Raw genomic sequence first — 115,343 nt, forward strand, 5'->3', positions numbered from 1 at the left:
CTACTATAAGGCCAAGTGGGAAGGACAGCGAGCAAAAGAACAATTAAAACAATTAATAGAATTAAGTTCATAGCAAATTCCCTTTTTAAATGATGGTGTTATAACTATAGATTATAATTTAACAATTAGCTTTTTTTTAAATCAAAAACAACTAAGCCTTGCTTAAAAAATCATTGAACTCCTAGAAACAATTTATTCCACGATCAATTTGATTTACTATACACTCCACCTCTCAGGAGGTCTGTGAAAGATATTGAATTTTTTATATTTTTATTTATTTTTCATAGTTTTCAAATTGGTATTTCCAAATATTATTTAAGGGGTTCTAAATGCGTAAATTATTGATATCATTTTTGTCTATCCTATTTACAATATCCTATGCAACTCTAGCTAACAGTTATGGTGTTCACGAAGACCATCCTTATGATTTTGTAGTTACAAAAGATGTATATAAATTTTCTGAAATTTATCAGATTAAATCCCTCCAAAAAGAGACCTATCCTGGATCAGTAAAAAAAAGCGCATTTCGTATCCGAACAAATTATGATTTATCCAATAAAGATGGATGGCAAGCAACTGGTATTACACGAATCATTTCCTTAGGTTCTTTATATCCTTGGGCCAAAGAGATTGATATTTATGATACACGTGGCGTGCAAATTGGCTTTATTGATGGCAATTTAGCAACTCTTGAATCTGCAAAATTTACTATTTATGACTATGATGAAGCAGGAAAAGCGACTGAAATTGGCTTTGCTTATGCAAATCCAAGCTTTGACCGATTTGTCATTTTATCTTCAACTAATAACCCCCACCCAATTGCCGAATTCAATCGAAACTTTGGTGACAAAAGCTGGAATGTTTCTGTACACTACCCTGAAAAAATCGACGATCGCATCGTTCGAATTTTTGCCGGTTTTGTGATTGATTATGAAGATAAGTTTTTAGCAGGCCCAGAAGATTCAGAAGATGATGAAATTGATTATTTAAACCACTAATCAATGAGCAAAAGATTGGATGAATTACCCATCCGTCAAACCAAGAGTATTGGTGTTTCATTCTACTCAATTGCAAGTAACTCTGTCATCCCCGCGCAGGCGGGGATCCATTTCTATATTGGCAATATACTTCATCATGGATGGATTCCTGCCTTCGCAGAAATGACAACACCCGCTTTCTGCTTCGCTTGACGGCCATGGGTAAATTACCAACCTTTTACTCTATCAACATCTCACATCAATGACATTGCAGCATCTCTAACGGCATTTTTGTCCATGACATCCAAATGTTCCATATCGCTGTTAATGTTCTCTTCTTTTTGTTTTATAATTTCGTCCATTTCTTTTATAAAGTGATGTACCTCTGTCAGCATAAAATGACGCTGTTTATGTTTTACATAACTAAGATACTGTAACGCAATTTCTCTACATTTCTCAGGAGTGTACTTTTTATTACCTTCAAGCCCTTCTTGATATATTTGTCTCATCGCTTTAGCTACTTTGGGACCACTCTGTTTCGCTTCGGAAATATAACGAGCAACTTCTTGAGGATATGTTTTGGGCAAAGATTCTTCCGATTTTTTAAATAAAGTATGATGAGAAAATTTACTTAAAGAACTTATTTGAGCGTGTTTCGAGATTAGTTCTTTATCAGATGACTCCTTAGGGGGTGACTCTTTGCTTTCTATACTCATTGGTTTGTCTGCTAAAAATTTGGGGGTACACTCAATAAACACAGAAAGCAAATTACCAAGTAGCAGTCTCCAAGAGGGATCAGCCCCTAATTTAATGATTAACTTACCAACAAGCTGAAAGACAGATTCCATCGCTTTTTCTTTCATTGCATAACTTGGATTAGCATAAATTAAATCCATTTGTTTTATCAAAGTAGATAGCAAATCATGTTCAATCGTATTCTTTTCGATTGAAATCTTAGAATGCATCATGCGTAATTCATCAAGTATTTCGAAAAGCTTTTGCTCTTTGTCTGTTAATTTTGTTGTGAATATTGAATCAGGAACTGTAGAAGTCCAATGAATATCACTTTGATTATTCAAAATCATATCTGGGCTTCTGGCTTGAAAAAAAGGACTGCTGCCATTTCTATGAATATGTAACACAATCTCAGTATCGTAAAACGCGTCAATAGTTCCCTTTTCGTTTCGCACCATACGCTCGCCTTGTATTGCACGGTGTAAAACTAAAAGAGTTTCTTCTGAGCCCCATACATATTCTTTTTGTAAGTGTTCTTTGTACAGGTTCAAATATTTTTCATTCTCTGCTAAAAAGAAGTGAACTGTTTCATCTCTCAAGATATTATCAAAAAGTTTTTCTTTATAGACCTTAATTTCTTTTTCAGAAAACTGCTTCTCTTCTTTTTTGAGTTCCTCTACCTTAATGGCCCACAGGCGATTAAACTCTTCAATTATATGCGGGACTCTTGCAATTGCATGCTCTGTCATCGCACGATCGGTGCCGCTCATCTTATATATTTCAGCTGCAGTATAATCAGGGTTAGTAAATCCATGATCAATCAGCTCATGCAGTTCCGAACCATTCTCCAACAGTGCTTGTCGGAAACAAAATTCCAAGCCGTATTTCGCTGAAGTAAATAAGGGAGAATCATGAGGAGACAATTTAAACTCGCGTACTGTATATTCAGCTGCCAAATCTCGAGTAGCCTTTCCAAGAATAGGTTCAATAATGGTTTTGATTTCACGAGAGGTGAATTGATAATTTGGGTTCTTAGACAATAATGTCCGCAAAAGAATTTTTTCATCCTCTTTAAGCTTTAACTTGTTAAAAATATTTTCTGTAATATCAGGAGCATTTTTAGCTCGTAAATAATACATTAAGGAAATGCTATAAGCATAATACATACAATTGCCTTTACCACTATTATCTACATCAAACATATTGGCTCCTTTTTTTGTTTTTATATTCCTTGACGTTTTCTTATGCAAATTACATTGGCAGTATAAACTTCCCTTATCATTTGAATGATTTTTATAAAGGGAAAGGCTATTTAAATTTTCTTTATTGTTAACGGATTATTGAGTCTTTACACCAGGTACAGAATGGTTTTGTGATTGGATAAACTATTTTCTTTATGGTTGGAATGAAGCATTTTGACATAACATTAGTCCCTTAGTTTTTATTTCGCTTAACCTGTAATCTATACGATCAAAATGGCATGCGCAATACTTCTATACCATAATCAGATCAAAAAGTATTAATTATGGTGTTGTTATTTCTAAACTGGGTGAAACACTTCATCATCTTTTTTACTCTCTGGATATTGCAAACTTTGTGCATAAGGCAACAAAATAAATTCCATTCGTCTTGCTAAAGACCCCTTAGGATTTGCTAAAGGAATTGCTGCTAAATGTGTTGACAATTCTTCCATAGAAGAAATTGTTCTGTTATCAATTGCTTTAACAATTTCATTAACTTCTTCAAGGTGGTGTCTATTCCAATTACCATGGGCGACTCTGCTTAACCATGAGTTGTCTCTTGTATAATCATTTAAAATTGCTCTTGCTTGTGCCAAAGTGCCTTCTATTTTACTCGTTATCTCACTATAATAGGGTGAATTATTTGGCGGTTTTGGCAATAAATCAAATCGTTCATGCTCTTTCAAAATCATCTGTTTTTCATGCTCACAATGTACCAATTTTTGATATATTTGTTGAAATTTTTGCGGATAGTAAGTAAATGCTTTTTCGCAACTTTTCCGATCTATATCGATGTTAAGTTTCATCATCTCATCGACACTTAATTTTTTTTCATTTTCAAGAGATTGACTTATATTTTGAAACAAATGTTTAATACAAAGAGCATAAAATGTTTCCCTTCCTCCTTCTGCAGAAACAATAGCATGCTGCACTTCCTGAGGAAAAGCAGAAAAAAGTCTAGCCCTTATGTTTTTTTCAGATTTGTCTTCTAAGTCAGCTAGAGCTTGCAGCAGTCTAAGATCTTTTGAAAATAATTTTCCGGGTAATGTACTTTGTGATGGAAGCGCGATGGATACTTCTTTTGCCTTAACCAAATTAATGTATTCTCGTAGCCTCTCGGTTAATGCTTCCTCTTCACCTTCTATTGGCATCTCAAGTACGTTATCTAATGCCGTAATAACTTCTCCATAATCTGTGAATTGAGTATCTGAAATGTCCTCCTCTTTCTCTGCTGACTGTAACAAAGCTTGAAGCTCTTGTTCTGCCTCTAATTTTTTTAACTGGTAATGATTAAGATGATAAATTAAGCGCTGTGCTGATTTGACTGCTCCAATAGGATGAATATTGTATTCTTGCAAATCCTCTAAACTAATAGAAACCCCTTCCAACGGATCCTGATATTCTTTTGGGTTATAATTCTCCACCTGATGCAAAATTCCATGTCGCTGTTGGTAAGGTTTAAAAGAGCTGTAACAAAATGGAGTAATTAGACCTGAATCACAAAGTACTTCTTTCTCTCCTTCGGAAGGAATACTATATGCCAGTTCTACACCAGCGTCCTGTAAACCCTTCCACATGCTTAACATTAACGATTTTAAGTAATCAGGGCTTGGATAATTCCCTTCATAGTACTCTGGTTTATTCCTTCCCAGCACTTGCTCCATATACACACAGATCTCTTTCCCTCTTTGATCTCTATCTCCCCCCCTAAATGTAGGATCCCAACTACTCAAATCATTATTGTCGTCGGGTAAAAATACTTTAAACTCTGGATGCTGAGTTGATTGAAATTGTTCCAAAGTAGCAAGAGCATTTAGAGCTTTCAATGCATTCTCTCGAGTAGGTAGAATACTTATTCTAAATTGCCAGGTAGGCATACCCTGACCATCATCTGCATCTGCAACCGTTCCTGAAACAGAAAACCAATCTCCTTGCGTTTTTGGAGCTTGTGCTGCAATTAACTGTCGAGTAATAGGCATTTAATTTCAAATTATTACGATAGCATAATTAAATTCTAGCTTTTTTTTATTCAATATGTAAATTTTTTTATTTAATTTTATTTCCATAAATTAAGTAAAAATAGGCAAAATGAAAGCCTACATTCTATAGGTTAATTCAGGATGAGCTTCTGAATAGGCAGGAATATTCTCCTTATTTACTGTTTTATCCTTGGAATAGATTATATTTAAATTTCTCCGATCCATTTTTTCGCCTTCAAGACCCACCAAATAGGCTTCCATATTGTATATGTGCAAAGTGACACTCACTCCTTCTCCTAGAGCTTTTCTTCGTTTGAGCTGATGAACAAAAACCCCACTTAAGTCATCGCGATTGCTGTGAAATTGATAACGATCAACACGATTCACGAGTCGCGCAGTGTGTTCACCAGTAGGATGGTAGTATTTCTCGGATATAGGCCCCTCTAGAACAGTAACCGTACCTTTATATTTGTGGTCATGAATTGTTGTTTTTTGCTTTGTCGCAAATGCAAATACCCATATGGAGAAAGGCTTAGATGTATCAAGGTGGTCATAAAGAAGATATCGGCCAACACCATTTGGCATAGTTGGATCGGCAGGCTTATAGGCACTAGGATCTAGTTTTAATGAGCCTTCTGCAAGTTTCTGAATTAAATAAGTCGAAACCGTCTCATAAGTTACTTCGTCTAACTCAGTTATTGCCTTGATTAATATTTCTCTATTTTTTTGTTTTATTCCATCAATTTTTTTAAACATATCCTTTTCCTTTCTTATCCTTTACAACGCTCATTGATATTCTTCCCATCATTGTTCAAGCGTGCTGGATAGTGATAATCCGCTTGATGAGATTGAATGATCATCGCTATGACTGTTATTTACAAATAAAGTTTCTGAATCATGCCGACTAAAAAAAAGTGACCTGCTTATCATTTGAGGTTTCATATCACTTACTTTATTAAATAGGACATTCACCACGTGGATTGCCTCATCTAAAATAGTTGATTTTTGCGATGTGTCAAATGTTTTTAGAGCATCATATAGAATGATATGTGCTTGCTCTGTTAAAGAACTATTGGATAAGCGAACCTTTAACGCACGAGTATAAAAATTGCTTAATGCCTCACCAGAAACACCAGTGCCCTCCCCCCTTTTCTTATCATAAAAATTTTTTAAGACAAGCAGGTCATCAAGAGGCAATTCTTCACATTGGGATTCCACTATTGCTTGCCAAAGGATTTTATCAGCTGAGATTTTTTCATAGAGCATGCTGTCCTTAATAACTGTCTCTATTTTATCAGTTTGTGCTACACAATTATTCTTCTCAACTAAAGAATCATTATTTTTTTCTAAAATTAAAAGTTGTTCATTCAATTGCTCCAGTTCTTCCAACTCAAGACTGTGCCGGCGTTGCAAACTTCTAAAGTCATCCTGAATTTGATTTAAGAGCGCTGCAAGATCCTTTTGCAAAAGTTCTGGCAGATTCTCAAAAAGACTATTTAATTTATCCACTATAAGCCTCTTTGTAGCGAATTGAGATATCGATAACGATTCACTGACCAAAGTTAAAAATAAGGTATAATCTTCATGACATTTTCGTAATTTAACAATGTGATCATCTATTTTCTCTTGATAGAATACCTCATATTCTTCAGTTAAAGCCTGATTCATGCGCGCCCAAAGCTCAGGATTTTTCAGAACTATTCCAATGAGTAAACTAGAATTTATAAATTTCATTTCATTAAGGCAAACTCGTGCAAGTTGTGTCCCTGACATTAAGAAGAGCATATCTTGCGCCTCTTGCAAAAACATAATGTGAACTGCATTAAAATCATGTAGGTACATTTTTAAAGCATCAAACAGAAAATGAATGGCAGATGCACTGGCGAGCATTGTTGTGGCTTGGGTACTTTGTATCACTCTGATTGTAATAATGGCATTAAAACTCGTAGTTAACAGGGTTTCAACAAGTTTCCGGTGCGGCTTTTTGCAAGAAATACTTGGTTCTGTATCAGTAGAAAACGGTTTTAAATCCATGTCTAACGCAAACTGATTTCGAAAAGAATGACTTATTGATAAAGGCAGCACCCCATCCCCTACCATGTCATGGTTTAGAATCTGCTCTATTTGCTCCATTTGACGCAATAAAGCGTCCATAAAAAAATTATATTGTTTGATTAATTTAGTGCGATCAATGCTATTAAAATCAAATATACTTCGTTCATCGGATAAAGAAAGTATATCCAGCCAAATGCTCATTTGCTGATTAAAGGGAATGACGCTATTTACTGGTAATCCAATGGCTGTTGGTATACTTTCTGCATACATCATTTGCGGTAAATCTGATTCAACTGCACTATCTGGAAAATCCTGAAGAGCAGTTATCTTGTCTAATCGATTGAATAAAATATGCGCCAAATCCTGTGCAAATTGCTGATCTTCTATACCAAAATTAATTTTTCCAAAAGATTCGATACATAAATATTTAGCTAACTCTAGCCTCGTCTTATTATCGACTAAATCGACAGGGAGTTGTCTTAAAACAGAGTTAATCATGTCAACAAACAATGATTCATTGACCTTTTTTTGCAATAGGCTCGCCTGTTCAGCAATTGCAGGAAACAATCCTTTTATTTTTTTGTAATTAAGAAAGTAGCCCTTCGTGTATCCTTTAGGATTAAACCATCCTTGATATTCAAATGGATTCAAAAGATTTTCATTATTCTTTTTATGTCCGTAATAACGAAATGCGGCTCCCCAATCAATACGCGCAAATTGAATAAACATCATCTCAACTGCGGATAAGACATCCAAGCAAACCACATTCCCACTATGCACACTATGATCACCGAAGAGCAAAGAAAACATCAATGCGATTGCAAGACCAAAGTATGATTTTAATTGGGTCAGTAGTAAGTAGGATTGGGGGCCGTAAAACATTTCCACTAAAGGATCTCTATCGGAACCATCTCGATAGCCTGTGCCAATGATTTTATATAACTCTTTAAATTCAATTTTAGGCTGAATCAGCCCATAACTGCCGTCCTCAAATTGAATCAGTTGAGCACAAATAAATGATGCATGATATATCTTATCAATCAACTGACGATGTATAAATTCTTGCAGTAATAAACCTGCAAACAATTCTGTGAACAATTCTTTGGGATCTTTAGGTTTTTTTATAAAATATTCCACTCCGTCTGAATCACGATAAAAACCATCTACTTCCCCTTGATTTTTACCGCTTTTCTTATTTTTAAACTTAGTTAATATTTTACCGTTATAAATTAGCATCCCTAACCCAAACAAGAATTCCCATGCAAATCATTTTTATCATTTATTAAGCATTTGAGAAAGTTTTATAACACATGTAATGAGGTGAATAAGAAAAAGCGCTTTTCTTGCCATATAAATCAAGATCATTTAATTTATTGCATTAAAAACTGATGTCGCAATTTGAATATCTTGCACGGCTAGACCGTTAAATCGGCGATTCTGTATCATATAATAAAAAGCCGAGAATAATCCATATAACATAAAAACCAACCAATATGATTAATAAAGAAAAGTGGGATAAATTAACCGATTTCATGGTTCAACTTCATATTAGGGATGATGATCTTATCGAAAAATTTATCGTAGGTAGTGGTAAAGGAGGTCAGAAACTACATAAAACCGCCTCGACAGTTTATTTGAAACATATACCTTCTGGTTTGGAAATAAAATGTCAGGAATCCAGAAGTCGTGAAGACAATCGGTATTTTGCAAGAATACGGCTTTGTGAAAAATTACATGCAATCGTGAGTGAGGAGAAAACAAAAGAACAGCAAAAAATTGAAAAATTAAAACGACAAAAGAAAAGACGATCAAGACGTGCTAAGCAGAAAATTTTGGAAGAAAAATCCAGACAAAGCGAGATAAAGGTACTTAGAAAAAAAACTATATCCTATGAATAACCATTTTCATACCTCCCTGCTTCAAAATTCAGGCATCAATGCCTCAAACCTAAAATTAGCAAAACTACTTGGGGCAACAATCGGACATTCAATGATCCATTTGGGTATTACCTACTTTTGATACCACTCAACAAAAAGTTTTATCTCGAGATGAGTTTGGCATAGGTGCTGATTTTGCATCCGCCTCAGCTACCAGAACAAAAGACTGGCACAGTTTAGATGTCTTATCAAACAGAACATTTAAACCATGACGTGCAATGCCCATACATTAAGTTCGTCTATATTGGATGAACTGGATGCACAGTAACTCTTTTGTTTTTCAGCTGCTCTGTAGGAAATATTTTGCTAATATATACAAATAAACCATTTTTTATACAAAAATGATTCTATTCATTTTGGAGAAAATCAATGACTAAAAAGGTACCAAAAAATTTTGGAAAATCGATGGACTGGACTGTAACTACCGATAAAAAACAAATAAATTCACTGAATAAAAATACCCGAACAATTGCCCGGCAGTTGGACAAGAATCCATTACCCGAGAAAGAGCAATTAAATCCAGAGAAAAAACAATAACATACACGTTTATTTATCAATAAAAAATAAAACTTGCATATTTTTTATAAAAATTTATCATAACTAATACGCTGTTTTATTGAAAAAGGATTTTATAGATGATGTTATTTAGACGATTTGCTACTTCTTCTCTCCCTAAAACGATTAAGCACGCTCCTGCTACTAACCGTTTTTTCAGAGATATAAATTGGTCAATAGCCAGAAAAAATGAGACTGGATCAGAATTAAATAAATCCGTTAAAACGATTGTGAAAGAGCTTGAAAATACCTCATCAGCGGATGCCCAAGGGCCTGCTCCAAGATTTAAATAATATTCGTTGCAAAGCTGAGACAGGATTCCTCCCTGGAATCCTTTTTATATTATTTAGATGCTTGCAGTGAATTTTGAGATGTTAAACGCTCTAATACTTCAAAATGCTCAGGAGCACCAGATTTTAAATCCTCAAAATCTGCTTCAGCTTGCACCTCAAGTGCACCATCCTGAACAGTAGCGACAATATTTTTCTCAAGATTATTAATTGAAGTTGAAGTAACTCCTTGTCGAACAAATGCAATTTTAGCCGCTCCGAATTTACTTGGGTCAATTACTCTTGCCAAACCTGCCGCAATCGAAATATCTGCACCTTTAAAAAGTTCATCTGCAGACGTTGCTTTGCTATTGAGTTGGCTTTGATTAATGAAATCTACATATTGCAAGAGATTGATCACATAGATTGTATTAGTCTCACAATCTACTACTACAGCAGGCTTATTATCTTCTGTCTTCTCTGAATCTTTTTCTTTACTGAATTTTTTCACAATCGCCAATTCATTATTTACCACGCTAATAATCACCTTTTTAGATTGGTTTTCTTGAATGACTAATGGAAAACGTTCACTAACACTGCGGTAAGAATGCAATACATATTCAGGTGGAGTAATAAAATCATTATTTGAAATACCCCTTTGAATCACGCCATCAACTGCATTTTCAGGTTTTCTTGTCGAAACAGTTATTAAATAAGTGCCATCCTTTTTTAATCCAATATCAAGCCACTTAGGCCATATGTTGCACATCTCTTTGAATACATTAGGCACTCGTTTATGTTGATCCATACGGCGTATTAAGAACTCACCACTCATATTGTAAGTCACTACTGCTTCGTCATGCGTCAATGTACCAATATGTTTTTTATGAGTTCCCTTCACACATTCATCTTCATAATAGATTGTTCGTTTTCTATCAACAGTCAGAAGAGCCAGCTCATCTAATGAATATCCGGTTTGCCGTTGTAATTGCAAAGCAAAACTCTCTGTTGTAATGGATTTACCACTACCAGGTCCCCCTGCCATCAAAACAGTGAAACGATCAGGATAACTTTTAGGTGCTTCTTCTTGGACACCAATAAATGTATTCGCCTCCATTGCTGAAACTAAAGGTAACGATTCATATTTAGCTTGTTTAAGAAGAGTTTCGATGACACGTTCTGAAAGAGTATATATTCGCTTATCTACGTCACCTTTTAGTAATTCATCTGCTAAGTGAGTCATAGCTAATTCACTTAGTATAGAGTCGGATCCATCAATTACTCCTTTTTCTTTCCGTTTTAAAAGTTCTGCTTTAAATTTATTAAAATGCGTATGAACATGAAGATGCTCCTGTTTGCTTGGATCCTGAAGCGCATCATATACCCAACTCAAATATTTCTGTCGTTGAGACAACATACTTACTTGCGGAATCACTGGTAAAATATGTTGCATGTGAAAATTACGGACAAAAGCTCCAAAATCATTATTTTGAGCAGGAGTTTTTAATAATAAAGGAATTAAAGCTCCGGTTATTTGTAAAGAACGGCGAGACGTTTCAAACAGAATTAAATCACCAACAGATTGACCATTGTGACCTTTATAACGTCCAAAAGCCTTTTGCTTCCACCATAATTCCTCTTTTTTGAGCACTGAATTTTTTAATGCAGTAAATTCAACAGAAGAATCTTTAAACACCTCTGGAAATGACTCTTTCCCTGATTCAAGAACTGACTCAATATCACAAGATCCTGCATTGAACTCTTTCCAATTGTATTGAGAATAAAAACGAACAATATGTGTATTGCCGCCTACAGAGATGGTTCTATTGGTTGACCGAAGGGTACCACTTCTTGCATACCTAACTGTTCTACTCCACATCGTTTAATTTCCTAATTTTAACGTCTTACAAAAATTTGGACTATATTTTACACAAAACATATTAACCAAATATTAAGCACGAAGATAATTTATAGCTCATTTACAGAACAATAGTACCAATTTTGAACAGAAGATAGTTTTTTTGACTATTTGCCAATGTGAGGAGCTCGTAGGGTGATAACAAATTGGAGCTCATTGAACATTTCGTTAGAAAATAAAAAAGGACAGTCAATACTGGGAATTTAGAACATGATCTTTGAGGAAGTTACCATTTTATTTTATAGAATTCCCCCTCAACCAACTGCTCGGAAGGTTTATCAATTTTCCTTGAAATTTCTTGATGCTTAATTAATAACCTAAGATTCTCATCAAGAAATGGCTTCTTTTTATCCAAACCTTCTTTTTCACCCTGCTTGCCAAGTAACTCTTTAAGCTTACTATCATAAGCCTCTTTTAATACGGATAATACCTGTTCATGAGCCTTCATTTCATCTGATTTCCCTTTAAAGAAAGTTAAACCTGACTGTGCTGAAAAATCCTTAGGTGTACGAATATCATTCGCTTTAATTTTTATATATAAATCATTCAATTGCGCCATTGCAATTAAAGGATCATCACTCAATCTTTTCATCAATCCTTTTTTAAAGGTTTTAGGGTGCTTTAAAATAGTGTCAGAGCTAGATTTCTGAAGAAATTTAGCAGCTGAAGAAACATTGGTATGAGCTCCCTCTTTCATCAATTTTACGCATAAATGACAGTAATTTTTCGATAAAGCGATATCTAATATTGTTTTTTTATTCACGTCCTTTGTATTTAAATCTACTTTTTCTTTTATCAAAAAATCACTTAAATTCATAAAGTTAATTTCATCTTCTTTTCCGAGATGCTTAGAAACAATTGAGGTAGCAAGCGCATGATGGAATGGATTTCTTCCCAAAGAATTTGTTTTGTGAAGCAAAGTGCGCTCTCTAGACATAAGCTCATGCATCACAGAAAGAGGGCACTTACCTATAGCAACATGTAAAATGTTATTTCCGTCATTCTCTCGAAAATCAACCTTTGCCCCCATGTTTAATAAAATTTGCATGCTTTTGTAATCTTGTAATGTAATCGTGGAACATAGAGGAGGACGCCCATGTTGATTTGGTTTATCAAGCAATTCTTTGTTTTTTTCAGCAATTATCTTTATCAAAGCCTCCCTAGGCTCTGGGCCTGTAAAAAAAACATAATGCATAGCAGTGTGTCCAAACCCATCGGTTAAACTTATATCAGCACCTTTTTTTAATAAATACCTTACTAAATTTATATTTCCACTACCAATAGCTAACATTAATGGAGTTGCCTTATTTTTAGTTAATGGAGTATTAATATCCATTCCTGCCTGCAAAAACTTTCCGACGAGGCTTCTGCTCCCAAAACCAATAGCAAGTCTCAAAACTTCTGGATTAAAAAGAAGCTTTTCATTCTTATTAATAATTTTTTTAAATGTTTCAATATCTTTTCGAGCCGATACTATTTCTAAAAGCTCTTTACTAATATCAGCACCAGCATCTAACAATGTCCCGAATGTTTCTAATTTATGATTTTTATACGCTAAAGTTACAGGAGACACGCCTCTGTTATCGGGTTCATTGATCCGAACAAGACCGGTTGATATTAAGGCAGTTATGAGCTCAGGGCTTCCATGCTCAGCAGCATAATGAAACGCTGTTTTTCCCTGATTGTCTTTAACATTTAATAGCTTAAGCCCATCATCCTGTTGTGATAAAGCTTTTAATATTTTCTCCATTATTTGCATATTTCCGGTTTCCGCAGCATAATGAAGAACTGTTTTGCCATCGTAATCTAGAATTGATAAATCTGCCTTTTGCGCAATAAGTTCATCAACCATTGCCATATTGCACATCATAACAGCTAAATGCATAGGGGTTTTGCCCACATAAAGTGGAGGAGCACCTTGCTCTATACGTTTATTAATCTGAGACTCATTCATGGATACAAATTCTTTTATATCACTAGAATCACTAAGATAAACTGCCCTTCGATGAAGCGGATATAGAGCAATTAATGAGGCGAGACAATCTTTGGCATTCCTTTGAAGGGTTTCATGATCTAAATATAAAAGATCCTCCTCACGGATCTTTGTATAAGCGGGGCTATCTAGCATTTTCATAAACCCTTCTCTATCTTCCAGGCTTGAATGGTACCCATATAAAGAAATATCCTTTTTTTTGCTTTTTTCAATAATCTCTACGGTATTAAAAATTGCTTCCTTAATAACAACGACTAGTTCATCGGCACTATATAAATCAAAAACATTAGGCTCATAAAATGTTGCAGGCGGTAACCCTTGTTGCATTAAAAGAATATTCAATAAATTATTCACAAAAGTTCTGCCATTAGCATCCCTAAAAGAGTGTAATACTTCATAATATCGAATGTGCTTGGCAATCACTCGAAGTTTTTCATCAATTGTATGAGCAGCTTTAATTTCTTTGTTATAAGATCGTGTGATTGCTTCCAGGAACATATCAACATTTTTTTGTGCTGCAAGATAAAAATGAGTCGTATTGCTATGCCCATCTGCACTCATGTCTTGATATATTTTTTTAGCAAGTTCAGGTATTTGTTCAGGGGTCAAATCTTTAAAATAGTTTTTATCGAACTTTGGGTAACCAAGCGGTCCAATTTTCCCAGGTCCGAACTCTGCTGCGCCTTCTAAAAGAAAAAATAAGCCTAGAAACTCCTCAATACCTTTGATTGATGCGCGGCTTGCGGGAATACCAAATGACACAGGCTCATCATCTCCCCTGCTTTCACCTGGATTTTTATCCTGTAACTCCTCTACCTTCCTTCCACATTTTTTATGTATGTCCTTTATTAAATCACCACTTAATTCAAAATCCTCTCCTTTCTTATCAACTTGTAAGGCAATTGAACATAAACTTTCTAAAGCAGCGTTGATAGAACCTCGTTCTCTCGACTCATAACCATGCCAACCATTTTCTTTTGACCAAAAGCGTCCATCAACAAATAATCTCCATATTTCTTCAGGTGGATAGGCTTTTAGAAAAAATAGCCCAGGTAGATTTGCCATAAAATACTCAAAAAAAAAAAGCAAATATATATTAATAATAGATCAAATTGGATTTAATAATGGCAATTAATTATGATTTTATACCAAATCATTTGAGGTATAAGATCTTCAAAAAATTGAAAAAATTTCTTTGAAATCCAAATAAAATGAACCTTTTTCGTGGAACAGTAATTTAAAAACCAAATATGGGCAAAAATTCTGTTAAAATAGCAGCTGGTTATCCGACCTTCATGGCATAAGAAAACCACCCGTTTTGATTTTTATAGAAGTAATACAATGAGAGATAGAATCGTCACAAGCAAAAAAGTTATTTTTTCACAAGCCATTGCAAAAGACCTAACCAATGACTTAGAAAATTTTTTATCAGCACGATTTTATTCAGTGAATCAAAGTCATAACTGCGCTATTGTTATTGGTTCAAGCCTCGCTCATCAAGATCAAGATATGGAACAGGATATGATACTTGATAGTTCTGGAGCATTAGTCACTACAGATAAAGTTGGCACGATTAATGGTGCACGAGTTGCAGTCACTGATGGCTTGGGCGGAGGAGCTGGCGATCAACAAGAAGATGAAATGATACATAAAGTATCTCAAGCGAGTTGTGAAGAGTTTTTGGATTGTGACGAAAATATAGATGCAACACTCGACTTAATTAGCCAAGTAACTGCTTCAAAAAAAAATATTAATGGAAGTAGTAAGTATGATGCCCATGCATCCATAGCAGCTTTTATCTATAAACACAAACAAGGAGAACGATATTCTGGTGAATTTGCAAATATCGGCGATGGATTAATTGTTGTGTTAGATAAACACTATAAAATAAAAAACACCCTTTGCGCTCGTCATGTCTATCGAGGATTTAGTACATGGACCCCATCATCAGTACAAACCCTCGCATCGGCTGCCAATAGAGATAATGTACTTGTCAGACAAACACTCGAACTTGCTGAAGGTGATATTATCGTTTCAATGACAGATGGAATCTGGGGAGAATTAGCATCTAATTTGATGTCCCAAACAAAAGATCGCCGAGATATCGATATTGATCGAAAGTTATTTGAAAGGATTTTGGAGGGATTAAATGGTATTCCCTATCCCTCTTCATTCGATATAGCTCGAACTATTACAAATCAGGCTATATCTCAAAGTTTGCAGCGCAGGAAGACATTAGTAAAATTAATTCATGAACTAGAAGAACAGCACTTTCAAGAGAAATCGCTAAAAACGGTTAATGACGCATTAGCGTATTTTGTTAAAATAGGCCGTCATAAAACAGCAAAGACTTTAAAGGCGATTCTTTTTGAACAAGCCTTGAATGATGGAATCACTTATTTTGATAACATGGAAATCCCGCTTGATGTGGTGATGCATGATTTAAAAAGTCGTACAGTCGGTGATTGTTCGACAATCAATGTCACTCGAATCCCTTATCATTTAGATGAACTCATACGATGTTTTATAATGTATCCTGAGAAATGCCAAGTTTTATCACCACAATTTGAAGCAACGATCAAATCCGAAGCCGATTTAGAAGAGGCATTTAAGCGTCTTTCCCTTGAAGTAATACAATCTAAAGTTGAATCAAGACTTTTCCAAATACATTTTGAGCCGGCATTTAAAAAAGAAACTCTTGATAAAACCCAGACAGTATTAACCCATTTTTTCCGCATAACGACTCACTTGGACAGTAAAAAGAGCTATCAAAAATGGCTCACTAATTTAAGTGCTTATATAACCCACGAATCGTCACTGGAAAGAGAGGATATTAAATTATTATTATCCATGTTAGAGAACAAAATTAAGCCTAAAAAAGGATTTTTTCAGACATTACTGGGAGAAAATCAAAGCAAATTATATAAAGCATTTCATAAACAAATCGAGTTACAATTTTTAGATAATAATGAAAGAACCTGTGGCCTTACATCACATTGATGTATTGAATACGTGCAGTATTTATACGACTATATATACTCAATCACTCTTTATTGGAAATAAATTAAATTGCCGCGCTAGCAAGATCTACGTGGGCTATACTTTGCTCATATGTCAAATCATTTAAAGAAAAACATTTTATTGCCTCGAAAAATAATTCATATTGATATTGATATGGATTGTTTTTATGCTGCCATTGAAATCAGACATACCCCCCTCATTAAATAATAAACCGGCCTGCTTGGAATTGGTGTTCATTTTGACCATCCTGCAACTGAGACGAGTTATTATCAACCACCCCTATTTGAAATCGAGGAGTAAAATAGTTTTTAAGTTGCTAGGGTCTGTTTAGCTCAAATTATTTTAGATTGAGATGGAAGTCTTCGACCTCATCACGAGGAGAAAATCCATCTCTATATTTAAAATGTTCACAAATATGGGTAACAATAATATACGTTGATTGTTTGCTTTTTTTTAAAATCCAAGTATGGCTTAAATCCGCGATCAGTTGTTGACTGTAGGCGGCAGGAGATTGCCAAATTTTTGCATACCAGGCCCCTTTAGTACTCAGCGTAATATGATCGCGTTGAGTTTCGCTTTTAATAAGTTCGCATTCAAACTTTTGATCGAAATAAATTAACTTACCTATTTGATGATCAGCAAAGCCAGCAATGCCTTTAAAAACTATATCACTACCACGCAGAGTAATAATTAAATTTTCTGGATCAACTATCGGTAAAAAATCTGATATGGGTGCTCGTGATGCATTTAAATGATTAAATTGTTCAACAACTTTTAACGCCTCTTTTTCATTATGTGTGATTTTATTCATAAATTAGTCGACTCGTTTCGTATGATCGCTTGAGTACAGCACCAGCATAAATTTTTAACTTCCCATCAAAATTTTAAAATGTGCAGTCGATTTCAGAGCTACGGGCCTCAACTTTGACCTCTATGAGCATCTAAACATAAAATGTTATCAGTATCAATAAACGAACTTTTGCACTCTTGCAAAAATTCTTTAGACCGTTTTTTCCTTTTTTTTCAACATATTATTATATAGGAAGAAAACCCCGAATTAAGACATGTCTCAATCGGGCTACCACTATTTTCATATGGCACAGTGAAATTATTTTTGCAAAGTGCAAATGCTTAATTGATGATGCGTTACATCTTATTTGCGATATCTAAAATCATATAAGCACCCGCCGTAGACAATGATTTATGTAATAAGCGACAGTTAAATCCTTTAAAAAAAGCACTAATGCCATGATCTCTATAAATTCCCGATGCAATTTCCCTGATTGTTGGCTTAAGTTGATCAGTACAAGCCTGTTGTCGGCTCTTTATCACGTCAAGCGGAGTCGTTGCAAAAACAACAGGGACTGAAGCAGCGGTTGCCCACAGAATCGTTGATAAAAAAGTTTGTTTTTCCCGTTTGGTTTTAATTGCATGATACGTCATGAATAAATAGAGCCAACTAGGAAATGCTTTTCCAAGGGTCGCCGTACTGCCAACAAAAAAGCCAGGAAATCCTCTTTGTTGATAAATAGTTTGCATTGCTTGAACAGGTTTTATAGGCTTATCCTGGCTTGCTATAGTTCTCATTTGTACTGTTTTAATATTCTCAAGCGGGCTGAGCACTAAAGTATCAAAAGTAGCCGCAGCTGTTGCTTTGAAGAAACTGCCGAGCGCCAGAGGAAACTGGTATTTATCAATCTCTTTTGGCATAGATGTAATCAACAAAGGTCTGTATATTATTTTACTTTGTTGACGAATAATACACGACATAAGTCCTGTAGATAAATGGTTGAAATTCGCACCTATGAATTGTTTTGTGACAGAATAAGAACTTCGGTAAAGATTTGTTTGAATTGCAACCTTAAGTCTTTCTGCCGGATGTCCTATTAATGTGGTGAGCCCTGTATAACTGACACTAAAAGCATAAGCATCCCAAAGCGTCTTTTTCTCTTTTTTTTCTTGCCCCATAAATACACCCTTTTTCATAATAAAAATAAAACGCGCGATACTACCATAGTGCTCGTTTTTAAGACACAAAGTTTTTTTATCGAAAAATAATTGGAATTGAATGCTGTTGTTCATGGAAAGAAAACAAGGCAGTTTTGACTTGGAAACAATATAAATCGTCCATTGGATTTTATTGTCTTCTTTCATAACTTAAACAATTAAAATGTAGCAAATTTGAATGTCATTAATTAGTATGTGTCTCTTGCCTTAAAATAAAAATGAATTAGAAAAGCTGCGCTGTATTACATAAAAATGAGTATGATGACGTAAGTTGCTTATGTATCAATGAAACCCCTCATCCCCATTTTAAATAGCATTTCTTATGTTGAATTTATTATTACTAAAGGGAACATTAGAGTGAAAATGAATCAATTCCAATTAGCAAGCATTTTATTTTTAATGATGAGCCAGGTCTTTGCAGGTAATCCCGTTCTTCATTTTTTGGATAAACCTTTCCCAACAAAGATTTCTACATTAGGAGGAAGTGCCACTTCTACATATATTTTTACCAATAATCTTCCTTTCGCTTTTAAAAAACCATTTCAGGTATTCCCAATACTGTGCCCAACTCCTAATCAAGAATGCACTGCTACTGGAGTAGACTTTCAATATAACGATCAATGTACAGGGAAAAAGCTGCAGCCTAAAGAAAGCTGTACTTATAGTATTACCTTAACTCCTGGTAATATTGGCCGAAAAACGATTTTAGTGGCTTATAGTGGATATGACAACAACGTAGTTCACGTTCAACCTGCGTTAACAACAGTTGCAACAACAGCCCCGGCAGGTATTTTAGGTACAACCAATTTTCCTTCAGCCCAACCTTTGCCCCGTCAAACATTTGCCAATACAAACTACACGGTAGCTTTTACGTTTACAAATTATGATGCATCAACAGTAAGTTTTACACAAAATATCACGCAAAATAATAATCCGCTCCATCCCAATTTCACAATCACGAGCAACAGCTGCGTTCCAACGGGAACAACTGGAACATTAGCAAGCGGCGCTCAATGTAGTATTGTCGGCAGATTCAATTCACCTGCTAATGGCACAGTTACCCTCGCAGCTGAATTGCTTGGCAATCTAAGTTCCAATAAGCTCATTACATCCACCACAATACAATCCGTTTCCTTCGATCAATTGATCGGTGTTGATTATAATCCTAATCATTATACCAATAACTATCCATTCAATTTTCATGATGTTTTCTATACGGGTACACTTAATAATTCTACTGCGACTAATGTTTATGCAGAACTTCAACAATTGCAGGACGCTGGTTTTACAACAGTTCGCTCCTATCAAACCGAACCATACAGTTGGATAGATATTATTAAGCAAGCCAACGCTTTGGGAATGAAAGTTATTTATGAGGCAGTGATTCCTCAACAACTCAATGACAACATGTATCCTGGATGTCCCTTAGGTACTCAAGATTATATTCCCTGTGCCCAAGCTACATTAACTGCAGTGATTCAAGCAGTTACTCCCACTGTATTTAATAAGACCGTCATACTTGTTTTTGCAGGGCATGAAAATTATTGTAATGCAGGTAATATGACTTCTCCATGCACGGGTACTTCAAATGTTACTTATTTAACGAGTGCGGTATCTGCTTTAAAAGCCACACTCACTGCACAAGGTTTGACAACTCCGGTAAGCTCTGCTGTCCTTAGTGGCAGTTTCGTCACCCCAAGCCCTGCAATCTCTGCCGATATGCAAACATTAATTAACTCGTATTCTTCTACGGCCCCCTTAGCCTTTGATCCTTATCCCTTTCAATTTGGTGTAGCCCCAGCAACAGCAGCAGTATGGACACCTCCGTTAAGCTCAATAGTACAACAACCTAATTCACTCACATGGGATTACATCAAAGTGGTAGGCTCAACAACCCCGCTCGCTTTACCCGTGGCGAACCAACAACCCTTTTATACACCTGGACGAGTTCTACTGGCAGCAGAAACAGGTTGGGCAACAGCGGGGACTACTACAGGATATGCATGTAATTCTCCTGGCCCATGCGCACCATCCGTGGAAAATGCTACGGCTTATTTCCAAACTCTTTATCAATTGAATACAAATAATTTTATAAAGACATCAGGATATAAGATAGGCGCCCTTGCCTTTGAAGCTTATGACGAACCCACAAAACCAGGTCCTACGGCAGAACAGCATTATGGTCTTTTTAACTCCAATTGTGTTCAAAAAAGCGCGGGAGTAGTCCCCAACAATACGAAGGTATCTGCAACGGGATGCCAAGGGTTTACCAATGGTACACTGTTAACTCTATTTGGTACGACTCCTCCGACCCACCCATCATTTAAGGTGCAAATTACTTATCCATCGGGACAACATCCAACCATTAATGTGACGATACCTGCAAATTCTGGAATAGCTCCTAATATAAGTACGATAACACCATGGCCACAATTTTTAATTTATCAAGGCGCCAAGATTACTGTTTCCTCGACCACCAGTACTCAATCCTGCACAACTACAGCCACAGCAGTTACCGCATCTCCTTCTTCAATTACTTTCGGACCGGTGACTTGCACTAATCCTCCTCCTAGCAACATGGGATGCTTTGGTCTGGGATGCCAATTATCTAATCCTTTTTAAATTGGATCTTTGAACTACGATGATTACATTTTAGTCTGATAAATGTTGGGCCTTCGGCCCAACTAAGCTATTGGAATAATCTAATTTCCTCATATTTTTTTAAGTATCTTAAGTTACACATGCGATGAAAGCCTTCAGTTATCCAATTATATTTGCCCACGTAAATATTTCCTTAATGTTCAGAAGTTATAATTTGCATTAATTTATCGAGCATCAAAAGACCAATTAATTATCATATTGATCTAAAGCTTGACAAAATAAGACTTAATTATGTAAGATAATGCACACATTGACCAACAAAACAACATAAGCGAGATATATACTATGGAGTCAAAATTTTTTAACAACAAATCTATTCCTAAACCCAGCCAAGAAGCTTTTCATATATTAATCAACTCTTCAGATTTAGAAGAAATTGAATCTATTTTATTTCACTTTAAGCAATTGGTTGATATTAACAAAAGTGTACTCACCTCTCACGCACGTCAAGATTCAAAAATAGCAGACAATCAAGAATTTATCGAAAATATGGAAAAACGCTTTCAGAAACTTCAAGATGCTGTAAGCAGTGGGAAGCCCTATCAATCTTTATTTGGTGATGTGTGTGCGTTAAAAGAGGATCTGCAGGTGATTTTAGGATATTATCAATCTCAGATTAATCAAAAACAGCCCATTGCAAGAAGCTATCTTAGACAAGCTCAAAGTAAACATAGTGAGGTCGGAATCTTGGCCGCTGGAATTGTATCTCAAGAAAAATCTTTACTTGATGCAGATGACTCAAACCTTTTAGCCAAGTACACCATTAATTTTAGTGCTGCCGATATCATGCAGAAAGATATCAAAATGATTGGCGACATCGTTATGAAACCCTACTTAGCTGATCACAGCAATGAATCCGGTTTTTCCTATACCTAGTACTATTTTAGTAAAAAGTACCAAAATATCTTGGTACTTTTTGCTCCAGTTACCTACTCTATTATATAAGTATCAAAAAATATTCGACATGATTATTGATACATTGCTCACGCAAAAGAGTAAGGTGTATTAAATGTATAAAAAAAACTTAAGATTTCTTCTATGTGTGCCTCTTCTTTTTTCTTTGCAATGTGTCAATGCCAACTCAGAAGTCATAAAACAAAGAATTGATAATACAGTCGTTGTTTTTATGCAGAAAAACAATATCCCTGGATTAGCATTAGCTGTACTCAAAGATGGCGAGCCACTCCTTATAAAAGGATATGGTTATGCCAATATTGAAACAAAAGACCCTGTAGATGCACAAACCCTATTTGGTATTGGCTCAGTGTCTAAAGTCATCACTGCTTTTGCACTTATGACCTTAGTACAAGAAGGAAAAGTAAACTTAAATAATTCTGTCTTGGACTATGTACCCAAAGCACCAGAACAATGGCAGAATGTAACAATTCAACAATTACTTTCACACTCTAGTGGTATTCCTCAGCATCATGGACCACATCGCCCATGGATTAAAGTATGGAACGACTTAGCTAAAAGACCCATGCAGTTTCCACCGGGATCAGCAATTACTTATAATAATTTTGCCTATGCCGTATTGGGGCGTGTCATTGAAAATGTGAGCAATCAAACATTAGGTGATTATTTATCACACACCATTTTTGACCCTTTGGAGATGAACCACACAGGTTTCCCTAATTCACTCTTTCCTCCAAATCTGGCAACAGGATATCAATTGAAAGAAGGTAAAATTACTCCTAACCCAAATCAAAATCCATGGCGTCAAATGTGGGGTTCAGGTGGAATCGTATCGAATATTAGTGATATGGCAAAATGGGATAATGCCATGTCTACCGGGAAAATATTAACACCAGCAACCTATCGTCAAATGTGGGCACCAGTCTTTTTAAAAAATGGAGCACTTGCAGGTCAAAAAAATTGGGCGTGGTCTTTAGGATGGCAAGTTTCCTCTATTAATGGTAAGCGCCTTGCTTTCAAAAACGGTGCTATAAGGGGCTACAGCAGTTGGATAGAACGTCATATTGATGATCATGTGAGTATTATTATACTTACGAATACGAACCATGTCCCATTAAAACGATTGGCAAAGCGTATTTTCAATCAAGTCATTAATACCCAATAAAAATTAGTATCGTAAAACAGTGATTTTCTAACATTAAGTAGTGCAAACTACTAATAAAAAGCCTGTTTAATGCCCAAATGAAACATCTTCTCCATAATTATTAATAACTGAAATATATATTTACTTGTTGAATAAAAAAATTACGAAGTTACAATAACCTTTTTTGTTTACGAGTAACAATTATGGGATTTTACTTTAATACATTCAGACAACAACAAGGCGATATCGCTTATAACGAGCAAAGATATGAAGAAGCACTTATGCATTACTCGGAAGCGCTAAAAACTCTTTATTTGCATGCCGCTTCTAAAAGCACTCGATACACTGATTTTTATGATGCTTTGGTTTATGTACTTTCTGAAAATATAATAACCAAACTTCAGCTCATCCGTCGTGAAGCTCAAGACGGGCACTTCAACGCCATTGCAAACTATTGGCAAGAAATCCCCAGTTTGCTGCATGAAATGGAAATTACGCACAAAGAGCATCTTGCAGGGAAGAAACACTCCATTAGTAATGAAGAACAAGTGATTAAAAAAACTAATGAGTTGCTTGCTGCCGTTTGTGAAGAAGTAAGTGATGCGATAGTCGATCAAATGGAAGCAGAGGAAGATAGCACAGAAATAAGTCTTACGCTTCCACAAGCGATTGACTGGATGAATCGAGCAATTAACTTTCAGATGAAAACAAAAGACTGCCCTAAGCTCTCAAGCAGTCTAGGCTATTTAAATTTACTTGAACGCCACTATAAAGAGACAAACGATGAAAACATCCTTACAGTAATGTCTGAATACATAAACAAACACAAACTTCGGGAGGCGACAATTCAATCTCCCTTGCGGAAGCTGGAACTACTAAGCTATGTTACAAGACTCACTCTTTTTAATGATGAGGATATTAGTGAACTTGTTCATGAATGTAAAAGACTCTCTGCCTTGCTTTCTGATGAGGAAAGAGAAAATCCAATTTTAGAAGATCTGCAAAATTTAGTTCAGCTAATCTCTCATGAAGAAAGTCAGCTAGAAGATATGGAAAAAACAGAAGAAACTTATGCCACTTCAGATATGGAAGAAAACGAGGATAATTCCATAGCTGTTGTATCAGAAGAATCTGATTTAAGTTCTAACCATCCTGTTACTCCGATGGACTTGCAAAACTCGGGCTCTGAAATCGTCCCACCTCCTACACTTGCTCCTCCTTCAGTAAGTGTCTTTCAAACCTCGACCCAAACAATGGTACAAAGCATCAGCCTATCCTTTAGTAATCAAGGATTTGGTGCAACGCCACAAGGTTTTTTTAGCACTGCATTACAATCACAGGCATCAGAAGACATGCTCCCTTATAGTAGAGCCTTTCAATCCAGTCTGGAAAAAATAACGACTGATTCCTCCAATCCAAAATTTTTGGCGAATTTACTCTCTCTTATCGCAGATTTCTTCGGTAAATATAGAGCGGATGGAGTTCAAAAACAAAATGCGATTGTATTAACTTTCGATCTATATCAACAAGTACTTAAAATAGATCCCGGACATAATAGAGCAGCTATAAAAGTGAAGGAGCTATACATTCAACATCAAAAACTGATTGGACCCTATAAGCATTTTAGTCATGGATATCAAAGCCCTCTATCAGTTGCCCCTAAAATCTCAGAAGCAAAAAATTGTTTTAATCAGGCGCTTGAAGAATTAACGATTCAGTTAGAAAGTTTCTTAATGAATAAGCCAAATAAAATCGAAAAGACAATAAACGACTTAATCGACTTTATTGGTCAAAAATTAAGCGTTATTACGAGTACCCCAAGTTCTGAAATAAGAGCAACACTTACTCAAACATTTCAGGAGGTACTTCGCAATGCAGAGGCTCCTAACAATCCCCCCTCAGTTTTTTAGCACTCAAAATTTGGGGCTCGCTTTAATATAACGTATGGCTGTAGGTCTTTTATTTTTGCCGACCTGTTTTGCGCGGCATAAATAAATGACAGCAGCCTTCATTATGGGGCCGGTATAATTCAACCCAACAACTTCTTGGCCACTGAAAGAAAAGTTACTTTATAAGAAATTCTTCCAATCTGACTTAAAATACATCATCTCCAACCAAAGCCCCTCTTGCCATTCTTTACAATTTTGTTATACAAATTAACAATTGTGAAATAATACCAATGTTTATTCTTACATATGTAATACAACAATTGGCCATCCACTTAAAAAGGAGTGTTTATGTTAATTAGATTGATGCTTGGAGTACGTCAGTTTCAAAATGAATCATTTAAACAAATGGAGGAAGACTTTAAGAAATTAAGTGCAGCGCAAAATCCTGAAATTTTATTCATTACTTGCTCTGATTCACGCTTATTACCAAATCTTTTAACCCAAACAAAACCGGGTGATTTATTCGTCATTCGTAATGTGGGAAATATCATTCCTCCTTCACATATTCCTTCAAGTGAAGCAGCAGGGCTCATGTTTGCCCTAAGCGAACTTCATAGTATAAAAGACATTATTATTTGCGGTCATTCTCATTGTGGTGCTATGAAAGGTTTATTAACCCCCAATCTCCATGAACATCTGCCTGAAGTCGCCTCATGGCTTACTCATTCACATTCTGTCTTAAAACAAGTGAACGACTCGAAAGAGCTTCACTCAGATAATTTCACTTTAAAAGTAAGACAAGCGACTAAGTTAAACATTTTGGCACAGATGGAACATTTAAAAACATATCCACTAATTGCGGAAAAATTGGCACGCAAAGAACTCTCAATCCATGGATGGTTCTATGAGTTTGAAACAGGTGAAGTATTTGTTTATGAACCTCAATATCATGAATTTTTTCCCTTCGAAAAAGCATTAACTTTTGCTCTTTCCACCAGACGGGATAAAATTATTGAGCAAGTAGCGATGCAGCATTTGGAATTGTTAACCCATCCTCGGACAGCGAAGGAATATAGAGAATTAATGCAGTTATTTTCACTTCTTGAAAATGATTTACTTCCCATCTGGCATGCAATAAAAAAAGAAGTCACACAAAAATTGTGGGAAGAATTAGGCGGTTTATATTCCAGCATCGATGATGCCCAATTTAGTAATATGCTGGAACAGGGCTGTCAGTTAAAGTTAATGAATTTAAAAGATTTTCAAAAAAATGTTGCAGAGTCAGAAGGTTATCAAGAGCATATTAAAAAAATAATGCGTCATTCATTCTTTACAATGCCAACTCCTAAATCAATTCCAGAAGTACTCCATAATTTAAGTTTTACTTATTAAAAAACAAGACCAGAACGCTGGTCTTTATAAATTTTGATCCGGCTTGAAATAAAGATAACTATCTATTTAATTTACAAAATAAAATTTTTGGGCTACATAATAGTAACAAAGGGATTTTAATGTGAGTATTTATGAAAAAATGGACTGGTTTCCTCATAGCTTTAGTAGTGCTTATCCTTGTGGCTTACTTTGCTATTGGCTTCTCAATCGAGAATACCCTAAGTAAAAATATAAATTCAATTCCTAAAACCTCTTCATTTAGTGTTCATCTAGGAAACTACCACCGAGGCTGGTTTTCATCTCAAGCGAATTTAACATTTAAGATGCATATCCCGGCACAAAATATAACAGATAAAAATGGTGTTACCAAAACTGAACCACCAGCTGATTTTGATGTAGACATCCCTATTTATATCAAACATGGGCCTTTTATAGCGACAGATCATGGTATACGTTTTGGAATAGGTCTTGTCACAACCCAACCTGAAACTCATTATGAAGCGTTTATTAATTATTTGAATAAAACCATTTTTAGATACACACTTCCTTCTTTCGCCGTAGAAGGCAAAATTGGACAAAATGAAGGGGACTTCAAGTTAAATTGGCGGGGCTTATCCTCTTTGCTCTGTGTTTCTTCGAATCTTGATAATATTGATGGTAACTTAAGATTATTGGGAGTCAAAGGAGCCGCCAATAATCCCTCCAATATAAAGAATAATCTTGCCTTCGATATTGGTGAAATCACCTATGATTATAAATTTAAACGACATCAAGACTGGTTATGGATTGGACAATCTCGTTTTGATATTCCTTCTATTGCAATCAATCTGGCGAGTGAAAAAGTATTCGAACTGGGAGAATTTGATTTATCGGTCGGTTCTAATATTCATGATAGTGTAATGGACATTGATTTTAAACTGTCATTACAAAAGCTATTTACGGATAACCAAAATTATGGACCAGGCATTTTACATTTGAGTTTTAGAAATCTGGATCCGGTCATTGCAGCGAAAATCAATCAACAAGAATTCAATTTGATTCAAAATAATAGTGACCCCAATTTGGTGACGCTTGCATTTGCAACTGAATTACCCAAACTCCTTGCCAAAGGGGCGGTATTAGAACTTTCGGAAATGACTTTGAACGTACCGGATGGGAAAATTATAGGTAATTTGAAAATGTCACTGCCCAAAAGCGAAGGCGATGACTTGTCTCAGATGATGCAAAAGATGTCTGGCGAAGGTCACTTTAAAGCACCGATAACAACTGTAAAAGCACTTGTTACCGCATCAATTAAGAATAATCTCGCCGACAATACTCAAACCACTCCAGATGCTCAGGTAACATCGCCTGGCTCAGCAAGTCCGGAACAAATCTTTACTAATCCGGATAATCAAGCTGCAACCCAAGCGGAAAAAATGTTACACGATTTAGTCAATAAAGGACTTTTAAAGATTGAAGGGAATGATTATGTCCTTACTTTCAAATTAGAAAACCAAAAGATTTTTGTGAATGGACAACCCTTTAATCCCGATATGTTGAAGTAATTTGGGGTAGGTACAAAAAAGCCCATAATTTGATATGGGCTTAGAAATATTTTTATGAGATCGTCGGCATTGGAGCACGCTTTGGCTCCGCCGCACGATTAACATAAGAATCAACCAATTCAGTCAGAAATCCGATCTTATCTGACATAGAAAGATGATCTGCTGCTAAAACCCCTTGCGTAATACCCTCAAACACTTGTGTCAGTGGAGTTTGTATACGTTTTTCTAATTTACCCTTCTGACTAGGGAATTGATTCTCAAGAGCCCGAGTAATCCCTTGCACTATTGAGGAAATAATGCTCTCGTTTTTAGGTACTATCTGTAATACTACTCCATCTTCATCTGTAATCTCGGTTATTAGAGGTTCATGTCCTTTTCTAGGAGGAGCTAGAGTGGTGGTAGATTTACCTGGGTCGAAAAAAGTAAGAGCCCTTGATTTTGTAACCTCTGGTAATTTTGCACCTTCTTGTAGTTTTGTAACTTCCTGGGTTTTTGTAACTTCAGATGGTGTGGTAACTTCACGTGTTTTTGAAGCTTCACGTGATTTTGCAGCTTCATGGCTTCTAGTAAAGTTAACTTCTAACCAGTTGACTAAGCGAGAAGGATTCTCAGTGTGAAGACAAAATTTATTATGAGTACACTCGTCTTTGATACTGTAACCTTTTTCAATACGAGCAACATGGTTATCAACAACAAAGTACTCTTTTGTTGCTGAAAAAGGAGGCAAAATAGCGCCTGGATAAATAATAAAATTATAACCTAACTGCGCTGCTAACAACATAATAGACGGACTTTCTTCTCTTAAATAGCCTCGAGAACGCTCAGTCCATACTTCACAATCGCCTTCATCTTTAGAATGACGTTTCACAAAGTCAATGACTGAATCCTCAATAGCTTCTTGAAGGCCTTCTACGTTGTCATAATAAGGTAATATGTCTTTTAATGTTTTATCAAAATCACGCTGAGTTACCCATGTATGCCAACGAACGATCTCGAAATTCTTTCCTTGCTCCAAAGCGAGTTGATTGATAATAGAAATTTTTTCGTCCATTGATGCACTACTGGGAAATCTGCTTTTGAACTCATCAACAGTCATACCCAAAGGAGTTAAGAAAGCAGCTAAATTACTCTCAAAATACTTTTCACCTTCTTCCAAAGCATTCTTCTTAAGAATCACTTCTTCGTCAGGAGACGTAGTCTTCCCCTTAAGATTGTGCCAATAAATTTCATCAGCAATTAAAAAAGTTGTTTTACCTTTAGGGCCAGTAAAATCAGTAGGAGTTTGATGAGTAGCAACAGCTTGTTGCACAATAGCTCCTAAATAGTCACCGGCACAAAACTCATTTCCTTTAATACTTAAAAGGACTAAATCTTTTGTAGTCTTTAGAGAGGGAAAACGACTTTTACTATTGTCTCTTTTATTTATCGGATCAAAACTTGCGGTAACAAATTTACCTTCTTTCGGACCTCTAACTTTTGGCATCTACATATTTTCCTTCGCATTTATTTTATCACTACAGTACGTAGCAATTTAGTCATCATTTTAAAATTATTTAAAATCATGACATTACGTACTTAAATGAGTATTTTTTAGATTATTAAAATCAAAACCATTAAATTTCCAACCGAAAATATAGCCATAGTATAACTCATTTTGAAGAAAAAATAACCATTTTTTTCATAAATAGTTTATAATATCCTCACACATTATTTAAAAAAGACAGAGCATTTTGGACGGTTTACTATACTCTTCACGAGTAAGTCCATTAATATAGTGTCTACAATAGTTACAACAATATTTTACTTAATAATGCATCATCTCGCTTATTAAGATTATTTATACGGTGAAAAATGGATTCTGAAAAAATAAAAGAATTACACGAAATTATTGATCGAAAAAATGCGGAAATTCATCAATTAATGCGTTCCCTGGAGGAAGAAAAACTAAAATTTAAAAATGAGTTACAAGCCGTTCATGATTATTATGAAAATATAATTTCTTTAATGCCAGGGCATGTTTATTGGTTAGATAAGAATAATATATTTTTAGGTTGTAACGATGCACAAGCAAAAAGCGCTCGTTTGAAATCAAGAAAAGATATCGTTGGAAAAACCAATTACGACATGCCATGGAAAGATCAGGCGGAAGAATTAAATAAACTTAATACATTAGTAATGGAAACAGGCATACCACATACTGCCGAAGAATATGCAGTCATGACTAATGGAATGGGTATTTATTATTCTCAAAAAGTTCCTTTACGCAATCAAAAAAATGAGATTATTGGCGTTTTAGGCATTTCTCTAGATATCACAGAGCGCAAAAAAATGGAAGTTGCCTTGCGTCGTGCCAAAGAAAATGCAGAAGTTGCAAACCAGGCGAAAACTGAATTTATAGAAAATATGAGCCATGATATTTATACCCCATTAAGCGGTATTGTGGGGATGTCACGACTTTTAGAAGAGAAAGCCGAAGATCCTGAAAGAAAACAATATGCACGCTGGATTCACGAAAGTAGCGAACAACTACTGGATTTGCTCAACGGTGTAATGGAAATCGTTACAGCAGATAACCTCAGAGAACGTGATGTACATGAGGAATTATTCGAATTACGCAAGAACATTAAAGATATTGCACATCTTGTACAACCAACCCTGGAAATGAAGAAAATTCAATTGAATATTGAGATTGATGAAACAACGCCAAATAGTTTTATTACTGATGGTACAAAATTACATCGAGTTTTGTTAAATCTTGTAGGAAATGCGATTAAATTCACTGATACCGGTGTTGTTACAATTAAAGTAGAAACTCTTTCTCATGAAAATAGTTATGCCCAACTTCGATTTAGTGTAATCGATACAGGAATTGGTATACCTCCTGAATTAAAAAATAAAATTTTTGATCGTTTTTTCCGTGCTATTCCTTCTTATAAAAGCCAACACAGTGGTTATGGTGTTGGTCTTCACGTAGCACAAAAATACTTAAGTCTATTAGGTGGAGAAATAAATCTAGAAAGTGAAGTTGGAAAAGGCTCTACTTTTTATTTTACCCTTACGATGAAAATTGGATACAGTGAGAACAACTCCTCTCTCTATGGAGCGGGCGAAAGTAAATTACAGCAAGAAAAAACAGAATCTAATTCGCCGCTAATTTTACTCGTAGAAGATAATATTATCTCCTTGCATATGCTTGAAAATGTTGCAGAGCAAGCTAAATATCAGTTCTATTCTGCGATTGATGGTGAGCATGCTTTAGAGTTGCTGGAAACAAATGATTTTGATTTAATCATTACGGATATAGGCATAGCCGGCAAAGCAGATAAGAACCTCATTCAGTGTATTCGCGAGCAGGAAAAACAAATACAGAAAAATCCTATACCAATTATTGGTCTAACTACCAATACCTCAGGTAAAGTAGAAAATGAACTTTTGCGTTCTGAAATGAATAAAGTGTTGACCAAACCCATTCATTTAAAAATGCTGCAGGAAGTAGTCAATGGACTCAATTTATCCTCTCCAAAAGAAGATAATGTGAGCTAAAATCCAGGGGGTGTTGGCTTGGGGGATCGTCACTTACCATTATCTTTTTCTTTCTATGCCCCGCGAGATCCCGCTCTGTTGCAAATTTATTGGCTCCCGCGGACAAGCCCTGAGCGATCCACGCGAAATTTACCTCCCTACGTACCGCGCTTTTATGCGCGGTATCTAGAGGATGTTTATTGAGGCACAAAAGGTTCTAATTAGGATGGGGGCCATTGTTCTGGATACCGCACATAAAGTGCGGTACGTAGAACGTTGAGTATATTTCTTTTAAAAACATAAAGTGACATTCAATTTCCGCGTGGTTCTCCCAGAAACAAGCCGCGGGATGTGGTAAGTAAAGTATTTCTTGAAGAATGTCTAATACCAATACATCAAGGTTCCTAATTCAATAAGTTGACAATCCCTCAGATTTTTTGACCCTAATTATTTTATGGGGTTTCAAAATAATTAGTGTCTAAAGGATAACAAACCCAACTCAACGATGAACCATTGTAATTCACTTCAAGTGTTGAGGTGTTTAAAGCAGATAATTCAGGTTGCTTATCTATATAACACACTTGACGTACCCCATTTACGCTTACATAGTAATAAGATGTTGTAGACTTATAATCACTTGGCACATAGTAAACATCGCCTTGTTTTTCCAAGATAATTGGCTGGCCAGTAATTATTATTTTTTCTGCGTAGGAAACTGCACTGAACAGTGTAAGCGAACAAATGATTAATAATATTTTTTTCATAATAACTTCACTCCATGAAATAATTTGAGTCGACATGATTAAGTATAGAACAATAAAAGTGTCCCATAATCTATTTTTCGTTCATCATAATCACTGAGCGAAATCGCACTTTATTTGATATCATCGCTTCAAAAGCTTTTTCCGCTTGCGCAAGTGGATACTGTTCAATCATAGGGCGAATCCCCACTAAAGCACAAAACTTCAATGTTTCTTCGATGTCAATTGCACTTCCAGATGGCCACCCTCTAATCGAACGTTTGTTACCAATAAGCTGAGTTGCTATCACTTCAATTGGATCATTGGAAGCTCCAACAATAAGAAGCTCCCCTTTATTTCCAAGACCATTAATTAAAGGAGCAATCGATTTACCACTAGGCGCTGTTGCCAAAATAACCCGGGCACCACCTAATTTTTGCAATTCAAGAACAACATCATGAGCATCGGAATTTAAATAAATATGAGCCCCTAGCTTTTTAGCAAGTTCTTCTTTGTCAGCCCCAGAAGATAGAGCAACCGTTTTAAATCCCATTTTATTAGCAAATTGAACGCCCAGATGCCCTAGCCCTCCCACGCCCTGTATTGCAACCAAATCACCTGGACGAGCAACACTATGTCGTAGCGCATTAAAAGTGGTTACACCGGCACACATTAATGGCGCAGCATCAGCAAAGGAGAGTTCATCAGGAATGGCAACAAGCGCCTCAACTGGAGCTATCATATATTGGGCATATCCACCATCATAATGTAATCCTGTGATTTTATGGTTTTCACATAGAATAAAATCACCATGGCGACAGGAAAGACATTGGCCGCATAGAGCACCTGCCCAACCTACCCCAACACGTTGACCTGGTTTCCATTGGGTAATATTAGTACCAACCTCATCAATTACCCCTGCTACCTCATGTCCTGGAATTCTTGGAAATTGAATATTAGGCCACAAATTTTCTTTCACAAAAACATCCGAATGGCATACACCACATGCTTCAACTTTAATACGTACTTGATTTGCTGCCGGCATCACAATGTCTTTTTCAATAGATTCCCATTCTCCTGACTTATTTACTTGCACTGCCCTCATCGTTTTCATTGTGTATTTCCTTATGTAATTCAATATATAAATGCAATGACTTGCACATGCTTCAGCAACTGATTAAAAATTCCACTATCCAGAGTGTAGACTGCCTCATGCAAAATGTCATAATCAGGATTTCAGAGAAAAAATTCTAGGCTTGTGCTTTTTGGTGTTTTGTACATTGAGAGCGATTATAATCCTTTAATCGCTGTGCATTCATGACACACTGCCACTTATTTAAAAAGGAATATATATGAATACCTTGGATTGGCTGACAAAACTTATCGCCTTTGATACCACCTCACGCAATTCCAATTTATCCCTAATAGAAACTCTGGCGAATGCTTTGAATGATTATCAGATTAATCCCATTTTAATCCATGACGACAAAGGGCTTAAAGCAAATTTACTCGCCTCTATCCCCGATCACCAGAGTCGACTTGAGGGAGGACTTATTTTATCGGGTCATACAGATGTAGTACCTGTTTATGGACAAACATGGGATAGCGATCCATTTCAGGCAACAATTAAAGACCAAAAAGTATATGGGAGAGGGGCGTGTGACATGAAAGGTTTCATTGCAGTAGTGATAAGCCTTATTCCCCAATTGAAATCACTTAAACTCAAATTCCCAGTGCATTTTGCTTTTTCATATGATGAAGAAATTGGTTGCCTTGGCGCACCGAGCCTCATTGAGAGAATAACAAAACTAAATTATAAACCCAAAGCATGTATTGTAGGTGAACCAACCTCCATGCAACCTGTAATTGGGCATAAAGGAATACAATGCTATCGTTGTCAAATTCACGGTGTGGCTGCTCATTCATCATTGACCCCTCAAGGATGCAATGCAATAGAGCATGCCGCATCATTCATTACTTATCTTCGTAAAATGGCCCATCAGTTTCAATCTCAAGGAAATCGAGATGAGTCCTATGATGTCCCTTATACTACAGTATCCACCAATCTCATTCAGGGTGGAAATGCATATAATACGATTCCCAGTTTGTGTGAATTTGTTTTTGAAATTAGAAACCTGGTGGTTGATAACCCGGCTCAACTTCATCAACAAATCGTTGATTTCATAGATACGGAACTACTCCCTACCCTACATAAAGAACAATTAAACACGAATGTGATTTTGGAAACCCTCGCTCAAGCGCCTGGATTGGATACGTCCCCCTCTGAACCAATTGTTCATGCTGCCCAATCAATTTGTCACAATGAAAAAAAATTAAAAGTGGCTTATGCCACTGAAGCAGGTTTATTTCAACAAGCGAAAATACCTACTATTGTTTGTGGTCCGGGTAGTATCGAGCAGGCTCATCGTGCAAATGAATTTGTTGCCCTTGGACAACTTCATCTGTGTGAACAATTCATTATCAAGATGCTGCACTCATCATTTCTTAAGAATTCGGAATAAACAACGAATAGTTACTGAGTATTATGACATGATAATCCTGTATATCCCATTCCATGAAGAAAATGATCTAAATGCTCGTGCACTGGATTGGAAAGAAACACTTAATGATCAAAGCATACTCATCGTACAGCATGGTAAGCCCATGAATTATAAATTAATGGAACGCGAATACCTCACCATTTATATACTTGCACATGGAATTGATAATTTATTGGAATATTTTCATCTGGCAAGCACGTGTTCCAGTACAAATCAACCTACTCATCTTGGCATTGATAAAATAGCAGAACGCTTTAATTATGATTTTGTCTATCTACATCACAGGATTAGCAATATAAAGCTTTATTTTTGTAATAATAAAGGAAATCAACAAACCATAGCAGAAAAATTCAATAGCCATTTGGTCTTATTCGATGCATTTATTGATTATTATGCCGGGACACTTTTTTCTCCCTCAACGGATAAAAAGAAATACTCCTATTGTCATGGCAAATGGTATTCCAGTTCAAATGTACGCCAGACGCTCCATAAAAATAAAATTTGGCAGAATCCGAATGACCACGTAAGTATAAAACAACTGAGCATGCTTAATTTTTGGGAAAATGCAAAACAAAACCGTATGGATTTAATACTTAATAGACAAAAAAAGGCACGCCAAAAACTAGTGATGCAAAGAAGAAATACACAGCAGAAATCAGGTAGTGAAGAGACGCAAACCACAAAATCAAACCAACTGCCTGGCCCCTAAAGATAATCCGACATTGCTTTAATGCCAATTTATTGCCATTCCTAAGTATGTTAATTAGGTTCACCAAAACTGTTTTTTTGCGGTAGATAATCATAAAGTTTTTTATGGTTTATTTTTCCGCTATTGGTCAATGGTATCTCTCCAATAAAATATATTTTTATCGGAATTTTATATTTTGCTATAAATTGGGTTAGATATTGGCTAAGCTCTGATTCGGTCAATTTCTTTCCACTTTTTAGTACCACAAATGCGACAGGCACCTCTCCTTCATGAGAATCAGGAATACCTATTACTCCTGCTGCTTTAATTGCGGGATGCCGATAAATCGCAGCCTCAACTTCGCCTGGCATTATATTTGATGTGTTCCGAATAATTATATCTTTAATACGGCCGGTAAAATAATAATTTCCCTGACTGTCTTGCTTTGCGCTATCACCCGTTTTAAACCAACCCTCTATAAATGCTTTTTGTGTTTCGCTAGGATTATGCCAATAATTCAGCATGAGCATATCCCCCTTTACCAAAATTTCCCCATCTTCCCCTTGCGGAACTTCTTTACCCGATTTATCCACCAAACGAAGTTGTACTCCAGGAAGAGGTTTACCAATACAACCACTTTTAGGATTCTCTTCTCGACACACTGTCATCCAAATACCCTCGGTCATCCCATAACCAACGTGAATCGGCTTCCCGGCACAGGCAACAAATCGCTTTTGAACTGCCTCAGGCAATACATCCCCTCCTGTATACACCCCGCGTAGTGAGGCAAAACAATCCGAAGTACAACGTCCAGAATCCAAAATTTTCATCAGGGTATCAATATGTGGAACAGCCAAAGTCGGCCTGTGTTTCCTTAATCCCTCTAAATAACCATCCAAATGAAAACCATCATAGACAAGAACGGTGCCGCCTCGTGATAAAGTAGCAAAGGTCTCCATAAAGCCGCTGATATGACATTGTGGCTCACACACGATTATTTTATCTTGCGCAGTAATCGTCTCTAAAGCATCTGAAGTGGAGTCTAATATTGCTTCAATTGAGCTAAGAGTATGGACGACCCCTTTCGGTTGTCCAGTAGAACCTGAAGTATAAAAAATCACCGCAGGATTATTATAAGAAAGTTCGGATATCTGGAACTCAGTCGATGTACTCATGATATCTTGAAACAAGGAGTATTTACTGGGCTTTCTAGTGCTGCCAACAACAAACACCTCTTTAATGCGTGTTGCAGCTAAATTAATGTCTTCCAATAAAAATAATTTATCCTCCTCAATAATTAAATAACAAGGCTCAGCATCATGAAGCACTCTTTCCAGTTCAGGTGGTGCATAACGACGATTTATAGGCATTGCAATACAACCCGTCTTAAAACAACCAAGATAAATAGAAACGATTTCAACGCTATTAGGAAGCATAAACGCAATACGTTCGCCCTTAATGTTTTCCTGGGATAAAAAGTTAGCAAAACAATTTGCAGCTCGTTCTAACTCTGCATAGGAAACACTTGCGTTTTCAAATATAAGCGCTTGCTTTTGTCCATAATTTTTTTCCATAGAATAAATTAAGTGTTCAGATAACATGCCCATGATTGCATCCATTGATTTCAAATATTTCTTGTTAATACTATAGGTTAAATTTTATTTTCTTGATCTGAACGATGAATTAATTTATAACGGAGTGTAAAATTTTTAAATAAATACTTATCTCAAGAATAGAAAAGCCTTAAAATCGCGGCTTCTTCTATGAAAAAACGCACGTTTGTTAAGAAAAACTTAAGAAAACTTTTTTAGACTATCGCTATAAAAATTTTTATACTTACAGGTGTTGATTATGCCAGCCATTCGATTCAGAGAAACTCCATTAATCCGTGAAATTTTGACGATTTATAAAGATTTGCAAGTAAAAATCATGGATATTGCTCACACCAGCATCGTTGAAATTCCTGTAGAACACCAAGGTTGGGGCTATACGTTTGGTTTAACCTATAAAGAAGGAATGATAGAGGGATTGGAATATCCTCAGCCTGGCGGATTATCCAGCTTGGCCAGGAAAATACAAGAACAAAATCATTCAAAAGAAATTAAAAGCAACTGCGACTACTTTAACTTTGTTTACAATACGTGTTATCAGTACATTGCAGATAATCAAAATCGCTATTTTGGCCGTGCCAATTTGAATGACATTTCGCATGGCAAAGTTGTAGCCATGATTCTATTGGCCCATCTTTGCCGCCAAGCATTGGAAAAACCCGTTCAGGAACAAGGAAAATACAAAGAACGAATCGAACTTTTTACCGTTGAATTACTTAAGCATAAAGACATCCAAAGTACTAGCAGCCAAGATGAGAAACTTCTTTCATGTAAGTCAGCCCTTGATCGGATATTTTCTGCTGCGCAAATGGAAGATTTGGACCAAGAAAATAAAATTGATGCCTATTACCAAACTATTGAAGATACAACTCGAAAACTAAATGAACTGCTTGCTGGCATTGATAATCACATGCTGCCATTATTTAGTGGACAAAATCAAATTGATGTAACGCATTTGCAGGATCTGTTCGCAAAAGTTGGTAAAGCTACTCTCACTTCTACAGAACAAAAAGTTATTGATGATCCCTTTGTTGCGGAACTATTTGCTCACCCTGCAGCCGCTTTACAAGAAGATGCTTACCTGCCCCTTTATAAAGGACTTACTTATCACTTGCCTGATAAGGGTAATTTTTTATGGGAACAGTTTGAACAAGAACAACGAGAAAACTTGATTAAACTATTACAGTTGAGAGATAAATTACGTGTCTTGCAAAATGAGCTAAAAAGACTTCATCAGTTCACAAGCGGCAATAAAATCAGTTACTTTAATGATTTTATTAAATTGTCCGAACCCTACTTGAAAGACATTCATCATGTCAAAAGTGAGCTACATGTTTGTTTGGAAAAGTTTGAGGCAGATTGTGGTAAGGTTTACCGACAACGAAGCCAATCTTCAAGTTCAGCCCGTAGCTTATGGGAACCTTTTTACTTAGATAAACGCCCTTTAGTTGAAGTACGAAATCATTTTATCACCGCATCTCAACAAATTAGTGCCGCATTTGCGAGCATTCCATTTGATTGCTTTAATGCACTAAAAGAATTCAGTAAAGAAGCCAATGAAGTTGTAAAGCGCGGAAACATCCTATTTGGCGACAAATTTGATATGGCAAATAGCGCTTTTCAATCTGATATTTCTCGAGCACAAGCAAAAGAATTGAACCGCCAGGCTGAGCTTATTTTAGTAAAACAAAAAAATATCTTGGCCGAATACGATGAGCTAATTCTCCAAGCACAGCAATCTCAGGATGAAACAATAAAAAAACTGATTGATGTTCTGCAACGACGCCGCACGGTTGTTGCGCAAATTATCCAGGCTATTGAATTACAAACTCATGATGTTGCTGAAGAGGAAGGTTTTGTTCTTATTGAGAGCAGCAACTTTGAAACCAAAATACTTGAAGAAGAACATCAAACTGCCGGTTTTTTTCAAATTGTCAGGAACTATTTATCTCGCCCAGCAGTGAGCACACATGAGTATAATGATTTAAAGGAAGAGTTGAAAAGAATAGGTATTGAATTAAGCGACACTCAAAAAGAAAATTTCAGTTTGAAACGACTGAATGAAGCAAATGAAAGAGGTCTTTTGCAAAAAGATGAAGAAATTCGAGCTCTCGCTGCCGAGGTACAAAAAAGAGATGAAAAATTAGAGCTTATTGCAGGTATTGCAAACATCTCAATGTTGGATACACATAATTCTCGATTATTGATGAAGCGCATTACAAATGATCAAACAGCCCAAATAAAAGAATTATTAAGTGTGGTCAATAATATTGAGGCGATTATCCAACAAGGAAAAAACTATCAAAAAGCTTATGAGACAAAAGCTGGTGAATACGATAGTTCATTCTTTTTTAGTCATAATGCTAATGGGAAAAGACATGCTCGCCAGACCATAAATGCATGGGAACGTTATCTGCACTCTATGATGAATCAAGCGATTAGGCAAGTATTAGAGAATGGAGAAGATATGGATGATGAAAAAATGCTTGCGCTCAGCCATTTTTTTTCTAAATCTTTAGCGGACTCAATCGACAGTTTAATCATTAATGAAGATTACAGCAGCTACAAACAACATTCTTTCCGTAATTATCTGAGTTATTTTCATCGACAGCTCATTGCCGATGGACAATTAAAAGAGAATTTAGCTGTTAAAATCGATTCAATTCAGGACGTTAATGAAATTTTTAACACCGTTAATGCTTCATTTGATAGAACAAAATTAGAAGAGTTTGAAGAATCTGTAAAAGACTATAAATCTTTAAGTATATAGGAACATTCCATTAATATTAAAACCAGTCAAGCCATATGGTTTGGCTATAAATGATTTTATAATATGGAGTTCTTTAGGTTTATTGATAGGCCGTATAGGGATCGAACCTATGACCAAGAGATAAGAGTCAGTTTTTTTATCAATTTCATACGCTATCAAAAATACTCAATTATGATCACAACCCATTGTAAATACTGAGTTAACGCATTATCCTAGGTATCAAAAAATAACAAATATATTCGCTTAATCACATAAAAAAAGTGCCCACTAAAGTGCCCATTGAATAACATAGGATTTTTATGAATCAATTCACAGGGGACACCAACCACATTGGTCTTAATACGTATGTTAAAAAACGAGCACTCCGCTCAATGGTTACTAGCAATTTGAGAGAGATCAGATGAGTAATTTTAATATAAGAAAAGCTCAGCGTGAAGACGTCCTTCCTATTATTAAATTACTGGCCAATGATCTATTGGGTAAACAACGTGAATCTTACCAAGAACCCTTACCAGAGCAATATTATACTGCTTTCTCTGATATAGATAACGATAAAAATAATTATCTAATTGTTGTTGAAGACAATAATAAAATTATTGGCACTTTTCAATTAACCATTATTACTTATTTGACTTATCAAGGAGGGAGGCGTGGTCAAATTGAAGGGGTTCGTATCGATGAACAATATCGAAGCCAAGGAATTGGCAAGCTTATGATCGAATGGGGAATCAATAAGTCACGTGAAATGGGCTGTCATTTAGTACAGCTAACCATGGACAAGAAGCGACTTGAAACTATCGAGTTTTATAAAAAATTAGGGTTTGTTGCTTCTCATGAGAGAATGAAACTACATTTACCATTTGTAGGTGATTAAACTTATTGTTGAACAATAACTGAGCAATGCTTCGGCGTTGAGAAAAATCAATTTATTGGCTACAACCTATGCTGACAAAGGGTTATAAGGGTGTTGTGGGAAATTTCGTACCTTCCCGCAAAGAACCCCTATAAGATTACTATTTCTTGGTCTCGATACCCAACCGTTTTGCCCTAAATGAAAGGCCTAGAAAAACATTAGGATTAAAAATCCTAATATGTTATTTTTGTCGCAAACACTTAGTTAAAGTGTAGTTGCATTAGCTAGTTGAATCCACGTGAACGCCTAGGGCATTGGGTTTGATTATCTATGTTAAAGGATCCAACATTAGATAGTATTCTCAGTATTCAACGAATATGTCGCCAGACTTTAATCAATATGCTATGTTTCCAGGCTCATTTGGTATTTGAGGATAAGCATGAGATTAGCCATTAAAACTATGCAATATTTTGTCATTACAGGATTGTTATTTAGTTTAACCGCCTGTATGAAAACAAAGCCTCTAGGACATGAAATAGCTTCTTATAAAGTTAAGGGTAAAGTATATACACCTCTTAGATCTGCAAAAGGGTATAAAGCACGAGGACTAGCTTCGTTTTATAGTAAACGCTTCCATCATCATAAGACATCTAATGGAGAGCGATACAATATGTATTCCATGACAGCTGCACATCCTACGCTCCCGTTTAACACCCGACTACGAGTTAAGAATGTAAAAAATGGACGAACAGTGGTGGTTCGTATTAATGATCGAGGCCCCTTTTATAGTACGCGAATTATAGATCTTTCATATGCGGCTGCAAGTCGCCTGGGAATCACAAGTTCTTCTATAGTAGAAATACAAGCTCTAAATTAGAAATATAAATTTGAGCATTTTCCGAGTACTTTCATAAAACACCTCAATGAAGAAAGTAAATATACGCTTAATTTCTATCATTGAATACTAAGGTTTGATTCAGGATAATCAAACCTAGTTGTAATGTATCCTCAGGGTAATCAAACATTTCTAGTTTTAATGCTGAGAGCCCCCCATCTACTTTTTTTATAATCTATTCAAAATTTCAAAAAGTAGTATGAGGAATATTTTTTCGTATCAAATCCCCTCTAAGTAAATATTCAGTTTCTTTAGGTGTTAACAAGGTTGTGGACCAAAATGAATACTCATTTACAGATTTCCGCGGATTATGTATCACTAAAATCTTATTCTTTCACCCTCCTTCTTTAGGTGCCTCCTGTGCCTGTCTTTGCTTAGATGGAGGATTTGTAAAAATTTCTGGCGGCTGAAACCGCATAGAATATACCTCAAACCAACCTGATTCATATTTAAAGAGTTTCTCAGGAGTGCGAGAAGCTGAAAGTTGACTCGTTGATGAAAAAACGTTTTCAGCCTTTGCCCAATAATATCTTCCCCATTGACTTACTATAAAGCATAGCTCGCGTTCCTTGCTGATAAAGTATCCTGCAACAACTACTGAATGCTCTCGGTTACTCGAAAAATTTGCTGACTCACCAGATACTTCTATATCATAAAAAATAATAGGTGCTTCATCATTATTAATTGCCGAAATTATCCGATCGACGTAATGCTGAATATTGGATTTCGCAGGTTGTTGTTAATGTTTTTCTAAAATTAAACGAAAACTATGAGATAACATTTACTCCCTTATAACGGGTGGCTTGGCGTATCTTTTGTATTATGTAATAATTGCGACCGTTTTAACATAAGGATATTGTCAGTGAAAAAATTAAATACATTGTTATTCTTGGCTGGATGTACTTCAAGCAGCTTCGTTTTTGCAGGAACAATGGGCGAAGTTTCAACGTTGCCTTCTGTCTTTTTTGAATTATCTTCTGGTTATTCTTTTCCCTTCAATGAAAATCTTAATATAAATGTTCCTTCAGCTCCTGTCCCAATGGTTGTTGATTTAGACGGATCAGCATTTTTTGCAGCAGAAGTTGGGTATAGATTTCACCCAAACATTAGTGCCGGTCTACAAACTTCCTATCGCCCCGATTTTATCACGAAATCCTATAATGCTAATGATGTAATTGGAGATAGAAATATAGGCTCGTCTCCTGAAAAAGCTTTAACTTTTATGTTTAATGGTTATTTAAATGCGAATTCCTATAATAAATTTACTCCATATATAACAGGGGGAATAGGTGTAGCATCTACATGGTTAGGAGATATTAATGTTCATAATGAAGGAACTAATGAACCTGTTTTTTATCAGCCTAAGGGAAGGGAAACGCGTTTTGCCTGGCAAGCAGGGGCAGGTATCAATTATGAAGTGACACAACATATTGCTTTGGATCTTCGAGGAACTTTTATTGATTTTAGCCGCTCCAAATCAAAGGGTACCGGTGTATTTCGACCTCAAGGTGGTGTTTCTGGAGCCTTTCCTAGTACTGATTATACTTTGCTAAAATATAATGCATTTGAACTAGGTGGTGGATTAGTTGTGAAAGTTGACTAACATCTTATTCTTAACGAGTTGTTTCATTTCATGATAGAGTCTTATTCCATGAGAAAACTAAAAAAGAATATTTAAGAAAAAGTTAATTTTTTGTTTTCTCATGGATTTTTGATTTTATAATTTCGCTATGGCTTACCAAGAATAGGAAATTATTATCAATCTTCTAAACTCTCTTTTGTGATGGAATGCTCTGCGATAATGTTTTGATTGTTCGCGATATTTCACAAACCTTGCAAGTGTTCTCCGTAGTCTTACGTGGCAAGCATATCCATGCCCTTCTCAGTAAACGCTTTGGGCAACGCCGTTGAATGTTTTAAATTTTTATATTTTAAGTTTAATGAAATATTAAATGTTCATGTAAAAGGTAAAAAATGAAAAAATTCAGAATAAAGCATCCAGCTGTCATCCCGTATATCCCTGCCCGCCTGCTTCGCTGCATGGGTAAAATCATTGATGAGAATATTGGGGGTATAATAAATGATGGAGATATTTTCTCTAAAGTATTGGGTGCGATGCAGCCAGTATTTTTCTAAACAGGAAAAGGCCAGATTTATGGCGATTAAATCAAATTGCTCCTTCTGGATAAACGTTACTATTTCTTCTGCTTTGTCAGCGTGCATGACGCCATACCCCAGATAGCGAAACAAACGCAGGACAAGGACGGTAGTTGATGGATTGTCATCAATCAACAAAATATGAGGCGGCCAATTGGATGTGCGTTTCTCCATGGATAAGTTCCTTTCTTCAACAACACTCTGAAAATATTCCAGGAAACGTACCACGCACGCTGCACGAGCATATTCTGAGGGGAGAAATCAATAAAACGACCGCAGTGCTCCATTGATTTCCTAACCAACAGAACATGCCCTGCCATGGCAAACGCATTGAAATTCTCTAGTCCATAATTCTGTTATTAGCGTCACTACCCATCTATTGAAATTAGGATTAAATAACTTTATAAGGTCTTATTTTTTAGGGAAAATAAGATGCATATAGAAGGAACTTTTCTAAGCCATTTTAAGCAATTAGAAGACCCTCGTTTAATTAGTCACCGCAATTTACGCCATAATCTTGAGGATATATTAATTATCAGTATATTAGCAACGATATGCGGTGCGGATAATTGGGTAGAAATAGAGCGCTTTGGCTTAGCAAAACAAGAATGGCTAGAAACGTTTTTGGGGCTTCCCGAAGGCATTCCTTCTCATGATACTTTTTCCCGAGTATTTGCCTTGCTTGAGCCTGATTGCTTTGAAACGTGTTTTAATGAATGGATAGCTTCATTAGATATTGATTTAAAAAATGAAATTATTGCATTGGATGGAAAAACGCTAAGAGGCTCTGGGAATAAAAGGCAACATCATCCTGCGTTACATCTGGTTAGTGCATGGGCAACGAAGAATCGTGTTCTGTTAGCTCAAGTCAAAACTGAAGAAAAATCAAACGAAATTAGTGCTATCCCCAAATTATTGACAATGATGCATATAGAAGGCGCAACGATTACTCTCGATGCCATGGGATGTCAGACTCAAATTGCAAAACAAATTATTACTCAGGGTGCTAATTACGTTCTATCTTTGAAAGAAAATCAACCCACGCTATATCATGACGTACGCACTATTTTTTTACGTGCTGAAGAGGAAGAGAAAAAATATAAAAAAATGCTTCATTTACGCCGAGTTGAGAAAATACATGCTCACGGCAGAATAGAAACCAGGCGCTATACCTTAATTTCATCTCGAGCCCCATTACTATTTGAATTACGTTGGCCTGGATTAAAAGGAATTGGTAAAGTCGATGTGGTACACACAACGAATAATCAAGTAGAACGCTCTACTCGATACTTCATCACGAGTCTGGATTACGAACAAATCGACTTATTTAAAGAAGCCGTTAGAAAACATTGGCACATTGAAATTGATTTGCATTGGTCTTTAGATGTTGGCTTTCGCGAGGATTTGAATCAAGCCCATGTCGGACACTCAGCCCATAATTTAGCCATTATTAGACGAATCGCTCTCAATCTTCTCAAAAAAGAATCCTCTCACAAAAATGGAGTGGCCTGCCGACGAAAAACTGCTGGATGGGATCATGCTTATCTATTAAAAATTTTAACAAGCTAAGTAGATTTTAGGGGGAATTTAATGCGTTTGCCATGACTTAGCCATGATTCTAGTTTGCGCTAGGATTATGGTTAGTGCAGCGCTGGTGTTAGCAGCACCGGCGCGGCACGCTTCAAGATTAGTTTAGGTCTCTTTTCAACAAAAAGTCAACCAATTCGATGCGTTGGAACGAACCAATGAATCCTCAGGTTTTTTAATTTCAACCTCGGTACAACTCATTGAATCAAATAAAAAAAGCACTTTATAGAATGAAGAACACACTCAATGAACCATTCCCAACGCATCATTTCCAAATATAATTAGCCCACTTAATTGATAAGGGGTTCAGTGAATACCGTGTTAGCTGCCTCAAGACTCATGATTCAATCCCAATAAGGGCAGTTGAATACCCTCATAGATCTTTTCTTGCTTCAATTTGATTCCTATGCCTAACAATCTTACTGGCATACGTTTTCTCAAAAAACCTTCGTGTAGGAGTTGGCATAAACTATTTAAATCGAGACTGTCATGCACACATTCCACCGTGGTTTGCTGAAAATCATTAAATTTTAATTTAACAAAAAGAGTGCAGATTGAAGACAAAGAAGATGTACTTTTAGTCACAGAGTTAGGAGCGCTGATTAAGGGAATTCGCCAATCGGATAAGCAAAGCATTTGTATCGAACCACAATCGTTTAATTTTGATTGTAGACAACCATCTCATCTCGCATTGTCTTGTACTGATAAAATACATTTCAGTTGAGAACACGAGTTAAGTTGACGATGCCCCACTCAGCTATTGATTATTCACAAATGAATAACATATAATTGAATTAACATTAACCACAATGATCAATTAAAACCCCATGATTTTAACATGATTGAAATTAGGGCATAAGAATATATGGATAATAAATCAGAACCTAATCAAAAATTTAAGTGGCATTTGTATATCAGAACAGATTCGCATTCTGCAATTCATGCGCAACAAATCCTAAATTATCAGGTTACACCTGCCGAACACATGAATTTGTCTCCCATGTCGAGCCAAGCCTACATCAACTCAGGTTATTTAAGTACCTTTGAGTATGCAAAAGGCCAAGGATTGGATGCCGTTCTCAATTATGGAGCATATAATAATGTCCATTTTATTTTCCTTCCTGAAACAATTTGTGAAACACATTTCTTAACCGGTGGCACTCGCGGTTTAGAGAAAGATGATGAGAACAATACTATTTTCCCTAAAAAAGCTGAAGGAAGTGCATGGGATCTTCCCGTCTTTAATACTTTAATTCCGCAAATTTTTTTTACAAGTAATATGGAGGTTGAATTAGGTAGCATGGTAACCCGAGGGCTCCAAGAGGTATTACTTGGGGGGAATTGGAGCGATTATGCTCAGATAATTACTCTTAGCAAGCAGAAAGTTCAGGAGATTAGGAGTCAATTTACAGGAGATGAAGTGGCTCTTTATAAAGCGCTCACCACTTATACAATCCCATACATTAATACAAGTAAAACTGAACAGCAACTTTCCTATGACACGCAGTTAGATCGGGCTCACAATATTGCCTGGTGGCAAACACTTAAGCAAGAGGAAAAAAGAATGATTGGCTTTGTTCACAGCATCATTCATCACACTATTTATCATGAACCTTTATTAACAGATCACAACTACTTATCTGCTCTCGCATCGATTTCTGCTTATAAAAATAAATTAGAATCCGAGTATCCTTTAATAAAAAATTACTTTCAGGCTGCTCAAGAAACACAGGACTTGTTATTACAGCTAGCATCATTCTATACAATGTATCATCACCCACAACAACTTTTATTTAATCAATTAAACAAGTTTATAACTGCGAATTCGCTGTGGGATAATCAGTTACTTACTAATGAATGTAATAAACTTCAGGTTTATAATCAACGTTTAAGTTCAGAGCTTCGATTCTGGATAACTTACAAAAATTTTGAAGCACTTAATCTTAGCGAAGAAGAAATAAGACTACATTTTCCTGAGATAGTATATTTTGTACAAAGAATAGAGACCAGTCAAAAAAACGCCAGCACTGTACTCAACTTGCTAGAAGATTCAAATATATTCGATGAATTAGCTCAGCTAGATTTAAACACAACAGACAGAAAAGTAAAAGCAATTAAAATACAAAGAAGTATTCTAGGATCGCAAAAAATAGTTCACCAGTTTTGCGATGAATTAAACATTTTTCGCACCCCAGTTAATTATTTAGCCCTTTGGTTTAAAAATTTTCACGATACCTATGCTATACCCTATATATTGCACAGGAATAATTACGAAGAGATATTTAATATAGGAATAACCTTAGAAAAGATGTATAAAAGCTTGGATAATATACGAAAAGAATTAATTTTCTTAATACAAGAATTGGATAAAATTAAAGCTGAGAATTTTCTTCTACAAATAACAAAATCTGTTAGTGTAGCAATAAACAACATAAATGAACAAATGATTAAAAAAAATGATCCAATTGGTTCTGGAAAAGAAATGATTGAAATATTCTCTACTGTATCCACATTACTATCTTTTACAAGAACGAGAATTGATACACATCGATTTGTAACACAAAACGAAAAAAAAATCGAAGAAGAAGCTTGGCACAAATTGTCTGCTTACTCTGCATCATCTTTGAACTCACAAGCTCTGCGTTGTTAACTGCTCCTTGCATCTTCCAACAATATATCGCTTGTAAAGATTTAATGGGTTGCTAAATGGTATTTGAAAGCGAAATGGGGGAGTTGACAGCCTGTACACACCAGGCCAAAAAGGAACACTTATTTAACTTAAGTACGGAATGTATTTATCAATTCATTTTAAAAGATAAGTTACAGGGTGGCAGTCTATTTAAACATTTAAGACATCAAAATAAAAAGTATCGCAAACGCTATGGGAGTTCGAAACGGTTAGGGCCTATTAAAAATAGACGTTTTATTGATGAAAGACCTAAAGTTGTGGATGAAAAAACGCGCGTTGGTGATTGGGAAATTGATACGACTGTTGAGACAATAGCATGCATATGATTTTTACCAATAATCGTATCAATTTCCCAATCACCTACCCGAGATTTTTCATTAATTATCGCTGGCCCTTTATCAATAAATCTTCTATTTTTGACAGAACCACTTCTACTAGGACTCCCATAGCGTTTACGATACTTATATAAATCACCACCCTGGCTTCTATCCTAAATAGTATTCTTTTTTGCATATCCACATATATGATCGGGACTCCAATTGTCTTTAATTTTTCCCTAACAAATACCTTAATTTCTTCAGTAAATTTTACATACTTATTTTTACATTTCTTACGATTATCAGAGTTAAATTGGGTGTAGTCAGCTTTGTAAGCCCAATACCATAAGCGAGTACGAACAAAGGTCATATTTCTATTAGGTGCTCTACTAATGGTTGATTTATTAACACAAATTTCATCATCTATCTGTTGCTGCGTATAAACAGATCTCCATAAAGCTTGGATTTTACACCGCTGTAAATAGTTCAAATGCTTATAGATCATAACTCAACTCATAGATAGAAATTAAACGTATATCCGCGTTCTTCCTTGAGGTATTTATGAAAGTACAAAAAATAAAACTGAGTTCTTATGATGTCACAAAGAGAGTTCTTGATGACAATCACTTGCCAAAATCAATTATCGAGTTTGTTCGCTATCTAAATAATGACGTGGTTAAGCAAAACGATACAACTGAAATAGGCCATACTAATGCTTTTTTCCTTCAGGGGGCAAATTCGGGAGTGCTAGGCTAAATGTTAAAGTGTTAAAGCTCGAACACACCGTATCCGCCAAGGATTGGTCTTAGTGTTCTCATTCTCGTAGCTCGAATCAGGTCCGGTAAAGAGCCGCGTATACGCGACGCTGGGGATATTGCTGAATTGCGTAGAACTCCAATACTGGCTATCAGTGGCAAATTGAGTAAAACCTGACGCGCCTGACTTGCTATTAATGGTGGTTATGTCCGCAACTATCAACGCCCATTCACTTTGTGCCGGCAAGAACCAGGTATTGACTCCACTTCCTGCTGTATAATTGCGGCAAGCTTCCGCTGCAGGGAAATTGGCACCCGCTAAAACAGTATATGTATTATCTGTAGAAATATTAAATGTGTTAATCGCATTGGTAGCTACATTAGAAAACGGCCCCCAAATTGCGGTAGCAACATCTGAAGGACTGATAATGTATGCTGTACTGCCATCAATCCGATAAATCACCCCACCACCATAGGCATCACCAACGGAAATCACTGTCAATGTCGCCGCAGTGGTAATCACCGTGTCACTGGCCGCATCCGTTACCACCATGCGGTATTGATTGCCATTGTCCCCTGCAACCAATGTCGGGGTCGTGTAACTGGTCGCTGTCGCGCCACTGATGTCAGTCCAAGTACTGCCACTGTCCGTACTCACCTGCCACTGGTAGGTATAAGGGAGCGTGCCGCCACTGGCAGTCGTACTGAATGCCGCTGTTTGTCCTACATTCTGGGTGGCATCGCTTGGATTCGTTGCCGTTAACGCGGCACCGATATAGGTGTACCCCTCAGGAAAGGAGGTTTGCTGTCCATCTGGGTTTTGAACCACTACATCCACTACCTTATCCGAAACCGTTGCGCGTGCACGCAATAGAATTACAGCGGTAGGGACAGTGACGTGAATACTGTTTGATGAAAGAACCTGGATATTGGTTGCTGGTTGTCCACCAAAAAACACCAGCAGTCCTTGCACAAAGTTACTCCCCATAATGGTTACAGTATTGCCACCAGCTAATGGCCCGCTGTTGGGAGTAATGCCTATGATACTAGGTGCTAGGAGCTTGGTGATTTGCTCAGCAATTACGAACACTTGATTCATTTTCACTGCTGGCGTACTTACCCATTGGGTAATATCACTTAAACGCTGACTGCCCCATCGATGCCGCTCATCGTAACGCTTGTTACCATCTGCCAAGAAATTCACTTGTAAGCCAATGCTGTTATTATCCGGTGTCGTGTTATGAGAGGTCACATGCTGCCCAAAAAGAGATAATTCTATCCCAAGCTTCATTTTCTGGAAGTTGGGAAGCCAACTAAAGCCTGCTTGATAGGTGTCATAAATTTCACGTACCGTTGCCTCTCCGGTCAGCTTAAGACGCTCGCCCAACAATTGATTTAACTTAATACCACCACCTAACCCATTTCGGTCCTCCTCGGAAACAGGTGAAAAAATCGGGTTATAACGCACCTGGTCATAATACAGACTCCCACTAACTAACGTGGAAGGCGTGAGCAATACGTCAATCCCAGCATCAGCACCTGTGCTGGTCGCTCCGGCAAGATGACGGTAGTTAATGCATTGCAAATCGGACACAAAACCACCGCAATTGTCGCCATTGGAGGTAAAAATAATCGGATTTAATTCCTTACTGCTGGCATCGGCATAATAACCGCCTAAATTAAATCCTTGCAAAAAAGGTAAATTAAATAACTGCTGGAAGCGAACCCCATAAGCATCTTGATGCACCCTTGACTCAATATCTCCGGAATCAAACTGGAATGGCAAGCGCTGCCCAAAGCGTTCTGCTGTGAATTTCATCTGCGCCAAAGGTGAAAATCCATATCCCAGGGTACCATTGAGACGATATTGGCCTGAGCCGTACTCACCTAAAGCACTCAGCGCCAGGCGACTTCCTAATGGCAGCACATATTGGGCATTGTAATAAGTACCTGTCAAATCGCTATAAGTTACACCCCAATTCAACGGACCAGAGAAACCCAGGTGCTGATTTGTCAATGACAAGTTATTTAATATCCCTGTCTGCGCATAATTCACTAAAGGAGTAAATGGGCCGGCAGATACCGGCGTACTGGTAGGTGTAGGTCTGCCTTGCTGTGATGCAGAAGATATTGGAGTCTGAGGAGAATTAGGTAATACCGCCGCAGCTGATAATTGAATAAACTGGCTATAAATTAATAGGCTAGCAATAAATTGACGAAAACAGCCACCTAACCCCTTTTTTTTTCATCACAGCTCCCTCTATGGACAACCACACTCTCAATATGTCTAACGAATAAAAAATTTAAGAAAAACCTCCATACCCTACAATGAAAAAGGCAAAATATCTATACGTAAAAATACCCATGAATGAGGAAGGAAATTTTTTTAAAAATCTTTTTTGATTAAGAAGGTATGAATTTAAAATATAATTTTTTTTATTCAATTTTGCTTGATATTGAGATGACTATTAAGAATGCTTCCATTGAAATAATAATTTGCAAAGATATGGAAGAAACCCTGCTTAGAAAAAAAGCATTTTCAACTTTTTCTACGTCTGGAGGGCATTTTTCTTCAAAGCCAGTGGAATTTGCGACTTTGCCTGGTCATCAAAATAAATTTCTCCCATGCTGTACTCGCTAGTAAGAAAAAGCTAAGATTAATATAATACCAAGTGCAAAACCTATGGCGCTTGCCTTACCAAAACGAGTATAAACGGTTTTTAATTGTTCTAGATATATTAAATTCTTAAAAGGCCCTAACCACCAAAAATAAAATGGGCGTTCCCAAAAAGGTTTTTCAAAAATACCGCCTGTAACAAACAATTGTTTACCACATATACTACAGTAAAATACTTGAACCTTATGAGTAACGAGACGATTCTCAAATTTTACAATAGGCTCCATACTTTTCTTACAAAATTTACAGGGTAACTTCATGATAAAAACCTTTTTAAATATCCTGATATTAAGTATAAAGGAATTACTATCAATAACTCATTTAATGTACTTTCACTAAGCATAGCCATTCTTCTTTATCTGTTGATATACTTGAGACTAAGAACCATCAGACCCACTAATAAATTACAAATCTCCTTATGAAAAATGTTATTATTTTTCAAACTAAAGAAACAAATATATCTAAGATAAATAATTATAAATAAACCACAAGTAGAGCGACCATTCGAAAATTAAGACTCTCCAAAACAAAGTTATAAAATTTAAAGAATTTGTTTAAGTACAAAAATACATTTAATGTGCTGCTCGAATTCTTATTTCTTGCTAAAAATAAGTTGGTTTATAATTTAAAGGAATCACATTAACCAGTGGACTATCCCAATACGCTCAACAAAGCCTATTGCATTTAAATGGCGTCATTTTCATAGCGAAGTGCTCCTCCACTGTGTTCGCTCCGTAACAAATTCCAATGCCCTTTATCTCCATAATGCTGTTCTATGAATTATTAATTATAGTAAAAATTGAACGCGTTCATTTGAAATGGTATTGCAGAAATTGTTGGAGTATAAATTAGATTGATTTTCAATTAAATTTTAACTATAGTTTCCTTTTGGTTTTCATTCGATGTGTTTGAAGCCAAGCTTTTGATATTGTTTGAAGAAAACAAGATAACCTTGAATGTTCATATCAGAAAGGATTTTATGGCTGATTACAAATCACGGATGGTTATTGCCTCTATTTGTTTATTGTTAGATAAAAGTAACGCCTTTGCCCAATCCCTTATGTTCTTTCCTAATACCGAGAACTCCTCAAGACTTACCACAACAGGCGGTTTTAATTACTTTCAAAATAGTACCAATGGTAATGGCTTCGCCGATTATTTACTTCCTCTAAATAAACGAAACAACTCCTTACTGTTTACGAATTTGGACATCAAAATCGGTCAGCAAGAGAGTAAAAGTGGTTCGGCAGGCTTAGGGTACCGTTATCTAAATACTCAAAGTATCGTAGGCGCGTATCTGTTTACTGACGTCAATAATACAATTTTTAATAAGACGTTTACTACCCTTAATCCTGGCATTGAATGGCGCTCTAAATCGGTAGATTTCCATGTGAATGCCTATGTACCAGTCACCAACAGAATAAAACTTCTTTCCTCAGAACGCAATCAAATTACCTCCTTTCAAAGTAGAAGGCAAATCACAACGACGCAGTTATTTTACGAAGCCGTTGGGGCTGGTGGTGATATGAGTATTGGGAAACAATTCTCTCATTTGCGACAATCAAGAGCTTATGTGGGAGGCTATTACTATAGCCCTCAGCAAATGAAAGCAATCAAAGGAATGCAAGCAGGAGTTGACATCCCTATTATGAATCAAGTGGTATTAAATGTAGCAGACAGCTATGATAACAACCTGCATAATACCTTTTTCCTCGGGGTTAGTATTCAATTTGGCGGAGTATCGCCTCTCAATCAAAACAGATTAGAGGATCACTTTTCTGATGCAATTCCCAGGCATTTAGGAACATTAAATACGGGCAGTAGTATCCCTAGTGAAACCGCATGGATTGAAAAGAAATCAGAAACGCAATTCAATAATATATGGTTTTTTAATGGAGCCTCTTCTGGTAGCTCTAACATAACCCCAGACAGCTGCACGTTTGAGCACCCGTGTTCTAGCACTCAATTAAACCAGAATAGTATTAATAATATCAATAAATGGGCACCTGGTGCGAATTTATATCTTGAAACGGGCACCTATGACATTAGTCCAGATAATAATCAATTGTTCGTGTTAGGTGGGCAATCCTTCTTTGGCAGAACCTATCAGTTTGCTGCCCCTGCTCCATTTGGCGCTCAACCATTACTCAATGGCAGCTTAGTCTTGCAAGGAAATAACACCATAGCCAATATTGCTTTAGCTGGCACCGGTACCCAACAGACCGCAGGAGTAGTGGCGGGACGAATGACTCAAGCAGTAAGTAACATCAATATTAATTCTGTCTCAATAAGTGATTTTCGCGGCAACACTGAAGATGCCGGCTACGGCATTACTGCCTACGGTACAGATATAAATATTGACAACGCATTAATTGAAAATATTCAAGGCGGAACAAATCCTGAGCTCATTAATACAAACGCTGCCTATGGGATACGAGCAACTAACTCAGCTTCCGGGCAAATTGATATACGAAACACTAGCATTCAAAATATTTACAATAATAATTCTGGAGTAATCAATGCAGCTTATGGAATAAATGTTGAAAATAATGGCAATGGGGTGATAACGGCCGAAAATAATTTCATTAATCATCTCACCCTCTCACCCAATGAAGCACTGTATGGTATTTATAGCTTAAATAATGGAGTAGGTGGCATTTATTTACAAAACAATGTGATGACTGATTTTTCCGTCTCAAACGCTCCTGGGGGAATGAACCAAGCTATTTATGGGATAAGTGCCTTAAATAATAATCTTGGCGCTACACTTATCCTCAATAATACAGCCAGTAACTTCCAAACCAATAATGCTTCAGTAGGAACCACAATTTATGGAATCAATGCAATCAATCAACAAGGTATTATTCAGATTGATAATAATAAAGTGTTTCATTTCACTGGCGCATCTTCGGATGTGGACGTCGTTAATGGATTGACAATTGCAAATTATGGAGGCACAGCCCGAGTTAGCGGGAATCTAATTGATAATATCACCGCTGGCTTCGGTGGTTCTATTGGCGGTACCGCTCAAGGGATTAATCTCTTCCAAATTTATGGAAACAGCATTATTGCGAACAATCAAGTTAGCCGTGTTACTGCTGGAAATAATGCCTGGGGAGGTGATGCGCAAGGGATTTACGCAGTTAATGATAGTGATTATACCGGTGTAGGTGGAGTTATTTCTCTTATCGACAATAGAGTTTCCGAAATTTATGCAGGAAATGGCAGTAATATTGGCGGTACTGCTATAGGAATCAGCACGGATAATCGCAGCGGTAATCTATTAATTGATCGCAACACCGTAGCACAAGTCCGAGGAGGAACTGGAGAAGGAATTGGAGGAAGTGCAATGGGTATTTACTCTCTAAATCAAGGCTCCGAAGTAAGTATTTCAAACAGTCAGGTAACAAATATTCAAGGTGGAAACAGTGATCCAATATTCGGAGTGGGAGGAGATGCCTATGGAATTTATGGATACTATTATTTTGGCAGCGACATTATAGAGTCTGATAACTTTGTCTCCAACGTCACTTCGGGTCAAGGAGGAGCTGCAGGTATTGAAGGCACTATTGTAATTACATCACCCCCAGGTTAACTTTTACGTGTAGCAGGATACTATGATTGATAAGAAAATTAAGTTTTTTTCACCGAAGATTATCTCTCTTCTTCTATTGATTAAGATGCCCTTCGCGTATGCCTCTTTACCACCGGTATTGGAAGGAAATTATGATGTGGGTCATACGTCCATTTTAATGGCTGATCATTCAAGAGATCCTTATATCTTAATCCCTGATGCTGTATTTGATACCTACAACAACCCTGATATTCGCACGGAATACGAATCTAGAGGCCATCGTTTTTGGGTTGAAATTTGGTACCCTATCCCTAAAGGAAGTAGTGGGCAGCCAACTTCATATATCTGGAATCATACCGTTGAACCTGACATTACCAGCGATTTATCGCAAACTTTTGTTCCCTATTTGAGTGAAGAGTCTCAATGCGACACCAACTACCCGCAAATGGGTCCCATCGCCAAAACCATGTTTACCGCGACCGATCCCCTAATTGTCTGTCCATTTGCGTATAATGCAACATGGAGCTCACGTGCTTTAGAAAATGTACCCTTAAGTAATGGGACTTTCCCCGTAATTATTTATTCGCACGGTGGCTCAACTGAAGCCGTGGAAGTATACAAGGTGGCAGAACGATTAGCACAAAATGGCTTTATTGTGGCAGCACCTAATCATGCTACCGCAAACATTACTTATAATTTTAATACATTACAACCAAATTTGGTGGCAATCGATTACGCGTATAGCCCAAACTTCAATAGCGCTGTTCTTCCTGGCCAGGTAGAAGACATAAATTTTGTAGCAGAGCAATTAATTGCCAAAAATATCAGTGATGCAAGTATTCCCTCATTCCAAGGACATGTCGATATCAATCGTTTTGGGGCTATGGGGTTCTCAGTAGGCGCTTGCAGTGTATTGATTTTAGCTGGTGGCTCAAACAGTTTAAATATCCCTCCTAACCCTTTGTTCAAAGCCATTTTTCCTTATGAAATTTGTGCTGATGGAGTGATCGAAGCCCCTGAGAGTTCTCCCAGCAATTTGGCCAGCATTCAGATCCCTTATTTAAATATCTCTGCAAGTACATCACCGTACCCTGGGAATGTATTTACTGAACTGTCCCCACAAATTCCATCCAAAACGAAAGTCACTTTAAAAAATAGCATCCATCAATTTGATACGGCACAATGTGCAATGCTCAGAGCACTGATGCTCAAGCTTAATTCTCCGTTGACTTATCTGATGGCAGAAAGCCTGTTTCTTTCAAGTATTCTCGATAACTCATTTGCTCCCAGTGACCCACTCTTATATTGTCAATCTTCATTCTATCCCCCCGATTATTATACTTTAATGCAGATGGCCACCACCCTAAACGAGGGCTGGACCGCCACGTCACAACGTTGGCAAGAAAATATTGCGTTTTACTATGGAATCCCCGACTATCCATTTAATTTTAAATTGCCTGCAGGAAAATGGCCTAGATATTTAAATGAAGATGAGTTATCGCAAATGCTATCTTTCTATGGAACCGCTTTCTTTAAGAGCTATTTAGCAAATGATACTTCTTATAAGCCCTATCTTTCCGTCCAATTTACAAAGACTTTTATACCCGAAAATAGAATAATCCATTGTCTATATGGGAAATGTGACAGCAATACAGGTACTGGAATACGAAAGCAGGCTTTGTAGATGAATTTATCAAGTTTCATTGATACAATCTGACTGATAAAATGGCCCATTATTATATCCCCTTCCTTCTTCATGATAGGGTTAAGATAATAGATTTCATCTTTCACGAAAGTAGATTGCTGCTTTTGCTAAGTTCATATTATAAGCTACTAGGATTTTTCTAAATTTTCTTCATCGTCATCATCTACAAGCGTGTCAGAATCTCTTTCTTCTAGCTCATATGCAGTACTTGTACCAGGCGAAGCACCGCCTTGTCCCTGATTATGATCTTTATCAAATACACCACCAAGGTCTGATTTATTATTTTCAATATCATCTGGAGTCTGAGTTTTACCTTCGTGTTGATTTCTAACTTTTGGATTAGAGTCAACTCCTTAATCACTATTTTCATTTTGTGAGACTGGGTTTTATTATTTGCATAATTTTCCATAATGCTACTCCTTGTAATAACGCTACCAGGCTCATATTGATGGAACAGCTAAGAGTAAATACACACGGAGTTTTAAACCCGTTAAGATTGCTCAATCTTGGCAAATTAATAGCGGAAGAGCGGAGGCAATGAGAATAGAGCGTTATATTAAAAAGCTTTCTCGAAGTGAAAAAGAAAAAATTATAAATGATCCATTACAACTCTCTTATTATCAGTGGAGGGAAACTAGTCTTTAAAGTTTTCAACTAATGGCAATTGGAGCCTGACTATGCCTTTATTCAGCGTGCCATAGGCGGTTACAGTCATGGGAAACAAGTACTATTAGCTATGATGTACTCTTTTTTTAATTGAGAAGATGGCCAAAAACTTCTTGAGAAAGTGCAAACATCTAACTTTGTGCAAGCCCTGTCAATTTTAGATAATGAAACTCGGCAAATTATTTCTGAATTATGGCTACATCATACTGGATGGTAGAGATCAGCTATACAATTAGGCCTAGGACTAAAGATAGTCGGTTTTGCCGCCATTTTAAAGCTTTTTTGATGGTAATTTTAAATTTTTTTCCATATAATCAATTACATAATGTTATCATTACAAATTAAAAATAACGATGAAATTTTAACATACCAAAAACCTTTCTATTTAAATTTTATATTAATTATCATATTGTTAACAAGTTTCGATTACATGGATATTTTCACCTCCAAAGGCAAATTTTTTTGCTCTAAATTGATACCTATAACCCGCGCCAGTACTGAATCTGTCAGTAAAAAATAGTCCTGAAATGTCGGCAAAACCGACGATCTTTAGCCCCAGGTCTTATTAGAGCTAGATTAAATTAATAATAAGCCTTTAGCTTTTATCTGTTTTGATTTTATCCTTTTCTAACTGCCATTTTGCTTCTTGATATTCTCTTTTTACTTCTGCTTTCAACTCTTCCAGAGTAGGCAAATGAAGACAGAAATCTGCTTTAATAACCGCTCACGATTCGACGTGATATTCAATATTGGCGTGCTATAAATTTTTTTACACAAATAATTTGCTACTTTAGCCAGCGTTTTCGTAGGCCCAATGCCAATCGAAGTAGGTATTCCCGTATGTCTTAGAATCTTCTTCTGCAATTCCTGACAAAATAAATCAGGAGAAGAAGATAAACTCCTTAAATCAAGAAACGCTTCATCAATGGAGTAAGTTTCTACGTGCGGCCAAATTTCTTCAATGGTGCACATCACCCGCTGGCTGATGTTGCCGTATAACGTGTAGTTTGAAGAAAAAACATGTACCCCATACCGCTCGCACAAACCTTTAATCTTAAAGTAAGGCGCTCCCATCGCAATACCTAATGCTTTAGCTTCGCTGGAGCGTGCAATACAACATCCATCATTATTGGATAACACCACAATAGGAACATCCTTTAAGTCAGGACGAAACAAGCGCTCACAGCTGGCGTAAAAATTATTGCAATCAACAAGAGCGAACATACTAGGTAAGCTCATGCAGGACTAAAGTCACCACACCCCAAATCACCATCTCACAATCTTGTGTCATATCGATGGGTTTAAATTGGGGATTGGCAGGAAGTAATTGTACTCTTCCCCCTTTTCTTGCAAGACGCTTTACCGTCAGTTCGCCATTGATTGCCGCAATCACAATACGTCCATCAGAAGGCTCGATACTCCTATCCACAAGCAACCAATCTCCTGAAAAAATACCCGCATCCACCATAGAATCGCCCGTGGCTTGTACTACAAACGTGGCGGATGGATGTTTAATGAATTTGGTATTTAAATCGAGATATCCTTCAATGTAATCGTCCGCAGGCGATGGGAATCCTGCTTGAACTTTACTTGCGAAAACTGGCAATTGCACCGTGCGATTCTTTAATTGCTCTAATTCGACAAGTGTGGCTACCGGAAGACGAACTGCTTTAGTCGGCTCACCCCTAGGGCGTCCTGCCCCTGCTCTTTTTCCGCCACGTGGAGACATAATAACTCTTTTTTTGATTTACGTACAAATATCATAAATGGGGAAAAATAAGCTGTAAATCCCATATCAAGGCACCATGAGCTGAAATCAACATTAAGTCTTCGAGAATATTAAGAAAAATTTTTTTACGTTTTTTATTTAGATAATGACTCCATCGCCAATGGATGGCCAAAGTCAGCCCTTATTCAGTAAAGTAGAGACCCTATAATATGAAAAACACCTTGGTAAATGATGAATCATCTGATTAACTCCTAAATTCTACAAGGAGTTTGACAGACTATAAACAGACTTATCCACAGAAAATGTGAATAACTTAAATGAAATTGCGGAGATTTAAAAATGATATAAATCAGATATGGTAAGGGTTCTTAATATATTGCTAATTAGTCATATATTATTTGGTAAAAAAGATATCCACAGATAAGAGATGGAAAAAGAATTTAGACATGGATATGTTATACAAATAAAAAATAAAAAAACAGTCTTGACTCGCACTATTTTTACTTTTTATTTTGTCTCGATGCTTGGTTAAACTTTGTGCTTAAAAAATAACTCTTCTCGGAAAGAGTAGAAAGGCTAAAAGGTAGGTGTATTACGAATCAGGACCCATAGCTCATGGATTAATCTGCAAAAGGCTATTTAATAAAAAATATTCAGTAAAATAATTTTCAAAAGAACCCACTAAAGTACCCAAAACTATTTATATTTATGAAAACCTTTAACCCATTGATTTTATTGATAGACCGTATAGGGATCGAACCTATGACCAAGAGATTAAGAGTCTCCTGCTCTACCAGCTGAGCTAACGGCCCGTTTTAAAATGAATTATAAAGAGAACTATTAAACCGTCATAACATGTCAACTACCATTAAATAGTAGCTGATATCGATAAATTTTCCAACCCTAACTCTGCTCCTAAAATTGTTTTAGATATGATTGATTTTTAATGCATATTTGTATGCAAGTTAAGTTATTTTGACTGAGGTATCGTCGGTTTTTTATTTAAATTTCTCTACGTACCGCGCATAAAGCCTGAGAGATAGACAAAAAAATTTGGTTTAAGGCATTGAAATATAGGAATAATGGTATTGAAAGTGCATGACGGATTATGATCCAATAGAGTTCCACAACAATAAGAGATCGACGTCATGCACCTGATGCAATTATTACACAAAACATTAGCAAAAGAATTACCTTTTATTCATAAATCACGCTTACACAATTTAATCATGGCTTCATCGACGTTAATTAAGGTAAATAAATTAACGCTGACATCGCTTGGCCGTCATTTGCCTCATACTAAAGTTAAGACTCGCAGCAATATAAAAAGGATAGACCGCTTATTAGGGAATACGCGATTACAAAAAGAAGCGATTGAATTTTATAGGACAATGAGTCATTATCTACTAGCAGCACAAAGACGCCCCTGGATTCATGTTGATTGGAGCTGTATATGTTCGCAGACTAAACTCTATTTATTGAGAGCCTCCTTGTCGATGCAAGGACGCTCGATTGTGATTTACGAAGAATGTCATCCACAGAAAAAACAAAATAACCATCAAACTCATAAAGAATTTTTAAATAATCTAAAAGCTATTTTACCGAGCTCTGTACAACCTATTATTGTTACCGATGCGGGATTTAGAGCGCCTTGGTTTTCCTATGTTCGAGCGCTTGATTGGGATTTTTTAGGCCGATTACGCCATAAGAATGCGATATATTTAGAGGCTACAGCAACTTGGCAATTAAGTCATATCTATTATGAACAAGCCACAGCCAAACCTAACTACTTGGGGCAGGGCCTTCTTACAGAGAAAGAACAAATCCCTGCTCACTTTATACTCTATAAAGGCCTCTCTAAAGGTCGTCATAGAGTGAATACAAGAAAGGTAGGCGTGATGCAATGAGTAAACGATATGCTAGAGCTCATCGTGAGCCTTGGTTATTGGTCACTTCATTGACCTCAACAAACACCGCTGAATACGCTGTGAATATTTATCGGCAACGCATGCAAATAGAAGAAAATTTTCGTGATACAAAATGTACTCGTTATGGGTTTGGATTGAAAGAAAGTCTTTCTCGTTCTCCTCAAAGAATGAGCATATTACTGCTTATTGCTGCTATCTCTACTTTTGCTTGTTGGCTTGCTGGCATTTTTACCAAGCGTAAAGGATATGCATCTTCCTTTCAGGCTCACTCTTCAAAATTCACCAACATTTTATCCCTGGTCTATTTAGGGCGCGAAGCTCTCAAAAAAGGAATCTCTCTCAAAGTAAAACAGTTTCAAAATTTATTACCTCTACTCTCTGAGCTAAATGCCACAACACAGACCCCCACTACAGTCTTTCTTTGAATTTTGTGGGGATCGTACAGGCATAAAGCGCAGTACGTAGGCAAAAAAATTTGTGGAGGGTTTCTTATCGAAAACTGACGATACCTTGCCACGGGATCTGTTTTAACTTGGTGAGCCGACTGGGTGGAGCTTTGATACAGTGTATTTATCTCGATAGGCAACGAAGAGGAAACCTATAACTCCTATTGCCAGCGTGACTGGGATAACTCCTATCCCATAAACAAAAGCATTTGCTTCACGAATGCCACCATTTGCATTGACTACAAAACCAATCACTGTATGGAAAGCATAGCCAAAAATCATGATTATCATGTTAGCAATCGCAGTCGTCAGCCCAGCAAGATGCTCGGGTACATAAGTGGAAACTGTATAAATCGCCAAAATTTGATAAGAGCAACACATTCCAACCAATATAAAAGATACAGTAATGCTGGGCACTGTTAACATACCCGTGACAAGTGCGGTGAAGACCACGCACATGCTTATCCCAGCAGCAATGATTGTTCCCAGGTAATATCCTGTTTTTTCCGCGATTAAACTTAAAATCGGCGAGCCAAAACACATTCCTATAAAGATCATTGAAGGCAAGTAATTTGCTGTTGATGTATTCAAACCATAAACTTGTTTTAAAAAGCCAGATCCCCATACATCAGAAAAACCTTCAAGAGGTCCGAGCATCAATCCAGAAAAACAGCAAATCAAGATTACTTTTTTATTGGTAAAAACCGTTTTAATATTGGAAAGAACTGATGTGTGATAAGTAGGTTTTTCATCGGGCACGATAAAATAAGTGATGCAAGCCAGGATAAGACCAATAGCAATAAATACTTCAATTACCATTTTATAACCCACTGCCTGACACATATAACTCACAGGTCCACCACCATAGACAGCACCAATAAGCCCTATCATCACCGAAAAACTGAGCATTCTGGAAAAATGCTGCTCTTTAAAAGCCATACGTATGATTTTAAATGTTCCCAAAATGGCAGCTGAAGATCCAATACCAATTAATGCTCTTCCTACAAGAGGATAAATCCAATGCTCAGCAAAAATAAGCGGCAGCAGTCCAACAACAGGAAGCAAAATACAAACCGTCATTACTTTTCTTGGCCCAAAACGATCCAACATAATCCCAATTGGCAAATGCATTAAAGAGTAACCAAGATAATAAACACCCGAAAACTGCCCAAAAACCGTTGCATCGATGTGAAATTGCGACGTAATATCATTCATCATAATATTGGGCATCACTCTAAGAACATATTGGTATGCATAAAATATTGACGCAATAATCCATACAAACCAGGCAACAACTCGTGATGTAGACATAAAAATCCTCAAAAAAACAAGCAGCTAATATACGCACAATGGCTATAACCTATGCATAACACCTATTTTAATTCATTTTTTTTGAAATTTTATTGCAAATATAGGCTTTAATTGGATTAATTTGAATTAAAATTTCATTTTTTAATGATTTTTTAGATTTAAATGCTAAAATATAAAAAATTCATGTTATTTTTAAACACTATGGATCGTACTGACAAAAAGATACTTGATATACTCCAATCAAATTGCCAAATCAACAATCAAGAGCTCGCAGACATGGTAGCTTTATCACCTTCTCCATGTCTTCGCCGTGTTAAATTATTAGAAGATAATGGATATATAAAGAGAATGGTTGCACTTCTTGAACCTGAAAAAATAGGTTTAAAATTATCCGTGATTGTTTTAGTTGGATTAAATAGTCACCAACCCGCTGTCATGAACCAGTTTGAAGAGGCTGTACGCTTTCTTCCTGAAGTCGTTCAATGTTATTTAATCACAGGCCAATCTGCAGATTATGTATTAAAAGTAATTGTACCAGACCTAAATGCATATCAATCTTTTTTATTAGATAAGCTGACGCGTATCAATGGAGTAACGAGTGTGCAATCAAGTTTTATCTTAAGAACTATTTGTGAAACAACTACACTTCCATTAGATCATCTCGATTAATTATTTGCCTCTCTTAGGCGAACCAAATTCTCATTTTCTGATTTTTAGGCAAACCTCATTGAATTGAACGGGTAAAAAAAGTAATGTATTGCATCGATTAAACAAGGAGCAAATTTATGACATTGAAGTTTTTGCCATTCGTTTTAGCGAGTTTTTGTGCTGCAAATGCCGCCTCATCGGCTCCGCTTCCCAAATACATTGATAAAGATGGACCTGTTTGTACTAATGTATTATGCGCATTTAACAACCCTGGGGGACTCTATGTAAGTGGTACAGGCTATTACGTCCAACCAAGTGAAACAGGGCTCGGACTAGTCACTGACAGTTGGCTATTCACTGTTCCTGGAGGTACCCAAGCTGAAAGCAAACCTTTTGATCCTGATTACCAATGGGCAGGAAGTGTGGCTGTTGGTTATGATATACCAATGTCCGCCAATAATATTGAAGTCAATTATCTTTATTTAAAAAACAAAACCCACGCTGTGAATAGTTTTGCCAATGGCTCTATTTTATTTGGAAGTATTTTATTCCCTGATGCGTTCATTCCTATAGATTCTATGCCTGGATTAGTCAGTGATGCTTTTTTAACTTATAGAGTAGATCAAGCAGATGTAAGAGCAGGAAGAAAATACGGTGATACATCAGGTGTGTTTAAAATACGCCCTTCTCTTGGGGTGCGCTACGCACAAATAAAACATGACCTGTCTTTTGCAGCACCAGGACATGTTACCAGCAAATTTAGCGGTGCTGGCCCATTAATCAGCCTGGATGGCCATTACGACTTGGGTTATGGCTTTGGTTTGCTTGGTTATTTTGATTACGCGCTTATGGCAGGTTCCATGCAATCCTTCTCGGAGGTTTTTTTAGGATCTAACTTCAGCTTTAAATGGCCCAAGCGCAACCGGGTTGTTAATAACATCACTGGTAAGATTGGTTTGGACTATACTCACGCATTGACTCATACAGCAACATGGACTGCGGCCGTTGGATATCAAATCAATGAATATCTGAGTTCTATGGATACACTTAGAGGATTTACCGGGGTAACTTTTAGTCCTGATGGGGTAAATTTAGGACCTCAACGTATTGCGGGTAATGAAACAAATAACTTCTCATTCCAAGGATTGTTTTTAAGCCTTACTTTACATGCCTAAAATATTATAGATGCTGTCTGTAAATGTGCTCTGGTTTTTATTTTGAAAGTACTAATAAAGACAGCATCTTATCTTCTCTAACAACAACTCTTCTTAACTACTATTTTCTTAGAATTCGCTTTCTTCATATTCCCATAGCATACAATTTGCGGTAATACTTACTGCGGAACTATTGAAAAAGAAGGAATTCATGCAGCAGGCGATGTTGCTCAATTTTTTGAGCATTTAAGTGATCCGACTTGGAATGAATAAAAACGCTTCATTAAATAATTCATCATTAGCAATTATTGACTAACCCTAATCATTTCAAGGAATATAATGAATAACCTTTAACAATACACTACCAAACTATAAACGATGATCGATTCATGTTAAAGAAAATACTGTTCTTGATATTATTGGTAGTAGGATTGTCAAGCTGCAATAGACGTGTTGAACAGCAAATCGTTTTGCCATCTAAATTTCCTTCCAGTACAAAGGATTACAAGCCCATAGCTGATTTACCTTATGTTGCTTGGTGGCAACAATTTCATGATGTAGAATTGGATCAATTGATTGAAGCTGGCTTGCATAACAACATGGACATTCATATTGCCATAGGAAACTTACAACAAGCACAAGGCGAATTGCTGCAAGTCAAACTCAGTTGGCTGCCCTTCGTACAAGTACTTGCTGGCTACTCCACCAATCCCGCCCTTGGAGCACCTGGTGTTTTTTATGGGGTATGGCCCTATTATTTCGTGAACATTATGAAACTTTATGCGCAACAGAAACAAGCCACATACAATGTTCAATTTTATCGTACTGCTATTGAGGGCGTGCGCCTGGCATTAATTGGCCAGATCGCATCAGCTTACTTCACTTTAATTGCTCAATTAGAACAATTGAGATTATTGCAACAATTGGATAGTGACTTGAAATCATTAATTAAATTGAGTCGAGGAGAAATTAAGATTGGTTTAGAAAATGAAATTACTCTAGCCCAATTGCAAACCGATGAGCGGCTGATTGCAGCACAAATTAAACCTATTTTGCATAATATTGTCCTCAGTGAAAATGCACTTCGGTATTTGATTAATGCAAATCCAGGCAGGGTAAACAATAAAAATAATTTCGCCAAAATAGATTTTTCCCATTTTAAACCAGGCAGCTTACCCGCTACCGTATTAAATAATCGTCCTGATTTGAAAATGGCATTCTATGCATTAAAAGCCTCTCGAGCTGGTATTACAGTGGCCTATAGTGATTTTTTTCCAGGAATTCAGTTAGATGATTTTCTGGGTGAAGTAGATTTGCCGCACAGTAATTTTGCTGACACAACGGATGCATACGTCAATTGGACACTTTCGCTCAGTACCCTAGGAAACATTGCAGCAAGTAAAGGTGCCTATAATGCAAAAGCTGCTGAATTCAATAAAACCGTCAGACGGATTTTAAAAGAAGTCGATAGTGACTTTTCTGCCAACAGACGCATGAATGAAAAATTTATGGCTTATTTACGAGCTGCAAAGGATTATGGCCATAAATACAAACTACAACAAGGATTATTAAAAACGGGATTAATTTCTTATAAAGAATTATTACAAAGCAAAATCTATTTGGATAACTTGGCGCTCTCAACAAATCAGGCCAAACTGGAACTCGCCATGTCATTAGTTATTTTATATCAAGATTTGGCGGGTGGATATGCATATACTCAATAGAACTCTTGGGGATGAATATAACCTGGATGCAAGACAGCGTAACCAGATATTGGGTATGGATTTTTAATGGTAACTTACATTTATGATACTTTTACGCAGATATCGTCTACACGTTAAACAGGGATTTGTACGACTAAAACGCTGGTTCACTTTAGCCAATATCATCATTTTGATTGGTATTTTAACGACACTTATTTATATTTTTTCTTATTTATTTCCTTTCACAGATAATGCATTTGTCGTCAATAACGTACGCCCCGTCGCAGCCCTTGCAAATGGGTACATTACAAATCTTTATGTAAAAAATGGGGATGTTGTCAAAAAAGGCCAAAAGCTTTTCACCGTCTTTCAAAAACCCTATATATATGCCGTAGAACAACTTAGTGCAGATTTGGCAGGTGCCGAGGCACAATTAGCTGCATTAAAAAGCACTTATGAACGGGATCTCAAACTCAGTGAAAACGAGCAAAAGAATTACATCAAACTCAAACAGGATGATCAAAAATATACTAAGGGCTATGCATTAAAATCGGTCTCTCTTATTACCTTACAAAACTCCCAACAAGAAACAAAAGCAGCTAAATATAGATGGGATGCCGCTTTAAAACAGTTGGAAATTGTTCAACATCAAATCAAAGCGCAAGAAAATGAAATTAAATCCCTTCATGCACGATTGAAAAATGCCAAAGTTAATTTGGAGCAAACAGAAGTATACGCACAAAATAATGGAATTATCCAAAATTTATTTTTTAGTATCGGAACACCAGTAAATATTAATCAACCTCTTTTTTCTTTAGTGGATACGGATAATATTTACATTCAGGCAAACTTTAATGAAACAGATTTGGGTCATGTGCGTAAAGGCGCAAAAGTATTGATATTCCCCAGAATGTATCTGGGAAGAAAAATGTTTCATGGGGTAATTGATTCAGATTTTTGGTCAGCTAATCGACAATTAGTGGACAACCGTACTCAGCTACAAAATGTCATTAATGAAAATCAATGGGTCTTATTGCCACAAAGACTTCCTGTGATCATTCGAATCACTGATCCAGATCCTCATTACCCGCTACGCCTTGGGACAAGTGCTTATGTCTATATCAAAGTTTAAGCAATGGCTTGATGAGGTTGATCCCTACGCATTACAACGAATTACCCTTTATAAGTGTCTTTTCGTTGCGACTGTAGAAGTATATGTTTACTGGTTGTTTCGGCCTGTCAGTTTTCTTACATTTTTTTCACCTTTTCTTTTGGTAGGCATGTACGAAGCTCCGGTGCTAACCACTTTTAAAGAAAAAGAGCGGTTGCTGTTTTTTATTGGCACTGCAATTATTATCATCAGCGTATCCTTTTATCTTGTCTACCCATTTCATGGAATCTTTTTCTTTTTTTCAGTGTTTGCCTTTGCAGTAACTTATTTTTGTGTATTAAAATATTTCTATGCACTAAAAAATCTAACGATGATGCTTATAGCAACTGGCGCAGTTGTTCTGAGCACTGAGCCTCCTGCTAACCTTGAAGTCGCCTACGGTTTTATTTCATCGACTACTTTGGCGATGATCTTTGTATTCATGAGTTTGAAATGTTTCCCTAATGTCTATTTGATCATATGGAACAGGGCCCTGCAAAAATTTATTCAATACCTTGAGGAAGATATTGATGCAGCTATAAATCAGAACCATAAAAGTCCTATAGGAGAGGAAATTCTCCATTTGGGAATGGTGCGAAACTATCGACGAATGCTCCCTAAAAAATACATAATGCAAGCATGCCGTATGTCAGTAAACATACGAAATATCCAACACGCATTGGATAATTTATATTATGAAAAAAAGAATGAGGTATTTTGGTACGGGATAAAAAACAATCTCCATTGGCTTAGGCTCAATATGAAAACTTATACACCATGCGGCATGCCCACAATGCCTATAGAACCAGAAACAAAATTACAGCATTACATTGCGCACTGCTTACAAGAAGCATTCATCCGTTGGAATAAGTTATGCTTTCTGCGACACAACTGAAAAAGAAACTTGATTACGCGCGGTTTACTCACCTGGCAATTATGTTTATGGTTGCTATGTTGATTTATTTATTTACGACAATACCTCATAAATGGTGGATTTTACTCACAGTCATTGTGATCAGCGCGGGAATCGAGCCAGGGCTGATTGTCAGGCGAGCTATTCATCGTATCGGGGGAACTTTTGCTGCTTTGTTAATTTTAATTCCTTTAATTTATCTCCTGCAATTGAATTATCGATTAGTCCCTGTAGTCTTTATCATAGGTATCATTGGATTATCTGTTACAGCATTAAATACACGCCGCTACGATATTAGTGTATTTTTTATTACTATTGTTGTTTTTTTGCTATTGGCGCAAACCACTGATGTGAATTCACCTGCAGGCCCATTTGAGATGGTATTGAATCGCGGTATCTGCACTTTGCTTGGTATTTTTATTGTTCTAGTAGGTGATTATTTTTTATTTCAAGCCTATCGTTATTCGCAAAAGCTTTATTTATTTCACCAGATGATGGTTTATAATTTTTTTAACAAAATCGTTAAGGAAATAATTAAGTGTCGAACAGAAAAAATTAATACCTTTATTTTTGTTGAAAAACTACGAAGTCAAGTAATCAAAAATTGCGCCCCCATTGAAATTAGTTCTGAAAATTTAAAACTGGAAGTTAAAATCAACTCTGAAACAAAAGAAAGAGTTGATATTTTTCAGGAAACAATTCGGGATATACGCAGGCTCATATTTGCATTATGTGTTTCTGAATTTGTTTTACACTCCACAACAACCACAGAGAAACACCTACTACAATTTAAGATACTTATGAATAAAGCAAGAAACAATTTTATTTATACTGAGGACATTTTAGAGTAGCCCCCTTTCCCAGAATATTTTAAGTTGACGCCATTGAGCACTTACTTAATCAGACTAAAAACCTGGGGGCAAAGTATTCGATAAATTGATAAATTACCGAATACCTTAAATCTTTTTTTATTTATACATTAAAGACGGGCCATAGTATTACATTCCCAATCGATTCGAGGCAACTTCAGGTATGAGTTCTCTCTTTGCATTAATAACACTATTTAAAATTCTTAATTCAGAAACAGCACCGTTTTTCTTTTGCTCTACATTCGCAATACAGGTATTCATCCGTTGAATTTCATCAGATGCTTTTGATATTTCCCCCCTTAAACATCTTTCCTCATATTCATATAATTCCATAGGAGAAACACCCAATGCTTTTAATCCCAGGAGTCGGTCGGTTTGATCCGTTTCAGAGAGCATTGCTTTGCGAGTTGATTGATATGATGCTTCGCGGATTTCAGCTTCTTCATAAGTCTGCAAATGAGCCGCATGTCTTTCCGTAAAATAAACCAAACGCCGGTTCGCCTCTTTTAAAGTATTTTTGTACCCATCAACTTGAGCATCCAGCGATTCAAAATGGGGTCCGTAAGAACGGTTAATTTCGAGTAATTTCTCCAAACTTTGTTGATTAAAGTATTGACGCAATTCACCAGAAGTTTTATGTGGAAATTTTGACATGATTCATTCCCCTATATGTAAAAGCTCAAAATCATATCACTTTTTATCCATATAAAAAACTATTTTATCATTGTGGTTATTTATAAATCTCAATTTGTTGAGCTATAAGAGTTTTTTTGGTATTAATGTCTTGTTTTACCAGATAATTTAACTCGAAAATGTATCTAGCCATCAAGACTCACTAAAGAATTAAGTTCCTCATTAGAAAAAGCTTGAAGTAGATTTATTTTTATGAGTTCTGCTAAAGTCTTAGTCTCCATTTTTCGCATAACATTTGCACGGTGGACTTCTACCGTGGAAATAGATATATCAAGTTCATGAGCTATTTGTTTGTTTAATTTTCCTTCGATGACTAAATCCATAACCTGTCGTTCACGTTTAGTTAAGCGATCCAGGCGCTCATAGAAATTAGATTGGGATTGGATAGAATTAGTGTGAATTTTCTTAAGACATTTTTGAGTAATTTCCAGCAAATGTTGGTGATTTACCGGCTTAAGAATGAAATCAGTAGCTCCTGCTTTCATAGCTCGCACAGCCATTGGAATATCACCGTATCCAGTAATCATGATCACTGATAATTGATTTCTTAAAGAATTAATATGTTCCAGTAACTCGAGCCCACTCATAATTGGCATACGCACATCGATAATTAAACATCCTTTTTGAGTACCATCATAACTATCAAGAAAAGCTTTAGCATTTTCATAAGTTTTTACCGGGATATTCACTGATTCAAATAGCCAACGAAATGACCGGCAAATTTCAGGATCATCATCCACCACAAAAACAGCTGCATTAGCAAAACCCATATCGATTCCCTTGGTAAAATAATACTAAAATAATTAGACAGCATTTATTGCTGTCCCCAATATAAACGGTTAATTTTTCTTAATTAAAGCAATTCCTTCATTACAAAAGAATTTTTCAACAACTTTAACAGCTTTTCCATCCATTTTCGTGAATTTTTAGTTTATTAGGGTTTACCACAACGCCTTCCAAGGTAAAAACTAACTAGTCATATTACAATAAAATTTTGAATAATATCGAACGCTTAATCTAGCATAAAGAAAGCCAATATCCAATTTCACTCGGGAGATTCTATTAATGGATAGAAAAATAGCAGTTGTTACAGGAGGTACAGGAGGAATAGGTACCGCAATTTGTCGTCGTCTCGCAACGAATTATAAAGTTGTTGCATGTTACTTTAAAAATGGTAAACATGACGAAGTATTGCAATGGCAAACTTCACAAAAAAAAGCAGGTTATGATATTGAAATTCTTTTTGCAAATCTCATCAATTTTTCTGATTGTGAAACACTCACTAATTCAATTATGGAGCGCTTTGGTCGCATTGACATCCTGATAAATAACGCAGGAGCCACATGCGATGTTAGCTTAAAAAAAATGGAACCTCACCATTGGCAACAAATAATTGATGCTAATTTAACTAGCACTTTCAATATTACACGTAACGTTCTGCCCTTCATGATTGAGAAAAACTATGGACGTATTGTGTGCATTTCATCAATTAATGGTCGAAAAGGACAATTAGGTCAGTGCAATTATGCGGCAACAAAATCTGCTTTATTTGGATTCTCGAAAAGCTTGGCTCTGGAAGTTGCAAATAAAGGAATCACCGTAAATACCATTTCCCCTGGTTATATAGAAACATCCATGGTAACTACCTTGAAAAAAGACATCCTTGATAAGATCACAAGCAGTATTCCTGTAGGACGACTGGGTAAACCCGAAGAGGTTGCCAATGCAGTTTCATTTTTAGTCGGTGAAGAAGCAGGATTTATTACAGGATCAAATATAGATATCAATGGCGGTCAATACATGAGTGCTTAATTGGATTTAGCATTCTAGCCAAATCGCATTCATGTAATCATGTGATTTGGCTGAATGAATAGAAGATATTTTTATTTCAAACATAAAATTCATGGACAATACAGATAATTCTCAATCATCTTCACTCACTTCTTAAAAACCAAGATAAAATAGTGCCTTTTTCTTTCTTTGTGTAATAAGATGGAAATAAGTAAGCATTTTTTACTCAAAAATGACTTAAATATGCAACTAAAAAACAACAACGACATGTATTGAGTTTTTTTGGGGAGATGAATCATGCCAAAGCTTCATCCTAATATTGAGCTTGTAGAGGTAAAAAAAGAAGAGCTGCCAGAGAAAATTGCATCCTCTTTATCAAAGGGAATCACAGAAAAAAGAATATTATGCGATCGATTTGGTGCTTATTACCTGATTAAAAAACCGGACCCTCTAACGGTAGAGGACGTATTTAAAGGATACCTTTCTAAAGAGGAGCTGAAAAGTCCCTCATTTGACACTATGGAGCATATTTTCTCAATTAAACTTGAAAGTGCTTTTCTTGAAGTTTTAATTCCCCGTATGGCAAAAAAAATGTTTGAGGGCATTTTAGTTGTCCCTGAAAACTATCTTCATGTTGATAAGGATAAATCAATTGGCGTCATTTCCAAATTCATAAACAGTTTTTCCGAATTTTTAGCAAAAAAAGAAGCAGTCAAAACAGAACCTTTATTTGAACGAGAGTATTTACCCAAGCGTGCTCATTTATCCCTCACATTAGAAGAAGCAAAAATCCTCGGGCAATTGTATGCCGTAGCTTTAGTTTTTAATTTATGGGATTTATTAAATTCCAAATTACTCAACTCAGGCTATTGCATGATTCATAATGCTGTAAAACGAGCTGCTATTGTTGATTTTGGTTGTGCAGGTATTCTGAGTTACAAAGGACGGCATGCAGATACTCTAGCATTGGATGATCCTGATTTTTCCCCAGCTAAAAAAATAAGTTACTCATTTTTTGGACAGGATTATCGTAATCATTACCGCCATGGCTTTGCTCTCCCCTTTGATAAATTAGTCGCACCTCTTCTTCCTCATACGGTAATTTCTGATTTATTCAACATGTCCGAAAAAGATCCAATTAGTCTCTCTATGCTTGAAGGGTTTTGTGAGGCAATTACCACAGCTGAGAAAAATATGTCTCAAAATCCTCATTTATTGGAAGAAGAATTAATACAATCGTATAACGCAATCACCTTAGATTCTTCATTACACGCTGATGAGTTGAAATCCCATTTAAATGCCGAGTTTTATGGCAAACCAGAAAAAAACTCACATTCCTTGGTGGCTCTTCTTCAACAACGTCTTGTCAGTGCCAAAATGCTTATTTATCAATTTAAAGCAGGAAAACCGGCAACGGTGATTCAAGAAGAAATAAGAGACTGTTATTATTATTCTCAATGTTGGGGAAACACAAAATGAGAGGATTTGCTATTTTATAATTTTGTGTATATTACTTTAGTATCGTGATGCACCATTCCAGTTGACATCATCCTAAAATACGAGGCTCGTAAATGTTTAATCCTCTTGATAATCGCTATCTTTACAATATCTATGATTTTAATATGCGGTTGCTGCAACCTTACTCAGATTATTTTGACAATATGGCAAAACGCTTTCGCAGAATTTCTGACAATATTAATTTACCTGTCCGCATTCCTTATATGTCAGATGATGAGCAAAGCGGATTGAAAAAAATATTGGAAGCAACTTCGAGCCATTTTCGTAGGTTATCTGGATATTCCTATATATTTCATATGGTTACCAATGTATATGATAAACCAAAATTTGATATTAACGAAGTCAAAATCCAAGATGAATATTATGATATTCAAGAAGAACTTATCGACAAAAAAAGTTTTTGCAACCTAGTTCGTTTTAAAAAAGTAAATGGCGGGCAGTTGAATTTACCAAAACTGCTTGTAGTTGCACCCATGTCGGGCCATTATGCAACCTTATTACGTGATACTGTGAGAAATTTACTTCCTTTGTACGATGTTTATATTACGGATTGGAAAAATGCACGCGATGTCCCCTTAATTGAAGGGTCATTTGATTTGGATGAATTCATTGAGTACATCATTTCTTATTTAAATTTGCTTGCACCCAATTTGAATGTCATGGCGGTTTGCCAGCCAACTGTTCCTGTTTTAGCTGCAGTTGCGCTTATGTCCACCAATAATTCGCCCAACCTGCCTCGAACAGCGATATTGCTTGGAGGACCAATTGATACAAATCAATCCCCTACATCAGTAAATGAGTTAGTGACTTCCAGAGGAGATGACTGGTTTCAACAAAATGTTATCTCGATTGTACCCTCACGTTTTCCTGGTGCGATGCGGCTTGTTTATCCGGGATTTATGCAACTTGCAGGTTTTATGAGTATGAATTTTCAACGCCATATAGAATCATTGCAAAAAGCAGTTGATCGCTACGCGGACAATGAAAAAGAAGCAGCCTTCAAGATAATCAAATTCTACCTTGAATATTTTTCAACCATGGATCTGACGGCTGAATTTTACATGCAAACAATAAATACTGTATTCCAAGAAAAGCTGTTAACAACCGGCCGGTACAAATCGCGTGGACATAACGTCCGCTTACAGGATATTCAGAATACGTCGATTTTGGCAATTGAAGGTGAGCATGATGACATCACGGGAGTAGGACAAACAAAATCTGTACTGGGTTTATGTAAAAATTTACCTGACTCCATGAAAAAATATTTCCTTGCAGAAGGAGTAGGTCATTATGGATTGTTCAACGGCAAGAAATTCCGCAATATTATTATTCCCGAAATTCATGCTTTTACTAAGGCGCATATTGACTAGATTTTTCGTATCTGTCATCCCGCACAGACGGGGATCCATTTCTATATTGGCAATGTGCTCAATATTGGATGGATCCACCCATTGAATTTCCAACAAAATGGGCTTGCTGAATATTAAGGATGGAACATAAAACAACCACATCATCCGCCATTTGTTCTATAGAATATGGTACATTTAGAGAATGAATAGGTAAAAGGACAACCGATGAATCATATTCTTATTGTTTATGCACAGAGAATTGAAGAATACAAAAAGCATTTTATTCGTATGCTGGAGGATTTTTTAACACAAAAAAGTTATGAGTTCACTACATGCACTTCATTAAAGGAAGCCTATGACGTGAGCAGCTTAAATCCACGAATTGTCACAATTCTTTATGATTGGGATGATTTTGGATTTGATGATTTACATCATTTTTCCAATCATAATAAATTATTGCCTGTTTTTGCCATGACGAATAAGCATGCCTCGATTGACATTAATCTTAATGACTTTGATCTCAACCTGGATTTTTTGCAATATGATGCCAATTTGGCCCACGATGATTTTAAACGCATCGTGCTTGCCATAGAAAAATACCAGCGAGCAATTTTGCCTCCTTTTACCAAAGCACTCATGCATTATGTTCGTGAGTTAAATTATGCTTTTTGTACCCCTGGACATTTAGGAGGAACAGCATTTCAAAAAAATCCAACCAGTGCTGCATTTTATGACTTTTTTGGTAAAAATATTTTTTGCGCCGATCTTTCAGTTTCAATTGAAGAGCTTGGAAGTTTACTTGAGCACTCAGGCCCTCAACGCGAAGCAGAAGAATTTATAGCGAATGTATTTAAAAGCGATCGTTCTTTAATCGTAACCAATGGCACATCAACATCAAATAAAATAGTAGGGATGTACTCGGCAACTTCTGGCGACACGGTACTTGTTGATCGTAACTGTCATAAATCAATCGCACAATTTTTAATGATGGTTGATGTGATTCCCATTTATTTAAAACCTACGCGAAATACACATGGAATTCTTGGCGGAATCCCTAAATCGGAATATACAGAAAAAGCAATCAAAAACAAAATTAGTGAACACCCTCAGGCAACTGCCTGGCCTACTTATGCAGTCATTACGAACTCAACCTACGATGGCATACTTTATAAAGTTGAAAACCTTCAAAATGAGCTCAAAGTAAAACATTTGCATTTTGATAGTGCCTGGGTTCCGTATACCAATTTTCACCCTATTTACGCTGAAAAATTTGGACTTAGCCTGACTCCCCTAAAAGATCAAGTGATTTTTGAAACCCAATCAACTCATAAATTATTGGCAGCGTTCAGTCAATCATCCATGATCCATATTAAAGGTAATTTCGACGAAAATATTCTTAATATCAATTATATGATGCATATGAGCACCTCTCCTTTTTATCCTCTTGTTTCCAGTTGTGAAGTCTCTGCTGCGATGATGGCTAGTAATCATGGTTATGATTTAATTAACGAAGCGATTGAATTAGCTTTGGATTTTCGAACAGAAATAAAACGTCTAAAAAAGCAAAGTTGTGATTGGTATTTTGATGTGTGGCAACCTGCCTCAGAAAAAAAATTGTCCTGTTTCCCCTTAAAACCCAATGAAAAATGGCATGGTTTTCACAATGTAGATGACGATCATTTATTTTTGGATCCGGTCAAAGTGACCATTCTTTTACCAGGAATTCAAAACGATAAATTAGAGGAATGGGGCATCCCTGCAACGATTGTGGAAAAATTTCTTGCATCTCATGGGATCATTGTTGAAAAGACAGGCCCGTATTCGATGTTGTTTTTATTTAGTTCTGGAATTACTCGAGCCAAATCCATGGCCTTATTAGCAGCCTTAAATAAGTTTAAACAATTTTATGATGACAATGCACCAATTAAAGTCATACTCCCCCAGCTTTATCAAGAACATCCTGAGTTTTATGAAAAAATGTCCATTCAAACCTTAGCTAAAACCATCCATGGGTTAATGCAAAAACATAATTTACCTCAAGTGATGTATCATGCTTTTGATGCACTGCCAAATAGTGCCATGACGCCCCATCAGGCATATCAAAAACTCATTCGACAAGAAACACAACTGGTTCCTTTGGCACAACTTAAAGGTGAAATTTCTGCTGCAGTGATCCTGCCCTACCCACCTGGTATTCCCTTAATTATGCCTGGGGAACAAATTACAGATAATTGCGAATTGATTCTTGATTTCTTATTGATGCTGGACGATATAGGCGCAGAACTCCCAGGTTTTGCAACTGAAATTCATGGTGTTATTTCTGGAGAAGATGGAAAAAGTTATGTGCAAATAATCAAAAAAACCTAGAGTTTGCTCTATTGCATAGAGAATGCATAAAGCTTAAGAAATAAAACATCAAAAAGATACGATTTTTGTATCTTTTGTTCTACTATTATTAAACGCCAATTATCCCCGTATACAAATTTAGAATAATGGGATTTATGAATCACTTTGTATCATACGGGATCGATGAACATTAATGCCTAAAAAACTATATATACTACTTATACTGTTTATTGGTACTTACTTTCTTCTTTTACAGTCTCTTGCTGCCTGGCCTTTTATTATTGATGATGTTTATATTCCTTTACGTTATGCCAAACATTGGATGAGCGGAAATGGATTGCTATGGAATCTTAGTGAAGCACCAGTTGAAGGATATTCCAGTTTTAGTTTTCTTCTCCTTTCTTCTGCGGGCATGGCTTTAAATTTAAATCCTATTCTTTTATTAAAAGTGGCAGGTTTTTGGGGATTGGTATTTACAACCTGGGCAGTATATTGTTTGTCCAGATTATTATGCTCAATCTGGTTTGCATTTATTCCTTGCCTTTGGCTATTAGTGTATAGGGGACAAATTTTCTGGGCGGTGAGCGGCATGGAGACAGCAGTTTACCAAGCATTTATTTGCTTTGCCTTGTTTTTTTTATTACGAGGAATAGGTTATAACCCATTCCCCGCGAAACGCATGCATTCAAAGCCCTTGTCCTTAACGTTTGCAGGGATATTTTTTGCGTTAGCAGCATTCACACGTCCTGAAGCCCCTATACTCGTTTTACTATTTTATGCGTTAGCACTTTGGGATCGTCCAACTTTTTCTGCAACATATTACTGGCCCCTTTTTTCAAGTGGGCTAGTATTCGCCGGGATTTTTTTGCCCTATTTTCTCTGGAGATGGCATTACTTTGGGCGGTTATTTCCCAACCCCATTTATTGTAAAGGGTTCAGCAATGAGTTTATCTTTAAATTGGATTGGTCCTATTTACGTTTTGCCTGGCCTTTTATATTACTTGCTGCTGTGGCGAGTTATAAATCAAAAGATAAGCGGCCTTACTTTTTTTGGTTACCGACACTTCTTTACTTGTTGCTCTTAGGGAAAGCTGAACCCTTTTCAGCATACTTCAACCGTTTATTTCTGCCTGCTTTTGCGTTAATTCTTCCTCTTTCTTTACGGGGATTAATGCGTTTTCTTGACAAGTATTTACCTGAAAGGAATGAAGTTTATGCATTTACTTTATATATCATTGCAGGAAATATCGCATTTTTCTTCATCCCAGCAATGAATCTGAAAGCGTATCGTACTTTTACTATCAATCTCCAGCAAGGGGAAACATTAAGAGAAAGTGTTGTGGATTGGCTAGATCGTTATGTACCACAAGGATCTTGGGTCTCGTTGGGTGATGTTGGTCTCATTGGTTACCGAAGTAATTTGAATTTTTTAGATTCGTATTGCCTGAATAATAAAGCGATGAGCTGGCGTCAAGATATATATAAGTGGCAATGTGCAGAAGTGATGAAATTTAAGCCTGAGGTAATTATTCTCCAGTCCACGCTCGACAAAAAGGGGCAGTTAACTTACCAACCTACAGATGCATGTTTGCGAGAAAAACTTAAAACCAATCCTTGGTACCATTACAACATCAGTTTAGAATTTTGTTTTAATATAGATTGCTCTCGTTATGCAATATTTTCAAGAAATAACAATAGATAACCTTATTATTTCCTGCCTGGATAGATTACATACGTAGATAATAAGGCGCTCATTTTGACCATTTTATGATATAATTTTATTGTCTTTTATCTATTTCTCAGAGAGCAGATTAAAAATCCTAAATTGATTTATAAAATTTATTACTGATAACCTATTTATTATGCGCTATAAAATTACTGAACAATTTGCACGAGGTGAAGAAAAAGTCATTGCCGAATTTAGCGAATTAAATGACACACGCATCTTTCTTGCGCAAAAATCAGCAAACGCAGACTTGGAAAAACAAAAAATTATTTTCAGACTGTATGATGACTCTGATTTACTACATGAAATAAATAGGGAAAATATCTCTGTTGCCTATGCAAAATATGCAGAAGGCAATGGAGACATTAATCTTATTCAATTTCCATACCATACGATGATTAAAACACAAAAAGCTTTGGAAAAAAGAAGGATTGCAAACTTTAATGATAAAAATGATGCCAATTTATTCATAATTAGCAAATGCGAATCAGATGAATCCATCCAGGACAATGATCTCTTTTTCTTATTTAAAGAACACACTCTAATTGATACCTTAAGCAGAATTATCAACGCCCATAGAGAAAAAGAAGCAACACGCATTGCCAGAAATGAAAAAGGAGCAAAATTTCATCCAACACCAATGCCAAGACGTCCAATACCACCTGGACTTCTAAATGATTGCTGGATTGAAGAAGATGATAATGATAATTAGTAAAGGCACAGGGCAGAACAGTGAACTGGCCAAATAGGAACCAATCTTTCTTAAACTCTTGGGCAAATTGCCTCATCGCGAAATTCACTTACAAAACGCTCCAACATTTCCTTAATTTCGGATTGAATTTCTTCTTTAGCTTCGGAGTCTATATTTTTAATAAATTGCTCCGGATGATTTAAAAGAATATTTAAGGTTGCGATTTCTGCAGGAAAGGAATTATTGGCATGTCCATCAATAAGAAGATTAATCACATTAATTATATTAGGATCTTTTTGTTTTCTTAGACGATTCAGTATCGTTTGAGCATGGACTTTAAATGTATTGACTTCTTTAAAAAATTTATAATGTTCGCGCATAATCTATTTAGTTAATTAAATTCTTGCCACAAATAACAAAAAGTTGCAGTATTGTATAATAGTATATAATTTTATTCTATTTTCATGCGAAGCAAATCCGCTTTTTTCACTTTTTCTCATTATGAAATCTTATCAATAGATGACTTTGACTCTATTTTCCGCGATCTCGTATTATCGGCCTATAAGAAACGCTATAAAAGTGTGGCAGATGCTCGACTTTATTTGGCTATATCCGGAATAGACTTGGAATCTACAGTCAAAATTCTTTTGGCCATGGAACAAAATGGATTACTCAATACCTCTATAGCTAATTCCATTTTTTCACCGGTTGGATGTGGTGATATTGCAAATACGTTTTGTAAAATGATAACGGGGGATGAAATGATTTCTTCCGGGAAAGAAACGTGCTCCCTTGTACATCTTAGTGAAGAACTAGAAAAAGACTTGCCTAAAATTGTTCGTATCGACATACCAGGACATTCCTACGTCATGCTTGCTTGTGAAAAAACATCCCAAGGGGTTTTAGGATACATTTATCAATCAAATGTAGCTTATGGCATGGAGGACAATTCTTTTTCTCTTGCAGCATGGCTCATGGATTCCAAATCATGTAAAACAAATCTTTCAAAACATATGCAAAAACTGGCTCTATTGATAAATCCTGCCGTTCCCAGTTTCGATAAAGCAAACATCTATCTTGAATTATATTCCGCCAAACCCATAGTTAAGGTGGAAGTCCCTGCAAACATGCACGAAATTATTTCATATATTGATGAGAATATTTTTTTCAGATATAAAATCAAAACAATTCGTGCTAAAGACATGTTACTTATTTCAGAACGAATAAAGAGCATGACCATTCAAAATCCGGCAGAACTGCAGCAGTCTTTGGATACCTATATTGCCAAAATGAAACAAGAACTGGAGGATTTTGCTGAATTAACATCTCAACCTGCCACACAGCCCGTACAACAATCTTATCGACAATGAGTTGAGTCTATTTTTCAATACTGATCGATTATGTTACAATGTGGGCAACAATAGATTGGAATTAACCCGTGTTTTCCTCAATATCTCCAAAGAATCATCAATGGATAGCCAGTCTTTATTTTTTTCAAAGTATACCCTATGTGGTAGTCACTTTGATTGCAACTATTATGTATCAACAATATGGAATGACCAATACTCAGGCTGCTTTTTTAACCAGCCTCTTCATGCTGCCTTGGACAATTAAGCCTCTATTCGCTCCTTTTCTGGAAAATCTTGCTACGAAAAAAAAATTAACTCTTTATGCTCAAGCAACAGTGACCTTGCTTTTTATCATATTGGCATTTTGTGTCGAAAATCCCAACTTTCTTATGGTCAGCTCATTAAGTTTCGCTGCACTTGCCTTTGTTTCTTCACTTCATGATATTGTCTCTGATGGTATTTATTTAATTAATTTAAATAGCGAAGAACAAAAAAAATATGTCGCTTTTCGAAGCTTCTTTTATCAAATGGGGCGGTTAGTCATTAAAGGAGGATTGTTAGCCTTTATTGGCAACTTAGCCTTGCATTATCAACTTAAGGTATGGCAAATATTTTTTTTCAGCTTGTTTGTGATAGGATTTTTACTCACCTTGTATCATAAAACCGGAATCCCGGAAAAGCAGACAAAACAAGAGTTAATTAATCTGAATTATCGCCAAATATTTAAAACACTTCTGTTTAATACTTCAATCTATCCGATCTTATTCTTCATTTTTTTATACAATTTTTCCGAAGCGCAAATGCAAAAAATTATTCCTTTATTTTTGCTCGACAAAGATGGATTAGGTCTTAATTTATATCAGGTAGGACAACTATATGGAATTTCTGGAAGTATATTCTTGATGCTGGGTATTTTTGTATCAGGATGGCTTATTACACATTTTCTACTTGAAAAATGCCTAAAAAACATGACTTTTTTCTTGCTTCTAGGTCATTTACTTTACCTTTTATTCCCCTTTTTTCATACGAATCATCCACTACTTTATCTTGTCGTTTTATTGAATCAATTTTCTGTAGGGTTGGCCAATGGGACTTATATGGGATATCTCTTGAAGGTTGCCAATAAAAGTGGTTATCCGATGTCAATGTATACCGTCTGTACTTCCATCATGGCTTTAAGTTATGTACTTTTTGGTGCATTAAGTGGCTGGCTAGAACAGCAATTGGGATATTCTGGTTTTTTTCTTTATATTTTTGCAGCAAATACAACACTAGTCATTATAACCTGCAGAGTGATGAATAAGTATGATTGATTTCCTCGTGACGTTAGAAAATGAATTAGTACAAGCATCCTCGCTGACTGCTTGTGATCACGCCTTGAGTTGTTATTTAAACAAAAAAGGCATTACCACATTTTCATTCACTTATTATGCCTATCATCCAAATTCAGCCAATCGCTTAAAATATGATATGTGTTCTGCCAATTTCAAATCCTGGCATCAACATTACCTTACTGAACAATACCATAACATCGACAGTACACTAAATTTTGTTTACAACAATCATCTGCCGATTTATTGGAATTTAAAACAGCAATTGGCACAAGCAACCACTGAGTCAGAGCGTAAAATGCGCAAAGATTCTATAGAGTTTGGTGCGGAATCAGGTTTATCAATTCCTATTCACGGTCCGCATAATAATTTTGCAATTTTGTTATTAGTACAAATGCAACATCAACAATGCAATTTACAAGATAGTTGTGCCCAATATGAATTCTTTGTTGCAGCACATCACTATTATCACTACATCCAAACTCATCTTTTAGATCAGGTCAGTGAAAAAGAAGCATTTCATTTAACCCAACGAGAAATCCAATGCTTATTGTTGATTGCGGAACAACACTCAGTCAAAGAGATGTCACAACGGCTCGAAATCAGTGAGCGAACTATCAATTTTCATATTCAAAAAATCAATAAAAAATTAGGTACCAAAAATAAATATCAATCTTTGGCTAAGGCATTGGAATATCAATTATTAACCTTATAACCCCTGTCATAAATAACAGTGGCTACTCACCAATTACAAGCATTAAAATCCAACCACTTGTATATTGGAGAATCATAATGACTTTTTTAAAGAAATTTATGCGATTAACCATGCTTGCTGCTTCTCTTATTCCTGCAGTAGCTAATGCAACATTAACCTTATATACCACCAATTGGTCTATGTATGGTCAAAATCCTTATGAATATGATGGCGCTTATAAAAATGGTCGGCCTTATGGACAATTGGCTTATGTTTCCAATCCAGAAATGGTTGCCCAATTTAATAAGGCTGATGTCATTGTCTGGAGCTTTTTACAAGTATGGAATAGCAAAGATCCCAATCAGGCACAGTACCAAATCCCTTCCAGTTGGGATGGTTTAATGCACTTTGCCGATCTCTGGGGTGAGTTACCTTTAGAGGGCTCCTGGATATCACCCTTACCTCCAGAGACTAAAGATTTCCTTGATTTTTGTGCTGCAAATCAAGGCGCATGTACTTCCGTACAAATGAATGGCAACACCGGTCAAAAGGAATTATTTAATTACACCGATCAAAAAGGTGTAGGGCAACTCAATAGTTTTGGTGCTTTTATTCATTCCAAAAAATATACCGCAAAACGTATCATTGCCATTGGCGGAGCGAATACGGTAGATAATAAAGGAATCAGTACAGCCACATTTGCCGCGATCTTTGCCAATCAAGATAAATTCCTAAATCAATTTAAATCCTGGATGAATCATTTTAAAAATTTAAAGGGAATTGATTATGATTTTGAGCCTCCCATTGATCTGCAAACCGGCGGCCAATTACCTCCCGATGTAAACACCTTGGCAGATTACAAACATCTTTTTGATTTAGTTAAAGCCAGTCGACACACTTTGGGAAAAGATACATATATTTCTGTAACCATTACTGTGAATAAGGATTATTTGGAAAAAATCAACCAATCAGTTGATGGCGGCTGGTTTAAACAAATTGCAAATTACGCAGACAGTATCAATTTAATGACCTATGATTTACATGGCCCGTGGTCACAAAGCGGTGATCCCTATACCGCAGTTCATGCTTATTTAAAACAACCTGATACCAGCCGTAAAGATGAGTTTGCGATTAACTATGCAACCGACTCCATTACAGAACAGGTTCTTGCATACGGAATGCCCAAAGAAAAATTACAAGTGGGTTTAGCTGCCTATGGACGAGGCTTTTCTGGAGTGGAAACTGGTGAATATCCCGCCCTTCCTGGCTTTGAACAACCTTGGTCTGGTGCCAGCCATTTTGCTGCTGAATATTCAATACAGGATGGTCTCTTACCTTATAAAGCCGTAAATAAATTAGTAAATCAACTTAATTATAAGATTTATCACGTGAATGCTTTGGATGAAAATAATAATTCGTTCATTATCGGTTCTTATCTCTACAATGCAATAGCGAAACAATTTGTTGGCTACCAATCTCCAGAGGTAGTTAAAGCAGTATGCAGATTTATCAAGGACAAGCAACTTAAAGGCGCTATTATGTGGAGTGCTGATACCGATTTACCAGTTTCTAATCCAAATAGTCTAGTTGCTGCTTATAAAAGTCTCTGTAACTAATATTCTATAGCACTGCCGCAGCAGAACCAGAGAAATATCACGCATATTATCTCAACCGGGTTTCGCTGCGCTGCACCTAGGTTACAAGCCAATTTTGTACGTATTTAAGCCAGTTAAATAATCAGTTTGCACTATACTATATATATGGGAACAGAAATCGGAGGTATAGAATATGAATTCACCTATAGAGGACGATCCCTATGAAGCCGTAGTTAAAATAGATGAAATAGTTATTTCCAAAATAACTGGAAAAAACATCGATGCCTTGAAAATACATTTGAGCGATAAATGTGATTTAGAACATTCAGGAGCTGCAGGAGAAATTATTGAGCTTGCTACAGGTAAAATCATATACCGATGTTATAAACAAACCATAATAGACAAATAAATCTCTGTAATTCTTCGTAACTCCTCTCCATATTTGTTGCTTTTATTCTTTCAACTTACTATAAATAACCAGATCATTTATAATAAATTTACTTAATCAGAGGAATTGAACATACAAAATTTATGCGACTTTCGCAAAGTAACTCATTATTCATTTGCGAATGCAACTACGCGTTAAAAAAACTACGCATAATCGCATTGGACTATAATTAGACTACAATTTCGGGTAGCAAGGAGCCGCCATGAAAATTTATCTCGTTCAGCATGGAGAAAATTTAGGAAAAGAAACTGACCCCCAACAATCTCTTAGTAAAAAAGGAATAACTGACGTTGAGAATTTAGGTCATTTTCTTGCTGAGAAAAAAATAGAAATTAATCGTATGCTCCACAGCAGTAAATATAGAGCCGAGCAAACTGCGGAAATATTGGCTTCCAATTTATCTTCAAAGAAGATTGAATTTCGTCAAGGATTGGAACCTCTAGATCCCGTGAGCCCGATCGCAGATGAAATAAACCAGCAACAACACGACATCATGCTCGTAGGGCACATGCCTTTTATGGGTAAACTAATTGGTAAGCTCGTTTTACTCAATGAAGACAGTTCCATTGTTGCCTTTGTTCCTGGAACTGCCGCTTGTCTTGAGCGAACGGATGAAGGAAAATGGCTTATCAATTGGATTAGGCGCCCTTAGTCTAAAAACTTTTGCTGACAATTATATATTGAGCAAAATAAGTATTACATACTCCTAATTTAAGTTTCAAATTCCAACCCACAGATTAACGCATTTGCATACATGTTGCCTGTGCTCAATGGATCGATTACTTGATCATTGATAGAGCTGAAATGGCCTTTTCCTAAATAGAAAAAGCGATAACCACATTCCAAAGGCACACCACCACGAATAACCCGATTCAATTTGACATGAATTCCTGCGGTAGCGCTAAATTGTGCCGCATTATCCCTGGAGTAAATCATGTCAGGCAGAGTCTGACCGTCCAGTGAATTCTCTTTAAAATTATGAGCATTGATAACATTAGGACCGGCACCTACATCAATAATAAATCCATAATCTGGATTTTTTGTATTCAGTGCAGCACGAGCCATTACGTAAATAGGGAACTGCTCTAAATTATAATGGTATGATAAATTTTGGAATAAGCCTTCTTGAATTACATAACCATCTACCGAAGTTTTGGCGAGATAATAAGCATTTAGTCCATAAGACATATCAAATAATTTAGTATGGTGACCATCTACAAAATAAGCCAGGCCAACTAAATAATTTTCATCAGTGTGATTCGTTACGGTAAAATCATCACCAATCAACCCGTTAATATTAATGTGCTGCGCTTGACCTTGATGCAGCCAATGACCGCCCGCCTGAATCAGTGCATAGCCATTTCTATGTACAGGGGGATGTGTCTGAACGTGACCAGCCGAACTTGCTGTTGACGAATATAATCCCAGCAACAATAAAGTGTAGTAAATTTCTTTTTGATTAAAAAACATCATTCTTCCTATCGATCATTTAGCCAAAGGTATTTTTAGTTGTTTCTCTGATTCCAGCCTCTATCCTTAATTTTTTTAATCTACCAACCTCCATTAAGAATTACAACATACTCCCTTATTAACAAGAATAAACACAATAGCTGTAAAGATATATAATATCAATTATTGCAAGCAAAGCTAATGTATTATTAAATAAACAATTTTACTGGCAAGGAAGTCCCATCTATGTACAAACAAATTATGGTAGCAGTGGATGATACTAAAGCATCCATTTTAGCATTGAAAGAAGCAATTAAAATCGCAAAAAACCAAAACTCCAAGATATGTGTGATTCATATAATTGATACACTATATGAAGGTGATGTCGATCGAGAGGCATTTGTTGAGCTCACCAGAAAACAAGGGCAAGAAGTTTTAGACTCAATGAGAAAAATACTCAGTCGCTCAAAAGTAGCATTTGAAATGAAACTCACCGAACTCACCCCTTCTAAAGCACAAATTGCCGAAAAACTTGTTGATGAAGCAGCCGGATTTTCTGCTGACTTAATTGTTATAGGTACTCATGGTCGTCGAGGAATCCATCATATACTCACTGGTAGTGTTGCAGAGGAAGTCATACGTATATCCAAAACTCCAGTATTGCTGATTAGGCATTAAGATTAGAAAATTAATTTATTAAGTTAGAGCCGTTCCATCATACAATTGATACAATAATTGTGCATAGAGAGAAATGATTCTTTTCCATTGATTTGATAAATAATTTTTTGCTTTTATATAATTTAAATTAGTTCTCCTCAAAAAAAATTTTAATAATCACTTCATTAATCCTTAATAATCCTGTGCTATAAATTATTAGCTCATTAATTACACATATTGGTACGAATATGCCAGGATTATACTCAAAACAACGAATAAATTTCGACACACTGGCTGATACAGATTTGTCACGATATGAGTATTATCGTACTTTGCGTAGTGCCATTGGCTTATCGGCTACCAGCTATTCACAACAACAAACCACTGATGGTGTAATTTACCAATGGGATAATATTGCTCCAGAAATTGCTCTTGTTATTCTTCAAGAAGCTAAAAAACAAAAAATTAATATTCAAGATGAAGTGATTCTCAACATAGGACATGAGGCCTTCCATAAGGAACGCTTAAAAAAAGCAATAGAGAAATTGCAGAGCAATCCACGCTATGCCTTGTTTGTACAAAAACTGGCATTACATATTACCGCTAAAAAATCAAACGAACTGACCCTGGAAAATTTAGCGTCAGCGGGGATTTTTTCACTGGAACAATTTGATGAAGTATTCAGTCAATTTTTGTATGTACAGAAAAAATTAACCAAGAGTTTCCCTAATTTCGACAAGATAACAGAAGAAGATGATTATTATCAATTCATTGCTTTTATGGCCAATGAACCATTATATGAATCATTTCTCCGGTCATTTACCCATTATCTTGCCTCTGAGTTTAATAAAGGAAGAATAAAAGGTACCCATATAGAAGCGCCTAAAGAAATTGACAATCACTCACTATTAAAATTTTTCCAAGCAATTAGCTATGATTTAAGCTTACAACCACCTAAATCAAGACCACTACCAACAAATACCTTATATATCACATTACTCGATGGCAAATTACACTATACGGTCGTTGACCTAAATGGCGCTGAAATTACCGCAACAATTAATTTCAGCGAATGCAATTTTATTGTAGATGAAAAAACTACTGAAGAAGAATTAAGAAGTCACTTACCCGAGCTTTTGAAAATCACGTCTCAAAGAGGCCATACTGGGGATATTGCACGGAATAATACTGAAACATTAAGAGATAAAGGAATCGCTTTTTTGGAGAGTGATATTGGTACAAGCTTATTTTTATCTCATTTGCCGGCAATCGACCTAGTTAAGGATGAAGGGTATCAATTTACTCTTTATCAGTGGCTAAATCAGGGAAATTTGGAGCGCTTAAAAGATCTCTTGGTTGCTGGAGCATGTCAGCGCTATAACCAAACGCTGGATACTTGGATAAAACAAATAAAAGAACCCGCAGAAATAAATGAAGAATGTGAAAAAGAAATTGATTCAGTTGCTGAATTAATGAAGGAAATCACTGCACTAATCGCTAGCATTGATGATAATCCAAACGCAAAAGATGCAGAACTGGATGAGAAAATAACTCAGTTGATCATTCATTTAAAGGAAATTAAAAAATTTTACAGCAACACTCCACTTTTAAAGCCTGGGGATCAGTTTCCTTCAACAGCAGGTAATTTTGAAAATTTTATCAAAAAAATCCTGTTTCTTACATGCGATGATAAGGTAACTCAATATGTCCCAGACAATCAGGATACAGATAAAATTTGGAAATTGAATTTAGTAAATTTGGTTAATGGATTGGTAAGTGATAGAAATTTTGTTACAGCTCGTGATACAAAAGACAAGAAAGGACAATCTTTTTTAATAGATGAATCAGGTCTTGTTTTACCTCCTCCGCTCGTTTTTAGAGAACAGCTCAAAAGAAAACTTACAACATATCTTAAAAATGATGTGCATCATTATCATACAGTACAAAGTTATCAAAATGATAACTTGAATATGACTCAAGCACCCGTTGTTTTTAGAGGAGCGCACCTAACTGACTCATTAGAAGAGACCGTATTTTTTGCCAAGAAAATGACCAGGACTGGGGAATACTCTGCTGACGGTCATTTATTGTCTGGACAAGAAAATAATGTTAAAAAACATGAAATTCGCTCCGGAGCAGCCGCTACTTTGGCCACTACAGGGATGGGTGGAACACGTTCAGTTACAGATAAATTTGATATAGCCCTCAAATTTGGTGGTATGAAAGATGTAAAAATTCTCTACATCGTTCGTGGAAAAGAATCATTTCATTCTCAACCTTTTGCAGAAATTGTAGGTAAGTCGAATTTAGGTGAAATTGCTTATACGCATGTTAATCCTCATGATTATGTCATGACAATTCTCTATAACCGAGATAATGAAATACTTGATGTTATTCCTGGAAATTTAAATGGAGAAATTCAAGGCATAAGCGAATTTACCAAAGAAGTGATTCATGCGGGAATTGAATTTTACAATAAAAAAAATGGCGACCCCAAGGCACCCACCGCCCCCGTGAAGCTGCCAACTCCTCCCAGACAAGAACATAGGACAGTCATTCCTCTTTCTAAGGAAAAGCCGTTGCTGGATATCCTTCATTCTCATAAAACAGAATCGACTTCATCAGTTAAAGAAACAAAACCCTATGGAAAAAAATTGGATAGCATCAGGATCATGCGAGATACTCGTGAAGGTCATAAAACACTTTCACTAGAAACATTGCGCTCTGAAGTAGAAGCCGTTATACCACAAGGAAAAGAACTAGCTCCACCTGAGGGTTCATTTAAATTAGTTCCTGGAAGATTAGGTAAGGTGAGGGAAACTGCTGTTGAACACTTCAATATGAGACATGTTATAACACTCAAAGGTTTTAATCGATGGAGTCATCAGGAAAGGAAATTACAGGAAACATATAATCGTATATTACAACCTACTTTTATGGAAGGTGACATTCAGAAACAACTAGAACATGCCAATGTCGCTCATGAAGAGTGGTTAACTGATGTCCTAGTACCTAGATTGCAAACAGCATTGATGCTTCATCTCTCTGCCCGATTAATTACAGATTACCAAGTTGATACGGAAGAGGTGAACGCGCTGGCACAAAAATTATTTCATGAAATCTTGAAATCAAGCACTCATTATCCAAAACTCACATCGAATTGGTCCCAAATCTACGCGTTACTGGAAAAAGAAGAACTGCATCAGCGTTGTGTTAAAAATGCTCATGAAAGGATGGAAAAAATATATCCCTCCTTAAGCAAAGACAGCTACGACTATCAATTGAAATTCGAATCATGTTTGGTTATGGCCAAAAATAAAATTCAAAAACAATTGGTAAACGAAATGATGTCCGAATTTTTGGATAACAATTTGGACTATTTTACTCAACAATATAATCTGGAAAAGAAAACAGTTTATTCCTGCGCCGATAATCGTCATTTGGTCTTTTTAGGTCCAGCAGCTAGTGGTAAAAGTACTATTTCCAGCCAATATATTAAGAGAGAACAAAGAAAGGATTATGTCTCCTTGGCCACAGATGATTATCGAGGCATATTTTTGCCATTTACAGAAGAGTTTGAAAAACAAGAAACCGATCAAGTCTTTATCCGTACACAAGATAGCGCTTATTTGATCAGCGAGCTTGTTGAAGAGCGTATTTTAGCCCAAAAAGATAAAAGACCGAATGTAATTATAGATGGGGTGACTTATAAATCGTCACAAAAAGCTTTAGTAGAAAAAAATAATAATTCTGTTGTAGTCTGTGCTTGTTTGGATGATATGTCTTTGGCCGTTAAACGCTCTTATGATAGAGCAAAACAAGAGGAAAGTGGTTCGGCTGATAAAGGGCGCTATGTGAACACAACCAGTTTACTTCATATGCACAAAACAGCCAGCATCAACCTATTAATTTCTTGTGCCCCTAATACAACCATTGCGTTTTATAATACGAACATACCCCGTGGTGCAACTCCTCCATTGATTGCTACTGTAGATACCCATGGAGAAAAGACACTAACAATTCATCATGATAAAGGCTCATTGATGTATTTGGCCTCTTTTTTCAATAAAGCACGAGTGAATGTTCAAGCTAGAAGTGATCACCATCTTTTTTTAGATAAATTAAAACGACCTGAATTTCAGATTGATTCATTATTCGCAGTAATGGATCACGGATTTAAAATTATTTTAGATGGTGAAAATAACATGCCTTGCTTAACTATTAGAAAAGAAACGGGGAAGATAATTATGGAAATTCTCGATTCAGAACAAGTCAAAAATAAAATCAGAGAAAATACCACTGAAAAACCCTTGTTACAAATGCTTATATTGCATGGACAGCACGGTAGTTTGAAAGCAGTGCAGAAAGAATGTTTGCTGCATGAAGATATTGATTTAATGGTCGAACAAATCATTGACTCCCAATCGAGTGCACGGCAGATATCAATAAGCGATAACAGATCATGCACTTAAAAGACAACTTGCATCTATAATATATACAGTGAAAAATTAATGCCATATAAATCATTTTTAAACCAAAAGGAAATACAATGGATGCTTGTTTGCTAGAAAAAATCACGCGCGAGAAAGCTAAAATAGCACAGTTTATTGATTCTATGCGTGACATCTTTGAGAAAACCCCTGATGAATACGAAAAAGCAAACCGTCTGGAGGTATTTGATACTTTATTACTTTTAGCAACCTATGCTCAAGCTGATGAGCTTGAAAATGAATTTCAAATCACGTTACCTAACAACGAACACAATGATTCAATAACCTATTTGTGTCAACAACTTCGAGAAATCAATGGTTTTTGCCAATGTTCCTTTAGCGATGAGCATAGTGTGTACCAGGATTTATTCGCTGAGATAACTCCAGAAAAAAAACAAGCCGTGCGCGACCTTTTAAGTAAAGAAATTTCCGAACTCATTTTTGAGAAAACAAATACTGGATCAATTCGTTTCGGTATCTAAAAATAGGAGGCTCCTGCACTTTAAAATAAATAGTCAATTTTATCCGTTTTAAAATGGATTTTACTTACGTTAAGTTCTTGTTTTGAAGAGCAAACATTCCTTTAAGTTAAGAAGCAAAACAATAGCACTATAATAAAAAATGCGATAATATGGCGCTCTGTTGTTTTCTCAGGAGAATTATTCTGAGTACCTTTTTTAATGCCACATCTACAGCAGCTTCTGCAATTTATGCAGAATTTAAGTTCTACCCTTACTATAATTTTGGTTTTCATCTTGACGCGATTATCAGTTTTTTCTGTCATATTTTTCGCGCCCTGTATGACCTGACTGCTTTTTTATTACGTGTAGTCGCTACCCCATTTTTTCTTTTAAATCCCTTTTGTTGGCCCAGTTTACCCAGCCATGCTTTAAATCTTGTCGACGATATAGTAGGTACTGCGCTCAGTCTAGTCAGCATTGCCATTCATCCTATTCTTTTCATTATCCGTACGTTAAGCTCCATGATTCGAGGTTATGATGAAGGAACAGACTATGATTGGGGTTCAGATCAAGAAGAAGAAGATCTGAACATGGCAATGGCAATTTGGTAACAACTCAGCTGTTATATTCTACTAGATAAAATTTTCATCCACTTTTTTTAGAGTGACGCTCCGCTACTGGTGCAAAAGTTCCTTGTTTTAAGAAACTCATAATTAACTGCCTGGTTTTTGCATTATTCATAATAAAAGTATGGTTGGAATCAACAATCATTGGCTCATTTTGTCCTTCTAAACGAGCAAACTCAGGCGGTACTTTCGCATCATAACGTCCTGCGATAATCCCTATTTTAATGTTTGGTACCGATACATGATGTACGTATGAGGTGTGATCAGAACTTAATTCAACTAATGGTTTGATTGGAGAAGTGAGCATGGGAAATATTTCCGTAGAAAGCTTCGCCAGTTTTGAACCTTGATTTGGCGGAGCCAACATGATGAGACTGCCAATATTTTTTAATTGTTTTGGCGAAAAGCTGGATAATGCCTCTCGAGTAATAATGCCTCCAAGACTATGAGTAATAAAATTAATTTTAACACCTGGATTTTTCTCTAATAAATTTTTAATAAACCGATTCAAATAAATCCCATGTTCCTGGATACTGTATTTTGCAGAAGGATAACTATAGGAATAAACGAGATAACCTTGTCTTTTTAGATAAATTTTTAATGGCCACATACTGAGGGAAGTACGCATCAAACCATGTATTAATACGATGATTTCCTGATTTTGTTTTGGTTTGACCTGAGCAGAATTAGAAGTTGTGTTGGTTTGCTTCGTGCTATTAGGAAAAAATGCATAAGCATGAACCGTACAGCCCATCCCAATAAAAATCATTAGAACGAGTCGAGCAAGCAATCGACTTTTAAGAATGGTTCTAGTCATTATTTCCCTTTAATTGATACTAACCCCCATCATTCTAACTAATTTTCAACGAATATAGCAGACAGGCTCAAAAAATTTTCCAATTTTAATATCTTGTCAAATTGACCCGATTTCTGGGCTCCGAAGCCATAGCCATCATGCGAAGCATAAAGCGGATGTTGTCATGATAGGAATCCATTCATAGTTGAGCTCATTGCCCATATAAAAAATGGATCCCCGCCTGCGCGGGGATGACAGCGTTACTTGCGATTGAGTAAAATGAAACACTAAATACTCTTATATAAGTTCCGAAACTCCCAAGCAAACTATTCACATGAAAACAGCCCTCAGTATTTCATAAAATTAACTTGCATCAATTTATGCTCATAAAATGTGCTATAAATTATCTTTTTTCTCTATCCATGACAACAAATCTGTCATGCCCGCGCAGGCATTAGCCTTAAGTTTTTGTTGACTTTAAAATCCGCTCATGCTGAGGAGGCGTTTTAACGCCGTCTCGAAGCATAAACCGATAAAGCATTCCAGTCTTGACGAAAAAGAGCTTCTTTTTTTCTACGACTCCAGCCCTGAATTTGTTTTTCAGCAATGTAGGCTTCTTCTCTTGTATTAAAAGATTCAGAATACATTAATTTTACTGGCAAACGAGTACTGGTATAGCAATTCGGAAAAATTTTGTTTTGATGTTGGTATAAACGAACTTCAAGATTATCAGTATGGCCTGTATAATAGCTGCCATCTCGGCATTGAAGAATATAGACATAGAACATGCTTAACTCCGTTTTGTGTTGGACTAATGCTTCGAGACGGCGTTAAAACGCCTCCTCAGCATGAGCGGATTAAACTTATATTTTTGAGCATGTGTCAACAAAAACTTTAAGCTAATTGGAAGCCCTCCGCCTGCGCGGACATGACAGATTTTTTCCATATCTTATGGTTATACATGACATCAATATTTACCCGAGCATTGACGAAGCAAGAAATGATGCTCTAGTACCTGTTGTAACAAGCAGCGCATCAATTTTTAATCCCACTAATGATCCAAAACCAGGAGTTTGTTATGTTGAAAAAAATGATTATGGTATCTCTTTGTACGATTAACTTATCTGCTTTTGTTCCTGCTTATGCAAATGAGGATTTAAGCTGTAAAATTGAAGTTGCTGTTGCTACGCCACCCGTGCAATTTAATCAAAACGTCGCATTTAATGTGACCAATGAATTTGGTTTAAGTAAATCACTCACGTTGTTCGGTGGAAAAGCACCTCAATTTATTGACAGATTGCCCTGCACTCCAGTTCCTCTGGCAATCAGTGCAACCGTATATTCAATACCAACCTTGTTGCAAGGACCGGTTATTGGTCAATGTGTTTTAAAAGCAGGGCCAGTTATTTTAAATGGTTCGGACAATAGTGTTTCAGTAGTATTTCCTTACGATTTTAATTGTCCTTTTTAATTGGAGTATATTTGCCTGCATCACCGCAGATGCAGGCAAATACCGTTTGGATATCTTTTTTAAAGTGAGTCATTATCTTTCTTGCAGTGCATTCCCCAACTTGCACCAAGACAAGTGAATATAGCTCCCACGAGAAACAGTACAAAAATTATGAGTGCTCCTGAAGCAAGATTTGTTGGAGTCACATTAACCTCTACTACAGCCTCTTTTTGACCATTCTTTGTTAAAGAAGAAATTTTGGTAGTACCAACAGGAGTGGAAATTTGATTCACTGTAATGGGAACTGCTACTACTGTTCGTGAAACGGAGTTAGTATAGGTTACTACATATTGACTTAAAAGCCCTATCAGTGCAGCCCCCAAGATTAAAGCCAAAACCCAGGTAGTAAAACCATAAATAGTCCCCAAATTACGTTCAGGACAATACAATCGTCCCAAGTAGCCGGCGACATAACCAGCAATAATCGTGGAGATCACAATACCAATAATTATTCCCAACAAACCACCCACAACTACAATGACTGATCCATTACTCATCGTTTTAAAGGCACTTAACCCGATAGCAATTCCTAAAAGATTTAATAAAAAACTAAGACCTAGCGCAGTTAGAGCACCAACAAAAATAGCTGTCCAAGAAATACATTTATTTGGATGTATATGGCAGTGTTCGTGATCCGGCGTACCTTTATTTACCATTTGAGCCTCCTTATCTCATAATGAACAGCACAGTTCCGGGAACTATGATGTGCTTTTTGGGCTGTTACTGTCAATTTATGGTTGATTTATAATATGGATTAATAAGTTGTTTTTATTAGGAAATTAACCCATGTATTTTTATTTTTCAAGATGGCATACCACAAAGCTGTAGATGCGTAGCCCCATCTTAAACTCGCTCTAGAATTCAGCGATTTGCTCTACATTTCGTACAATATTTTTTGCAATAACACCTAAAGGTAAATCGTTATCATCTTTACCAAAAGGCTCTTCTAACTCTTCAGATAACATTTCCAACCCCAACAAAATATATACGATCATGACCATCATTGGAATAATCAAAAATCCGAAGGTATCTACCCAACCGAAAGGGAACATGATGGCATAAAAAAGCATTGCTTGCTTTACAAAAAAAGCAAAAGCTGGCGGTACAGGAGTATTTGCAATTCGCTCACAACCTCCAGTCATGTCAATCAAATTAGCTAAATGGATGTCCAGCGCCAGGTATTGCTCAAGTTGCAATTTATTTTCTTGACGTAATTGATTCAGAATACGATACATTTTTTGGGTTACCAAAAGTACAGGATTTTTTCCTTCGAATTCATGAATACATAAGGAAAGCAACTCCGTATGAAGCTCCCTATTTTCTTTGCGTAAATGGGCTTTGATAATAACAGGTAATTTTTTCAACAATTCATAAAAATCAGGACATTCATGTAAGCCAATAAACGCATCGAATTTTAAACCTAAGTTTCTGCAATTATTAACGATTGAACCCCATAAAATTCGTCCTTCCCACCAACGTGAGTAACTGGTGTTTACCCTGAAACTAATAACTATAGTGAGGATAAAGCTAAAAATTAGATGAAATTGACCTAAATTATAGCGTGCTGCATTTTCAAAAAAATAAAGGATTATTTCAGCGTATACGACAATAATGAGTGTTATTGGTAATAATTTCCGAAACACTTTTTCTTTATAAAACAAGAAAAGATGATGCACCCAGGTTAAAAGATTATGTGATCTCATCGATACTTACCCTAAATAAAAAGATACAGTGTACTTGAGTATTATCGTGAAGCAAAACCTTTCCATTCGTGACATAAGGCATTGAAAGGGTTTAATATGCGCACTCAATTCAAATAAAAGGATGTATGATTATGTTGACTTATATTACCCAACTCTTGAACAGTGCTCTTGAAGGATTTGACGAAACGTTTAAAGACACTCCCGCCCATCAAATTGTTTTCGCTACAGCAGCCCTTTATTTTCTCTGGCAGCAATATCCTGCAATTGCTCAGGCTTATCGTGCACGAAATAACACAACCTACAAGCAACGCGTAATTGATACAGCCTATAGCCTGGGTAAAAACTTACCCCAGGTAAAGGCGTACCTGGATAAGGAGCTCAACAAAGATCTCCAAAGTACTAAAGAAAAGCTAAAAGAATTACGTAGCCAAATGGCGCTCCAAGATAAAATTCCTGAAGAAAGTGTATCGCCTGTCTTGATTTTAAAAGAATTCGGCATCAATCCTGAAGAGTGTTTTTTTAACTTCGGCGAAGTACAAAACGATGATAAGGCAAGACAATTTACTGTGCAGCAAGGAGATGGACAAGATTCAGGGGCGCTCTATGCTGTCCACCCCCAAGAACTGACTGAATTGCTAAAAGAAGTATATGCTAAAACTGCTTTAACTAATCCTCTACATGATAAATGGCCACGTATTATCGCCATGCAAGCTGAGATTATCCGCTGGTGTCAGGAATTATTTGGCGGTTCTAAAGAGAGTTATGGTCTGATCACACACGGAGGTTCTACAAGTATCATTGAAGCAATGGCCGCTTATGTAATCCATGCACGTGCCAAAGGAATTAAATATCCTGAAATTGTAGTTCCTGAAACAGCACATGCAGCGTTTAAAAAAGCAGCTGACTTAACAGGGGCTCGACTCATCACCGTTCCAGTCGATCCTAAAACAGGTGCAGTTACCGCGAGTGACATGCGGAAATACATTTCGAGCAATACTGCTGTAATCGTTGGCTCTGCACCTTCCTTTATGAATGGTATTCATGATCCGATTAGTGAATTAGGCCAATTAGCACAAGAAAAAGGAGTTCCGTTTCACGTCGATGCCTGTTTAGGCGGATTTTTAACTGCTTTTCTTGATACCTCAAAGAATCCTATGGATTTTCGTGTTAAGGGAGTGACCTCAATTTCTGCCGATTTGCATAAATATGGCTGCTGTCCTAAAGGAACCTCAGTCTGCCTATTCAGTGATGACTCCCCTGCTTTGTCGGTATATGCTGCTTTAAACTGGTCAGGTGGACTTTACACTACACCCGGTATTTTGGATGGTTCAACCAGTGGGGCACGAGTTGCAGAAATATATGCCACACTCTCCTATTACGGACATAAAAAATATCAGGAAATTTCTGAAAGCATCATCGCAATGCGTCAACGGCTGCAAGACCGAGTCGAACAATTATCAAAACCCAATGAATCAGGAAAAAAAGACATTTATATTTTTGGAACCCCTCAATGGTCCATATTGGGTTTTCGCAGCGACACGTTAAACTCACATTTTATTGCTGATGAATTAGAAAAACGTGGTTGGAAATTGAATTTATTGCAAAAACCTGATGGATTTCATTTATGTTTGACCCACGTTCATACTTTAGTTGAACATTTTGAAGATAAGTTCATTAGTGATCTACAGGAATCTATAGCTGCAGTAAAAAAATATCCTGAAGATAAAAAGCCCACTGGTAATGTAAAAGTCTATGGCACTATAGGAATATTACCCACAGCAGTACAAGAAATGGTATGCAGACAATATCAAAAAACCCGTCTTTATTATGAAGCAACCTGCAGTAAGTTAGGGTTGTTTTCAGCCAGCAAAAAACAAGAAGAGGAAATGGATAAACCAGAAATTAAGAATGCTCTAAATTACTAATTTTTCATGACGGACTCGAGTGAGAGACTCAGTCCGTCACAAAAGGATTAGGAATAACCCGGTCGCCCTCACTCATTCCGTCATACCTGCGCAGGGATTGACAGAATCAAGATAAACGATGCATTCCTCACTTTAATTTTACAATGTTGTAAAGAGCTCTCAGGCAGAAACAAGCATACAGGTTTTCCAGATTGCCTCCTTTCTTTAGGCCGGTTAAGATAGATAGAATTAAAATCTAAAGGAATAGATCCATGAGTGATTTTTTTCAAACACCTCCACGCTTGGGCAATCAATATGATGAAGATCGAGTTTTAAAGGCTTATCTGGAATGGAAACTCCCTTCTTCCATGTTGACTCAAGTTCAGCCGGAATTGCATCGTCTTGGCCAACGAGTTATTGAAGATATTTATAAATTAGGACAAGAGGCTGAAGCATTCCCCCCCAAGCATGTCCCTTATGATCCCTGGGGCAAACGTATTGATCATATTGAAGTGTCGCAAGCATGGAAGGAGCTTGATAAAATCTCTGCGGAGGAAAAATTAATTGCCATAGGTTATGAACGGCAGCATGGTGCGTTATCACGCATACATCAATTTGCCAAATTGTATTTGTTTCATCCTTCATCAGCAATTTATACGTGTCCTCTAGCAATGACCGATGGCGCTGCGCGTGCCTTAGAGCTTTATGCGGATGAATCATTAAAAAACCATGCATTCCCCCATCTGACTTCTTCTGATCCAGCCCGCTTCTGGACTTCGGGACAATGGATGACTGAACGTACAGGAGGCTCTGATGTCAGCAACACTTCAACCATCGCCAGACCAGATGGCTCCCATTTTCGTCTCAGCGGCGTTAAATGGTTCACTTCTGCCACAACCTCACAAATCGCCATGACTCTTGCCCGTATTGAGGGAGCTCCCGAAGGCAGTAAAGGGCTCAGTTTGTTTTATCTGGAGCTTCGTGATCCAATGGGCAAACTGAATGGCATTCGTATCAATCGTCTAAAAGATAAATTAGGTACTCGTGCCTTACCTACTGCAGAATTAACTTTAGAGGATGCTCCTGCCCTCTTAGTTGGAAATGCAGGTGATGGTGTTAAAAAAATTTCTTCTCTGTTTAATATTACACGCATATACAATGCATGTTGTGCTGTTGGTTATATGCGTCGAGCCCTTGCACTTGCTCGTGATTATGCAACAAAACGTGTTGCTTTTGGCCACACTTTGTCAAAGCATGTACTCCATCTGGAAACATTAGCAAGTATGCAATTAGAATTTACTGCAGCATTCCATCTGGTTTTTCATGCTATTGAACTGTTGGGAAAGGATGAATTAGGTGAAGCAACAGAAACCGAACGGGCTGTACTAAGGCTTTTGACTCCATTGATAAAACTTTATACGGCAAAACAGTCAATTGCTTTAGTTAGTGAAGCATTAGAAGCTTTTGGAGGGGCAGGCTATATTGAAGATACAGGGCTTCCACAATTATTAAGAAACGCACAAGTCTTATCCATATGGGAAGGCACAACCAATATTCTCAGTCTTGATGCATTACGCGCTATGCATAAAGAGAATGCGGCTTTCTTTTTTCTTGAAGACATCAAAAAACGATTAAGCCATATCGCCAATAAAGAACTCATTCAATCGCAAGTGAAAATTCAGCACACCACTCAAAAACTGGGAAATTACATCCAGTCTATATCGCAGATGAGTGATGAAGAGCAGCAAGCAGGAGCACGACAACTTGCTTTTGCATTAGCACAAACCTATGCAGCGAGTTTATTGTTAGAACATGCTCAATGGTCTTCGCAACACAATAAAGACACTCTGCCAACAATTACTGCAATTCGATGGTGTGAAAAAAATCCACCTGAACTGCTCGATTTCTCGGAAAGCTATAGAAAAGGATCACAATTATTGGCCATGGATTATAACGATTTTCACTAAGATGGCCTTGTAGCCTGGGTGCAGCGCAGCGGAACCCGGGATTTCTGGATATGAAAAACTACTTAATCCCGGGTTCCGCTGCGCTGCACCCAGGCTACAAATGATTAAAATGATTCGGTTCCAACAGAAAGAAATAAAAATTGGCTAACTATACTATTAGATAAACCAGACTAAGGAGTTATCAAACATGAATGGTTCACCTCTGCGCTTTTTATCTTCTTTCTTTTTACTTTTTTTATTCCCTCTGACCTTACTCGCTGCAACAAACAGTCCAATCAGTCTGGTTGGAGCTCAAGGTTATGATCTCGTATCTTATCAACAAAAAAGCGGCCCCATCCGGGGGAGTGGTAACCATGTCGTATTTTATCATGGTGTCGCTTACATTTTTGCAAGCACAGAAAATAAAAAAAACTTTGCCGCAGATCCTGAAAAATATCTACCGGCCTATGGTGGTTATTGTGCTTATGGCGTAGCAGCTGGTCATAAAGTCATCAGTGATCCCCTGGCATGGAAACTTGTGAATGGCAAACTTTATCTTAATTTGAATAAAGAAATTCAAAGTGTTTGGGCAAAAGATATTTCAGGTAATATCAAAAAAGCGGATGAACAATGGATAAAAATAAAAGATAAAGATCCTTCAATTTAAGAAATCTATTCACTAAATCTAACAGGAAATGCCTAAGAGACTGTCATCCCTGCGTAGGCAGGGATCCATTTACAAAAATAAAGATCCTTCAATTTAAGAAATCTACTCACAAAATCTAACAGGAAATGTCTAAGAGACTGTCATCCCTGCGTAGGCAGGGATCCATTTACAATGTACATCCTAAGCTTTGTTAGAAGATTTTATCTCCAATTTCGCAAAAATACTTTGTCATTGAGTCAAACAATCTTCGCTAGCTTAATTTGAGTTACGAACTATTTTGATGGATGGATCCCTGCCTACGCAGGGATGACAAAACTTTTGCATAAAGCACAGTACATAAGATAAAAAATATTGCATTAAACTCTAAAGCTCTTTATTGTTAATAAGCTTACCAATAACTAATTTTATGAAAATTAAGGGAATTTATGAAAAGAATAGGATTCTTAGTCGGTTTCTTGTTTTTCTTCAATCAGGGTTTTGCCAAAACTCCAATTGTGGTGCCTCAGCCCACCTCATGTATTACCGGGAGCTTTAGCGCAACAGGTACAAGTAGCTGGAAAACAATTTCGTTGAAATTAACCAACAATTGCAATCAAACGGTAGATTTTCAAAATTCCACAATAACATTTTCTAATAGCAGTAATCTTAATACATCGTTTTGGGGAAACTTCGCACCATTATCTTATCCAGTTAATAACTTGCAAATTACATCACAACCCCAAAGTGGCGGCACGTACTTATCCTCACTCTCATTACAATTTCCCACATATCCAGGTGCCAACAGCAAATTGCCTAAAGGAAGCTCTTTTACCATTATTTACGGAGAACCTACTGCAGATTACGTAGACAATAGTGTTCTTGTTTATTTAAATTCCCCAGCATCTACAGGTAATATCAATTTAATTAATGCTACAACAAAACCAGCCAATGTCTCGCAAACCTATGCTTTAGTGAATTTAACTTTAAATGGACAAACTGTGAGTACCGTACAGGTTCCCTGGTCTGGACAACAACTCATATCCGGCCTGGCTACTGGAGTTTATACCGTTTCACCAATGAATGTTACAGCCGGCAATGGCGTCGTGTATCAAGGAGTAGCAGATCCTGCAAGCTTAACGGTTTCTGCAGACGTCACGGTCTCCTCTACGCTTACCTATACTGCAAGCCAAACGACAGGAAACATCAACATCGCCTTAGCTGCATTGCCATCCCAATTATCAGGCTATGCCGGCATTCCTACAGTAACCTTAACCCGTATGGATAATCAAAGCGCAACCAATGCTCAAGCTCATTGGAACACAATTAATGTAATCAGCCAGTTAACCAATGGAGTCAACTATACTTTTTCAACTCCGGCAATAGCATATAATGGCTATAATTGTACTCCAACATTTACCCCAGCATCGGCTACCGCAGCAATTTCTGCTCCAACAGTACAACTTACCTATAATTGCGTTCAGGTCGCACAGGACAATATTCCTGTTACGGTCGCAGGAGCCCCCACTTCTCTTTCTTCCATTAATACAACCTTTACTCCCAATAACGGTTCCCCTGTAACTGAAACAATTCCTTTAAATAATGGAGCAGGAACAGGTAATGTCAGCTTAACTGATGGAATAGTCTACACAGTAAGTGCAACCGCAGTTAATGGTTATACAACCAGCTATTCTCCCCAACCCTTAACTGCCTCATCTTCTGCTACCGAGACCATTACCTATACTCAAAACACAAGTACTGGAGGCAGAATTATAGGCTACCTGCCCGGCTGGCAAACACCGCCACCTGCTACTGCTTTGGCAAATGCAGGTTATACCCATATCCTTGTAGCTTTTGGCGTATTTAGTACGACATCTCCGGGACAAATTACCTCTGCCTTCGATACCGTATCAGCAAGTTACATTCAATCCCTGCATAATGCTGGCATTAAGGTATTGCTGTCTTTAGGTGGTGCCTCCTCAAGTATCGCAAACACCACGGTCAATTTTCATCAGGTGGTGTCTGCCGCCTCTTCACCTACAGTATTTCAACAGACTTTTATTAGTTCATTAGAAAATCTATTAACTCAATACAATTTTGATGGATTTGATTTTGATATTGAAAGCGGGTTAAACGCAGGGGGGACATTTGCCAATCCTACAGGGGATATCGCCGTTTTAGCCAATATCATTAATACCATGCATACCAATCATCCGAATTTACTGCTTACCTTGGCTCCGCAAACTGCAAACATTGCCGCTACTTCAGGGTTTGATGCCACCTGGGGAAATTATGCCTCTTTAGTAATGCAAACCCACCAATCTTTAGCGTGGGTCGGCATTCAAATGTATAATGCAGGCTGTACTTTTGGCATCGACTTAATTTGTTATGATCCAAACAATACGAGCACCCCCAATGCTTCCGTAGCCATGGCAACTGATTTATTAGAAAATTGGCCTGCGGTCACCAGTTCCGGACAACAAACAGGGTTCCAACCCTACATCAGTTATCTCAACCCATCGCAAGTGGTTCTTGGCTATCCCGCACCTAATGCATCAGGACAAAGCGATGGCTCTCCTGCAGCAGTCATTGGGACCATCAAACGAGCCATCCAATGTTTGCGCACTGGAGTTGCCAGCCCATCAAGTTGCGATACCTACATTCCACCGCGAACTTATCCAGGATTTGGGGGAGTGTTTGATTGGGAAGTAATTCATGACCAAAACAACAATTATCATTTTGCGACCAGTTTAGTAGATTGCGTTATTAACAATAATTGTAACTAATTGTAGGTTGGGCACAGCGCAGCGGGACCTGAATTAACAAATTTTATTCACGTTCAACACCCAGGGTTCCGCTGCATCTAGGCTACAAACGATTAAATCGCTTTTTAAGTATTTCAAAAATCCTGTCCTTGATTCATCCTTTCTCAATTTTCAGAATAAATAAAAATAAAAGAGGTTATTTGTTAATCAAACCTTAAGGTTAAGTGTTTATAATACACAGTAGAGGAAATATAAATATGACTTGGCATGCAATGTATAATAGGCGCCAAGGTAAAGTATCTGCTGGTATCTGATACTTAAAAATTGAATCCTGAAGATGGTATGTCATAAGTTATCGTTTGTCAAGAAATTGTAAAAAATATTACAGGGTTTTTCAAAATTATATTGATATTTGTATATTTTTATGTATTTATGATTTATAATTTTATTAATTAATCTAATTTTAAGCACCTAGAGGAGCAGATTATGAAAAAAGGTCGATATGAGGGTCTTAATCCAGAACAAAGAAAAAAAGCAATAGCACAGGAAGAACGTCGTAACCAAAGAAAAGAACGGGAAGAACCTAGAAAAGGTTTTGCAGAAAGAGCAGAAGACCTTCGAAAGAGTCAACTAGATATAGAGGATCAAATTAAAGAAGAGCATGCGGAACTCTCGAAAAAAGATAAAGAGAAAGGTGTTGTATTGCCAGAAGGAAAGGAACGAGACAAATATGTTCAAATGTGGCTAGAGAAAAAGGCCCCAAAGATCTATGGAGAAACTGTAGCTTTACGAGATAAAATTAAAAGTCTTTTAGAGAATGAAGAGCTTATACATCAAAAAGAAACATACGATGCTGCAAAAAGAGTGCTTTCAAAACTTGATGTATCAATCAAAAAATGGGAAAAAGATATAAACGACCATCTTGTAATTAGAAAAAAATCCGAAGGACTTGTTCTTAAAGACCATACTTATTTTGCCGATATAGGCCCATTGGCAAAACAGCATTTCACTCAAGAATTTTATACCAGTGCTGTAACCGTAATTACAGAAAATAAAGCATCGATGATGAAAGATCCTGGTTGGTGGAACCAAGTAAAAGAGGCGATAAATAATTGGCTTGCAGAATTTGATGTAGGACCAATTTTTAAGGTGGAACCGACCCATTTTGGCATCGACCAAGATATTCAAAAAGGTATGGATAATTTGGAAAATCCAGATGAAACCATGCTTAGAATATAATTGCTTAATCTTAAAAAGCCTATATTGTGTTAATAATATGGGCTTTTTTAATTTTTAAAGTAATTTATTTAGGTAGTACAAAAACCAATTGGTAACTTTCAGGCCCCCCAAGATTTTTTGTATAGAACTTAGAAGCGATTTGGATGATTCCTAAATGTCTTGGGTTTAGCTAAATAAACTTCGAATGAAAAAAACCTTATACAAAAGTTCTTTTTTAATCAAACCTTAAGCTTTATTGTTTTAAAATACGTACATAAGAAAAAAATCAACCAGATAGCTATATGTATATTTTTAATCCTTTATGGTTTATAATTATCTTATGGCGTTATTTTTTAAGCATTTCGAGGAGAAATTATGTCTAGAAACCTACATAAGACAACACTAGATCCTAAAAAAAGGAAAGGCGCATCAGAACCTAAAGATACTCAATCATTTGAAGAAAGACGAAAAGAGCAAAGAAAAAGAATAGTAGAACAACATGAACGTTCGGAAGCAAGAAAGGGGGAGTCCGTTAAGAAGGAAGAAGGCGCAAAGAAGGGAGCTGAAAATCCAAATGTAAATTGGGATAAATTAAGAAGAGATCTTACAAGTAAATTCGGCAGTGAAGAACAAATCCAAGCGAGTGAAAAGTTTGCTGACCACCTACAGGGAAAGAATGGTTTTAGCATCCAAAGGCAAGCATTTCGTCTGGCTCAGGAGAAAGTGAGGCCGGAACCAATCCCTGGGAGTGAGCAGTTACTGAAACTCGTTAAAGGGAAAAAAATGCCTGAGTCAGTAAGTTCTATTATTAATCTTGTGGTTGCCCTTAATAGCTATAAAGGAGACAAAAAAGGAGAGATAAGCCTTGGAACTGATTTGGCGAGATTAGCTGTGATAGGGGGATTAGGCCAAGCATTACAACAATATGCCAGAAATAAGAACGAGGAACAATTTAAAGAGGCATGTACCCAAATAATGACAGAGTTTTATAAACCTTTAGCTGCAGATGTCAGTTTATGGAATGCTATTAAAGAATTCATTAAACCTGCACTGGTATTTTTACATATTGATACGAAACGCCTCCTTAGTTCAAACGATCTTATAAAAGATACAAATGTACAAGGGATGTTTAAGAAAGTTGTGCAAGAAGGTATAAGGATAGCTGATGAAGAACAAATAGACACAAATCTCAACAAACCTTAATATTCAATAATACCATCGTTGATTATTTTTTAACCATGACATTCAAAGTGTAAGTTGGGCCTTGGCCCAACTTTTTTATGTGATTCAAATAATTTTTAATAATTCTTATCTCGATGGAAGACGCTGGGCCAAGGCCCAACCAGAGTGTTTTTTAGGTTAATGTTTTGTCTTTTCTGGAGCAGTTCCAAACAACCAATCCGTACTTACTTCAAGTTCATCAGCAATTTTCTGCATGATAGTGTTATCTAAAGTAACCCCGTGCAATAAGGCTTCTATTTTAAATTTAGGTAATTCGAACATCTTGGAACACGCTTGAATGCGTTCTGTCATTAAGGCAGGAACACCAAGTTCATCAAGCTCATAGTGCAAACGTTCAGTTAGTTTTTTGTTTGACATGGTAGTCTCCTTTTTCACTTTTTATTAGAGTAAAACAAGTAAGCTTAAGGATTGATTAACAAAGAGATTTTTTTAAATAAAAAATTATTAATACAAAAAAGTCAGAAGGAGGCGTTTCTCAATCTAAACGAAACCACAATTTGGGGAACATCCATCCCTATTATTTAAAGTGAAAATTATATTCACGAATGTTATGATTTGCGCACTTTGCAATAACTATGGATCGATTATTATGCCAAGCACCAAAGAAATGTTATTAAATATCTTAAAAAACACTAAAAAGGACTCACTTTCTCCCTTTCAGATTGAATGTCTTGATATGTTTCAAGCAAAAATTAAAGCCATTCCTGTCGATGAACAAACAGAAATGGATTTACCAGTATGTGGCATTCTCCTTGATCACTGCTTTTGTGATTTGGACAATCTCTTTAAAAGTGAACAACGGATAATTAGTCTTATTAATAAAGGGAACCTGAGCGACAATGATTTTTTTAAACAAGTGGATCAAATTTTTGATGATGAAATTAAAACATTAAATCACTTTTCATCAGAAGTTTTTTATAATCAAATACTTAAACATGTAAAAACGATTGTAATTGATATGAAAAACGAACTGGGTCGATTAAAAACATCCTTGGATCACCAATTAAGTGATACCCCAAAGCTCTCCTGAAGATCAAACAAAATGTGGTGAATAGTGAAATATAAGGTGGTGACTCATATAATTTCATCATTGTAGCCCGGGTGCAGGCGTAAGCCGTAACCCGGGAAACTGCGAACAGCAAACCCCCGGGTTTCGCTTCGCTGCACCCAGGCTACGGATAGTGCCTTATTCAATTCCATCATTGTTGTACCAATGAATTACATCCGCGATTCATTCTTTTTCTATTCAAAAAGCAATGCCATAAAAATATGATTTTCATATTCCCCGTCGATCCGCACTGCATTTTTATGTATCCCTTCTTTTACAAATCCATATTTTTCATACAGGGCAATCGCCGCCTTATTATGCTCACGCACTGTAAGCTCTATACGCGTTAACCCCTTTAACTGAGCCATCTGCAGTGCGGTGCTTAATAAGGCCTCGCCTATGCCCTGTCCTCGGTATGGTGCAATGACGCCAATTCCTAAAGACCCAACATGGGCAAAAACAGGCCGGTCAAGCGGACTGATATCACACCACCCCACCAATTGATCCTGATGCATTGCTACAACTTGAGGCCAATTATTTTTAATATGATCTAAAACAAACTCTTTTGTTAATTGAATCGGAGGCCCTTCTAAAAAAGCTAAAAATTTACGCTCACGAGCAACACTATCAACCGCGGACCAAAAGGCTTCAATATGTTGTTCTTGAATAGGGACAATAGTATATTGCATAAGATTCGACTCAATGTGGGATCGAGATGTTAGTAAAAAGAAATTTTGTCTTGGAGTCAATCACTCTTGTTCACTTAATGGTGTCAGTAGATAATGGGGATGAATCTGCACCGTCCCTATAGGTTATTCCCAAGGATTGAAAAGTTCCACCCCTGTTTCTTTAAAATCTTTAGTATTTCTTGTTACTATTATTAATCCATGAACTAATGCAGTGGCTGTTATGAGTGCATCTCGTTCAGAACGAGGATTTGGAATATGCAATTTAGCACAGCGTAGTGCTACTGCTACATCTATATTTAGAACCCTATCTGAAAAAGATGGTAATACGTGAGAATCTAGCCAACTGCGCAAAATTGCTCCCTGCGAAGGGTCTTTACGTTCTTTCTGCAATACTCCTGCTTCCAATTCTAGAATGGTAATTACAGACAAAAACAGAGAGGAAGTAGAAACTGCTTTCGCCCAAGAGAGTACATTACTATCAGCTTTTATCCCCTTTCTTATTTCTGAAACTACATTGGTATCCAGTAAATACATTACTCAAATTCCTCAACACGATAAATCGTTCCTTTTATCTTAGGCGCTTCAAATTCGATATCTGATGAATCAGGCATAGCCAATAGATCCACGATAGTCTCTTTAGTTTTAGTTAACTCTAAATAATCTTCAATGGATAAAAGGACATGAGCTGGATGCCCTCTATCAGTAATAAACACAGGGCCTCGTGCAGCAGCTTTCTTTATTTTACTTACATCTTGATTAAATTCACGACTGGAAAATGTTGAAATTGGCATAGTTAATCCTTAAAATGTAGTTACATATCTACAATATAGAACAAACATAGATACTTGTCTACATTATTACTGGGGTTGGGCTAGATATCAGTAAAAAAGTTATGTCTTGGAGTCAATAAGCGATTGTTAACTTAATGGTCTCACTTAAGGATTTTGAACTTATAAGTAGGTTGAACCAAAATTCTGAGCAATTTTGTTGGGCTACGCTTATCATTATTCCGGATAGAAATTAAAATAAGGAGAAAACGCAAAGATCATGTTATAGTTCAAATTTATCTCACAAGAACTTGAAAAATATGGAAGAAATTATAATCTATCACAATCCTCGATGCTCCAAATCAAGAAAAACTTTGGAACTTCTTCAGAGTAAAGGTGTAGAGCCCGTTATTGTTGAATACCTTAAAACCCCGCTTAATCTCGAGCAATTAAAAAGCTTAAGAGCTCACTTTGCACTTAAAGATTTTGTGCGAACTGATGAGCCTGTTTTTAAAGAGCTGGGATTATCATTGGATAATGAAAATCAAGTGTTACAGGCGATGGTCAAAGAACCCATATTAATGCAACGTCCTATAGTTACCTCTAAAGAAAAAGCCATCATCGGGCGACCGCCTGAGAACGTTCTGAAATTATTGGAGTAATCGTTTTATTGTAGCCCGGGTGCAGCGCAGCGAAACCCGGGTTTCTATCATAAATTTTTCCCGGGTTTCGCTGCGCTGCACCCAGGCTACAGCATTACTTGGATGCTAGTTGATTTGGGCAACCTGCTTGATGGAATGATACGAGCGCATTATAAATACCTTGATAGTCTGCAAATGCATTTTTATTCGCTTTAATATCATCAAAAACCACGTCGGTTCGACTGCACGTTCCGAATTCTGTGATATTTAAATGATCGCCACTTGCTTTTTTGTAAGCAATAAAAGTTTCACCACAATGCAAATGCGGCCTTTTTGACGCGCTATTTCCTAAAAACTCCTGATTGCCACAATACATTTTTTTAAAGTTAACCTTAAGATGAGGCATATCTGCGAATGCATTTACTGAAACTGAAATAATAAAACAAGCTACTGTTGTAATTGAAATTTTATTCATCATAGAGATCCAAAAAAGTGCCAAAAGACAAATTTAACACATCTTATCACAGTAACCAAGATTCAATTTGTTGAAAATAAGTATCTTGAACTCACTTCATTTTTGCATCACGTATCTTCCTGGTGCAGAAGGTAATGAGGAGTCAAGCTTCGGTGGCGAAACACGTCGTTGCGAACTGTTATCTACTAACCATTCATGCCAAGCAAACCACCAGGAGCCCTCTCTTTTTTTCGCTTTGGCCAACCATTTTTTAGGTCCTAGATAAGGCATGTTTTTTTTGCTTGCAAGAATAGAATAATAGCGTCCAGGGTGGTTAGGTTCACTGACAATTCCTGCATTGTGGCCACCACTTGCTAACACAAAGGTAATATCTGTATGCATCATCAGGTGGATTTTATATACAGACTCCCAAGGAGCAATATGGTCATGTTCTGTGCTCACAGAAAAAATAGGTAAATGAACATTCCTCGGCGCTACCATTTCATCCTCAACACGAAAATGTCCCTCTGCAAAATCATTTTGCAGAAAAAGTTTCTCAAGATATTCTGTATGCATCTTGTAAGGCATCCGAGTCGCATCCGCGTTCCAAGCAAGCAGATCGATCATGCCACGCTTTTTACCGGTCATGTAATCATCAATCATTTTTGACCAAATCAGATCGTAGGTGCGCAACATCTGAAAAGATCCTGCCATATGTTTGGGATCAAGGTATCCTTTTTCCCACATCATGTTTTTAAGAAATGCTATTTCACTTTCAGTGATGAACAACATGAGCTCCCCTGCCTTTGTAAAATCCCCTTGTGCTGCCAGAAGCGAAAGGCTTTTAAGACGATTATCTTTATCTCTTGCCATAGCAGCAGCGGTAATCATTGCCAGAGTTCCACCAAGACAATATCCCATCAAATGAATTTTTGCCTTAGGTAAAATGTTGCTTACCGCGTCGATTGCTGCCATTGCACCTAAACGATAATAATCATCCATCCCTAAATCACGGTCTTTCTCATCCGGATTGCGCCAGGAAACAATAAAAACCGTATGCCCTTGCTCAACAAGCCATTTAACCAAAGAATTTCCAGGTGATAAATCCAGAATATAATATTTCATTATCCATGCGGGTAATATCAGTATTGGCTCTTTAAAAACAGTTTCAGTTTTTGGTTCATATTGAATTAATTCAATCAAATGGTTCGTAAATACTACTTTTCCTGGAGTAATCGCAACATTCTTGCCTGGTTTGAACTTTCCAGCACCAGGGGGAGGCAAACCAGCCAATCTTCTTAGCATATGTTCCACAGCAATCTCTGTGCCTTGAATCAAATTAATCCCACCACAACGAATTGTTTCATAAAAAAGATCGGGATTGGTCATTACAAAATTGGAAGGCGATAAAGCATCAAGTAACTGACGAATACAAAAAGAAACCGTGCGTTCTGATCGCTTGGACAGTCCAGGAACTTTTCGTGTTGCATGACACATCCACTCTTCAATCTGGAGAAAAACTTCTGCATACAAACGCCATGGCATCAATTGCCAATTCTCTTTATGAAAACGAACATCTTGTCCTTGCGCTGGTTGTTTATCACACAATAGATGTGCCCAAAATTCATCGATATGTAGGATAGGATAAAAAGCCAACGCCAATAAGTGGCCTGGCGATTGAGCTAATTGCAAAAGCCAAGCACAATGAGCAGTTCCAATTACTGCAGGACTCATCCCCATTGTAATTTTACCGAGATTTGCCTGATACAATTTATTTACATGATAAAAAAAATCATCCAATTTATTTTTATAGAGTGAATATTGGGAATTATTAATCTCAGATGGGGGTTCAAATTGATTCTTTAAGCTTAATCGAGTTGAGGCCGCATTCTTTTTTTCAGTTCCTTTCATGGTCAAATTCCTTTTGATCCCATTCAATAACGCTTTTTTGCTGCGATTTAAGCAGGTGCTGATGTAAATTATAGTATTATTTTCAATAATGTGCGTGGATGAAACTTAGAAAAAGGGTTGATGTAGTAGATTGTGCAAGGAAAAGCCTACTTGCCGTGCTTTATATACAGCATCCAGCCACTCTGCATGAAGACCAGAGCTGGATTCCGCGTATAAAGTGCCGAACGTAGGTATTTTAATCTTAGAGCATGGTAGAGAGCTATCCTGGTTTTATTAAGGCTTATCATGATACAAAACAATCAATTCCTTACTGGAGGAACATCCTAATAATTCCATTACCTTGGCCAGAGTACCTTCCACAGTTCTATAAGAAATATTCATATCACGTGCAATTTCTTTTGAACTTTTTCCTTGGGCAAGTAATCTAAGGCAGACTGCTTGATGTTCTGATAAGCGTATCGGAAGATGTGACGATTTATGAAACAGCATCATATCCTTCTCATTTAATTTGACTGGCATGGATTCTCCTGTTTTATTTTCAGCAACATGCTCAAAAGCGATTAATACATGTTTTTCCAGTGCATTATCATCGGTATCAAGCGAGATACTCGCTACATTTTCGAATAACCGATCGCGTTCTGCGTGAAGTGTCTCAAAAAATGTTTCGAGCTCAGTCGATAATAATGGCGGAGAATTGCGCGAAATCCGCCCTATTTGTATTGCAGTACTCACCTGTAAAAATACGACGAACTCTGAAGACAACAATTGTCGAATTGGCTCATTGCAGATAATACTTGCTTCAGTGGCTACTACTATATTTTCTTTTATTTTCAGCGCATTCAATAGATCATATTGGCATTGGTAAAAATCCTTTTGCCCCTGCGCCCCCACAATCTCATTTAAAGTACGCCCAAAATGATACTCAATTCCAAGATCAGCATCGATAAACTGCCAGCCCAGTTTTTCAGCCAATAATTTTGCAAATAATCCCTTACCAGCCCCTGGTAGACCGACAATAAAAATGCGTTTGTGTTGAGCCATATTTCTTTCCTATCTGTGACCTTTTGTAATTAATACAATTACTGAATCTATGGAACATTATAAAATATGTATTTAAATAGCATCAATACGTAGAAATACCTATCAAATATTCCAATTTCTATTCAAACAAAGTTTTTAGGAATTCTTCTCTGCTAGAAATTTTTTTACAGTTAATAAATCAAGATATGCCTTTTTCTTATCGGCTGGATTACGTAAGAGATAAGCAGGATGATAGGTTACCATGAATGGAATATTATTGTAGTGATGTAATGTATTACGTAAGTGTTTCAAAGGAAGCGGTTTATTCAGTAAGAATTGCCCTGCAAAACGTCCCAAAGCCAAGATCAAATGGGGTTGAATCAACTCAATTTGACGGGCAAGATAAGGGCTGCATTGAACAATTTCATCCAACTGAGGATCTCGGTTATTGGGCGGCCTGCATTTCAAAACATTGGCAATGTAAACTTCTTCTTCAACTATCTCAATGCCTTGCAACATTTGATTGAGCAAACTTCCTGCTTTACCTACAAAGGGAAGCCCTTGTTTATCCTCATAAAAGCCTGGAGCCTCACCAATAATCATCAGTTTTGCTTTCGCACTGCCGCGAAAAAAAACAGTTTGTGTGCGGGTTTTATGTAAAGAACAACGAGTACAGGCAGCTACTTCTTTTGCTAATGCTGATAAATCCTGCCCGCATGAAGAATGAGACTGGCGTAATTCCCAGAGGTCTATTCCCATAGCCTGTAGATAATAACGATTTAAAGCATTTGACATAGAAAGCTCATTTCAAAATATAAATTGCTAGCGAAAAATTGAAGGGTTATTTTCGTTTTTAATTTTTGATAAATCAATGCTGCTTTTATTAAAATATCGTATATTCTGGTGCAGCGCAGCGGAACCCGGGAAAATATCCACTCATTTTTAACCCGGGTTCCGCTGCGCTGCACCCAGGCCACATAATATAAAGGGTTACATTATACAAACTTACTCGCCTCTGCAAGCATCACTTGGCACGCATCTGCAAATTGAGCCTCATTCCAGATGTTTTCAGTACGTAATGTTCCATTATCGAGGCATTCCTCATAAGCGGCTAATCCAATCAATATATGAGAAAATTTAATCTTTCTAAATTTGCTTAATGCTTCAAGTAACGTCAATCGTTCAATTTCAGAACCTGAAATATCATCGCCAAATTCACCATCAATCCCATTAAACCGTATAGCAAACCATTCTTCTAAAGGCTGCCCCTTCATGATAAAGCTGTGAGATATTTGCGAACCACCCAGAACTCGGGTATCCAGATACTGTTGAATATCAACGCAAATCGTATTTTTCTTTATGTAGTGTAATGCTTCGGTAAATAATAAGGTTAATTCAAATGTCTGAACCTGAACAATAGCACGTAATTCAATAAGTGACTTAAGTAGATGCTGCTTTTTCGCTTGACTTTCTTTAGCGTGGTTCTGTTGTAGATTCTTCTTTGCTTCCTTTATTTGTTGATCAAGCTTACCAATAATTGTTTGGAGGCGCATCGCATTGCTTTCTTCGATTAAAATTTGCTCATGCAACCAACCGCGCAGCGCTGCAGACAAAGAGAGTACTTGCTTACTTGAAAATGCTTTTGTTAATGCGGCATTAAAATCATCCGGAGTTAATTGATCATATAACTCTTTCGCCTTGATATAAAGATTTGCATGTTCTTCCTCCAGATGCTCTTCCAACATTTTGCGCTGCAAATCATCAATTTTAGCGGCGCTCGTTATTTCAATCATCCCTCCTCCTGGCAAAAGATAAAATCCGTGCTGTTGCGCAAAACGGATTCGTCCCTGTGCATCGGTATGGATTCTATCTACTGCTTCATTTTCAAGCTTGCCCCCCATTTGAATTTGAATAGGATATAACTGAGTAGCTGGAGGATGATAAATATCAAGTTCATCCAAGTTAAAAAGATGTGATTTATTGGTTTTCTTCAAATGGACTTTTTGTGCCACACGAAATT

At 36.7% G+C, this 115,343-nt stretch carries 92 protein-coding genes, 1 tRNA gene and 4 pseudogenes (2 of these 97 only partly in view); 58 read left to right on the forward strand and 39 right to left on the reverse strand.

The annotated features are described in order from the left end of the window. A protein-coding gene (locus DY223_RS11410; RefSeq protein WP_082642445.1) for a DUF3309 family protein crosses the window boundary here: on the reverse strand, positions 1–71 show its beginning. The gene continues 88 nt to the left of window position 1, outside the view; 71 of the gene's 159 nt are visible here — the first part of the coding sequence; it begins with the start codon at positions 69–71; its stop codon lies beyond the left edge, outside the window. A gap of 258 nt (positions 72–329) precedes the next feature. On the opposite strand from DY223_RS11410, the gene DY223_RS11415 reads away from it, so the two are divergent. Next, positions 330–998: a hypothetical protein gene (locus DY223_RS11415; RefSeq protein WP_058459532.1), complete on the forward strand. Its 669-nt coding sequence runs from the start codon at positions 330–332 to the stop codon at positions 996–998. Positions 999–1,231: 233 nt separating this feature from the next. On the opposite strand, the gene DY223_RS11420 is transcribed toward DY223_RS11415, so the two are convergent. From DY223_RS11420 to DY223_RS11435, 4 genes are all read right to left on the reverse strand, one after another. Then, complete coding sequence (locus DY223_RS11420; protein WP_058459533.1) at positions 1,232–2,914, reverse strand: hypothetical protein; 1,683 nt, start codon at positions 2,912–2,914, stop codon at positions 1,232–1,234. A gap of 338 nt (positions 2,915–3,252) precedes the next feature. Next, positions 3,253–4,932, reverse strand: coding sequence for a DUF5617 domain-containing protein (locus tag DY223_RS11425; protein ID WP_058459534.1), 1,680 nt, complete (start codon positions 4,930–4,932; stop codon positions 3,253–3,255). A 117-nt stretch (positions 4,933–5,049) separates the two neighbouring features. Beyond that, positions 5,050–5,688, reverse strand: a complete 639-nt coding sequence (locus tag DY223_RS11430; RefSeq protein WP_058459535.1) for a cupin domain-containing protein — start codon at positions 5,686–5,688, stop codon at positions 5,050–5,052. Between the two features lie 48 nt (positions 5,689–5,736). After that, a complete protein-coding gene (locus tag DY223_RS11435; RefSeq protein ID WP_058459536.1) occupies positions 5,737–8,223 on the reverse strand; it encodes a LepB GTPase-activating domain-containing protein in 2,487 nt (828 codons plus the stop codon). A gap of 257 nt (positions 8,224–8,480) precedes the next feature. Between DY223_RS11435 and DY223_RS11440 the strand changes: the two genes are divergently transcribed. The 3 genes from DY223_RS11440 to DY223_RS11445 all read left to right on the forward strand — a co-directional run bounded on the left by DY223_RS11440 (position 8,481) and on the right by DY223_RS11445 (position 9,772). Further along, the gene (locus DY223_RS11440) at positions 8,481–8,885 is read left to right on the forward strand and encodes a peptide chain release factor family protein (protein WP_058459537.1); all 405 of its coding nucleotides are present in this window, start codon (positions 8,481–8,483) and stop codon (positions 8,883–8,885) included. Between the two features lie 408 nt (positions 8,886–9,293). Continuing rightward, positions 9,294–9,461, forward strand: coding sequence for a hypothetical protein (locus tag DY223_RS19250; protein ID WP_165483283.1), 168 nt, complete (start codon positions 9,294–9,296; stop codon positions 9,459–9,461). 98 nt (positions 9,462–9,559) lie between these two features. Further along, the gene (locus tag DY223_RS11445; RefSeq protein WP_058459538.1) at positions 9,560–9,772 is read left to right on the forward strand and encodes a hypothetical protein; all 213 of its coding nucleotides are present in this window, start codon (positions 9,560–9,562) and stop codon (positions 9,770–9,772) included. A 49-nt stretch (positions 9,773–9,821) separates the two neighbouring features. Here the strand turns inward: DY223_RS11445 and DY223_RS11450 are convergent, their stop codons facing one another. Together DY223_RS11450 and ankX are read right to left on the reverse strand one after the other, a co-directional pair. Further along, positions 9,822–11,627 carry a hypothetical protein gene (locus DY223_RS11450; protein WP_058459539.1) on the reverse strand — a complete coding sequence of 602 codons (1,806 nt, stop codon included), beginning with the start codon at positions 11,625–11,627 and terminating at the stop codon, positions 9,822–9,824. Positions 11,628–11,892: 265 nt separating this feature from the next. Continuing rightward, positions 11,893–14,724 carry a Dot/Icm T4SS effector AnkN/AnkX/LegA8 gene (ankX, locus tag DY223_RS11455; RefSeq protein ID WP_058459540.1) on the reverse strand — a complete coding sequence of 944 codons (2,832 nt, stop codon included), beginning with the start codon at positions 14,722–14,724 and terminating at the stop codon, positions 11,893–11,895. A 276-nt stretch (positions 14,725–15,000) separates the two neighbouring features. Between ankX and DY223_RS11460 the strand changes: the two genes are divergently transcribed. Next, positions 15,001–16,659 (forward strand): hypothetical protein, encoded by a 1,659-nt coding sequence (locus DY223_RS11460; RefSeq protein WP_058459541.1) that lies wholly within the window; start codon positions 15,001–15,003, stop codon positions 16,657–16,659. Positions 16,660–17,017: 358 nt separating this feature from the next. Here DY223_RS11460 and DY223_RS11465 read toward each other — a convergent pair whose 3' ends face one another. After that, positions 17,018–17,491 (reverse strand): hypothetical protein, encoded by a 474-nt coding sequence (locus tag DY223_RS11465; RefSeq protein WP_058459542.1) that lies wholly within the window; start codon positions 17,489–17,491, stop codon positions 17,018–17,020. A gap of 335 nt (positions 17,492–17,826) precedes the next feature. Next, a complete protein-coding gene (locus tag DY223_RS11470; RefSeq protein WP_235810523.1) occupies positions 17,827–18,834 on the reverse strand; it encodes an MC/SLC25 family protein in 1,008 nt (335 codons plus the stop codon). A 216-nt stretch (positions 18,835–19,050) separates the two neighbouring features. Here DY223_RS11470 and DY223_RS11475 point away from each other — a divergent pair, with 216 nt between their 5' ends. From DY223_RS11475 to DY223_RS11500, 6 genes are all read left to right on the forward strand, one after another. Beyond that, positions 19,051–21,309, forward strand: coding sequence for a glycosyl hydrolase family 17 protein (locus DY223_RS11475; RefSeq protein ID WP_058459968.1), 2,259 nt, complete (start codon positions 19,051–19,053; stop codon positions 21,307–21,309). A 324-nt stretch (positions 21,310–21,633) separates the two neighbouring features. Further along, positions 21,634–22,224: a hypothetical protein gene (locus DY223_RS11480; protein WP_058459543.1), complete on the forward strand. Its 591-nt coding sequence runs from the start codon at positions 21,634–21,636 to the stop codon at positions 22,222–22,224. A 133-nt stretch (positions 22,225–22,357) separates the two neighbouring features. Continuing rightward, on the forward strand, positions 22,358–23,428 hold the full coding sequence (locus tag DY223_RS11485) for a serine hydrolase domain-containing protein (protein WP_058459544.1): 1,071 nt from the start codon (positions 22,358–22,360) through the stop codon (positions 23,426–23,428). A 182-nt stretch (positions 23,429–23,610) separates the two neighbouring features. Further along, entirely contained in the window at positions 23,611–25,317 is a 1,707-nt protein-coding gene (locus DY223_RS11490) for a hypothetical protein (RefSeq protein ID WP_058459545.1), read from the forward strand. A 327-nt stretch (positions 25,318–25,644) separates the two neighbouring features. Further along, the gene (locus DY223_RS11495) at positions 25,645–26,688 is read left to right on the forward strand and encodes a carbonic anhydrase (protein WP_058459546.1); all 1,044 of its coding nucleotides are present in this window, start codon (positions 25,645–25,647) and stop codon (positions 26,686–26,688) included. A 131-nt stretch (positions 26,689–26,819) separates the two neighbouring features. Further along, positions 26,820–28,235, forward strand: coding sequence for a YdgA family protein (locus DY223_RS11500; protein WP_058459547.1), 1,416 nt, complete (start codon positions 26,820–26,822; stop codon positions 28,233–28,235). Positions 28,236–28,287: 52 nt separating this feature from the next. On the opposite strand, the gene DY223_RS11505 is transcribed toward DY223_RS11500, so the two are convergent. Then, a complete protein-coding gene (locus DY223_RS11505; protein WP_058459548.1) occupies positions 28,288–29,718 on the reverse strand; it encodes a hypothetical protein in 1,431 nt (476 codons plus the stop codon). A gap of 368 nt (positions 29,719–30,086) precedes the next feature. On the opposite strand from DY223_RS11505, the gene DY223_RS11510 reads away from it, so the two are divergent. Then, positions 30,087–31,778, forward strand: a complete 1,692-nt coding sequence (locus tag DY223_RS11510) for an ATP-binding protein (RefSeq protein WP_058459549.1) — start codon at positions 30,087–30,089, stop codon at positions 31,776–31,778. Positions 31,779–32,209: 431 nt separating this feature from the next. Here DY223_RS11510 and DY223_RS11515 read toward each other — a convergent pair whose 3' ends face one another. Continuing rightward, positions 32,210–32,557, reverse strand: a complete 348-nt coding sequence (locus DY223_RS11515; protein WP_174223914.1) for a hypothetical protein — start codon at positions 32,555–32,557, stop codon at positions 32,210–32,212. 34 nt (positions 32,558–32,591) lie between these two features. After that, positions 32,592–33,611 carry an alcohol dehydrogenase gene (locus tag DY223_RS11520; protein ID WP_058459551.1) on the reverse strand — a complete coding sequence of 340 codons (1,020 nt, stop codon included), beginning with the start codon at positions 33,609–33,611 and terminating at the stop codon, positions 32,592–32,594. A gap of 238 nt (positions 33,612–33,849) precedes the next feature. On the opposite strand from DY223_RS11520, the gene argE reads away from it, so the two are divergent. Together argE and DY223_RS11530 are read left to right on the forward strand one after the other, a co-directional pair. Continuing rightward, entirely contained in the window at positions 33,850–35,019 is a 1,170-nt protein-coding gene (gene argE, locus DY223_RS11525; RefSeq protein WP_058459552.1) for an acetylornithine deacetylase, read from the forward strand. 28 nt (positions 35,020–35,047) lie between these two features. Further along, positions 35,048–35,767: a hypothetical protein gene (locus DY223_RS11530; RefSeq protein ID WP_058459553.1), complete on the forward strand. Its 720-nt coding sequence runs from the start codon at positions 35,048–35,050 to the stop codon at positions 35,765–35,767. Positions 35,768–35,817: 50 nt separating this feature from the next. Here the strand turns inward: DY223_RS11530 and DY223_RS11535 are convergent, their stop codons facing one another. After that, positions 35,818–37,347 (reverse strand): class I adenylate-forming enzyme family protein, encoded by a 1,530-nt coding sequence (locus DY223_RS11535; protein ID WP_374930654.1) that lies wholly within the window; start codon positions 37,345–37,347, stop codon positions 35,818–35,820. 250 nt (positions 37,348–37,597) lie between these two features. Here DY223_RS11535 and DY223_RS11540 point away from each other — a divergent pair, with 250 nt between their 5' ends. The 4 genes from DY223_RS11540 to DY223_RS11560 all read left to right on the forward strand — a co-directional run bounded on the left by DY223_RS11540 (position 37,598) and on the right by DY223_RS11560 (position 43,477). After that, the gene (locus DY223_RS11540) at positions 37,598–40,126 is read left to right on the forward strand and encodes a phage tail tape measure protein (protein WP_058459555.1); all 2,529 of its coding nucleotides are present in this window, start codon (positions 37,598–37,600) and stop codon (positions 40,124–40,126) included. A gap of 400 nt (positions 40,127–40,526) precedes the next feature. Next, the gene (locus tag DY223_RS11545; protein ID WP_058459556.1) at positions 40,527–41,000 is read left to right on the forward strand and encodes a GNAT family N-acetyltransferase; all 474 of its coding nucleotides are present in this window, start codon (positions 40,527–40,529) and stop codon (positions 40,998–41,000) included. Positions 41,001–41,418: 418 nt separating this feature from the next. After that, positions 41,419–41,856 carry a septal ring lytic transglycosylase RlpA family protein gene (locus DY223_RS11550; protein WP_058459557.1) on the forward strand — a complete coding sequence of 146 codons (438 nt, stop codon included), beginning with the start codon at positions 41,419–41,421 and terminating at the stop codon, positions 41,854–41,856. Positions 41,857–42,736: 880 nt separating this feature from the next. Beyond that, positions 42,737–43,477 carry an outer membrane protein gene (locus DY223_RS11560; RefSeq protein ID WP_058459558.1) on the forward strand — a complete coding sequence of 247 codons (741 nt, stop codon included), beginning with the start codon at positions 42,737–42,739 and terminating at the stop codon, positions 43,475–43,477. 353 nt (positions 43,478–43,830) lie between these two features. On the opposite strand, the gene DY223_RS11565 is transcribed toward DY223_RS11560, so the two are convergent. Beyond that, positions 43,831–44,205, reverse strand: a complete 375-nt coding sequence (locus DY223_RS11565) for a response regulator (RefSeq protein ID WP_058460904.1) — start codon at positions 44,203–44,205, stop codon at positions 43,831–43,833. Positions 44,206–44,463: 258 nt separating this feature from the next. Here DY223_RS11565 and DY223_RS11570 point away from each other — a divergent pair, with 258 nt between their 5' ends. Further along, positions 44,464–45,600, forward strand: coding sequence for an ISAs1 family transposase (locus DY223_RS11570; RefSeq protein ID WP_115684315.1), 1,137 nt, complete (start codon positions 44,464–44,466; stop codon positions 45,598–45,600). A gap of 348 nt (positions 45,601–45,948) precedes the next feature. Here DY223_RS11570 and DY223_RS11575 read toward each other — a convergent pair. Beyond that, positions 45,949–46,182, reverse strand: a pseudogene (locus DY223_RS11575) (DNA polymerase IV); the annotation flags it as partial. A 301-nt stretch (positions 46,183–46,483) separates the two neighbouring features. Between DY223_RS11575 and DY223_RS11580 the strand changes: the two are divergent. Both DY223_RS11580 and DY223_RS11585 read left to right on the forward strand, forming a co-directional pair. Further along, the gene (locus tag DY223_RS11580; protein ID WP_058461110.1) at positions 46,484–48,268 is read left to right on the forward strand and encodes a hypothetical protein; all 1,785 of its coding nucleotides are present in this window, start codon (positions 46,484–46,486) and stop codon (positions 48,266–48,268) included. A gap of 104 nt (positions 48,269–48,372) precedes the next feature. Then, positions 48,373–48,612, forward strand: a pseudogene (locus tag DY223_RS11585) (IS30 family transposase); the annotation flags it as partial. Here the strand turns inward: DY223_RS11585 and DY223_RS11590 are convergent. Next, positions 48,591–49,129, reverse strand: a pseudogene (locus DY223_RS11590) (transposase); the annotation flags it as partial. The pseudogenes DY223_RS11585 and DY223_RS11590 overlap by 22 nt on opposite strands. A 56-nt stretch (positions 49,130–49,185) precedes the next feature. Between DY223_RS11590 and DY223_RS11595 the strand changes: the two are divergent. Beyond that, positions 49,186–49,380 (forward strand): hypothetical protein, encoded by a 195-nt coding sequence (locus tag DY223_RS11595; protein WP_058461113.1) that lies wholly within the window; start codon positions 49,186–49,188, stop codon positions 49,378–49,380. Positions 49,381–49,383: 3 nt separating this feature from the next. On the opposite strand, the gene DY223_RS11600 is transcribed toward DY223_RS11595, so the two are convergent. Next, on the reverse strand, positions 49,384–51,306 hold the full coding sequence (locus tag DY223_RS11600) for an IPT/TIG domain-containing protein (RefSeq protein ID WP_147293818.1): 1,923 nt from the start codon (positions 51,304–51,306) through the stop codon (positions 49,384–49,386). 486 nt (positions 51,307–51,792) lie between these two features. Between DY223_RS11600 and DY223_RS11605 the strand changes: the two genes are divergently transcribed. Then, positions 51,793–52,020, forward strand: a complete 228-nt coding sequence (locus tag DY223_RS11605; RefSeq protein WP_058461115.1) for a hypothetical protein — start codon at positions 51,793–51,795, stop codon at positions 52,018–52,020. On the opposite strand, the gene DY223_RS11610 is transcribed toward DY223_RS11605, so the two are convergent. Next, positions 52,017–52,316, reverse strand: a complete 300-nt coding sequence (locus DY223_RS11610; RefSeq protein ID WP_082891539.1) for a hypothetical protein — start codon at positions 52,314–52,316, stop codon at positions 52,017–52,019. The genes DY223_RS11605 and DY223_RS11610 overlap by 4 nt on opposite strands. Before the next feature lie 719 nt (positions 52,317–53,035). Between DY223_RS11610 and DY223_RS11620 the strand changes: the two genes are divergently transcribed. Continuing rightward, positions 53,036–55,651: a beta strand repeat-containing protein gene (locus tag DY223_RS11620; protein ID WP_058460483.1), complete on the forward strand. Its 2,616-nt coding sequence runs from the start codon at positions 53,036–53,038 to the stop codon at positions 55,649–55,651. Between the two features lie 22 nt (positions 55,652–55,673). Beyond that, a complete protein-coding gene (locus DY223_RS11625) occupies positions 55,674–57,314 on the forward strand; it encodes an alpha/beta hydrolase family protein (protein WP_058460482.1) in 1,641 nt (546 codons plus the stop codon). A gap of 1,386 nt (positions 57,315–58,700) precedes the next feature. On the opposite strand, the pseudogene DY223_RS11645 reads toward DY223_RS11625, so the two are convergent. From DY223_RS11645 to DY223_RS11655, 3 genes and pseudogenes are all read right to left on the reverse strand, one after another. Next, positions 58,701–59,240 (reverse strand): annotated as a pseudogene (locus DY223_RS11645) (Y-family DNA polymerase); the annotation flags it as partial. Then, positions 59,227–59,730 (reverse strand): LexA family protein, encoded by a 504-nt coding sequence (locus DY223_RS11650; RefSeq protein ID WP_058460479.1) that lies wholly within the window; start codon positions 59,728–59,730, stop codon positions 59,227–59,229. The pseudogene DY223_RS11645 and the gene DY223_RS11650, both read right to left, overlap by 14 nt. Before the next feature lie 739 nt (positions 59,731–60,469). Next, positions 60,470–60,542: transfer RNA gene (locus DY223_RS11655), tRNA-Lys, on the reverse strand. Positions 60,543–60,887: 345 nt separating this feature from the next. Between DY223_RS11655 and DY223_RS11660 the strand changes: the two genes are divergently transcribed. Both DY223_RS11660 and DY223_RS11665 read left to right on the forward strand, forming a co-directional pair. After that, a complete protein-coding gene (locus DY223_RS11660; protein ID WP_160116276.1) occupies positions 60,888–61,637 on the forward strand; it encodes an IS4 family transposase in 750 nt (249 codons plus the stop codon). Then, positions 61,634–62,083: a hypothetical protein gene (locus tag DY223_RS11665; RefSeq protein WP_058460248.1), complete on the forward strand. Its 450-nt coding sequence runs from the start codon at positions 61,634–61,636 to the stop codon at positions 62,081–62,083. Before DY223_RS11660 ends, DY223_RS11665 begins: the two co-directional genes overlap by 4 nt. Before the next feature lie 102 nt (positions 62,084–62,185). On the opposite strand, the gene DY223_RS11670 is transcribed toward DY223_RS11665, so the two are convergent. Next, positions 62,186–63,415 carry an MFS transporter gene (locus DY223_RS11670; protein WP_058460247.1) on the reverse strand — a complete coding sequence of 410 codons (1,230 nt, stop codon included), beginning with the start codon at positions 63,413–63,415 and terminating at the stop codon, positions 62,186–62,188. A gap of 201 nt (positions 63,416–63,616) precedes the next feature. Here DY223_RS11670 and DY223_RS11675 point away from each other — a divergent pair, with 201 nt between their 5' ends. The 6 genes from DY223_RS11675 to DY223_RS11700 all read left to right on the forward strand — a co-directional run bounded on the left by DY223_RS11675 (position 63,617) and on the right by DY223_RS11700 (position 69,834). Beyond that, complete coding sequence (locus DY223_RS11675; RefSeq protein ID WP_058460556.1) at positions 63,617–64,084, forward strand: Lrp/AsnC family transcriptional regulator; 468 nt, start codon at positions 63,617–63,619, stop codon at positions 64,082–64,084. Between the two features lie 116 nt (positions 64,085–64,200). Then, positions 64,201–65,238, forward strand: coding sequence for an Lpg1974 family pore-forming outer membrane protein (locus DY223_RS11680; RefSeq protein WP_058460246.1), 1,038 nt, complete (start codon positions 64,201–64,203; stop codon positions 65,236–65,238). 368 nt (positions 65,239–65,606) lie between these two features. After that, positions 65,607–66,941, forward strand: coding sequence for a TolC family protein (locus DY223_RS11685; protein ID WP_058460245.1), 1,335 nt, complete (start codon positions 65,607–65,609; stop codon positions 66,939–66,941). 82 nt (positions 66,942–67,023) lie between these two features. Continuing rightward, entirely contained in the window at positions 67,024–68,052 is a 1,029-nt protein-coding gene (locus tag DY223_RS11690; protein WP_058460244.1) for an HlyD family secretion protein, read from the forward strand. Continuing rightward, the gene (locus DY223_RS11695) at positions 68,033–68,965 is read left to right on the forward strand and encodes a hypothetical protein (RefSeq protein ID WP_058460243.1); all 933 of its coding nucleotides are present in this window, start codon (positions 68,033–68,035) and stop codon (positions 68,963–68,965) included. The genes DY223_RS11690 and DY223_RS11695 overlap by 20 nt, the downstream gene beginning before the upstream one ends. After that, on the forward strand, positions 68,944–69,834 hold the full coding sequence (locus tag DY223_RS11700) for an FUSC family protein (RefSeq protein WP_058460242.1): 891 nt from the start codon (positions 68,944–68,946) through the stop codon (positions 69,832–69,834). The genes DY223_RS11695 and DY223_RS11700 overlap by 22 nt, the downstream gene beginning before the upstream one ends. Positions 69,835–69,981: 147 nt before the next feature. Here DY223_RS11700 and DY223_RS11705 read toward each other — a convergent pair whose 3' ends face one another. Together DY223_RS11705 and DY223_RS11710 are read right to left on the reverse strand one after the other, a co-directional pair. After that, positions 69,982–70,506 (reverse strand): hypothetical protein, encoded by a 525-nt coding sequence (locus DY223_RS11705; RefSeq protein WP_058460241.1) that lies wholly within the window; start codon positions 70,504–70,506, stop codon positions 69,982–69,984. A 164-nt stretch (positions 70,507–70,670) separates the two neighbouring features. Beyond that, positions 70,671–71,315, reverse strand: coding sequence for a response regulator transcription factor (locus tag DY223_RS11710; RefSeq protein ID WP_058460240.1), 645 nt, complete (start codon positions 71,313–71,315; stop codon positions 70,671–70,673). Between the two features lie 295 nt (positions 71,316–71,610). Between DY223_RS11710 and phbB the strand changes: the two genes are divergently transcribed. The 6 genes from phbB to DY223_RS11745 all read left to right on the forward strand — a co-directional run bounded on the left by phbB (position 71,611) and on the right by DY223_RS11745 (position 79,987). Next, positions 71,611–72,357 (forward strand): acetoacetyl-CoA reductase, encoded by a 747-nt coding sequence (gene phbB, locus DY223_RS11715; protein WP_058460239.1) that lies wholly within the window; start codon positions 71,611–71,613, stop codon positions 72,355–72,357. A 276-nt stretch (positions 72,358–72,633) separates the two neighbouring features. Further along, entirely contained in the window at positions 72,634–73,815 is a 1,182-nt protein-coding gene (locus DY223_RS11720; RefSeq protein ID WP_058460238.1) for a hypothetical protein, read from the forward strand. Between the two features lie 92 nt (positions 73,816–73,907). Beyond that, positions 73,908–75,224, forward strand: a complete 1,317-nt coding sequence (gene phaZ, locus DY223_RS11725) for a polyhydroxyalkanoate depolymerase (RefSeq protein ID WP_058460237.1) — start codon at positions 73,908–73,910, stop codon at positions 75,222–75,224. Between the two features lie 204 nt (positions 75,225–75,428). Continuing rightward, entirely contained in the window at positions 75,429–77,570 is a 2,142-nt protein-coding gene (gene ldcC / locus DY223_RS11735; RefSeq protein WP_058460236.1) for a lysine decarboxylase LdcC, read from the forward strand. A 172-nt stretch (positions 77,571–77,742) separates the two neighbouring features. Further along, positions 77,743–79,251 (forward strand): PLC family EF-hand domain-containing protein, encoded by a 1,509-nt coding sequence (locus tag DY223_RS11740; protein WP_058460235.1) that lies wholly within the window; start codon positions 77,743–77,745, stop codon positions 79,249–79,251. A gap of 160 nt (positions 79,252–79,411) precedes the next feature. Then, on the forward strand, positions 79,412–79,987 hold the full coding sequence (locus DY223_RS11745) for a hypothetical protein (protein ID WP_058460234.1): 576 nt from the start codon (positions 79,412–79,414) through the stop codon (positions 79,985–79,987). Positions 79,988–80,037: 50 nt separating this feature from the next. On the opposite strand, the gene DY223_RS11750 is transcribed toward DY223_RS11745, so the two are convergent. Continuing rightward, positions 80,038–80,346, reverse strand: a complete 309-nt coding sequence (locus DY223_RS11750) for a hypothetical protein (RefSeq protein WP_058460233.1) — start codon at positions 80,344–80,346, stop codon at positions 80,038–80,040. A gap of 84 nt (positions 80,347–80,430) precedes the next feature. On the opposite strand from DY223_RS11750, the gene DY223_RS11755 reads away from it, so the two are divergent. The 6 genes from DY223_RS11755 (at position 80,431) to sixA (ending at position 86,035) form a co-directional block, all read left to right on the forward strand. After that, positions 80,431–81,336, forward strand: coding sequence for a hypothetical protein (locus DY223_RS11755; RefSeq protein ID WP_058460232.1), 906 nt, complete (start codon positions 80,431–80,433; stop codon positions 81,334–81,336). A 68-nt stretch (positions 81,337–81,404) separates the two neighbouring features. Further along, the gene (locus DY223_RS11760; RefSeq protein WP_058460231.1) at positions 81,405–82,628 is read left to right on the forward strand and encodes an MFS transporter; all 1,224 of its coding nucleotides are present in this window, start codon (positions 81,405–81,407) and stop codon (positions 82,626–82,628) included. Then, the gene (locus DY223_RS11765; protein WP_058460230.1) at positions 82,621–83,361 is read left to right on the forward strand and encodes a helix-turn-helix transcriptional regulator; all 741 of its coding nucleotides are present in this window, start codon (positions 82,621–82,623) and stop codon (positions 83,359–83,361) included. The genes DY223_RS11760 and DY223_RS11765 overlap by 8 nt, the downstream gene beginning before the upstream one ends. 77 nt (positions 83,362–83,438) lie before the next feature. Next, entirely contained in the window at positions 83,439–84,956 is a 1,518-nt protein-coding gene (locus DY223_RS11770) for a glycosyl hydrolase family 18 protein (RefSeq protein ID WP_058460229.1), read from the forward strand. A gap of 172 nt (positions 84,957–85,128) precedes the next feature. Then, positions 85,129–85,344 (forward strand): hypothetical protein, encoded by a 216-nt coding sequence (locus DY223_RS11775; protein ID WP_058460228.1) that lies wholly within the window; start codon positions 85,129–85,131, stop codon positions 85,342–85,344. A gap of 241 nt (positions 85,345–85,585) precedes the next feature. After that, the gene (gene sixA, locus DY223_RS11780; RefSeq protein WP_058460227.1) at positions 85,586–86,035 is read left to right on the forward strand and encodes a phosphohistidine phosphatase SixA; all 450 of its coding nucleotides are present in this window, start codon (positions 85,586–85,588) and stop codon (positions 86,033–86,035) included. Between the two features lie 59 nt (positions 86,036–86,094). Here sixA and DY223_RS11785 read toward each other — a convergent pair whose 3' ends face one another. Continuing rightward, a complete protein-coding gene (locus DY223_RS11785; protein ID WP_235810551.1) occupies positions 86,095–86,856 on the reverse strand; it encodes a hypothetical protein in 762 nt (253 codons plus the stop codon). A 222-nt stretch (positions 86,857–87,078) separates the two neighbouring features. Between DY223_RS11785 and DY223_RS11790 the strand changes: the two genes are divergently transcribed. From DY223_RS11790 to DY223_RS11805, 4 genes are all read left to right on the forward strand, one after another. Then, on the forward strand, positions 87,079–87,510 hold the full coding sequence (locus DY223_RS11790; RefSeq protein ID WP_058460225.1) for a universal stress protein: 432 nt from the start codon (positions 87,079–87,081) through the stop codon (positions 87,508–87,510). Between the two features lie 227 nt (positions 87,511–87,737). Beyond that, entirely contained in the window at positions 87,738–91,961 is a 4,224-nt protein-coding gene (locus tag DY223_RS11795) for a zeta toxin family protein (protein ID WP_058460224.1), read from the forward strand. Positions 91,962–92,038: 77 nt separating this feature from the next. Then, positions 92,039–92,461: a hypothetical protein gene (locus tag DY223_RS11800; RefSeq protein ID WP_058460223.1), complete on the forward strand. Its 423-nt coding sequence runs from the start codon at positions 92,039–92,041 to the stop codon at positions 92,459–92,461. A 149-nt stretch (positions 92,462–92,610) separates the two neighbouring features. Then, positions 92,611–93,051, forward strand: coding sequence for a hypothetical protein (locus DY223_RS11805; RefSeq protein WP_058460222.1), 441 nt, complete (start codon positions 92,611–92,613; stop codon positions 93,049–93,051). 34 nt (positions 93,052–93,085) lie between these two features. Here DY223_RS11805 and DY223_RS11810 read toward each other — a convergent pair whose 3' ends face one another. Next, entirely contained in the window at positions 93,086–93,883 is a 798-nt protein-coding gene (locus DY223_RS11810; RefSeq protein WP_058460221.1) for an esterase/lipase family protein, read from the reverse strand. Between the two features lie 485 nt (positions 93,884–94,368). After that, positions 94,369–94,650 (reverse strand): GIY-YIG nuclease family protein, encoded by a 282-nt coding sequence (locus DY223_RS11815; RefSeq protein WP_058460220.1) that lies wholly within the window; start codon positions 94,648–94,650, stop codon positions 94,369–94,371. Between the two features lie 290 nt (positions 94,651–94,940). Between DY223_RS11815 and DY223_RS11820 the strand changes: the two genes are divergently transcribed. After that, a complete protein-coding gene (locus tag DY223_RS11820) occupies positions 94,941–95,333 on the forward strand; it encodes a hypothetical protein (RefSeq protein WP_058460219.1) in 393 nt (130 codons plus the stop codon). Between the two features lie 59 nt (positions 95,334–95,392). Here DY223_RS11820 and DY223_RS11825 read toward each other — a convergent pair whose 3' ends face one another. Together DY223_RS11825 and DY223_RS11830 are read right to left on the reverse strand one after the other, a co-directional pair. Continuing rightward, positions 95,393–96,028: a hypothetical protein gene (locus DY223_RS11825; protein WP_058460218.1), complete on the reverse strand. Its 636-nt coding sequence runs from the start codon at positions 96,026–96,028 to the stop codon at positions 95,393–95,395. 198 nt (positions 96,029–96,226) lie between these two features. After that, the gene (locus tag DY223_RS11830; RefSeq protein ID WP_058460217.1) at positions 96,227–97,075 is read right to left on the reverse strand and encodes a bestrophin family protein; all 849 of its coding nucleotides are present in this window, start codon (positions 97,073–97,075) and stop codon (positions 96,227–96,229) included. Positions 97,076–97,206: 131 nt separating this feature from the next. Between DY223_RS11830 and DY223_RS11835 the strand changes: the two genes are divergently transcribed. The 6 genes from DY223_RS11835 (at position 97,207) to DY223_RS11860 (ending at position 106,754) form a co-directional block, all read left to right on the forward strand. Beyond that, positions 97,207–99,000, forward strand: coding sequence for a pyridoxal phosphate-dependent decarboxylase family protein (locus tag DY223_RS11835; RefSeq protein WP_058460216.1), 1,794 nt, complete (start codon positions 97,207–97,209; stop codon positions 98,998–99,000). 251 nt (positions 99,001–99,251) lie between these two features. Beyond that, positions 99,252–100,946: an acyl-CoA dehydrogenase family protein gene (locus tag DY223_RS11840; protein ID WP_058460215.1), complete on the forward strand. Its 1,695-nt coding sequence runs from the start codon at positions 99,252–99,254 to the stop codon at positions 100,944–100,946. A gap of 187 nt (positions 100,947–101,133) precedes the next feature. Next, entirely contained in the window at positions 101,134–101,592 is a 459-nt protein-coding gene (locus DY223_RS11845) for a YHS domain-containing (seleno)protein (protein ID WP_115684317.1), read from the forward strand. Between the two features lie 425 nt (positions 101,593–102,017). After that, positions 102,018–104,354, forward strand: a complete 2,337-nt coding sequence (locus DY223_RS11850; RefSeq protein WP_058460214.1) for a glycosyl hydrolase family 18 protein — start codon at positions 102,018–102,020, stop codon at positions 104,352–104,354. A 465-nt stretch (positions 104,355–104,819) separates the two neighbouring features. Next, positions 104,820–105,572: a hypothetical protein gene (locus DY223_RS11855; protein ID WP_058460213.1), complete on the forward strand. Its 753-nt coding sequence runs from the start codon at positions 104,820–104,822 to the stop codon at positions 105,570–105,572. 354 nt (positions 105,573–105,926) lie between these two features. After that, positions 105,927–106,754 (forward strand): hypothetical protein, encoded by an 828-nt coding sequence (locus DY223_RS11860; protein ID WP_058460212.1) that lies wholly within the window; start codon positions 105,927–105,929, stop codon positions 106,752–106,754. A 156-nt stretch (positions 106,755–106,910) separates the two neighbouring features. On the opposite strand, the gene DY223_RS11865 is transcribed toward DY223_RS11860, so the two are convergent. Further along, complete coding sequence (locus DY223_RS11865; RefSeq protein WP_058460211.1) at positions 106,911–107,150, reverse strand: hypothetical protein; 240 nt, start codon at positions 107,148–107,150, stop codon at positions 106,911–106,913. A 232-nt stretch (positions 107,151–107,382) separates the two neighbouring features. On the opposite strand from DY223_RS11865, the gene DY223_RS11870 reads away from it, so the two are divergent. Beyond that, positions 107,383–107,823 (forward strand): hypothetical protein, encoded by a 441-nt coding sequence (locus tag DY223_RS11870; protein ID WP_058460210.1) that lies wholly within the window; start codon positions 107,383–107,385, stop codon positions 107,821–107,823. 212 nt (positions 107,824–108,035) lie between these two features. Here the strand turns inward: DY223_RS11870 and DY223_RS11875 are convergent, their stop codons facing one another. From DY223_RS11875 to DY223_RS11885, 3 genes are all read right to left on the reverse strand, one after another. Next, on the reverse strand, positions 108,036–108,530 hold the full coding sequence (locus DY223_RS11875) for a GNAT family N-acetyltransferase (RefSeq protein WP_058460209.1): 495 nt from the start codon (positions 108,528–108,530) through the stop codon (positions 108,036–108,038). Positions 108,531–108,653: 123 nt separating this feature from the next. Next, the gene (locus DY223_RS11880; RefSeq protein WP_058460208.1) at positions 108,654–109,064 is read right to left on the reverse strand and encodes a type II toxin-antitoxin system VapC family toxin; all 411 of its coding nucleotides are present in this window, start codon (positions 109,062–109,064) and stop codon (positions 108,654–108,656) included. Continuing rightward, complete coding sequence (locus DY223_RS11885; protein ID WP_058460207.1) at positions 109,064–109,321, reverse strand: type II toxin-antitoxin system Phd/YefM family antitoxin; 258 nt, start codon at positions 109,319–109,321, stop codon at positions 109,064–109,066. Before DY223_RS11885 ends, DY223_RS11880 begins: the two co-directional genes overlap by 1 nt. A gap of 296 nt (positions 109,322–109,617) precedes the next feature. Here DY223_RS11885 and arsC point away from each other — a divergent pair, with 296 nt between their 5' ends. Beyond that, positions 109,618–109,959, forward strand: coding sequence for an arsenate reductase (glutaredoxin) (arsC, locus tag DY223_RS11890; protein ID WP_058460206.1), 342 nt, complete (start codon positions 109,618–109,620; stop codon positions 109,957–109,959). A gap of 94 nt (positions 109,960–110,053) precedes the next feature. Here the strand turns inward: arsC and DY223_RS11895 are convergent, their stop codons facing one another. The 5 genes from DY223_RS11895 to DY223_RS11915 form a co-directional block, all read right to left on the reverse strand. Next, complete coding sequence (locus tag DY223_RS11895; RefSeq protein WP_235810550.1) at positions 110,054–110,416, reverse strand: hypothetical protein; 363 nt, start codon at positions 110,414–110,416, stop codon at positions 110,054–110,056. Positions 110,417–110,509: 93 nt separating this feature from the next. Then, positions 110,510–112,303, reverse strand: a complete 1,794-nt coding sequence (locus DY223_RS11900; protein WP_058460204.1) for a PHA/PHB synthase family protein — start codon at positions 112,301–112,303, stop codon at positions 110,510–110,512. 273 nt (positions 112,304–112,576) lie between these two features. Beyond that, positions 112,577–113,344 carry a shikimate kinase gene (locus tag DY223_RS11905; protein ID WP_058460203.1) on the reverse strand — a complete coding sequence of 256 codons (768 nt, stop codon included), beginning with the start codon at positions 113,342–113,344 and terminating at the stop codon, positions 112,577–112,579. A gap of 135 nt (positions 113,345–113,479) precedes the next feature. Beyond that, positions 113,480–114,118 carry a uracil-DNA glycosylase gene (locus tag DY223_RS11910; protein ID WP_058460202.1) on the reverse strand — a complete coding sequence of 213 codons (639 nt, stop codon included), beginning with the start codon at positions 114,116–114,118 and terminating at the stop codon, positions 113,480–113,482. Between the two features lie 200 nt (positions 114,119–114,318). Next, on the reverse strand, positions 114,319–115,343 hold the 3' portion of the coding sequence (locus DY223_RS11915; RefSeq protein WP_235810549.1) for a hypothetical protein. The gene runs 355 nt beyond the window's last position; only the last 1,025 of its 1,380 coding nucleotides appear in the window; the start codon falls outside the window, past its right edge; the stop codon is at positions 114,319–114,321.

This window comes from Legionella bozemanae (genome assembly GCF_900450575.1).
Taxonomy (GTDB): domain Bacteria; phylum Pseudomonadota; class Gammaproteobacteria; order Legionellales; family Legionellaceae; genus Legionella; species Legionella bozemanae.

What these genes read in the sequence shown, in the direction of transcription:
- ankX (WP_058459540.1), bottom strand. Translation starts at nt 14,724, where the DNA reads ATGGCAAATCTACCTGGGCTATTTTTTCTAAAAGCCTATCCACCTGAA.
- DY223_RS11570 (WP_115684315.1), top strand. Translation starts at nt 44,464, where the DNA reads ATGCATATAGAAGGAACTTTTCTAAGCCATTTTAAGCAATTAGAAGAC.
- DY223_RS11665 (WP_058460248.1), top strand. Translation starts at nt 61,634, where the DNA reads ATGAGTAAACGATATGCTAGAGCTCATCGTGAGCCTTGGTTATTGGTC.
- arsC (WP_058460206.1), top strand. Translation starts at nt 109,618, where the DNA reads ATGGAAGAAATTATAATCTATCACAATCCTCGATGCTCCAAATCAAGA.
- DY223_RS19250 (WP_165483283.1), top strand. Translation starts at nt 9,294, where the DNA reads ATGACTAAAAAGGTACCAAAAAATTTTGGAAAATCGATGGACTGGACT.
- DY223_RS11460 (WP_058459541.1), top strand. Translation starts at nt 15,001, where the DNA reads ATGAGAGATAGAATCGTCACAAGCAAAAAAGTTATTTTTTCACAAGCC.
- DY223_RS11785 (WP_235810551.1), bottom strand. Translation starts at nt 86,856, where the DNA reads ATGATGTTTTTTAATCAAAAAGAAATTTACTACACTTTATTGTTGCTG.
- DY223_RS11845 (WP_115684317.1), top strand. Translation starts at nt 101,134, where the DNA reads ATGAATGGTTCACCTCTGCGCTTTTTATCTTCTTTCTTTTTACTTTTT.
- DY223_RS11530 (WP_058459553.1), top strand. Translation starts at nt 35,048, where the DNA reads ATGATAATCCTGTATATCCCATTCCATGAAGAAAATGATCTAAATGCT.
- DY223_RS11520 (WP_058459551.1), bottom strand. Translation starts at nt 33,611, where the DNA reads ATGAAAACGATGAGGGCAGTGCAAGTAAATAAGTCAGGAGAATGGGAA.
- DY223_RS11710 (WP_058460240.1), bottom strand. Translation starts at nt 71,315, where the DNA reads ATGGGTTTTGCTAATGCAGCTGTTTTTGTGGTGGATGATGATCCTGAA.
- DY223_RS11450 (WP_058459539.1), bottom strand. Translation starts at nt 11,627, where the DNA reads ATGTGGAGTAGAACAGTTAGGTATGCAAGAAGTGGTACCCTTCGGTCA.
- DY223_RS11475 (WP_058459968.1), top strand. Translation starts at nt 19,051, where the DNA reads ATGAATCAATTCCAATTAGCAAGCATTTTATTTTTAATGATGAGCCAG.
- DY223_RS11700 (WP_058460242.1), top strand. Translation starts at nt 68,944, where the DNA reads ATGCTTTCTGCGACACAACTGAAAAAGAAACTTGATTACGCGCGGTTT.
- DY223_RS11830 (WP_058460217.1), bottom strand. Translation starts at nt 97,075, where the DNA reads ATGAGATCACATAATCTTTTAACCTGGGTGCATCATCTTTTCTTGTTT.
- DY223_RS11795 (WP_058460224.1), top strand. Translation starts at nt 87,738, where the DNA reads ATGCCAGGATTATACTCAAAACAACGAATAAATTTCGACACACTGGCT.
- DY223_RS11860 (WP_058460212.1), top strand. Translation starts at nt 105,927, where the DNA reads ATGTCTAGAAACCTACATAAGACAACACTAGATCCTAAAAAAAGGAAA.
- DY223_RS11690 (WP_058460244.1), top strand. Translation starts at nt 67,024, where the DNA reads ATGATACTTTTACGCAGATATCGTCTACACGTTAAACAGGGATTTGTA.
- DY223_RS11465 (WP_058459542.1), bottom strand. Translation starts at nt 17,491, where the DNA reads ATGAATAAAATCACACATAATGAAAAAGAGGCGTTAAAAGTTGTTGAA.
- DY223_RS11750 (WP_058460233.1), bottom strand. Translation starts at nt 80,346, where the DNA reads ATGCGCGAACATTATAAATTTTTTAAAGAAGTCAATACATTTAAAGTC.
- DY223_RS11490 (WP_058459545.1), top strand. Translation starts at nt 23,611, where the DNA reads ATGGGATTTTACTTTAATACATTCAGACAACAACAAGGCGATATCGCT.
- phaZ (WP_058460237.1), top strand. Translation starts at nt 73,908, where the DNA reads ATGTTTAATCCTCTTGATAATCGCTATCTTTACAATATCTATGATTTT.
- sixA (WP_058460227.1), top strand. Translation starts at nt 85,586, where the DNA reads ATGAAAATTTATCTCGTTCAGCATGGAGAAAATTTAGGAAAAGAAACT.
- DY223_RS11885 (WP_058460207.1), bottom strand. Translation starts at nt 109,321, where the DNA reads ATGCCAATTTCAACATTTTCCAGTCGTGAATTTAATCAAGATGTAAGT.
- DY223_RS11775 (WP_058460228.1), top strand. Translation starts at nt 85,129, where the DNA reads ATGAATTCACCTATAGAGGACGATCCCTATGAAGCCGTAGTTAAAATA.
- DY223_RS11695 (WP_058460243.1), top strand. Translation starts at nt 68,033, where the DNA reads ATGTCTATATCAAAGTTTAAGCAATGGCTTGATGAGGTTGATCCCTAC.
- DY223_RS11875 (WP_058460209.1), bottom strand. Translation starts at nt 108,530, where the DNA reads ATGCAATATACTATTGTCCCTATTCAAGAACAACATATTGAAGCCTTT.
- DY223_RS11745 (WP_058460234.1), top strand. Translation starts at nt 79,412, where the DNA reads ATGCGCTATAAAATTACTGAACAATTTGCACGAGGTGAAGAAAAAGTC.
- DY223_RS11900 (WP_058460204.1), bottom strand. Translation starts at nt 112,303, where the DNA reads ATGAAAGGAACTGAAAAAAAGAATGCGGCCTCAACTCGATTAAGCTTA.
- DY223_RS11675 (WP_058460556.1), top strand. Translation starts at nt 63,617, where the DNA reads ATGGATCGTACTGACAAAAAGATACTTGATATACTCCAATCAAATTGC.
- DY223_RS11810 (WP_058460221.1), bottom strand. Translation starts at nt 93,883, where the DNA reads ATGACTAGAACCATTCTTAAAAGTCGATTGCTTGCTCGACTCGTTCTA.
- DY223_RS11435 (WP_058459536.1), bottom strand. Translation starts at nt 8,223, where the DNA reads ATGCTAATTTATAACGGTAAAATATTAACTAAGTTTAAAAATAAGAAA.
- DY223_RS11755 (WP_058460232.1), top strand. Translation starts at nt 80,431, where the DNA reads ATGCGAAGCAAATCCGCTTTTTTCACTTTTTCTCATTATGAAATCTTA.
- DY223_RS11820 (WP_058460219.1), top strand. Translation starts at nt 94,941, where the DNA reads ATGTTGAAAAAAATGATTATGGTATCTCTTTGTACGATTAACTTATCT.
- DY223_RS11815 (WP_058460220.1), bottom strand. Translation starts at nt 94,650, where the DNA reads ATGTTCTATGTCTATATTCTTCAATGCCGAGATGGCAGCTATTATACA.
- DY223_RS11470 (WP_235810523.1), bottom strand. Translation starts at nt 18,834, where the DNA reads ATGAAAGAAGACAATAAAATCCAATGGACGATTTATATTGTTTCCAAG.
- DY223_RS11440 (WP_058459537.1), top strand. Translation starts at nt 8,481, where the DNA reads ATGATTAATAAAGAAAAGTGGGATAAATTAACCGATTTCATGGTTCAA.
- DY223_RS11840 (WP_058460215.1), top strand. Translation starts at nt 99,252, where the DNA reads ATGAGTGATTTTTTTCAAACACCTCCACGCTTGGGCAATCAATATGAT.
- DY223_RS11610 (WP_082891539.1), bottom strand. Translation starts at nt 52,316, where the DNA reads ATGAAGTTACCCTGTAAATTTTGTAAGAAAAGTATGGAGCCTATTGTA.
- DY223_RS11800 (WP_058460223.1), top strand. Translation starts at nt 92,039, where the DNA reads ATGGATGCTTGTTTGCTAGAAAAAATCACGCGCGAGAAAGCTAAAATA.
- DY223_RS11770 (WP_058460229.1), top strand. Translation starts at nt 83,439, where the DNA reads ATGACTTTTTTAAAGAAATTTATGCGATTAACCATGCTTGCTGCTTCT.
- DY223_RS11805 (WP_058460222.1), top strand. Translation starts at nt 92,611, where the DNA reads ATGGCGCTCTGTTGTTTTCTCAGGAGAATTATTCTGAGTACCTTTTTT.
- DY223_RS11910 (WP_058460202.1), bottom strand. Translation starts at nt 114,118, where the DNA reads ATGTCAAATGCTTTAAATCGTTATTATCTACAGGCTATGGGAATAGAC.
- DY223_RS11835 (WP_058460216.1), top strand. Translation starts at nt 97,207, where the DNA reads ATGTTGACTTATATTACCCAACTCTTGAACAGTGCTCTTGAAGGATTT.
- DY223_RS11660 (WP_160116276.1), top strand. Translation starts at nt 60,888, where the DNA reads ATGCAATTATTACACAAAACATTAGCAAAAGAATTACCTTTTATTCAT.
- DY223_RS11625 (WP_058460482.1), top strand. Translation starts at nt 55,674, where the DNA reads ATGATTGATAAGAAAATTAAGTTTTTTTCACCGAAGATTATCTCTCTT.
- DY223_RS11825 (WP_058460218.1), bottom strand. Translation starts at nt 96,028, where the DNA reads ATGGTAAATAAAGGTACGCCGGATCACGAACACTGCCATATACATCCA.
- DY223_RS11425 (WP_058459534.1), bottom strand. Translation starts at nt 4,932, where the DNA reads ATGCCTATTACTCGACAGTTAATTGCAGCACAAGCTCCAAAAACGCAA.
- DY223_RS11870 (WP_058460210.1), top strand. Translation starts at nt 107,383, where the DNA reads ATGCCAAGCACCAAAGAAATGTTATTAAATATCTTAAAAAACACTAAA.
- DY223_RS11495 (WP_058459546.1), top strand. Translation starts at nt 25,645, where the DNA reads ATGTTAATTAGATTGATGCTTGGAGTACGTCAGTTTCAAAATGAATCA.
- DY223_RS11485 (WP_058459544.1), top strand. Translation starts at nt 22,358, where the DNA reads ATGTATAAAAAAAACTTAAGATTTCTTCTATGTGTGCCTCTTCTTTTT.
- DY223_RS11650 (WP_058460479.1), bottom strand. Translation starts at nt 59,730, where the DNA reads ATGTCTCCACGTGGCGGAAAAAGAGCAGGGGCAGGACGCCCTAGGGGT.
- DY223_RS11895 (WP_235810550.1), bottom strand. Translation starts at nt 110,416, where the DNA reads ATGATGAATAAAATTTCAATTACAACAGTAGCTTGTTTTATTATTTCA.
- DY223_RS11685 (WP_058460245.1), top strand. Translation starts at nt 65,607, where the DNA reads ATGTTAAAGAAAATACTGTTCTTGATATTATTGGTAGTAGGATTGTCA.
- DY223_RS11865 (WP_058460211.1), bottom strand. Translation starts at nt 107,150, where the DNA reads ATGTCAAACAAAAAACTAACTGAACGTTTGCACTATGAGCTTGATGAA.
- phbB (WP_058460239.1), top strand. Translation starts at nt 71,611, where the DNA reads ATGGATAGAAAAATAGCAGTTGTTACAGGAGGTACAGGAGGAATAGGT.
- DY223_RS11565 (WP_058460904.1), bottom strand. Translation starts at nt 44,205, where the DNA reads ATGGAGAAACGCACATCCAATTGGCCGCCTCATATTTTGTTGATTGAT.
- DY223_RS11680 (WP_058460246.1), top strand. Translation starts at nt 64,201, where the DNA reads ATGACATTGAAGTTTTTGCCATTCGTTTTAGCGAGTTTTTGTGCTGCA.
- DY223_RS11505 (WP_058459548.1), bottom strand. Translation starts at nt 29,718, where the DNA reads ATGCCAAAAGTTAGAGGTCCGAAAGAAGGTAAATTTGTTACCGCAAGT.
- DY223_RS11515 (WP_174223914.1), bottom strand. Translation starts at nt 32,557, where the DNA reads ATGTCGACTCAAATTATTTCATGGAGTGAAGTTATTATGAAAAAAATA.
- ldcC (WP_058460236.1), top strand. Translation starts at nt 75,429, where the DNA reads ATGAATCATATTCTTATTGTTTATGCACAGAGAATTGAAGAATACAAA.
- DY223_RS11430 (WP_058459535.1), bottom strand. Translation starts at nt 5,688, where the DNA reads ATGTTTAAAAAAATTGATGGAATAAAACAAAAAAATAGAGAAATATTA.
- DY223_RS11720 (WP_058460238.1), top strand. Translation starts at nt 72,634, where the DNA reads ATGCCAAAGCTTCATCCTAATATTGAGCTTGTAGAGGTAAAAAAAGAA.
- DY223_RS11540 (WP_058459555.1), top strand. Translation starts at nt 37,598, where the DNA reads ATGCCAGCCATTCGATTCAGAGAAACTCCATTAATCCGTGAAATTTTG.
- DY223_RS11415 (WP_058459532.1), top strand. Translation starts at nt 330, where the DNA reads ATGCGTAAATTATTGATATCATTTTTGTCTATCCTATTTACAATATCC.
- argE (WP_058459552.1), top strand. Translation starts at nt 33,850, where the DNA reads ATGAATACCTTGGATTGGCTGACAAAACTTATCGCCTTTGATACCACC.
- DY223_RS11670 (WP_058460247.1), bottom strand. Translation starts at nt 63,415, where the DNA reads ATGTCTACATCACGAGTTGTTGCCTGGTTTGTATGGATTATTGCGTCA.
- DY223_RS11765 (WP_058460230.1), top strand. Translation starts at nt 82,621, where the DNA reads ATGATTGATTTCCTCGTGACGTTAGAAAATGAATTAGTACAAGCATCC.
- DY223_RS11445 (WP_058459538.1), top strand. Translation starts at nt 9,560, where the DNA reads ATGATGTTATTTAGACGATTTGCTACTTCTTCTCTCCCTAAAACGATT.
- DY223_RS11500 (WP_058459547.1), top strand. Translation starts at nt 26,820, where the DNA reads ATGAAAAAATGGACTGGTTTCCTCATAGCTTTAGTAGTGCTTATCCTT.
- DY223_RS11855 (WP_058460213.1), top strand. Translation starts at nt 104,820, where the DNA reads ATGAAAAAAGGTCGATATGAGGGTCTTAATCCAGAACAAAGAAAAAAA.
- DY223_RS11420 (WP_058459533.1), bottom strand. Translation starts at nt 2,914, where the DNA reads ATGTTTGATGTAGATAATAGTGGTAAAGGCAATTGTATGTATTATGCT.
- DY223_RS11705 (WP_058460241.1), bottom strand. Translation starts at nt 70,506, where the DNA reads ATGTCAAAATTTCCACATAAAACTTCTGGTGAATTGCGTCAATACTTT.
- DY223_RS11580 (WP_058461110.1), top strand. Translation starts at nt 46,484, where the DNA reads ATGGATAATAAATCAGAACCTAATCAAAAATTTAAGTGGCATTTGTAT.
- DY223_RS11605 (WP_058461115.1), top strand. Translation starts at nt 51,793, where the DNA reads ATGAATTTAAAATATAATTTTTTTTATTCAATTTTGCTTGATATTGAG.
- DY223_RS11535 (WP_374930654.1), bottom strand. Translation starts at nt 37,347, where the DNA reads ATGTTATCTGAACACTTAATTTATTCTATGGAAAAAAATTATGGACAA.
- DY223_RS11480 (WP_058459543.1), top strand. Translation starts at nt 21,634, where the DNA reads ATGGAGTCAAAATTTTTTAACAACAAATCTATTCCTAAACCCAGCCAA.
- DY223_RS11790 (WP_058460225.1), top strand. Translation starts at nt 87,079, where the DNA reads ATGTACAAACAAATTATGGTAGCAGTGGATGATACTAAAGCATCCATT.
- DY223_RS11740 (WP_058460235.1), top strand. Translation starts at nt 77,743, where the DNA reads ATGCCTAAAAAACTATATATACTACTTATACTGTTTATTGGTACTTAC.
- DY223_RS11550 (WP_058459557.1), top strand. Translation starts at nt 41,419, where the DNA reads ATGAGATTAGCCATTAAAACTATGCAATATTTTGTCATTACAGGATTG.
- DY223_RS11595 (WP_058461113.1), top strand. Translation starts at nt 49,186, where the DNA reads ATGAAAGTACAAAAAATAAAACTGAGTTCTTATGATGTCACAAAGAGA.
- DY223_RS11880 (WP_058460208.1), bottom strand. Translation starts at nt 109,064, where the DNA reads ATGTATTTACTGGATACCAATGTAGTTTCAGAAATAAGAAAGGGGATA.
- DY223_RS11620 (WP_058460483.1), top strand. Translation starts at nt 53,036, where the DNA reads ATGGCTGATTACAAATCACGGATGGTTATTGCCTCTATTTGTTTATTG.
- DY223_RS11905 (WP_058460203.1), bottom strand. Translation starts at nt 113,344, where the DNA reads ATGGCTCAACACAAACGCATTTTTATTGTCGGTCTACCAGGGGCTGGT.
- DY223_RS11510 (WP_058459549.1), top strand. Translation starts at nt 30,087, where the DNA reads ATGGATTCTGAAAAAATAAAAGAATTACACGAAATTATTGATCGAAAA.
- DY223_RS11850 (WP_058460214.1), top strand. Translation starts at nt 102,018, where the DNA reads ATGAAAAGAATAGGATTCTTAGTCGGTTTCTTGTTTTTCTTCAATCAG.
- DY223_RS11545 (WP_058459556.1), top strand. Translation starts at nt 40,527, where the DNA reads ATGAGTAATTTTAATATAAGAAAAGCTCAGCGTGAAGACGTCCTTCCT.